We start from the raw sequence: 115,343 nt of genomic DNA, 5'->3' as shown, positions 1-115,343 counted from the left end.
TCCAGCTGATCACCTTCTATTTCCACAGAAACCGCCTGGCTGATAGCAGGCAATTTCAATACAAACCGCATCTGACCTGATTTCCGTAGTAAGATCCCTTCCATCCCGGTAAAGATGCCCTGTGTAATACGAACACGATCTCCTACACAGTAATAATATTCCAGGGCAATATCCTGGCCTCTCTCCTCAATCTTCCTGATGTGTTGTATCTCACGCTCGCTGACGCTTACCGGCTGACCACTGAACGACACCAGCGAAAGCACCCCGGGGATGCCCAGTATATTGACCTTGTGCTGCAACTTTATCTTTACAAAGATGTAATTTGGGAACAGGGGCACCTCTATCTGCTTCAGCCTGTCACTCCACTTCCTCGTCTCCCTCCGGAGCGGCAGATAGTGTTCTATCTGCTGATCGACAATGTCTTTTGCTACCTTCCTCTCAAAGTTTGCGCGCGTGTAAGCTACATACCATTTTGTGTCTACTAATGGGGCGACTGGTGTTCCGTTTTTCATATAAAGATGCTTCAGTAAAAAATAGTTTTCCCAACACGATCCGTTTGGCACAGTCTCACGCAGGTGGAATTTATAAAGCAATGGGAAACACTACAGGCGCAGAAAAGTCAGAGCCAGATGAGTTGCGGTTCTACTCATTTCAAGTGTTACATGATAACGGTTGGTCTTTAATGATCTCAGGCGGACAGCGCTTCGCCCAGCTATGTCCCAGTAGACATATTATTTATAAAAACAGGGGCACTCTAAATACTAGGCTTTGCTGATATCCGGGGTTTCCATTTTTAAGCAATTCTATGGGTTATCAATCACTGGGGTACAAACCTGTTGAATTATCTTATTGCTTTGAACTGAGAATATCAACTGAAACTAAATTAATATAATAAAATTAAACTAACAAGTGCTTATGCAGGAAATACGGGTAAATTAATATCAGGTATTTCAAAATTGCACACATTTAAATAAAATCATTTTCATCATGAAAAATGACCGCACTTACCAGGTATTTATCTAATGTTCAAAAGTAGCTGTGCGTGATGTAAGTGTTAACATTCAGTTAATCTACGAAGGTTATCTTTAACACTCAATGTAATAGTATGATTTTGTCCTTGAGCCCCGCCAAGAGAAAAGAGTTCAACACTATTTACCATGCCACTCATGGAAGACTGTACAATACATTTTTAAAGTTGACCAAAGATGAGACACTCGTAAAAGATATTCTTCAACAATGTTACCTGAAGCTCTGGGAAAACTGGGAGCAGATTGCCGACAAAACAGACATATACCCATTACTTTTCACCTATTCACGTAACATCTTCATTGACGAGTTACGTAAAATAAAAGCCAGAAAGACATTATTGCAACACATCAGTGCGTCTGGAGAAAACAGTGGCAGTTCTGAAGATCACTATATACTGAAAGAATGCCTGGCCACAGTGAACACCGCTGTAAAACATATGCCGGCGAGAAGAAGAGAAGTCTATAAACTGGCGCTTGAAGAAGGCATGAGTAGAAGGAATATTGCAGATCTGCTGTCTTTGTCACCAAATACCATTGACTGTCACCTACAGGAGGCCATGAAAACGATTCGCACCATTGTAAACAGTTAATCAGAACGAAGATCCCTATATTATCATTTTTCTTACTCCGTTGCAGGTAGTTTATTACCTGTTGTCCTATTATTTTTTTACCAAAAAATATTAAATTCGCGTAACAGCTTATAGCCAAATGCTGTAATAAATACGCAAAAAAATGCCGCTACCAGGAATAGCGGCATTTTTATATGGATGCATAACCAATCATAATTTAAGCCCAATCAGTAATTCTCCACTGATATAAGTCCATGATGCATCACCAACATTATAGAGCTTCATCAGATAAACGTTATTCTGGTCATAGGGAGACAGCATGTTAGCAGAGTAACTCTCCACAGGGATAATGAGTTCGCCGGTAGCATGATCCGCTACTTCCAGGTAGTATGTCCCTGCTTTGGGTAATGGCAGTTCAACATATTCCGACGGTGTCATGTAATCAATATCATTCAATTCTCCGATCTTCACAAAAGTATAATCGTCCAGATTGAGATCATAAAACCGTACGTCAATACGACGGCTTTTCAGTATGCTGGTCGTATCTGTATTAAGCAGGCTAAATTTTCTTGTACCAGCAGCCGGAGGCGTAGTTTCAAGATTGGCGGCTGACAGCATAAGCGGTGTAGTTCCCTCTCCCAGGCTAACCAATGTATATTCCACACCCGGGCGTTCAATATCGATCAGTGAATCGATGAAATAGTGGTCACTTCCTGCTTCCTTTATTTTCAATCGCTGTTTTCCTGTTGCTACGTAACGGGACAAGGTACTGATTGCGGACAGGCTATCTGCCAGCAGACTATCGCCTACCATCACTTCATAATATTGGGCGATACTGGAAGACGTCATCCGGAAAGTTGCATAAGAAGGCAGTTCCGGTAATTCACCCCGCTTCTGGCAGGCAGAAAAAAAAGCAATTGTCAGTAAGAGAAAGAGGATCTTTTTCATTTATAGTTCAACATTTAATTGTAATAACAGGTGCTGCCGTAGCAGCACCTGTGGCCTATGTTTAGTTCAATAAGTCAACAAAATGGATTAATAGTTACCGTTAGCTGGATCGTAAGAAGCCCAGTTATCATCCCAACGCACGCTGCCTGCTGCACCGAATGCACCTTTACCTGCGTTAGCAGCTAATGTGTAACGGAAATCAGGAGCAGGATAGTTGAAAGGAGCCTGCAGACCAGCAAAGCTGAATGCGTTTGCGATGTTGCTTGTAACGTTACCGCTCCAACCTACCCAGGCAGCTACCGGAGTTGGTGTAACGCCAAGTGTGAAGCCATGTACGCGGCTGTTGGTGAATACACCATCACCAGCAGTAGAGATGTGAGTAACAGCGCCAGCGCCATCAAAGATCACACCTGCTTCGTCATAACCTGCAATGATTGAATTAGTCAGGTTGAAAGAAGAGTTTCTTCTCCAACGAGCACCGTACAACAGACTGTCTCTTCTTACTTCAGAACCAAGGATGGTGAAGTTAGCCAGCGTAGGACGGGTGATAGGAGTTGCACTGGTACCACCAGCGTTGTTGTCAGACTCGATACCGTTTGGATCTGCAGTTACAGGAACACCAGGGTATCTCAGAGATACTGCATACTGGATATTACCCACGTAACCCAGGTCAAAATCGAACTCGTCATCGTTATTAGCAAATGCCACCAGGTGTTTCGCATTAACGGTTCCACCGAAAAATTCGAAAGCATCATCAGCGCCAAAAGACACCTGGATGCTATCCAGTACCGTACCGCTACCGACACCGCCTAAAGTCAGACCGTTGATTTCGTTACCGTTACCCAGATCACGACCAGCATACTCGATACGTACACATTTCAGTGTACCACCATTGTGAGAAGCATTGGTACCACCGTAGGTGATAGAATAACCTGCAGGAATTTCAGCAGGCAGGATACCTTCGATCTGTGAACCATTAGCGTTGGTTGGAGCATCACCCAGGATAACGATGCCACCCCAGTCGCCAGGAGCACGCTGAGTCTTTGGTTTGTCAGAAGTGAAAACGATAGATGTGTTTGCGTTACCGTCCGCGATCAGTTTACCACCTTTGGTAATGATCAGGTAGGAAGTACCGCGTGTAGAATTAGATTTTCCCTTTATGAGGGTGTTTGGCTGTATCAGCAATGTGGCGCCATTCTGTACATAGGTTGGACCGTCGAGGATCCATACTCTGTCATTGGTCAACGTAAATGTACCGCTGGCAATGGTAGCAGGAATAGTTCCTGTGAGGGATGGCCAGGAGCGGGTATCAGCACCAACACCTGCGTTTACTGAACGATCAAACTGACCTTCTTTCTGGTCAATTGCTCCTTCCTTTTTGCAGGAAGTAAAAATAGCCGAAGCAGCGATAGCTGCAATAAATACGCGTTTTAACATGAGGTTCCTTTTAAATAATGGTTAATAAACAATCTATATCGAACTAAAACAGGTTTTCAATGATTATTGCGCGATACGGTATCAGAAAGTATAGCTGGCGCTGATCGTAAAGTTTCTGCCATACCAGAACTTACGTCTCAGCTCATCATACCGGCTGTCATACTTTTTCCCGCTGGGATCGTTTGGAATAATAAGGTTTCCATACTGATCAAACTCCCCTGGCACTCCCGAGGCATTGGGTTTCCATATATTTTTGTGGTTATTATAGTATCTGATCACCGGCTGGTTCAGCAGATCAGCCGCATTCAATTTGATCTCAGCCTTGTTATTCTTCATAAAGCGGTAATTCAGCTGTAAATCCACCACATCCCTGGCTTTCTCATATTCATTATATTCATCCAGCTCAGAACCAAAGATGATACGCTCTCCCACCCTGTTGTATACTGCATTAAAACCTATATGTTTGCCTGTATATATCACACCGCCGTTGATGATGTAAGGCGCCTGACCAAACAGCGGACGGTTACGTCTTGCTGGCTGTATGATCTCCTTATTATCATCAATACGAATTCTTACTTCCGCGTCATACTCTACCTTGGCATTGAGATAAGAGAAGTTACCGGAGAGGTAAAGATTTTTCAGAAATTCAGAGGTTTCATTGATGAACCCTGCTGACTTACGGAAGTTGAATTCAAAACCCAGATCGGTTGCCGATTTCATGTTCACATACTGCATCGTCAATACGTGCGCGGGTATCATGGCTGCTTCCAGCTGCAGTTCTATCGGATCCCTGAATTTCTTATAAAAGGCAGAGAAGGATATCAGCTCCTGCGGAGAAGGATAAAACTCTATACGAAGATCCACGTTCCTGATAGCAGTTGGTCTCAGGTTATCACCACTCACCCAGGTATCTTCCTCCGGTTTATAATATTCAAAGAAAGACAGTTCTCTCAGGTCAGGTCTTGCTACAGAGTGATAATAAGATGCTCTCACATTGAATTTAGGCGTGATCTCATAGATCAGGTTGACGGAGGGCAACCAGTCTGTTTTATCAATCGTTACAACAGTATCGGAAAGTGTGATCGTGCCATCTCCTTTTGCCCTGGTATCCAAAGTGAGGGAGTTCATATAGTTCTTTTCCACGCGCAAACCGCCCGCAAATCGTAACTGTTTCGTAAAATGTCCGTCCAGCATCAGGTAACCTGCATGTAAACGCTGATAAGCATTATACCCGTTTGCACGTCCGCGTTCCTGGTTCTGCGATGCCAGCATGGAGAAATATATCAGCTTACCATATCCGAAATTGGACTTGTCATACACCTCATAATAAGGAAGCCCCGTCAGTTTACCTGCCAGATCTGAAGCACCGGCGTCTGGTCTGATACTGAACTGTTCTGCCTCAAAATCTGCTTTTCTGTAAGTACCCTGATAACCGGCCTTTACCTGTTGTTGTAGCCCACCTAAGGTAAAAGGTTGCAAGCCTTCCGCACTCCAGGTATAACGGCGCTCCTTCAGGTCGGAATAATAGGTACTGGTACGTAACTGGTTGGCATCGTTATATACATAACCGAAGAGTTGCGCTCCCGGCGCTCTCTCACCCATGATACGTTTGTTATCCGGCTCCTTACGGTTAGTAGAGGAAAGACTTCCGTTCCAGTTAAACCGGAAACCCTTTTTACCGATAGTATGCTCACCTTCCAGTTTGCTCTGGAAAATGGTATTATACAAAGGGAAGTTTGAAAATGCGTCGATGTCTGTGCCGGAATAAAGGTTTTGTCCTTTATACAGGCGAGTCCTTTCCGTGAACTTCTGGGTGAAGATACTCTTCATGGCCAGCTTATGTTTCCCGAAGGAGTAACCAAGGTTCAGCAATCCGCTGAGGTTATTGTCAAACAGGTATTCCTTTCCCTCATAATAGTGAATCTCGATGGGTGCATGGTCAACATAATCCTGGGCCGTCTGCTGATTCCTGTAGGTCAGTGCAAAAATGCCTCCGAAACGTCTGCCGTCTTTCAGCTGTTTTACCCTTCCGACATTCAGCTCATAATCCTGTACCGGTTTACCAGTAAAACGATACATTGTAAACCTGTTCGGGAAATCGGCACTGACAGCACCGTATTTTTTACGACTTTCCGTGTCGGTACCATAATATCCTTCTGCCACCAGTTTTGCATATTCACCTGACTGATAAGTACCAGGCAGTTTGCGACTACCGTCATCAAAACCCAGGTAATCGTATTTACCCCTTTCTGGTCCGTAAAAATCCTTACCCGTGGTTTTCGTATTGAAACCGGTACCCAACTTGATACGCACGAAGTTTTCAACCGGAATATCTCTTGTCGTCATATCTACTACCCCGCCCGAGAACTCTCCCGGCAGATCAGGTGTAGCCGTCTTATATACTACCACATTATCGATCAGAGCACTAGGTATTACGTCAAATGCAAAGTTGCGGGCATTCGGTTCTGTACTGGGCAACAGTGAGCCATTCAGCTGTACGTTATTATAACGGTCACTCAGACCACGTACGATCACAAAGCGGTTATCCTGTACATTCAGTCCGCTTACACGATTCAGCACCTGGGCCACATTATTATCCGGTGTACGCAGTATCTGCTCTCTTACAATGCCATCCAGCGTAGCCGCGCTACTTTTCTGACGGGCAAACATTCCTTCTATGGATGCCTTTCTATAGTCTGCGGTGATCACCACTTCGTTCAGTGATTTGGAGGAAGGCTTCATGGATATATCCAGGGGGGTATTTTCCCCTGCCTTTACAATGATGCCTGTAATGCGACGGCTCAGGTAAGAGATGAAGCGTACTTCCATGGTGTAAGTACCCGCAGGTATCTCTATATTATAAGTACCATCTACACTACTCTGCATCCCTTTATTCACTTCGATGATATGAATAGTAGCACCGGGCAACATTTCCCCTTTTTCATCTATCACACGGCCGCTGACCAATCCTGGTTTAGGTTGTACCACTGGCTGACGGGGAGCAGTACTTATTCTTACCGCGATCTGTCTGTCGTCTACATCATATACCAGGGTTGCCTGTTGTTGCAGATCCGTCAATACTTTACCAAGCGGCTGTTTATTGAAGACTGCGTGACGGATACTTACATTACCCGCAGCCTGTTTATCATACGAAAATGAATAACGTGTCTGTTTACCTATTGCAAGCAATACTTCATCGAGTGTAGCACGTTCCATATTGCAGGTGATCGCATCCCTCAATGCACCGACACCCTGCTGGGCATATGCGAATGGCAGGCATAAAGAAATAAATAAGACAGTCAAAAAGAATCTCTTCGTCGTTGTTTCTGATGCGACTTTCAAAGTAAGGAACATAGTTTCGTTTAATTTACCCTTTGGACAATACACTACAGTTAAGGTGCACGAGGTGCCCTTTCAATACATGATTACCGGAATGTGTTTTTATGGCTTGATGATCAATTTTCCTGATTTCTCTTCCAGGTGCAATCCGTGTACAAACAAAATTTTTCTTAACAACTCCGCCGGCGGTTTTCGCATATAGGTGCCGGTGAGTCTCTTTCCATTCAGGATTGCCGGTTGCTGGCAAACAATATCTACTTTATAGGTTGTAGCTACTCTTTTCAAGACATCTGCCAGTGGCAGGTCATTAAATACGATCTGTCCGCTAAGCCACTCTCTCGTCGAACCAATATCTGTACTCCGCACCTCCATGGAATGCTTCTCAACATTATAACTCATCAGCTGACCCGGTGAAAGGATGTATTTTTCCTTATCTGCTGATATCTCCACTTTCCCCTGTACAAGTGTGACGCGTATATCATTCTCGTTCTCGTAGTGTTCTATATTAAATGCGGTACCCAGTACCACTGTCGTAACATTGCCTGTCTTCACCCGGAAAGGCCGGCCCGGATCACCTGCTACATCAAAAAATGCCTCCCCTGTGACCGTCACCTCACGTTCCCTGTCATTGTAAGCGGTTTCATTATAGGAAAGAGCTGCACTTGCATTCAGCCAGATACTCGTGCCATCCGGCATACTGACTTTCTTCACTTCCTGTCCGTCATTACGTAATGAGATCCATTCGTCAGGCTCCTGTTCTTTCATTTTCGGTCTGGATGACCAGAACGCGACTCCGGAAACTGCTATCAGGATCGTAATACCTGCGGCTACCTGCCAGCGTTTCATCTTAGACACAATTCCCTTTCTGCTACGGGCATTAATACTACTGTGAATATCATCCAACAGCGACTCACTTACCATATCCGGCACGTGGCTATCCACCGTCTCTTCCAGTGAGAGGATATGCCTGTGTACTTCCTCTTCATTTCCTTCCTCCAGGTACTTTAAAACCGCTTGCTCTTCTTCAGGTGTACACTGTCCATCCAGATATTTTTTTAACAGGTCGCTGTTCATTGATGATGTTTATACATATTAACTACGGATGAGGAAAACAGTTTTACTAGTCCGGACTATCTTTTTTTTATAATTGGCGGAAAAAACCGGCTTCTTGCTTCCGAAGATGCGGACACAGACCTGCCTGGCAACATTTTCCCAGCTATCCTGCCCCCTGCATTGTCTAATGCCGCTTCAATCAGCACGTCCTTTTCATCCCCCAGCGCCCGCAAAGGCAGCCGGGCAAATTCATCCGCTACAATCCCGGGTGTCAGTCCTGCACTGTAATCTCCCTTCCCGAGTGCATTATATAATTTAAATACCAGCGGGAAAAGTGTATAATTGACTTTCGGTGTAGCTCCCTGGTCGCTGATGGCAAAACTCGCCATATCTTTCCCCATGGTTTTCCCACCTATCTGCACCACCTCCATATAAGGCGACAGGTTATTGACAAGCAACTCTGCTGCGGAAGCGGTTCCGGCAGACGTAAGAATAATCAGTTTATTCAATGACAGCCTGTAAGACGCCAGTTCCTCAAATGTATAAGGATACGGGGCGTCATTCAAAGCATCCTGGAAGGAGCTATTAATAGTGCCGCCATTCCGGTTGGCTTTATACGTCACGAAAAGTGCGCTTGCCTGTACCGGGGCGACAACTGCTCCGATCAACGCAGCAGAAGAAACATCCCCTCCCGGATTATAACGCAGGTCCAGTATCAGACTACTGATACCCGCCTGTTTAAGCTTATATAAGGAATCCAGCAACTGCTGGTCAAAACGGCCGTCAAAGTAGTTATAAAAGAGATAGCCGGTCTTCTGTGTACCCTCGCCGAATACCTTTGCCAGGTACACCGGTTGCTCCGTAAAGTGCGTAGGTGGCAGCATAATACTGGCGGCTTCTTTTAACTGTCCGTCTTCCAGGCGAACGGTGTTCAGGGTCACCCCCTTCCCTTCTTTCAGCACCTGGTGTAATGCTTCCGCAGAAGATGCAGTCAATTCCTGTCCGTTAACAGCAGTAAACAGATCCCCCCTTTTCAGCCCCTGTGCAGCCGCTGATCCTCCCGGCACAGCCAGTGTCACAGTACCAACCCAACGGTCGCCGGCTTCCTTCAGTTGCGTAAAGGCATATTCCAGGCCGTAATAGGCAAACGAAGAATAAGCAGTTAAGGGATGATCCGGATCCAGCAGATAGGAGAAACGGTCTGCAGGATGCAGCAATCCAGCCAGGAACTTACGGGCATCCGGATCCGCCGCCGGACGTGCCGGCAACTGATCATTCCAGTAATAATAGACCCGCATACTGTCCAGGATCCACTGATTCCCCTCTGGAAGGGGCGTAAGTGGTCCTGTTTCCTCCTTACGGCAGGAAAGTGAGCCAAGTATCCATAAGGTCAATAAAAGACTCCAAAAATGGCTATATTGATGATCCTTCATATGCAGCAGCAATTGAATCCCCTTATACTACGTTTGCAAAAACAGATTTTACTAGCGGAGCATGAAAAAAACAACAGGTTCCATAATTTTAACTATAGAATGCACGATCTTTAATTTATTTGTCAATTACCTTTAACATATGCAGCAGAATTCAAAAATCACCACATTGTTCCTCGATATAGGCGGCGTACTACTGAGCAATGGATGGGACCGGGCCGCCAGAAGAGAAGCAGCAGCCACGTTCTCACTGGACCTTCCGGAACTAGAAGAACGTCATCACCTGACTTTTGATACTTACGAGGAAGGGAAACTGACACTTGACGAATACCTGAAAAGAACGGTTTTCTACGAACCGCGCCCTTTCAGCGAAGACGAATTCAAGTCATTCATGTACTCCCGTACAACCCCTATCCCCGAAATGATAGAGCTGGTATGTAAGATCAAGGAAAAATACGGTGTTAAAATTGCCATTGTCAATAATGAAGGCAGAGAGTTAAATGAATACCGCATCCGTCAGTTTGGTATCAACAAATTTGTAGATTTCTTCATCTCATCCTGCTTTGTCCATTTCAGAAAACCAGATGCAGATATCTGGAAAATCGCCCTGGACATCGCCCTGGTAAAGCCGGAAGAAGTATTATATGTGGATGACCGTGCCATGTTTGTGTCCGTAGCAGAAGGACTGGGTATTAACGGCCTCCAGCACGTTACTTATGCAGCCACAAAAGAGAACCTGGCGAAGTATGGGTTTGTAGTAGAATAATTATAATGCCTCTGTCAGCAAAGGGAATTTCCCCTTTGTATATCAGCCCTGTATTACACATTGCTCCGGCAAGGGTAGTACAGGGCCTTTTAATGTTCGGCCGTTTTGTTCCTGTTCCGGTATTCCGAAGGAGACATGCCCATCAGCTTGGAAAACATCCGGGAGAAATAATAGGGATCTTCCACCCCTAAACGTACCGCAATCTCCTTCACCGTCGCCGCAGAAAACAACAGGTACTGACAGGCCTTCTGTATTTTCAGATGATTGAAATATTCTATGGGTGAGTACCCGGTCTTTTCCCTGAAGACAGCCGAAAAGTGCGAAACCGATAAACCGGCATATTGTGAAAACTCCTGTAGTGTGATCAATTGATCCAGCTTTTCCTGCATCATGGTAATCGTCTGCCCGATAATATCCTGCCGCTCCTCCTGACCGGCATGGTTGAACTTTTCCTCATACAACAGCGAAGACAGGAAGTGATTGAAAATCATGTTCACATAACGCAGGTTATCATCTCCATAGCCCTTTTGCAGGTTGATACAGATATCTTCGAAAAGACGGATCCTGTTCTCATTGTAGGTAAGATGCAGCCGGAAGTTTTTGGCGCGCTGAAGGATCAGTCCGACGATATACGCAGAGATCTCTCCCTTAAAATGTATCCAGTATATTGTCCATGGTTCCTGCTCCTCCGATAGATATTTATGCGGCGTGTTAGCCGGAATAATGACAAATTGAGACGGCAGTACATCTACCCGCTTTTTATCTATCTCGATCCAGCCCTTCCCCTCTATACAGTATATAATAATGTGCTGGCTGATGCCGGACGGACGTTTGATATAATGATACCGCGCTTTAGGATAATATCCGATATCCGTAATATACAACTGGCGGGTAATCGGGTCCTGGGTAAGGAAATCAGCCGATATCTTCCTGGGCACCACAATCAGTTGCTGCCCCTCAAAACCCTCCCTTTTTTTCAATATCTTTTCCTTCATGGCGGTGGAATATGTCCCAAGATACAAAAACCAGAAAATAATCCATCATTTTCATAAGATACCCTATTTTCCGGCTTCTCCCCAAGCACGAAATTTGAACTTATAAAAATCAACACAGGAATCCACGTTATCAGCAATACCGACGACGTTACGGTCACTGGTTACAATCCACATTACAAACACCGGCAAATACAGGTCAGCAATCGATGAATTATTTCGGCAAAATATCACTGGGCAGCCTGCTGTGTTATATGACAGCAGGAACAGCACAGGCACAACAGGTCAACAACAGCAAGGATAGTACGGTCATATCCAATGCGCACGTCAGATTAACCGTGCATACCCGCAGCGGATATATCGACTATCAGTTTAGTAACGGTGTAAGATTGCAGCATACGATTGCCACGATAGAAGAAACACAGGCCGGCAGACTGTCAAGCACCGACTTTTCACAACACCAGTGTAAAACGTCGCCCGTGCAGGACGCCAATGGCCGGGGTGTACTGCTGCGTTTCACACACCGTGATCCTGCTAAAGCAATACAACTCGAACAACAGATTACCATCTATGAAAAAGCCGCTCACCTGCTGCTCAAAGTACAGGCGACAGGCAATACTACGCTGGAAACGCGTAACATCTCTCCATTAACCATACTCCCGGGGCAACAGCGCTATCTGTCTGTTCCGGGCAGTAACTCCCGCATCCTGGATGTGCCTTTCGACAATGATAACTGGGTACCGGTTGTCACCCGTCAGTGGCCCTCCGTATCAGGTATCAGTTATGAATTCACCTCCATCTACGATCAGCAGACCCTTTCTGGTCTGGTAGCCGGTAGTGTCACACATGATTTCTGGAAAACAGGCATCCGTTATGGCGCGGGAAAAGAAAACGGACGTATCGACTCCTTTATCGTATACGGCGGAGCTGCCACACCGGATGACCGTAATCTGCCGCCTGCTTATGGTGGACTGGATGGCACGCATGATCATTTCCCACATGGGACGATGCAGGGTCGGACAGTCTCCTCCCCGCTTATTTTCATCTCTGCTACAGCAGATACCCGGCAGGCATTTACCGCCTATGGAAAGGTCAACGTGCAAATAGCTGGTAAAAGTGAGTGGAAAGGAAATGCGCCCTTCTACTGGAACAGCTTCGGCGTAGAGAACGTATTGGGTTATACAAAGATCATGATGCCGCCGGATGTATTAAAGACCTCCGACTTCATCGCCTCCATGAGCAACTTCAATAAATATGCCCCTCCGGTGCTTAGCATTGACTCTTATGACCAGGCTATCTACACCACCGAGGTATTGGCATCTATCGGAGAACATGGGCGTAAAAACAGGCAGCAGATGGGATTCTATTTCATCCCCTTTGCCGTATGGACCTGGAAAAATACTGTTGAAACGCAACAACTGGCGGGTACACAAACTCCACTGAGCGAAGTCGTACTTCGTGATGGCAACCATCAACCCATCATGTACAAGGAGGGAGACTGGGCAGCTTATGCGATTGATCCTTCCCATCCTGCCACCAGACAGTCCGTCATCCAACAACTGTTAAAAGCGAAAGCCATCCATGCTACTTTTATCAAAATAGACTTCCTGACAGCGGGCGCACTGGAATCCAGCACCCGTTACAATAAAAATATCCGTTCGGGGATGCAGGCCTATAGTGAGGGAATGAAGATGCTGCGCTCCCTCGTTGACTCTATCATGGGACCAGATATCTTCCTCACTATGGCCATTTCACCTATGTTCCCACACCAGTATGCACACACCCGCTTCATCTCTACCGACGTCTACTCTCACCTGAGAGATGACCAACCGAAATTCCCCCACTATGGCAGTACCGCCGCTTCACTGGCTGCCGGTTCTCATATGTGGTGGATGCAGGGTACCTTATGGCCTTTCACCAACCTGGATGTGGTCGTGATGAAGAATTTCCAGCAAAATCCGGATCTCAGCGAACAGGAGATCAAAGTACGTCTGTATGCCATGATGGTCATGGGTAGTATTCTCGGTGATGGTTCTGACCTCCGTCAGCCAGTGGCGGCAGAGCGCTTCAGAACCTTCCTCGACCATCCCGCCCTCTGTGCCTGGTTCAGTCATCCTGCGGCTTTCACGCCTATTAGTATGTCTGAAGGTGATACGCAGGACCAGCAGCTCACCTTCTGTCATATAGGTGATACCACCCTCCTGGCGGCATTCAATTTTGTGCAGAATAAAACATTCGAAAGCAGCTGGCAGACCGCCACTGTGCTGAAAGATAAACAAGACTACGAGATCAGGGATTTCCTGAGTAATGCACTATTGGGCGAAATCCGTAAAGGACAAACTTCCTTTACCCTCAGCGTGCCTGCAAAAGATGCATTGCTCGTTAAACTGGTTCCACGTAATTAAAAGCATAAAACGCAAAAGAAAGACTATATGGAAGTGACAGTCCGGATTGAAAAAGTATCCATTCCTACCTACAAGACAGGCACACCGGAAAAGCATCCTATGTTCCTGGAGAAAAGAGTTTACCAGGGCAGCAGTGGCGTTGTGTACCCACATCCCGTTATTGAGCAGATTGCAGATGAGAAAAGTTCGCAGGAATACAATGCGGTATTCCTCGAAAATGAATTCCTGGAGATCATGATCCTCCCCGAACTGGGCGGACGTATCCAAAGGGCATATGATAAAGTCAGACAGCGTGATTTTGTGTATTATAACCAGGTGATTAAGCCGGCCCTGGTAGGACTGGCGGGTCCCTGGATCTCTGGTGGTATTGAATTCAACTGGCCACAGCACCATCGTCCGAGCACCTTCCAGGCAGTAGATTATGCCGTAGAAGAAAATAATGATGGCAGCAAAACCGTGTGGATGAATGAAGTGGAAGTGATGTTCCGGACTAAAGGAATGGCAGGTTTTACCCTGTATCCTGACAAGGCATATCTTGAGATAAAAGGCCGTTTATTCAACCGGACGATGTTCCCCCAAACCTTCCTCTGGTGGGCTAATCCGGCAGTAAAAGTGAATGACCACTATCAGTCCGTATTTCCACCAGATGTATACGCCGTATTTGATCACGGAAAAAGAGATGTATCTGATTTCCCGATCGCAACCGGTACCTATTACAAAGTAGACTATGCACCGGGTACAGATATCTCCCGCTACCATACCATTCCTGTACCGACCTCCTATATGGCCATCCGCTCGGAATACGATTTCATGGGTTGTTATGAGCACGATACACAGGCGGGAATGCTCCATGTAGCAGACCATCATGTATCACCGGGCAAAAAACAATGGACATGGGGGAATGGTGACTTCGGCTATGCATGGGACAGAAACCTGACTGACGAAGACGGTCCGTATATCGAACTCATGACCGGTATGTTTACCGACAATCAGCCCGACTTCTCCTGGTTACAGCCCAATGAAGGCAAGACCTTTGAGCAGTATTTTATGCCTTATGCGCAGACGGGCGTCGTGAAGAATGCAACCAAAGAAGCGATGCTCAATATGGAGTGGGAAGGACAACAACTGCACATCAAAATATATGCAACTGCCCTCTATAAAGACGCCAGCGTACGCGTATTACATGATGGTAAGGAAGTAAAAAACTTCCCGGCCGCCCTCTCTCCATACGCACCGTTTTCAACTACCTATGATTGCGGCGCTGCTGTAGTACCCGAACAATGGAAGGTGATCGTTGCAGATCAAAACGGCCGTGAACTTGTCTCCTGGCAACCGGCCGCACCTGTGACACACGAAATACCACCACCTGCATCCGCTGCAAAATTGCCTAAAGACATTGAGCAGGTAGAAGACCTTTATCTGAATGGTCATCACCTGGAACAATACCGTCATGCAACATTCAATCCGGTTGATTACTACGAAGAAGGATTGAGAAGAAGTCCGGGAGACATCCGCTGTAACAATGCCATGGGCTTATTACTGCTGCGTCGCGGTCAATTTGCCAAAGCGGAACCTTATTTCAGAACGGCGATCAAAACCATGACCAGCCGTAATCCGAATCCTTATGACGGCGAAGTATATTATAACCTTGGTTGTTCGCTGCTCTTACAGGACAAATCAGCCGAAGCATATGATATATTCTTCAAAGCCACCTGGAATGATGCATGGCAACACAGCGGTTTCCTCATGCTGGCACGTATCGCAACTTCCAATGGTAAATGGGATGATGCTTTGTCACTGGTAAAAAAATCACTTGTGCGCAATTATCACAACCATACTGCCCGTCACCTGCAAACGATCATCCTGCGTGAGAAAGGATTACAGGAAGATGCGATTGCCTTCGCGAAGGAATCCATACAGATCGATCCGTTTAACTACGGCTGTCTGTTTGAATGGTACCTGATCAGCAATGACAGCAGTGTATTACAACGCATGCGTTCACTGATGCACGGTTCCATCAACAACTACCTGGAACTGTCACTGGACTATGCTTATGCAGGCGCTTACGATACCGCCATCACCTTGTTACAATCTTATATCGATACTTACGACCGTGCTTCCCCGCTCCTGTACTACTATATGGGATGGTTTGCCAGCCGTAGTCATTTACCAGAGCAGGCACTGAGCTTCTATCGCAAAGCCGCCACGCAATCCCCCGATTACTGCTTCCCTAACAAAACAGAAGAAGTACTGATCCTTCAGGATGCATTGTTGCTCAACCCTACAGACGCCAAAGCCGCCTATTACCTGGGTAACCTCTGGTATGACAAACGTCAGTATACAGCAGCGATCGCCTGTTGGGATCAATCCGCCACACTGGATGATACCTATGCCACCGTGCACAGGAACCTTTCACTGGCTTACTACAACAAATTGCATCAGAAAGCGGCTGCTGTCAATGCCATGGAAAAAGCCTTTACACTGGCGCCGGATGATGCCCGTATACTCATGGAACTGGACCAGCTGTATAAGATCACCGGCCGGTCTTCACAGGAAAGATTATCACTGCTGGAAAACAATATGAAGCTGGTAGCAATGAGAGACGATCTGTACCTGGAAAGAATCACGCTTTACAATAACTTAGGAGAGTTTGAGCAGGCCCGCAGACTCCTGTCACAACGTAAATTCCATCCATGGGAAGGTGGTGAAGGAAAGGTAGTAGGACAATATATCCTTTGTCATACTGCGCTCGCAAGAAAGGCGATTGATCAGGGACAATATGAAAACGCTCTCTCTCTCCTGCAGACCCTGGAAAGCTATCCGGAGAACCTTGGTGAAGGCAAACTCTATGGTGCACAGGAAAATGACCTTCATTATCTGAGGGGCTGTGCTTATGCAGGTCTGGGTCAACAGGAAGCAGCAAACGAACAATTCCTGGCAGCTACTGTTGGTATCAGCGAACCTGTGCAGGCGATCTATTACAATGATCCGCAGCCAGACAAAATCGTTTATCAGGCACTGGCCTGGCAGCAACTGGGACAGCCGGAAAAAGCAGCCCGGATCTTTGACCGCTTCATACAATTTGGCAAGGCACATCTGCATGATGAAATCCGCATAGATTATTTCGCCGTTTCACTACCGGATATGCTGGTATTTGATATCGACCTTAACCAGCGTAACCGTATTCACTGTCTTTACCTGATGGGGTTAGGCTACCTGGGACTACAACAGGAACAACAGGGTCAGCAACATCTCGACCAGGTATTGATGCTGGATGTAAATCATCAGGGCGCTACTTTTAATCCATTTACCAGGACTATTCTATGTTAAACATACAACACCAGGCACTCTCCGCTACCCGCGTCATTTATGGCGAGACTGGCGGAGAGCCGCTTGAACAGATTACGCTGGAGAATGCAGCCATCCGTATAGAACTCATTAACCTGGGCGCTACTATCACTGCAATCTACGCCCCCGACAAAGCGGGTGTCCGTAAAAACATCGTAGCAGGTTATACTAATCTGCAAGCCTACTGGCAGAACCCGGCTTACTTTGGTGCTACTGTTGGTCGTTATGCCAACAGGATAGCCGGCGGTAAACTATCCATTAACGGTGTCAACTACCAGTTACCAGTCAACAATGACAACAACCATCTGCATGGTGGTTTTGACGGATTTCACAGGAAAGTCTGGCAGGTGATACAATGCAGTGAGAGCGAAGAACAGGCCAGCATCACCCTGGCTTATACAAGTCCTGACGGAGAAGAAGGTTATCCTGGAACACTCCGTGTCCAGGTCCGCTATATACTCGACCGGCATAACCGTCTGACCATCACATATACTGCCAGCACTGATAAAGCAACGCCGGTAAGTCTGACAAACCACTCTTACTTCAACCTGACTGGTTTTGATAATCCGCTCGTAACAAATCACCAGCTTCGTATCAATTCAGACAATTACACGGAAAAAAACAGCAGCAACACCCCTACCGGTCAACTGCTTCCCGTAGCAGGAACAGCGCTTGATTTCACGAATGCCCGTCCGGTAGGTCAGTGTATTGACCAACTCCCGGCGGACATGGGTTTTGATCATAACTATGTGCTACGCCCCTATAATACGGAGAACATTCCTGCCGCAGAACTGGAAGATCCGGAAAGTGGTCGCGTACTCCGTGTATTCACCGACCAACCCGGTATACAGCTTTACAGTGCAAACTATTGGGACGGTAGTATCACTGGCGCACAGGGCGTACCTTATCTCAAACATGGCGCTGTAGCACTTGAGACGCAGGCATTTCCTGACAGTCCGAATCATGCGCAGTTTCCCGAAACGATCCTCCGCCCCGGAGAAACTTACCGGCGGAAAACGGTCTTCGTTTTTGATGTGCAATAATTTCTTTACTTTAATTTACCACAGCGATATTCCGTTATGAAACAATCATCATTCAACAGCTCCTACGTACTGGGTATTTCCTTTATTTCTGCCCTGGGAGGCTATTTATTTGGCTTTGACTTCGCTGTGATCGCGGGAGCTTTGCCTTTTCTGCAGCAACAGTTTGGTCTGGATGCCTATTGGGAAGGATTTGCGACGGGTAGTCTGGCCTTAGGGGCGATCGTCGGCTGTATCATTGCCGGCACAATGGCGGACAAATACGGCCGTAAAAAGGGCCTTTTAGTGGCTTCTGCCATCTTTGGTATCTCTTCTCTGGCAATGGCGATTGCGCCTGACAGGAATATCTTTATTGCTTTCCGTTTCGTAGCAGGTATTGGCGTTGGCATGGCATCTATGCTGTCGCCGATGTACATTGCTGAAGTAGCACCGGCACATCTCCGCGGACGCATGGTTGCGATTAATCAGCTGACGATCGTTACCGGTATCCTGGTGACTAACATCATCAATTATGGGCTGCGCAATCATGGTGATGATGCATGGCGGTGGATGTTTGGTCTTGGCCTCTTACCTTCCCTGCTCTTCTTTCTGGGCGCTTTATGGTTACCGGAGAGTCCGCGTTGGCTGGTAAAATCCGGACGTTCAGCAGAAGCGCGGATTGTATTGCACCGTATTGGTGGCGATGACTTTGCAGCGGAATCTTTGTCTGTTATTCAAAATTCTATGACGGGTAATGAGCGGGTGAGCTATGGACATATCTTCCGGAAGGCAGTATTGCCGGCGGTGGTGGTCGGTATTATACTGGCGATCTTCCAGCAATTTTGTGGTATCAACGTGGTGTTTAACTATACGCCGAGGATCTTTAAAAGCATTGGGGTGTCGCAGGATGGACAGCTTTTACAGACAGTCTTTATCGGAGGCGTTAATCTGGTCTTTACAATTCTGGCAATGTTGCTGGTAGATAAACTGGGCCGGAAGCCGCTGATGTTAATTGGCGCCGGAGGTTTGACGGTGTTGTATATTGTTGTTGTGCGGATGTTGTCGGCGGGATCTGAGCATGTGTCCTGGTATTTGCTGGCGGCTATTGGTACTTATGCGATGTCCCTGGCGCCGGTGACCTGGGTGTTGATTGCGGAGATCTTTCCGAATAAGATCAGGAGTGCAGCGACTTCGTTTGCGGTGTTATGTTTGTGGGCGGCGTACTTTGTGTTGGTGTTTACTTTCCCGATGTTGTTTGATAAGCTGAAGGATGGGACATTTTATATTTATGCGGCGGTGTGTTTAGCGGGGTTTGTGTTTATATGGCGGAATGTGCGGGAAACGAAAGGGAAGACCTTGGAAGAATTAGAGGGTGTAATGATGCATTAATAGACAGGTATATATTTTTGCTGGCCGGCCGTGTTTTTCTGGCCGGCTTTTCTTTTTGGCGTGTGTGTCGGGCGGCTTTGCCGTGGTTTTAAATGTTGCTGCGGACTGACGCCTGTTGAGTATGTAGATGTAGCTTTAGTTTTGGGTTTGGAAATGGGTCGGGCGGCTTTGCTGTGGTGTCAGATAACCCGAACGAACTGACGCCCGTTAAGTATATGGATGTAGCTTTGGGTTGGGGATTCGGGTTGGGGCTTTGATTGGGCTTTAGCTGGGTCCAGGGGACGGGCTAAGGTTCGTCTGGTCATCTGAAACCTCCGCTGAAAGCGCCTGTTGGTGGATTAATCGGGGGGTGGAAGGAAGTGAAATTCAAGTGATTGGTTTTGTGGAAGTTGTTGACTTGTTCTTCGTTGTATACCCTTATTATACCGTTATTACGTCCATATTTCTTCGTTCAGGAACGGACAGATAAGGGCATAATAACGGCGTAGTGACGGTATAATCGGCCATTCGGGCCCTGTGTAACGGAGAGATACTAATTGGGCTGATATTTGGCGGAGAATGGGGTGATCATTACAGGGGAATTGACCCTCCATCAGGGTGGTAATTTGGCTATAGGCGAATCATTTTTGTAATGGATACTTCGGAGATGTCCCGTAGATGCGTCGTATATACGCCGTGTATGAAGCATGTCTAAGCCATTTTTAGGGAAATAAGGGCATTCAGGACAACGACGACCATCCCGACCTGATCAGGCTCCATAAGTCACTATAAACCATTATTTTCTTATATTTTTTTTAAGGGGAAGACCTCAGTTTACTGTGCCTGCTCGGGTTTAATGGCCAGTTTTTCTCCAATTTTCAGCAGCAAATTATACATATTATTGTATGTCAGCGACTTATCTTTTCTGGCACATAAAGCAGATTCAAGGTACTGATAATAAGGCAGCGTACTGGGATTGCCGGCAAGTGCCTTGATAATCAGTCTTCTGTGGATGGAGGTATTACCTTCTCCATAAATGAAATAGTCCGCTTCTTTATCGGTAAGATCAGACAGGTGACAGTCTACCTGTTCAATGTTGGTATATTCATGGAAAAAAGGTCTTGCGCAAACTTCATAAAACTGGTGCAGGTAATTGATGAAGTGCATTTTCTCTTCATCCGTATTCACTGCCAGCATGTAGTTTTTCATATTCAGATGTGTATTCTCGTCAAGCATCTGACGCAGACAATTGCTCTGAATCGTGTGATGCATAAAGGACGAAACTTTTGTTATATCGCTAAGCACTTCTTCTACCTTATGAAAACTGATCTGCACCTGCGGCAGGGCAAATTCAACGAAAGCCTTGTACTGACCTTCCGTATGTGTAGTCTGATAGAGATGAATGATCTCATCCCTGTCTCTCCATTGTCTTTTGAAAATATAGCTGGTCGTAAACCCATCAGATGCGATCTCACAGCTAAATCCGTATTTATTAAATGTATTTTCCAACGAATCCTGTGCATGTAACTGCAAGGCGGAAAAACATGATACCATAGCAAGGACTAAAGGACTCTTCATAGGTACATAAGCTTATTACATCAACTATCGCGCATTACCTGCGCCATCCGGCCTGTTCGTAGACATTCAACTGAAACTAAACGTAACGTAAGCGTAAACACTGCCATAACTATCACCTGGTCCTATAACCGAAAATACTTGTGCCTGTACCCACACTAACATTAACACTAATACACTACGCACTACCACACTACGCACTCCTGCTTGCCCTCAAACGGACTCTTCATCCAACACCACACGCACTTCAGCCCCAGATAATAGACAGCGTCAACAAATATACGTAGTTTTCAATCACTTATATCTGCCTCCGCCAACAATCCCACAAAAGGACCACTTGACAACCCCTGCAGCCTCAGCTACTTACAGCTCCACCACACCAACACAACACCCCCATGCACAACACAACATCGTAAGCCCTAATACCTCAACCCTCCATTACCCAAACGAAACACGGGAATAAGCGAAGGCTTTCAGATGGTAAAGCGGACCTTAGCCCGTCCCCTGCAAACAGCTAAAGCCTAACCAAAGCCCCCCATCCCTGCCCCAATCCGATAGCCACATCCACAATACTCAACGGGCGTCAGTCCGCGCCACCATCTGAAACCGCAGCGTACCCCCGCGACCATTACCCCAAACTACAAAAACAACAACGGCCCCGGTAAACCCGAAGCCGCTGCCACATAAACAAAAACCAACTATTACTTCCAAACCAGCGTAACCACAGCGCCCGGTTTCAAACCATAGCTCACAATATCCCCCTCCTGTACAGAGAAAACCCGCTCATCTTTCGTCGTATTGATCACCACCATCACACGAGAACCATCCGCATTCAAAAATGCCACATTCTCAACACCTTTATCCGCCAACGCAGAAGAATAAACCCGCTTCGCCCCCGGACGCACAAATTTGCTAAAATGCGCGATCGCATAATACTCCACATTACGCGTCACACCGCCATCTTTAGAATTCACCGTCACCACACCACGACAAGTCATACAACCACGATTCTCCTTACCCGTACCCGGTTTATTCGTCGTCGGACCATTATGCTCGTCCAACGCCATATTCCACAACAACACATTCTTCGACCAGTTATTCATCGTACCAATAAACAACTGACGCACCATATACTGCAGGTTATCCGCAAACTCCGGAGACCAGCTACCACCAGAACATTCCGTGAAATATAACCCTTTCTCAGGATGCGCATCATGTACTTTAGACATCGCTCCCACGGCTCCTTCGTAACAATGGAAAGCAGCACCAGCAGTATACTTCGCCATCGCGCTGTCATCGAGAATAGAAATCGGATACTCCGGACTATTCCAGTTATGATCAAACAACATCACAGATACCTGCTTATGCAAGCCTTCTTTCTCCAGCAACGGTCCCAGGTGATCTTTGATAAAAGTCCCCTGCTCAGGCGCCGTCATTTTCATACTCGGATAAGACGCCTCATACTGCGGCTCATTCTGCATCGTCAACGCAGTAATCTTCACACCTGCCGCCGCAAAAGCCTGAATATATTTCACGAAGTAACGCGCATAAACAGCATACGCATCCGGACGCAAAGAACCACCTTCCAGTTTACCACTGGTCTTCATCCATCCCGGCGGACTCCACGGACTCCCCATGATATGAATATTGGGATTGATACCGCTGATCTGCTTTAACACCGGCGCAACATCCTTCTCATCATGCGCAATGGAAAAATGAGTCAAAGAATCATCCCGCTGCCCGGCCGGCATATCATCATAACTATACGGATCCGTAGAAAAATCAGACGCACCGATAGACATCCGGATATAGTTAATGCCAAGACCATTTTCTGCACCGAATAACTCCTCCAGCAAAGCCTGCCTTTTATCGGCAGACATATAATTTTGCATCACATAAGCGGAAGAACCCGTAACTGAAGCGCCGAAGCCTTCTATCTCCTGGAACTGACGCGTGGTATCCATCACAATATTGATAGCGGAAGTATCTTTCGTTTTACCTATTGCAGACTGTTTAACAAACAACTGCTGCTGATCGGGAGTTGTCAGATAAACGGCTACAGAATCATGCTGTCCGCCACCACCACTTTGCTGCTGCCCATTGTCACAGGCCGCCAGAAAGGCACCTATACAACAAGCGTACACCCATAATTTCTTGTTCATACGTCGATATTTTTCTTGTGAAGCTGATTTTTCGGGTAAAAAGAAGGCCCCGTCCCAGTTGAGACGAGACCTTATTTTTGTTCGTTAACGCTATCTTATATCCACAATTTAATAGCCAGGATTCTGTATCAGATTGGCGTTCTGGTCCATCTCACTCTGCGGAACAGGCCATAAGAGACTCTTCTCCGTCAGGTGATAACCCAGACTCACACCCTTGCCATCTGTCACCGCCTGCATTACAGGAATCGCACGATCTGTACGTACGAGGTCCTGCCAGCGGGTACCTTCGAAAGCAAGTTCCAGCCGACGCTCTTTCTCAATGGCCAGACGCATCGCTGCCTGATCTGTAATATTCAGTTGTTTCAGTTTCACACGTTCACGGATCTGTGTAACGATCGCATTTGCACCACCTACATCTCCCTGCTCGTTCAGCGCTTCTGCTTTCAGCAGTAATACATCTGCCAGACGATACATGATGATGTTCTGGCTGGCGTCAGTCTTACGCATTTTATAGAAGAACGGGAAACTATCCAACGGCAGACGGGCATCTCCCCATTTACCATTTACGTTTGCAAAAGTGATGGTTGACCTGAAACGCACGGTATCTTTTTCCTGCTGATAAGCACGGACAAGGTCATTACTCGGATTACAGAATTTCTTCCAGTCGGTACCCAGGAACATACTCGTGCCCCAGTTACCACCTGTATCCCAGCCGTCGAAGTTCAGTTCGAAGATGGATTCAGCGGAGTTTTCGTGTGCACCGTCCCACAGGTTGTCATACACAGGCAGCAGACTATACCCCAGCGCAATTACCTGGTTAGTGTAAGACTCTACTTCCGCCCAGTTAACCGGTTTCTTGGTAGCCGCTACTTTCGCCAGTAAGGTATACACCGCACCTTTGCTCACATATCCTTTATTTACACCGGATGTCGGTACTACTTCCGCTGCTGCTTTCAGGTCAGCATTGATTTGTGCATAAACACTGTCGGCACTTTTACGTGCAGGATACAGTAACGGATAGATCTGCTCCAGGTTATCAGCAGTGATAGTAGGCAGTTCCGTCAATACCAGCGGCACATCACCAAAGATCCTTACCAGGTCAAAATAAGCGCGTGCACGGATAAACTGTGCCTCACCGATGATCTGTGCTTTACGGCCGGAACTCAGTGCTGGATCGTTGACATTTGGTACGTTTGCGATCAAAGAGTTACATGCAGTGATCTGATTGTAGAGGTAACCCCAGTCACGGCTGGCCCAGGCATTCGTGGAAAGCAGACGGAATTCGTCGATCTCAAAACCGGCGGCGTTGTCTGCACCTGCGTAAGCATTGTCAGACTGTGCATCGCCTATATTGAAATAATCGAGTACATAGTATTCTGAAGAACCATTACGGAAATATCCGTAACAGCTGGCAAGTGCTGCCTCCGCAGTAGTCGCATCTTTGATATAAGAACCCGCAGTACCCTGCCCCTGGTTACCAACAGTAGTGTTGGATGGAGGCGTCAGATTCAGGTCTTTGTTACATGCGCCCAGCGTCAATGTCGCCAGTGCAGCAGATATGATGAAAAGACGATTCGTTTTTTTCATAACTCAAACGTTTAGAAGGACAGGTTTAAACCAAGGACATAAGTTCTTGCTACCGGATAAGTACCGTAGTCAATACCCAGTGTTACACCATTCGCAGGATCACCTGAGTAAGCATTCACTTCCGGATCAAAACCTTGGTATTTGGTAATAGTAAACAGGTTCTGTGCAGTAGCATATACCATCAGTCGGCTGATGTGCATAGCAGACAATGCACTCCTCGGCAGATTGTAAGAGAGTGTTGCACTCTTCATACGCAGGAAGGAACCATTTTCTACGAAACGGGAAGAAGTACGGGAGTTGGTGACATCACCGTTGGTAGCACGTGGGATGTCAGTTACCTGACCAGCTGCTGTCCAGCGGCGCAGTACTTCGGTAGACTGGTTCTTGCTGTCGTACATACCTTCTGTTTCCATACGGGAGGCGTTGAACACTTCATTACCCTGAGAACCCTGGAACAGGAATGAGAATGACCAGCTTTTATAAGACAGGTTATTGTTCAGACCATAAGTGAAAGTAGGCTGTGCATTACCGATCACAGTACGGTCGGTAGGCGTTACATTACCATCACCATTTACATCTTTATACACCATGTCTCCTGTCTTAGGATCAACCCCTTCTGCTACATATCCGTAGAAAGTACCCAGTGGCAGTCCTTTTCTCAGTGTGATGATAAAATCTCTGTTCTCTGGCGCAGCATAGTTATATACCTGTGTCAGTTGCAGATCAGTCAGACGGTTACGGTTGAAAGCGATATTGAAATCAGTGCTCCAACGCAGTCCGTCAACCTTATCAACGTTCACAGAAGAAACCAGGAACTCCAGACCTTTGTTCTCCAGTGCACCGGAGTTACGCGGCATATACTGGTATTCCGCTGAACGTGGGAATGGTACATTTAACAGCAGATCTTTTGTCTTTTTGATGTACGCATCAGCAGAGAAAGTCAGACGGGATTCAAAGAGACTCAGGTCGATACCAACGTTGGTCTGTGTAGTGGTTTCCCATTTCAGATCCGGGTTCGGCGCACCTGCAGGCAGGGTGATACCAGGACCTGACAGCGGACTTGTCGGCGTCTGACGAACGAAATTATTCAGACCCAGGGACGCATATGGACTCAGCCCTTCTACGTTACCGTTCTGTCCCCAGCCCGCTCTTAATTTCAGGTCATTAATCGCTTTCACGTCCTGCATAAACGGCTCGGAAGAAATACGCCAGCCGGCAGATACAGACGGGAAGTAACCCCATTTATGTTTTTTATCCAGTTTGGAAGAACCATCCGCACGGAAGTTAACCGTCAACAGATACCTGCTGTCATAGTTATACATCACACGCGCCAGGTAAGACATCAGGAACCACTGGGATTCTCTGGTATCGCCTGTGATCTGGTTAGCGGCGTTCAGCGTTTTTACAGTCGGATCAGCAGGGAAATCACGACCTGTCTGATTAGTTTCAGCGTAATTGTTCTTCTGAGAAGTCACACCTCCCAAAGCGGAGAGATTGTGTTTCTTCCAGCTTTTGTCATAGTTCAGGGTATTTTCCCAAAGCCAGGTCGTTGTATTATAACGCTGGGAGGTAGCATAACCATGGTCCAGACGGCCCGGAGTGGTCATGATATAATCCAGGTAATAGTCGTATTGGTGATTGGTATAGTCGATACCATAGTTGGTCCGGAACTTCAGATCTTTGGTGAAATTGATGTCCAGCGCGGCATTACCCAGTATACGGTTGTCTTTTGTACCTTGCGTCGGACCTTCAATAGCCGCCAGCGGGTTATCCCAACCGGATTTATATGGGTTCATGGTATAGCGCTGGTGACCGTCTGCATCTGTCTCATAGATACCGATGATCGGAGGCGCATTCAGTGCTCCCAGGATCGCTGCGTTACGACCTGCGTTTGCATTATCCTTTACATCTTTCAGATCCACATTGGAGTAGCTGATGTTAGTGGTCAGTTTCATCCATGGTTTCAGCTGATTGTCCAGGTTAGCACGGAAAACGCGGCGGTTATATTCCGCAGGTTTAACCATACCGTCATCTTTGGTATAAGCGCCGGAGATGAAATACTGAGATTTCTCACTACCACCGGAAGCTGATAACTGATAGTTCTGGTTACGACCCGTCTGGAATACTTCATCCAGCCAGTTGGTAGTCACCGTAGGCGTTACTACGTTGAAACCCATTTCCTTCATCAGGTCATTATATTGTGTAGGATCCAGTACGTCGATCTTCTTACCGATCTTAGATACACCATAATAAGTATTGAAGTTGATCACCGCATCACCGGAACGACCTCTCTTGGTGGTGATCAGTACCACGCCATTGGATGCTCTTGCACCATAGATAGCGGCGCTGGAAGCATCTTTCAGTACGGTAATAGTAGCGATATCATTGGTATTCAGATCCCTTGTATCGGTGGTTGGCACACCATCGATCACATATAAAGGTTCGTTACCCGCCTGTACGGAAGTCGCACCACGCACTCTTACTGAGAATGCGGAGCCCGGTTTACCGGAAGGCTGCGTTACCTGCACACCGGCAGCTTTACCCTGGAGGGCGGCAGCCGTCTGTGTAATCGGACGCTCAGCGATATCTTTGGTATTAACAGCGACTACGGCTGTAGTAACATCTTTCTTTTTCTGGGTACCGTAACCGATAACCACTACTTCGCTCAGATCTGTTTTGGTGTCAGACAGGGTAATGGTGACCTGGGTACGGCCCTCTAATGAAAAGTCCTGTGTTTCGTAGCCCACGTAAGACAGTTCCAGTATGGCGTTGGAAGGCGCCTGAATGGTAAAGTTACCATCTGGCTGGCTGGCCGTGCCTTTAGCTGTTCCTTTGATCTTGATGGAAACGCCGGGAAGAGAGTTGCCCTGCTTGTCCTGTATGTGTCCCTTTACTGTGACGTCCTGCTGTGCCATAGCAAAACTCCACAGTGCCAACAGCAATGCTGTCAGGAATATTCCCCTTTTTTTCATAATGTGCTTTGGTTTGTGGATAAGGATAACCCTTGTATCAGTTTTAGATGTTGAACTTAGATAAAAACAATAGCCGGAAATGAGTCACTCATTATATAGAGCGGGATAGTCGTTTCATAACCTCTCACATAACATGAATTTCCATTTCATAACGATGACCAGGCGTCCTTTCATTTGTATTGCCAGGTTTCATATTGTAAAGATAGGAGGAGTTTCACACATGACAATGGAAAATATTTATGCAAACAGCTGATTATTAAACCATTACATAAAATTTGATACGCTTCAATACCACAACTCTTTTACAGCGGGAAGTCTTGATAATGAAGCATTACAGGCATTTATAAAGGATATATTATATAAATAGCCTGATACGCTTCGTTACCTTTCAAAAAAATTGCATTTTATTTCATTTCAGACCTCTTCCCTTTCATCCAGCACAAGCAAACTCCAACCCTGACCATTCGCCTGTTTGAGTTCTTTCTTTCGCTCATCCATCATTTTGAGGATACGGGTCGCATACGACCAGCAGGTACTTTGCCTGATTTCCAGGATCTCTGAGAGTTTATGGGAGGAGATCTTCCCCTTGGTGGAGTAGATCAGGAAGGTGAGATAGAAGGCTTTATTGATCGGGATACGGATATTCTGGTAAATGGTGTATGCCGTGGCCGATTCTTCATAACTACATTTACTGCAGCGGCGACTAAATGGCTGATGTCCGGCATAATAGTGATCATTCCCACATTTACGGCAACGGAACTGCTCCGTCCATTTCAGATCGGCCAGGAAACGCAGACAGCTTTCCTTATCCGGATATATTTTGCTAAACTCTTCAAAATCAAGGGTAGTGGATAATGCCCTGGCCCTGGTGACCTTTTCGACATTCGTCTGCAACTGACGGTTATCCTGTTCCAGCAGGGCATTCATACGGGAAATCTCTTCCGCCTGTGCTTCCAGGAGCGCATTTGTCTTAATCAGCTCTTCATTCTGCGCCGCAATAACATCCCCCTGCTCCGACAACTGTTTCGTCCTCGCCTGTACCTGGGCCTCCAGTTCCTTGTTCTGATTATCCTTCAGACGCGCATTCTCCGTCATCTGTCTGATCATCTGACGGTGCGCCTTATCCCGTTTCTTTTTCAGGAGACGTACCTTATCTCCTACGGCGAACGAGAGGAAGAACATTTCCAGTATAAAACAGAAACTCAGGCTATAATAACTGACAATGCCGAAATTCAACCAGGTATACCCCAGCATAATAAAGAATTTCAGCATAAACCCGACAAACAGAAAGCTATACCCCAATACAAAGAAACGGGCCGGCCGGTATCCCCTCAGCCAGATATACATACCGGTATAAAAGGCAACCGCCAGGGGAATGAGTTCTATAAACTTATAATTGAACCAGTACGGATTGATCAGCAGGCAAGCCAGGAAATAGGCACAACGGGCGATGATCACGCCCATGATCAGCTTATTCAGGAAAGGCGCCCTCGCCTGTACATGCAGGAGGCTACGGGTAAATAAAAGGGCAAAAACGCTCATACTGAGTAACGGCCAGGCAAAAGCATACTGATTCCACGCCGGTGCATTCGGCCAAAGCCACTGATAAGCAATTCCATCCGTACACATTTCATACAATACCACGCTCAGGTTGTACAATACATAATAGAGGTATTGCCGCTGGCGCATGGCGATAAACATGATCAGGTTGTAAAAACTGAAAATGAATATCATCCCGTAGAAAATGCCAAAAGTGAGGTATTCACTGAGTGCATAAGACACAAAACGGTCTATAGAGCGGATCACAATGATCACGTCAGCCGTCTGGGCAGAAGTGATCCTGAAATAATAAACCGCTTCATCTCTCCGGTTATTATCCAGCGACAATTCAAAGTTCTTATGATGAAACCAGCGTTGTGCAAAGGGATACTTGTCCCCTATTCTCTCTTCCCTGTACACTCCGTTGGAGTCGGGCAACCAGGCAGTAATATCGTCAATAGTCTGGTCAAAGAATTCCAGCAGGTAATATTTATTGGCAGCCGGATTATGCCGGATCCTTACGCGGAACCAGACCGGAGAACCCAGATGCTGATTCTGTGGTGTACTGACGTTACTCGGTTTGAAACGTGCAGATACACTGTCGCTTATCACCTGGTCGATCGTTAGTTGGCCTTGCAGATCCTCCAGGTACTCAATCTCATTGTACGTGAAAATGTGTTCGCGTAACGTGTTGTCAATGTGCACCGCCTGTTGGGAGTAAGCAGCATGACTGAACATGCCTGCCATAATAATCAGCAGCAGGTATAGGGCCGTCAGTCGTACTCCCTTTTTGATACTATTCATTCACAATTTCAAAAGTCCGTATTTATACAGCGAATTTACGGGTTTATTGTCCCAGAAAAGCTCAAAATCCTCCAATCCGGCAGCATCATAGCTCTCCATCACCTCCTTGAGCGTATATGTTTTCTGCTGGCGGACAGACAGCTTTTCCAGCATATCGGCCAACCAGATCCCCTCTTCCTTATTAACGCTGATACTGGCTTTTTCCTTACGATTCTGGAAAGTAAGCGAGGTCACTTCCCAGGAACTTCCTTTTTTTGTTTTGGTGAGGGTCTGTACATCTGGTGTTTTTCCCAGCCAGACGATCTTACTCGTCGGTTTGGAAGGTGCATACTGGTCCTCCAGTAATGCCTTTTCTATATAATCAGGGGCAATTTTTGTCTTAGGAACCTTGAATTCAAACCATTTCTGCAAAGGATCATCCAGGCAGAGACCATGCATAAAGTTCAGCAGCGATTTCTTTAGTCCGTAGGCAAAAAGTTCGTGCTCCGCCCCCGTCTCGTCAATATGTACGATATCATTATTGGCGAAAGCACCGATCACTTCTGTTTCTTTCTTTACGCTGAATTTCTGCGGATCCTGTCCAACCGGACTATGCGCTGTCATGGTGAACTGATGCCAGAAAGCAGATTGCAGCACACCTATTTTAAACATCTGACGCACCATTTCCAGTGAGTCGACGGTTTCCTGGGCGGTCTGTGTCGGAAAACCATACATCAGGTAAGCATGTACCATGATACCGGCATCCGTAAAGTTGCGGTTGACCTGTGCCACCTGTGCTACTGTAATCCCTTTCTGAATTAATTCCAGCAGTCTGTCGGAAGCGACTTCCAATCCTCCGGAAACAGCGATACAACCCGAGGCTTTCAACAGCAGACAAAGATCCCTCGTAAAGCTCTTTTCAAAACGCACATTTGTCCACCAGCTCACATTCAGTTTACGCTTCAGGATCTCTAATGCCAATGCACGCATCAATGCCGGCGGAGCAGCTTCATCCACGAAGTGAAAACCATTCTGTCCGGTCTGTGCAATGATCTCTTCCATCCTGTCGCACAACAGCTGTGCTGCGATCGGCTCATATAAACGAATGTAATCCAGTGAGATATCACAGAAAGTACATTTACCCCAATAGCAGCCATGCGCCATGGTCAGTTTATTCCAACGGCCATCACTCCACATGCGATGCATGGGATTGACCACTTCTATAGCAGAGATATAACTATCAAGCAGGAAATCGCTGTAGTCAGGCGTACCGACCTGCGATTGTTTATAGTCAGAGCAGCTTTTATCATTCACATAAGTCACCTGATCCTCGACCATGGTGAAAGTACGTTTCAGTTCAGTCAGCTCTTTTTTGCCTTCGATATGGGCAACGAGATTCTCCAATGGCGCTTCCCCGTCATCCAATGCAATAAAGTCGTAAAACTCAAATACCCTTGGATCTGAAAGCGAGCGCAGCTCTGTATTGGCAAAGCCGCCGCCCATGGCAATCTTTACGTCCGGATAATTGGCTTTGATCCATTGTCCGCAGCGAAGCGAAGTATACAAATTTCCCGGGAACGGTACAGAGATGGCCACCAGTTTAGGCTGGACATGCGCCATATGCCGGGAAAGCAGGTTGATCAGCATACGATCGATAAAGGTATACTCCTGCTGTAGGGCAGTATACAGTTCATCAAAACTATTGGCAGAACGGGCCAGTTTCTCCGCATAACGGCTGAAACCAAAGTGCTCGTCCACACATTCCATGATCAGATCGGACAGATCCTCCAGGTACATAGTAGCCAGGTGTTTAGCTTTATCTTGAGTTCCCATGGAGCCAAAAGCCCAGTCCAGGTCCTCCAGCTGTGCAAAACGACCGGCTTCCGGCAGGAAGTCACGTTTGCAGATACGATGTGCAAGTGTTGGATTCTTTCCCTGCAGGAAAAGGATGACGTCGTCAATTGTTTCGATGTAATCTTCCTGCAAAGCAATTATGCGGGTGATATTTTCAGCTCGTTCAACGGACTGACCATTGATCTGGGCAAACAGCTCCTGCAGCCCCTGTTTACAGAACAGTGCCAGGGTTACCTCTATGCCGAAGTCGGACTGAAAAGAAGTAATACCCTTCGTATTTAAAAAGCCTTTCAGATAAGCTGTAGCCGGATAAGGCGTGTTCAGCTGCGTGAAAGGCGGTGTAATCAGGAAAACAGATGCACCCAAATCAATCTAATTTTGGCTGCAAAATTATCAATAAATAACCGAAGGCGGCAAATTATCAGGTTAGACGGTGGCAAGACCTACTGTCTGGATAGCTGTTTACGGATCCTGCTGAGCGATGACTGTGTGATTCCCAGGTAGGAAGCGAGATAAGATAATGGCACTCTATTGGCCAGATCCGGGAACTTTTCCATGAACATCAGGTAACGGCTGGTAGCATCTTCCGTCAGCATCGGGGCAATCTTATCTAATTTCTCAACCATAGCCCTTTCCCTGATCTTGGCAATGATACGATCCCAGTCCAGGATAGTGGAAGAAAGTAATCGCAGGGTCTCCTCTGAAAAAATGATCATCTCACAATCGGTGATAGCCTGGATATATTCGGTAGAAGGCATTTTACTCTCCATACTGTGTATGTCAGATATCAGCCTGTTACCATCCACAAAATAACGGGTGATCTCAGTGCCCTTGTTATTGAAATAACATACCCGGAGAATACCGGAACGGATAAATCCGATCTCCCGGGGTATTCTGCCCGCTTCAGAGAAATAGTCATCCCTTTTCAGGTGTCTTTCCGTCACATTATCCAGTATCAGTTGTATCTGCTGCTGATTCAGTTGTCCGTATTGCAGCAGATAATTTATCAGGTCATCCATAATAGTCTGTTTCAAAAACGTTTGTCCGTCAGTGTTTTACTACCGGCATTCTCCTCCAAAGATACGTATTCCTGCTCCTGCCAACATTTGCCATTTGGCAAATAACATTTGAATATCTTTGCAACCGAAATTTTACCTATGAAGAAAATTTTTCTATCCATGCTGCTACTGGCAGCGGCCCCTGTTATGGCACAATTGAAAGGTAGTATCGAATACAACCTCTGGAGAGCGCAGCAGGGCGATACGCTGACCGTTTTCGCTGAAAAAGCCTATATCAGGCAGTCGGCCTCTCCCAAAGCAACAATCCAGGACTCCCTTACTACCGGCCAGACGATCATCGCCGCTAAACTGATCGAAACCGAATTCACCATGAAAGGTATTACCGCCCCCTGGTACCAGGTGAAATATAAGGTGGATGGCAAACAAAAAGAAGGTTTTGTATGGTTAGGACTGATGGCTTTCGGTAGTTATCAGAAAGACAGCGTACAGTTCCTCTACGGCATTGACAAGGTAACTCCTGGCGAAATTAAAGAAGCTGATCCGAAATATGTCATCCTGGTGAAAGCATTGAACGCAAAACACGCCGTACTTGATAAGAAATCAGTAACGGTAGACGGTGGTTCTTTTGCCATCTCTTCTGACGCCAAACTACTGGGCGGAATGGGTCTTGATAAGATCAGCACCATTTTCCGTCTTTATTTTAGCGGAGAATCCTGTGGCATACCCGATAACTATATTTACTACGGATGGAATGGTGCCAGACTACTGGAGCTGCCAGGCAAAACCAGTATGTTCGATGCCGGCGCTGTAGCACATACAGAAACACTGCTGTTTCCGAAGGAAGCAGGCGGACAGGCAGGAAAAATCATCCGACTGACCGTTGATGAAGAATTCGGAGAAGATGGCGAAACAGTTGCTAAAAGCAAAAGCATCCGCGAAGTTTATATCTGGAACGGAGAGAAAGCGACCAAACAGTAAGCTTTAATCCGTAAATTCAGGTAAAAAAAAATGCGACGCTTTACCTGTTCCCTACTACTCATTTGCTTTGCCCTCAGCCTCCGTGCACAAACAACGACAGACTCTGTAAAAACAGCTGTCAACCAGCTCTTTACCGCTATGCTGCAGTCAGATAGTGTTGCGTTGACAAATTGCTTTGCACCGGGCGCCGTATTACAAACAATTGTAAAGGACAAACAAGGAGTAACAGGCGTAAAGACAGAAGCGATCAGTGAGTTTGCTTCCAGCATCGGAAAGTTGCCTAAACAGGCTGTTGATGAACAGATCACCTTCGATGTCGTAAAAGTGGATGGAGATCTGGCAATCGCGTGGACGCCTTATAAATTATATTTCAAACAAAAGTTTGCGCATTGTGGGGTGAACTCCTTTCAGCTGGTCAGACTGGCAGAGGGATGGAAAATCCAGTATATTATCGATACACGGCGCAAACAGGGTTGCGAATAAGAGAATGCCCTGGAGCTGACAAAGTCAATTCCAGGGCCCCCTCCATCTTCACTCAATGGTACCTTCCGTTGCAGGCACTTGTTTAACAGGCGCCACTGTATGCCAGGGGATGCCTAATGCTCCTTTGTAAAAGCAGAACATCATTGTATCCATTTTTTTGACCGATAAGTACACTTCCTTATTTACACTTACATCACCAGGAGAACGATCATTCATTCCTCTTAACGACAGGTAATAATGTATAGGCTGCTTACTCAGATTCTCTTTGTATTTGCCTACGACAACTGCTTCCTTATAATCAGACTTAGAAAGATCTGTCCGGACGTTTACAAAGCGAATCAGATTGACGGTATTCATCGTAAAGACAAAAGTCATGAAGACTGTAGTCGCGAGGAAACGTCCGCTTTTCAGGTTCAGACCACGGCTGCAATACCAGATCAACAGTAAGAACAATAATATAAACCATAAGGCACGGGCAAGAACAGGACCATCAGCGATCTTTATATCGTTGGTTAACGATTCCTCATACCACCAGGAAATAAACGGAATTGCTGATCCAAGTACAAGAAACCAATTATTTTCTGCGGGAAGTAATACTACTGCCTTATATCGTTTTAATAAATAAACCGGCACAAATACCAGGCAATAGGGCAGTAATGCCCACCAATGCGAATAACTGTAAAGTTCCATCGCCACTATACAAATGATCACTGCCATTATCAGCAGCAACACAGATACCCTGTTAGCCTTTTTCAGCTGTTGATGCACATCTTCCATAATACTATTCTGTCACCTTTGGGTCCAGCGTAAACCAGGATATACCCAATCCGCCTTTATGATAATAAATAGCTACCTGGCTATCCACATATTTCGAATCAAAAAATTGCTGTGACACAGTCACCTCCTGTCGATCACGTCCATATTTCCAGGGACGCAGTGCCAGCTGGTAGGATTTTGACTTTTTATCTTCCCGTATTTGTCTGTCAGCGACCGTCGTTTCATAACGTTCCGCTACACTTGTATCAGCAAGGCGATTGACATACATGACCAGCATATACGCATTTGCAGTAACCAGGAATATTGCCAGCGCGGTCGACCATAAAAACAGATTACTCCTTCTGTCAAGTCCGCGGCTATACCACCATCCCATGAGTAAAAATATGCCCAGCAGGATGCCGACAAAAATGAACAAGCGATTATCATTCAATACATAAATCGTCTCATATATCCTCGATTCAGCGATACCAATGATCATTAAAATGCAGACACTTTGCATGATCACCCAGTTTTTATCCGGCTCATAAAGGATCACTTTTTTGTATTTTCTGAGCATATATAATGGCACAGGTAAAAAGCCAAAGGGCAATAACGCCCAATAATGTGAATACCTGTAGCACATAACAGCTACTATACTCAGGATAGCCGCAGCCACCAGCAGCATGATCATTTCTCTTTTTCCCTTATTAAGTATCCGGTCCAGTCCTTCGTTCATTATTTGCTTTTTGTTTGTTTCTCCCCTACCTCATACCACGGCATCCCCAATCCGCCCTTATGATAATAAATACCTACTTTTTCATTTGCCCTGAGCTTCCTGTAAAAAGATGATTTCACGTTGACTTCCTCACTTTCCGGTGCATGTTCCCATGGTTCCAGGTAAATATGATAAAACGGTACAAAATGATCTATTGTTATTTCCTTCTTCCTGATACCTGCTTCGTAGTAGGCTATTTCCGAAGTATCCAGACATCTGTTCAATACGATCGTTACAAAAAAAGCATTGGCCAGCGACAATACCGTCAGTATTATAGCAGACACATAAAAGCGCTTTGTTCTTCTGTTAAAATCACGGGTACATTCCCAAAACAACAATGCGAGGGCAGCGACAATAACCGCAAAGGTCGTCCATACACCACTATAATCGGTGATCCCTGTAAAATACCACACGCTCATCAATCCGCATAACACTGTAAAAGAAATAAAGCTGCTGCCGGGCAAACTGCCGGCGGAATTGTCTATCAGCTGTATAAAACCTTTATGCCGCAGTGTCAGGTATAAGGCTGCAGGTATACAGCAAAAAAGTGCCACACCCAACCAGGGACAAGCCGCGTAACAGCGCCATGTCAATATACCCAGCACAATAGTGATACCACCGAGTATACGCAATTCTATTCCGGCACGTTTCCGCCTTTGCGCACGTTCCTGTTCATCATAACTATCTGTCACTTCGCTGTATATCGCCATCTCTTCCATGTGGTTGATATCCGGGTACCAGTTAGCCAACCACGTCTGCAGGTCATTTACCCCCTTCACATAACCGGACAGATAAATGCGTTTACCCGTATTTGGTATTATCCAGAGCCCGTTTCCATCGGATTTATATCCTTTGATATTACTGAGTAGTATTTCCCTGTTGATCAGACGGGATACTTTACGGATGCTATACTTATCTACTATAACCTTCTCTTCCACCTGTAAAAAGGCACAGATAATCAGGCATATAGGAATGGCACAGACCGGCCAGAAATAGATTAGCGGGAAGTTTAATTTTGGGTCATAAAAAGGACCTAAAGCCAGCGCTACAAACACAAACAACATAATGGCCAACAGAATATATAGCAGGATCTTAAAGCCGCGGGATAACGCAAACACTTTCATATAGTACAGGCGATTGTCTTAATTCCTGTAAATATATGCTGGGAAATCCATCCGGTGAAACGTTTTATGTTATCTTCTGTCTACGACTTCAAACCAGGGGATGCCAAATGCACCAGGATGATACAGGATACCCACTTTCTCCGGTGATGCATACTTTTCAAAAAAGGGCTGCGGCACCTGTACCCTTTCTCTTTTCGGCTGTTCTGCCCATCCGTTCAACCAGATGTAATATTCCCGCGTTCTCCCTTTCCGGGTCTTCGTTTCTTTGCCAGTAACAGCAGTCTCATAATAAACAGGCGTTCCTTTATCCAGCATCTTATTCATGATGGTCATAAACAGATAACCATTACCCAGGAACGTCAGCAGTAATAAGAACACACTAAACGTATAGGTCTGCCGGCTTTTGACCTCATGCCGGATACAGAGCAGGAACAACGGGACCTGTAACAAACCAATGAGTATGGCCGCCATCCAGACATAAAGACTACTGATCAGGTGGAAATTGATGGACGTAATCAGATATATCTGCGCGACCAATACCAGCGCGGGAACAGGAAAGACAGTATTCTGTCTGACATTCTTTTCATAACTCAGCTGTACCAACCCCTTATGCCGGTACATCAACACCATTGCACACCATACGCAGATACTTAACAAAAGCGGGAGATAGGGAAATCTATTGCCGGTAAACAGGATCACCCCGAAAAGCAATAAGGTAAGGGTTGACAATATGATTACTTCTCTTGCGGCTTGTTGCTGATGTTGGGTCATAGTAATATCCTTGTTATAGACACGCGGAATTTATATGTTTAAATATAGGTAATCTCTTTTAATATACACCCTGTAGCATCTTCATCACTTTCCACAAATGTTCGCATTGCGACAGGTTTTTTACCGGTGAAAGATCCAGTACCGACTGACGGATATGATTCAGGACCGCCAGATCGGGTTGTGTGCTTTCCGGTACGATTGTCAGACAGGCGAGGACAGTCTTTAATACCGTCGCTTTTACCCGGAGACTATGTGGGGAATACCGTGCAGGATGCAGGTGAATATAACGCCCCGGCTCAATTCCATGCAGTAATATCCAGCGGGAACTATCAGAAAGGCCAATCTCAAAATAACCACCGTTGTCTTTTAAACGTTGCAGATAACCGGCTTCATCAGATAGTCCTGTAGCAGTCAGCTGACTGATCACCTCCCTGAAGAGGTCCGGCAGGTCCAGTACACCATAGTAAATATCCATCTGGGAATTGCCCAATACCTTCAGTCGCTCGGGTAATGTCTGTATGGTCAGTTCCTCTAGCTGCTGGTGTATAAATCCCCGGTGGTGTTTCAGGGCATTAAACAGGATATTATCGGCATTCATCAATTGTCTGACTGGATTCATCGTAAAATAAAAAAAACGTCACAAATGATGTGACGTTTTTTCCAATATACAATTAATTGTACATCTATCGCCAACCGCCCCCGAGGGAACGGTAAAGATCTACTACAGCGTACAGCTGATCTCTTCTGAGATTGCTGACTTCCAGTTCACTCTGCAGTACATTACTTTGCGCGATGATCACTTCCAGGTAACTGGCGCGGCCACTTTCAAACAGCTGGCTGGCATTGTTGACAGCCTGATGGAGTGTCTGCACCTTGGTAGAAGCGATGTCATATTGCGATTTAAGCTTTTCTATTTTCACCAGTGCATCTGCCACCTCTCCGGTCGCTTCCAGTACGTTCTGACGGAAACGGAGCACGGATTGCTCTCTCTGTATCTTAGCCACTTCAAATTGTGTTTTCAGATTTTTACGGTCAAACAAAGGTTGCGCGATGGCGCCTGTTGCCAGTCCGAAGAGAGAAGTTGGTACCTGAAACCAGTCGCTGAACTTTACGGCATTCAGACCACCGCTGGCTGTAATAACCAGGGATGGATACATATTTGCCTTCGCTACACCTACCCTTGCGTTCGCAATGTTCAGGGCCAGTTCGCTGCTTTTTACATCCGGGCGACGGCTCAGCAGATCAGAAGGAATACCGGCAGACAGCTTATCTGTCAATGGATATTCATTCAGTTTGGTGTGTCTTTCTATTGCTGCAGGCAATTCTCCTGACAGGATACGGAGGGCATTTTCCTGTACGGTCATGTCCTGTTCGATCTGCGGGATCAGCTGTGCAGCTGTGAGCTGTTGCGCTTCCGCCTGTTGTACTGCCACCAGGGTGACCTGTCCGGCGTCATACTGTAAGCGGATTATGCGCAGGGTGCTATCGTTCAGTTTCAGGTTATTCTGCGCTACTGCCAGCTGTTCATCCAGCATCAGCAGGTTATAGAATGCCTTTGATACGGTAGCTACGATATCTGTTTGCAACAGCTTACGGGATTCTTCTGTTTGCAGGTAAGCGGCTAATGCTTCTTTCTTCTGATTTTTGATCTTACCCCAGATGTCAGCTTCCCAGGCAAACTGGATATTAGCGCTGTAGTCTTCCAGGTGTTGGGTACCCAGGAACTGACTCAGACTGATACCATTCAAACTGTTATCAGAAGGACGGCTGGTGCTGGCGACAACATTCAGTTTTGCAGATGGGAGATTCAGCAGTTTTGCCTGTCTCATTTGCAATCTGGCTGCCTCCACACTCAGGATGGCCGCCTGCATATCATAATTCTTTTTGATAGCGTTATCGATCAGCGTTTTCAGGGTGGCATCTGTAAAGAAGTTCTCCCATGGAAGATCTGCGATGGTGGTGGAATCAGCTGTTGCACTGTTTCTGAATGCAACAGGTAACTCGGGTTGAGGCGCCGGCGTATCCTTCGACACTTTACATGCCTCCAGTAGGCCGGCACTCAACAAACCTATTAAGAAATATTTATTTATCTGTGCTTTCATACTAATTCCGGTTTAGCGACTTTCGCCTGTTCATTGTTTTGCACGGAAGTGGGTGTACCACTTACCTTTTCCTGCAGGTACTGGAACATCACGAAGAGTACAGGGATGACGAACAATCCAAGTATAACTCCGCTCACCATACCGCCTGCAGCCCCGATACTGATAGAGTGGTTACCGATCGCAGAAGGACCATTGTCACTCATCATCGGTATCAATCCCACCACAAAGGCCAGGGATGTCATCAGGATCGGACGTAACCTCAGTCTTGCAGCTTCGATCGCAGCAAACACCAGGTTTTTACCAGCCTTTCTTCTCTGTGAAGCATATTCCACGATCAGGATGGCGTTTTTCGCCAGCAATCCGATCAGCATCACCAATGCCACCTGTACGTAGATGTTGTTGGAGATATCTGTGAAACGGATAGACAGGAATACACCCAGGATACCTGTAGGGATAGAAAGAATCACCGCCAGTGGCAGGATGTAGCTTTCGTATTGTGCTGCCAGCAGGAAGTATACAAACAGCAGACAGAGTGAGAAGATGATCACGGATTGTCCGCTGGAGGAAATTTCCTCTCTGGTCATACCGGAGAACTCATAAGCATAACCGGTAGGCAGGTATTGTTCTCCTACTTCCTGTACGGCTCTGATCGCATCACCGGAGCTATATCCTGGTTTAGCAATCACGTTCAGACCGATAGAGTTGAACAGGTTGTAACGGGAAGTGGTTTCAGGACCAAATACACGTTTCAGGGTTACCAGTGATTTTGCAGGTACCATTTCACCCAGTCTGTTTTTCACGAAAATACCTTCCATGGAAACAGGTGCTGCACGTTCATCTTTCTCTGCCTGCATCATCACCCTGTAGTATTTACCAAAACGGTTGAAATCACCCGCCTGGCTGCTACCGAAGTAAGCGCCCATTGTCTGCAACAGGTCTTTCACATTTACATTCAGCTGTTCTGCTTTTTCTGCTTCTACTTCTATTTCGTACTGTGGATAGTCCGCGCGGAAGGAAGTAAACGCAAATGCTACTTCAGGACGTTTCATCAGTTCGCCGATAAAGCCCATCGCGATACCACTGAATTTATCCAGTTTACCACTTGTCTTATCCTGCAATACAACATCCAATGCATCTACGTTACTGAAACCTGGTACTGTCGGGAAGGTGAATACGAAGAAACTACCGTCCTTAATAGTGGCCAGTTTACCTCTTACCTGGTCCATGATGGCATTGATGTCTTTTACCTCACCTCTCTCCTTGGCAGGTTTCAGCAGGATGAACGCCACACCCGCAGAAGGGCTGGAAGACTGTGTCAGGATGTTGAAACCGGACAGTCCCATCAGCGCACTTTTAGATGGCAGATCACCCAGTGTTTTCTCTACGTCCTTAATCATGGAAGTAGTTCTGTCAAGGGATGCACCCGCAGGCATAGACATGGAGATCGCGATAAAGCCCTGGTCTTCGGATGGAATAAATCCAGTTGGGGTTTTCCTTACCAGGTAAATTGTTGAAACAATGACGATGATCAGGCCGACAATACTCACCCATTTATGACGGATCAGGAAACGCAGGCTGTTCACATACTTGCTCGTCATGCGATCAAAACCTTTGTTAAATCCGGCAAAGAATTTCTCTTTGAAAGTTGCTTTATGCGTGCTCTCATGCGGACCATGATGCGTTTCTTTCAGGAAGAGCGCTGCCAGTGCAGGACTCAGTGTCAATGCGTTCACCGCAGAGATCACGATGGCAATAGCCAGGGTGAAGGCGAACTGACGATAGAACACACCAGTGGAACCTTCCATGAAACCTACCGGCAGGAATACCGCTGACATAACGAGCGTGATGGATACGATCGCACCGCTGATCTCACTCATTGCAGAGACAGTCGCTGCTTTCGGAGGCAGGTGTTTCTTTTCCATCTTCGAGTGCACCGCTTCGACGACGACAATCGCGTCATCCACCACGATACCGATGGCCAGTACCAATGCGAACAATGTCAGCAGGTTGATAGAGAAGCCCAGCAGGGAGATGAAGAAGAAAGTACCTACGATCGCAACAGGTACGGCGATAGCAGGAATCAACGTAGATCTGAAGTCCTGGAGGAATATGAACACCACAATGAACACCAGGATAAATGCCTCGATCAGGGTGTGTTTTACCTGCTCGATAGACAGGTCAAGCGTATCTTTTGTATTATAAAGGATCAGGTATTTAACGCCTTTAGGGAAGTCTTTAGATGCCTTTTCCATGAATTTCATGATCGCGATCTGGATCTCGTTGGAGTTAGATCCTGCCAGCTGGAAAGAAGCGATGTTAACACCAGGCTTTCCGTTGACACGCGTATAGTTACCATAGGTATATGCACCGAATTCTACCCTGGCTACATCTTTCAGACGCAGGAAGGAACCGTCTCCGTTGGACTTGATCACGATATTTTCATAGTCCTCCGGTTTGGTGAGTTTACCTTTATACTTGATCACATATTCGAAAGATTCTGTACTGCTTTCACCGAATTTACCGGGAGCAGCTTCCAGGCTTTTGTCCTGGATAGCGGCCATCACTTCTTTTGGCGCCAGGTTATAAGCGGCCATCTGTTTAGGATTCAGCCACACCCTCATGGAGTAATCTTTGTTACCACCGAAGATGAGTGCCTGACCTACACCGGGAATCCTTTTGATATCAGGAATGATGTTGATCTGTGCGTAGTTGGCCAGGAAAGTCTGGTCGTATACTTTCGGATCTTCAGAGTACATATCTACCACCATCAGCAAGCTATTCTGCTGTTTAGCGGTAGTAATACCCGCCTGTACGACTTCAGCCGGCAGCTGAGCAGTGGCCTGCGCTACCCTGTTCTGTACGTTTACGGCTGCCTGGTCAGGGTCAGTACCCAGTTTAAAATATACGGAGATCACCAGTGAACCGTCGTTACTGGCAGTAGAGTTCATGTAGATCATGTTCTCTACCCCGTTGATGGCTTCTTCGAGAGAAGGCGCCACAGAACGCAGGATAGTTTCTGCGTTCGCACCCGGATACAGTGCGGTTACCTGTACGGCGGGAGGAGCGATATCAGGGAATTTCTGGAGGGGAAGTTTCCACAACCCCAGGATACCCAGTATCACCATTATGATTGAGATCACCGTTGCTAAAACGGGTCTTTGTATGAATTTCTGCAACATATTTTTTTGTTTTAGGAGGAAGGACTGCGTGTAACGATCAGTTCTGTGCTGGCTTAGCCTTCTCCGGTTTGATTTCCATACCTTCTTTCAGACGGTCAACACCAGATACAACGATTCTGTCTCCGGATTTTACACCATCACTTACCAGGTACTGATTGCCAGTGGAACCGATCACGGTGATTGCCTGACGAACAGTTTTGTTATCCTTGTCTAACGTGTATACGAAAATCCTGTCCTGTATTTCGATAGTAGCTGCCTGTGGTACGATGATCGCTGCTTTATGTTCACGCAGTAATCTTACTTTACCGGTGTTACCTGTACGGATAGTGCCTTTGGCGTTAGGGAATACAGCACGCAGTGTGATAGCGCCTGTGTTCTTCTCAAACTGTCCGTCGATCATATCTACTTTACCTTTTTCTTCATAGACATGATTGTCAGCCAGTACCAATATTGCCGGCGGCAGATTTTTAAGCTTCTCTTCCAGCGTAGAACCATCGTAGTTGTCTTTGAAGCTGAAGAAATCGCCTTCACTCAGAGAAAAATAAGCGTAGATCTCATGTACATCAGAAAGTTTGGTCAGTGCTTCCGGATCGTTCAGAGAGATCAGTGCACCGGCTTTCTTTGGAATACGACCAATATAACCACTCACAGGGGCAGTGATATTCGTGTAACCCAGGTTGATAGCTGCAGAAGCAACCATTGCCTTCGCCTGCTCTACATTAGCTGTAGCCACTTCATGCGCAGTTTTAGCAGTACGCAGCTGCATGTCGGACACCACCTTGTTATTTACCAGTGGCGTTACTTTGTCTATTTCCAGCTGAGCGTTCAACACAGATGCTTCTGCTGCGTGTAAAGCTGCTTTGGCATTGTTGAGCTGTTCGCGATAGCGGTGTTCGTCTATTTTAAATAAAGGTTGACCTGCTTTCACATAAGCGCCTTCATCTACATATACTTTTTCCAGGTAACCATCTACCTGTGAACGGATCTCTACATTTACCTTTCCTTCCAGTGATGCTGTATAGTCGTTTTCAGTGTTCGTATCAGCTGCGCCAATCGTTACCACTTCTGCCGGTGTAGCAGCGGGGGCTTCGTTGTGCGCAGAAGAAGACTTACAGCTGTACAGGCCTACGAGGACTGTCAGGACAAGCATGCTCCGAATTAATACATCTTTTTTCATGTTTATGTTTGTTGAGTGTAATTGACAAAAAGTTTCCCCTGTTGCATAGCTGACTATGCAAGCATACATGAACAGTAAATACATGTAATACCCTGGTCAATGCGTAGGGATGCATTGATTACAAAGCGTTGTTGTTGAAGGTAAAGCGAGCAGTAACATAACGATCGTCGGCGGATCGTCTGTTTAAATACGAATCAGTGAAGTTTTGTCGTACGAACAGTAAGATGGTATATACCACCTGGATACGACAATCATAAAAAAAGCACCTGTTTATGGTCTTTCTGGCAGATAAGAAAGCGTACGTGCCTTCTGCTGCGGTTGATTTCTCTTTTTATCTTGTTAGTGCCAGTTCTGACAGTAACAGATTTTCTAACATTGTTAAAGGTACGTTCTGAAACGATCGTTTCAAAATTTGCGCAAAAAAAAAGCGAAAATTTTAAAAGGGACTTTTCAGATGTAGCTTCGTATATCCTGCCATCTTTTTTACAAGATGTGCATCTTTAAACTGGAGATATGATTGTTTCCAGCCACAAAAGCCATTGAATATAATATGTGCCAGGACAACCGGATCCTTGTCGTCAGACAACTCTCCCTGTTCTTTTGCCCGTCTCAGGAGGTCGGTAAAAATACCAATAGTTCTGTCGCTGGCTGTTTTGATCACACTACGTACTTCGTCGTCATCTCCTGCCAGCTCAAAAGAGGATTTCATCCCCATACAGCATTTGCAGTCATAAACGATACCTGCTACGTAGACGTCGATAATCTTTTCCATCGTTTCCAGCGGAGACAGTTCCTTCAGGGTGAGGACCGATTCGTAGTCCTTTGCCGCCAGGTAACCATATGTCCGCAGACATTCCAGGAAAAGGTTATGTTTATCGCCGAAAGAGTTATAAAGACTGCTCCTGTTGATCTGCATAGCTTCCACCAGATCCTGCATGGAAGTGGCATTGTAGCCCTTCTCCCAAAACACGTCCAGCGCTTTCGCTATCTTTTCCTCAGGAATAAAATCTTTATCTCTGGCCATAACGGGGACAAAGGTACATTCTGAAACGATCGTTTCAAAATATTTTTTTCTCTGTCCCCGCAAGATGGCATGAACATGTTATCTGAAACGTACTGAAAACCCGACATTTATCACATAGTCAGCAAAGGCGGCATCGCCGTTCACCTTATTGGCAGGCGTACTTCTGGCTTTATCGGTATTACTCTGCGTCCTGTCCCTGCGTAAAGCGACAGGAACACCCGCAAAGACGTTCATCTTTTTAAAAGCATAGGAAACGTTGGGCTCCAGGGAGATCACATACCCCGGACGACGGAAATCGCCACTGCCACCAATCAGATCATTTACCGGAATACCTTCCAGTCTGGCGCCCAATGCTGCGCTAAAACCCTTTGTCATATAATTGACACCTGCCCGCGCCATATACTGATCAGGCACGCTGCAAATGGCCTCATTGCCCAGTGCCGGGGTCAATGTCTCCCGATAGGTACGTACCCCATTCTGTTCCCTCGGGTTACTCAGGTAATAGAAATTACCGTATACCCCGAAATGCCGGGAAAAGTATTGGTAGAGGTTGAGTTCTGCGGTAAGTCCGGTACCGCCATCTCCCAGCTGAATGGACTGGTCCACAGTACGCAGCTGTCTGGTGCCATTCGGCCCCACATTATACCAGTAGTCCTGGTAATCATAATCACCGGTAGCGAATTTAATCCCCAACCCTGCCTGAATATTCCCTTTCTTATGCTTTTCAGGGTCCAGCAGCCAGCGGTAGACCGCAATACGCATATCTCCCAATCCATAGGAATGCATACTATGCCGCTGGTTGTAATTATTGACTCCGTTTACCAGGCCATGCTCATATAAGGAAGACCTGGCATTTGCCAGCAAAGGGACGTCCAGCATCACGCTCCAACGGCTGTTAATAAGACGTGTCAGCGTCAGATCGATGGCTGTTTGATGGTTGATCACTTCTGTACCGTTCAGCACTCTCTCTTTCTGTTCTTCTGAACCTTTAAAATGTTTGTAAGATTTAAAATACCGGGCGCCCATACTGAAGATCCATTTATCTGAACGATCTTCATCCGGATGAGTGAGGGTGCAGGTGGCCGGTCCGTTACCGCGTAAAGCGACACACCCCTGTGCCTGGGCGCGCGAAATCATCCCCGTACAGATCACTGACAGGAAAGTAGCTGATAAAATTCTGTTCATAGACTGTTCTATTTACGTTTAGAGAGGACATAAATTCATTGTTCAATAGTCACTTCATTGTTCTTATAGCATAGTGGAATACATCACTGTTCACATAACAAAAACGAAAGGTATAGCGTACTTAATAACTCTAATGTGTGATCCTGGTTGAATGCTTAAATATTGCTTACAGAAATGTAAACAATAATCCCGATATAAGGAAATATATTTCTTTTGCTTATCTTATTGGCAGTCAACTACAACTGCTTTTTACCACTTCTCCCCCAACCCCATTGCAGTGTGTCCGCATAATTTTGCAGTGGATATTGCCTTCCGGATTAAAATAAAGAAGGGCCATTAATCGTCTACGCTATAGAACAGTGTCTGACTATAGTTATCCAACGTTAATGCTCCGATGCAAACGCAGCATCAACGATGGATAACTATCAGTTAAAAGGTATCACCTACCGGCGCCTTCATTATCCATACAATGCTTATACATGCAATATCAGTCCATACAACCAGATAGTTTGCTCCGGGAACAGGTAGGCCGGTTCTGGGTCACGGAAGGACAAATACCTGCCGGCCAATCCATGACATTCCGGTCCATGGTAGACGCCTATCCGGGTATGATATTCCTGGAAGATCCTGCCGCCTTTTTCCCCGACCATACAACCGCTAAAAAACCACATATCTTCCTGCATGGCGCCAGCACCTTCTGCTTTGAAAAAAAGCTGACAGGCAAGGTAAAAATCATCAGTGTACACTTCCGCCCTACCGCTATCTGCTCCCTATTCGGCATAGCAGGTCACGAACTGGCCAATAACGTGACCGACCTGGATAGTGTCTGTAAAAATCACCTGAGCGAACAACTACTCAATGCGACAGGTACAGCCGAAAGAATTGCCCTGCTGAATAATTTCCTGAAGGAGCAATGGCGGCAACATCAAGCTGTAAATACTGCAAAAACACAATACGCCATACAGCTTCTACAGCAAGGCGATACGACGGTTTCATTGCGGCTGTTACAACAGCAACTACATATTACAGAACGTTCGCTCGAACGCCTGTTCAGGGACCAGATCGGTCTTTCCCCTAAACTGATCGCCCGCATTACCCGCTTCCAGAAAGCAGTCAATGCACTAAGTCATCCGGATACGGAAAGTCTGGCAGCGATTGCCTACAAATATGACTACGCCGACCAATCGCATTTCATCCGCGAATTCAAAACGTTTTCAGGTACTACCCCACAGCAATTCCGGCAACAGGCAGGGGCCGGCGTAGAGAACTTCGTAGAGTGGAACGACTAAAAATGTCGGTTTTATGCTATACCACGCCTCCGGCGGATAATAACTTTGCCTTATACAAAGAGACGACACATGGCTAAAGTATTATTGCTGAGCATTCCTTCTCATGGACATATGAATCCGACACTGGGACTTGCAGGCGCACTGGTAAAACACGGAGAAGAAGTAACCTTTTTCAGTTCGGAAGAATTCAGGAAACCGGTAGAAGCTACCGGCGCCACCTTTATCTGTTATAAAGACGACCTTAATATCTTCAAATTCTCACAAGGACAGGCAGCGACAGCCTCAGGTAAGAAAAAACCTGCCGGTAAACCCGGCTTTATTAATGCACTGTTACAACCCGAACGTTTCGTAGATCATCTCATGGAACAGATCAAAGGGATGCAGTTTGATTATATCGTCCATTCTGCCGCTTATCCTTATGCGAGTGTCATCGCACAGGCATTGAAAATACCGGCGGTATCTTCTTTCGCTGTATTTGCTACCATGAAGGATTTTGAAAAGATGCGGAAAGGGAAAACCTGGAGCCTCGCCAACCTGGTTCCCTTCAGATGGAAACTCCGTTTCTTATACCTGCTCTTCTACCGTAACAAGTTTGGTAAAGTACGCAGGTATTTACAGGACAAATACAAGGTGCAGGTATCTAGCGATCTGCTGAGTCATTTCTTCAATAAAAGCGAATTGAATATCATCTATACCTCCCGTTATTTTATACGGGACAACAGTCATTATGATGACAGCTTTGTTTTCGTGGGCGCACCGGTATATGAGAAAAAATACCAGGTGGATTTTCCTTTTGAAAAGCTGGAAGGAAAAAAGGTATTATATATTTCCCTGGGGACGGTCTTTGGTAATTACGCAGCCGGCGTATATGATCACTTTTTTAAAGCATTCGCCGAGATGGATATCACGGTGGTCATGACGGCCTACGGCGTCGACCTGTCTGCCATGAAAATACCTGCTAATTTCATTCTACGGGATTATGTACCGCAATCCGCCATCCTCGAACGGAGTGCGGCTGCTATTACACATGCGGGTATGAACAGTATTGGCGATCTCTTGTATGCCAATGTGCCGTTTGTGTCCATTCCCATGGGGGCAGATCAGTTTTTCCTGGCGGAAAGAGCAGCCGAACTGGGCGCAACGATTGTACTCGACGTTCATACCCTTACACCGGAGGGACTGAGAGCGGCAACAGAGAAAGTCATGACGGATAAAAGTTTTATCGTGAGTAGCCGTAAGATCAGTGATTCTTTCCGGGAAGCAGGCGGGTATGAAAAGGCGGTGGAAGAGATCTTTAGCTGGAAGAAAACAAAAGGAATCAGACGATAAACAAAGCAGCGTACTCAATACTAAAATGCAGTAATATACGTCTCTATGCTATCTGGTGACCGAATCAAAAGGGGGCGTCTGCCTTGGGGTAAACACCCCCTTCCTTTTAGAAATTGAAAAGGCAGGTTAGTCCGCCGATATGTGGTTTATACGACGTTACCCCCTTCATATAAAAAGTATTGATCTCGATATTATGTCGCTTTCTGGCGCCGATACCGATACGTAACCCGATATTTGCCGCCGGTCCGATCGTACTGGCAGTCGTGTGCAAATCATCATAAGCGATATAGTCATAATACAACTCCGGGATCTTTCTGTCTACAGAACTAATATGATAAGCAAACCCTCCTCCGATAAAAAAGCCCATCCTGTTCTGGCAGCCTTCCGCAGAACCCGCGCCAATATTGAAATTGAACATTAGCGGTACATTGACCATAAATCCCAGGTTATTATAACCATACTCTCCGGTATAACTATCATAATAATATTCATCTACGCCGTTGATCCCTGCACTAAAGGGGATCCCTAAGGATAAGGAGGTATTGTCTGTTTCCGCAAAACTCACACGGACAGAATAATTCAGCACAGAACTAGCTTTTGTCTCCGTTTTGGAAGATCCATCTACAAAAACGCCTGTTCCGACACCGTGGATAATGCGCTGGGCATGTACAGAAGAAAGGTATGCAAAGCATACTATGGCTAACAAAAAGACTTTTTTCATGGGTAATAGGTATTCCGTTGTTGGTTAGATAATATGCGTTAAATATAACGCAGAATGCTTAAACCATAAAACATCTCCCTGAAATAAGTTAACTTTGCCGCGTTAATTTTCTGTGATACCTGTGGTTGAAAACGTTGCGCTGTCACTATGCCTCAGCAGCAGCTAAATACCCGTCCGGTTGAATGTTAAAATCCCTATAAATGAACTATTACAAAGTCATACAGGACGAGGCGATCCTGCGCTCTTTCATAGACTGGTTACCCGAGCTGGAAGAAGGCGAAGCCTATTATGTCTCTTTACTGGCCAGAAGCAAATATTCTGATGCCATCAAATCTGACAAACAGCAGCTGAAACGCTTTACCAGCAGAAAAGAAGACCTGTATTCCAAGATACTGCAACTGGAATGTCCGATAGGCGCTTATACGCAGAAAGGTCAGGCGATACCACAGGAAGCGCTGGCTATTTATATTACACCGAATCCGAGGAGTTTATATGATGCCATGTTCAGCGGACTGACAGCCCTGGCAAAGTGTATACAAAATCAGAATAAACATGCGAATCCGCACCAGGAAATCATGAGTGAAATCCAGAAGAATAAGAGCAGAAGCTGTTATGTGGATTTTGATTTTGATATCAAGGATCAAGCGTTTTCCGCCAATCTGAAAACACTGATCTACGAGCGCGTCGGACAATCAGCCAAAGTACAGTTTGTCGAAACAAGAGGTGGTTTTCACGTACTGGTAGATCCTTTGAGTGTTGAAGAGCCTTTCCGTAAACGCTGGTACCAAAGTATCGCAGAACTGCCACATGTAGACCAGACCGGCGATCAGATGATACCCATCCCCGGATGTTCGCAGGGTGGTTTTGTGCCACGCCTGCTTTAGATAAAAGATGCCGGAGACAGGTTGCTCCGGCATTACTTTTTACTTGCCTCTTATGCTCTCCAGAAAATCTTTATAATTAGAATAAGGTTCTTTACTACGACTGTTCGGTTTCAGGTAAAGCATCCCCTCCCGGTTATCCAGGATCAGGTTAAAATGATTCAACACCTGGTTTCCGAATAAGGTCGTTCTGCTACCCGGCTTGTCAGGAGGATGCGCATTGGTCACGATATCCGGAAAGACGACGCCCGCAATCTCCGCATTCAACCGCACGATCTTCCGTCCATTGACCATGGTTAAACTATCCAGCTTTTGCCAGAGTTGTTCATGACGCGTAAAATCACTGCCCAGCGCCATGGTCGCATCCCTGCCGGTGTCAAAGAGAAACCAGAAAGGATAAGACTTCCCTCCCACCACAACGACGGCCTGAAACTTCGGTCTGTTCTGTTCAAACCAAACCGCCTGCCGCTTAAATGCACGGCTGTAAGCAGGTAGTTTTTGATGAATGATCATCCGAAGATTATCATAATCAATCTCGATGATCTTATCCCGAAAGAGGGAATTACCAATGATCAGGTCTTCACCTTCCTGCATATTTCCGACCTGTGTCAGGCGTACTGCTTCCCAGCTGATATTACCGATCGTAAGCGTATTGCCCGAGCTGGTGCCCGTCTCATTGGTACCTTGTGTATTAGTGACGACTGTTTTACCATCAAACTGCAACCCTAATTTTTCAGCTACCTGCCGGTTGACGCAGGTGGTACCTGCGCCCAGGTCAAACTGTACATTGACGGTTTTATTATTGTTCAGAATACCTTTCAGATAGATCCGCGAGCCATGTAATACAAACGGTAGTGTATCGGATGTGGGATGCACACTCCTACCGCGTAACTGCGTAAGGGTATCCTGTATGGATGCGATTCTTATAAAGCAACTGTCTTTTCCATTCAACAAGGCAATAAAGTCATATGCCTTTCCGGGTTTAGTTTGAAAACGGATACTATCCTGGTCGGTTTTAAGTGTGATCTGGCTTGGTTTAGATGGAACATTGACATAATAAATGTCTGGTCTGGCCGTAGGGTCAAGCTGCCAGTTTAAACGGACATATGCACCATCCGTGATAACGGCATTGGCATTGCCTGCTTTAACAATGGGTAACCGTTGTGCCTTTGTCGTGAGACTGAACAGGCAAAAAACTGTTATGGAACAAAAAAGATGAATATGGCTCATAGTTGGCATACGGTGTCAAGAGATATGCCAACTATAACGATGATTAGGAATCAATGAGTTAAAATAGCATGATATGTATAGGCGTCCGGCATTGGACAACTGTATGTCCGGCGCCGGCACAACCTAATTCCCCCAGAACTTCCACCAGGGCTCCTTTTTTACTGTCTCTTCCGCGGTCAGCGTCCAGAACAATGCATTGAATTCGTCTCCGGTGTAATCCTTTGTGATCATATGCCCGTATGGATAAATCGAGTCTTCCGGCCCTTCAGCAAAACATTACAACCCCTTAAAACCAGTTATTGTTTAGGCTTCGGCGACATTTCTTCCAGTATATTATACACCACACCTTTCGTCGGATGCTCTTCCAGCCATATTGTAGTGCGGCTGAACTCCTTTTTTGTTTCCAGGGCCACTACCGTGTCTGCAGGTTGATCTTCAAATGAAGTGCCCTGCCAGCGCGTTTTGCCGGAGAAGCTAAGCAGCGCTTCCCTGCTCCCTGTCGCTACCCGGAAAGTATAAGCGCCAAACTTCATATCACGGACTACCTTCTGCGACTTCGGCTCTATAAAAACGGAATATACCGGATGTCCTTCAACACCGACTATTACTATCTTGGCGAGTTTATCCATATTGTTGATGACCTTCACCATCGGTGTACGCTCAACCGTGTTTGCTATATCCGTCTTTTCCGTCTCAGCAGCCATTCCGGTTGTATTGACAGAAGCGCCATCCACAGTGGTAAATGACTTCGGCATGTCGGACAACTCCGGGTTAGGTGCTTTTTCCTCCTGTCTGTTACTTTTTGTAGCCGCCAGGTAGATACCTACCAATACAACCGCAATAATCACGTATGCAGCAATAGGCAGGGGCGGTTTACTGGCTTTGACATCATCCAGCATCCCCTGGTTGTTTTCCAGCAATTGCAGGGTTTCAGGGGTAAGTCCCTCTATTTGCCTGGCCAGCTGGGCATAGATCACGTGATCGTTCTTACCGTTGTGTTTATTAAAGACGGTCAACGCCAGTTCCTGTAAAGCGAGGGCTATCGAGTTACGCAGTTCATCCAGCGGACCTTCCGTCTGGTTGATCATATTAAGATCAATACGTTTTTCCGACCATTTCTTCAAGGTCGACAGGGATATCGCATGCGTGTTAATGGCATTTTTCTGAGCGATGATCTCGTCGAGCAATTCCACAAAAGACTTGATAACAGGCAGATACTTAGGGTCATTTACGTCCGGCTGAGATGTACCGGAACCGTTAAAGTTGGTATTCATGGGAGGTGTAGGGATTGTCCACCGTAAAAATAAAGATATTATATTATAATTTTTTACAATTATTAATACCGGAAGGGGGCTTATATCATTTACCCGGTCTTTGTCCAGAACGATGGACACAAAAGTAGTCAGGGTGATCAGCAATAAAAAAGTCCGGTAGTTTACCGGACTGATTATCAATTCTTCTTATAACCGATTTCGTGATTATCAGCATGTAGCCAAACCGTGTACTGATCTGCCAGTTCCACAGCCACCGAAACGTCCGGCAGCGGGGCCAGTATCTCCTGCAGCTTCTTCTTGGCCTCTTCAATTTTTTCTTCCGCATGTCTTATACTTGACCTGGCGCTTTCTGCTTTTTCATTCAGGCGATGTAACTCATTGAACACCGCTGTGTTGACAGAATTGTTTTTTTGTGCATGCAGAAGTTGCACCTGATAATCCTCCGTCGCTTGCTGAGACAACTTCTTTAATCCAGGGAGATTTTCGCTATGTTCGATCAGATTTGATAAAGATGTCCGAAGATCTCCTGCTTTATCCTGGTATGTTGACATAAATAAAATGTTTATGGGTTTATGTTGCACCGGCGCTTACCGGCATTTTTTATTACATTATCTTATCCCTGTTTTGGGAATTCTCACTTCATACCACAACACATCATTTCTTTCAAAAAATACACCTATTTCCTCACATATCAATGCTTAAAGCAAGCCTGTAAATATAGATTTTCACATCTCCGCTCTATCGTATAATCACTCTTCAGGTCTGTGAAACTTACAGGATATGTAAAGTTTTGCAAATGTTGGGCCAGTAAAGTAAGAAACAGCATCACTTCCATATCCGTATTTAAACGGCATGACCTAGTTTATCGCATCATCATCATCACGCAGGTATAGCTATAATTTACGAACTTTGCCATATGGAAAGGTTGCTACAAATCACTGCTGATGGTTCACATACCATTGCCGTCCCGGACATGCATGTTACCTTCCACAGCATTCTCGGGGCGATACAGGAAAGTGTGCATGTGTATATCAATAACGGCCTGCATCATCTGCCGGCTGATCTCCATCCGATAGCTATACTGGAAATGGGATTTGGAACTGGTCTTAATGCCTTACTGACCTTACGCGAAGCAATCACCTTACAACGCAGCGTTTACTATCAGACAATAGAACAATATCCGCTCACGATAAAAGAAGCCAGCTCCCTGAATTACCCGGAACAATTGGGAGAACCCACACTGCAACCTTTTCTGCAATCATTGCATGAAAGTACATGGGACCAGGATGTACTATTACATCCCTGCTTTACCTTACATAAAACACATGCACCTATACAGGAGGCGGTGTTCCGACAGCCTTTTGATCTGATCTACTATGATGCCTTTGCCCCCGGCGCACAACCGGAGTTATGGACGGAAACGATATTTACAAAGCTGTTTGAACAATTAAAACCGGGCGGGATACTCGTCACGTATTGTAGTAAAGGCGACGTAAAAAGGGCTTTAAAGGCAGCGGGATTTGGCGTGGAGAAAAAGGTATCCGGACCTAAACGGAAGCGGGAAATGGTCAGGGCGAAGAAACCATAAATAACAAACAACAGACGGCAGGAACTACACCTTGGCAATACCTGCAGTCCGTGCCTTCATGTGCATCCATATAACTACGCACCCAGGGACCGCTATTAGAGTTTCTGCTGATGATTAGCTCATAAGGGTGCGCCGCCAGATGCGCCTTTGCGACATCTACGATGCCGATCCGCCATCACTCCCCTGCCCTGCTGCGAAAATATATTTTTTAGTTTCAGGAACATGTCATTACTTTGAAGTACAAAGTACTTTACCGCAGGAAAGCATAGCTGTAAAAACAGCTGCCAAACTACCAATAGCCTGGAATAAGACAACGCATTGTTTTACACCGTTACCGGAGCATGAAAACAGCTCCGTACAGGATACCTATACACTTATATGCTCAAACGATACGCTATGATGACACAAAACAAGCGGCTGGCCGGCATTATCTTTACCGCCGCCCTGCTACTGCTGGTCCCCCTGGTAGCCATGCAGTTCACAGCCGAAGTAAAATGGTCTTTTTCTGATTTCCTGGTGGCCGGTTTCCTCCTGTTCGGAACGGGCCTTTTGCTGGAACTGATACTAAGAAAAGTAAGGGCTACCAGTCACCGTCTTCTGCTATGTGTAGTACTGTTTATTGTAGTGGCGCTGGTATGGGCAGAACTGGCAGTTGGCATCTTTGGTACGCCCCTCGCCGGTAGTTGAAACAAAGCAGTTCAGTTTCGCAGATTCTGTTATATTTGCTATCCATTTGTTAACAAAACCCGTGTGAACAGAGTTATGCAAACAGTATCTGCGAAAACCTTTAGTGTCAGCTTCCCGGAGATTTATAACCACGTGCGCGTAACGTGGGAAAGTATGAAAGCCGAACAGGTAAAAGACAACAACTATGTTTCTTTTATTACTGCCGGTCTGAATAAAGTCAGCTTTTATAAAAAATATCCCGGTGCTGATCTTACCGCCCGTTTTCATGCAAGTTGCCCGGAACAACGAGGCGCCCTTGACGTGATCAGCGACAAGACATTACCTGTTGCCGGACATACCGCTTTAGTACGTACCGCTAAGTCTGCAGACGGCTTCTTCTTTTATTATTTCGGCCTGGTACAGATTAACGAGAACTATTGTTACACCATCATCGCCGATTGTGATGTCGAGGAAGCCGCTGAATATGAGCCTATATTCGATGAAATATGGCAAAGCCTGCAATACTTCGGTAATCAGGAAGAAGGACTGAAACAACAGGAAGCAGGCATTGACGAAATCCTTTCTAAATACGCAGCTTCAGAAGACACTGCAGCGCAAAAAGAGAAAACGCCCGTCGCACCTTTTAGCGTTCCTGCTGATGGACATGATTATTGGGAACTGGATGATTATCAACTCCGTTTTCTGTCCGGCAGTGATATATCGGTGTCCGACGGCGATGGCGCATTGTATATCAAACTGGAGGCAGAAATGCCCGATTACGACGATAAAAAACACGGACATCTGCTCAATGATTATGAGCATGGTAGGGTGTACCTGCAGTTTTACTTCAAAGGCATCTATAAAAACGGCATTCCTACCGGCATATTTACTTTCGAAGATGAACGGGACAGCTCCTACCTGACCTACCTCTGGAAAGGCGGATTTCACTATAGCCTGCAATTCACGGGTGAAGTCACCTTACAGGACGGCTGGCTGGGTATCAACGGACATTTCGGCAACTACCCGGTAACGATCGCAAAGCAACTACCACTGGAAGATATCAAGTGGGAAAACTACCGTTTCCTGCGTGTAGAAGAACTGGAAACTGCCTCCCCTGCTATTGTGCGCCATCTGCAACTGACAGACCCTTATCCGGCTTTGCTACATGAGACATTAGCACCGCTGAAAGAGATGGAAACATTGCATATTTCTTTTTCTGCGGATAAGCCTTCGGCGGCCGACTTCAAAGAAGTACCCAAACCGCTTAAACATTATAAATCACTCCGTAAACTGACACTCTCAGGTATCCGCGCGGTGGATAGTCTGCCGCAATGGATCGGCGACCTGAAAGAACTGGAACACCTGTACGTGTCAGAGAGCAAAATCGAAGGCATCCATCCTTATATCTTCCAGCTACCGAAACTGAAATTCTGCTACCTGAGCAATAACCAGTTACAGTCCATTTCACCCGGACAGTCAGATTCCCTGGAAACCCTGACCATAGAGAATAACCAGCTGACTTCCCTCCCGGATTCACTGACAAAAATGCCTAAGCTGAAATCGCTGAGCATCAAAGGGAATCCGTTGACGAAACTGCCTCCCGGACTGGAAACCATTGAACACCTGGACCTGGAACTGGAAAAGAAAATGACGCTGCTGGATTATAGTTATAAAGGGGCGGACGACCAGGGTACCGTTCCGATTGATCAGGCGCTGTTCCTGGCGAAACATGACAACAAACTGTCTGACAAACTGGAACAGGCCATTGCGGCACAGGAACTCCAATACTATCAGAAGGGACTAACGGAACTGGCCCGTAAATCTGTGGCCTTTGCAACGACGAAGGAAGACAATTATGCAGGTAAAGGGAACAACCGTTTCGGCGGATTACCAGACTTACCTGCGGGTGTAGCTTACCCTTCCTTCAAAGATTATGAGGGCAATGAAAAGGGTATGCAGTTTATTGCACAGATCAATTGTACCGATATAGCACATTTACAGGATTACCTGCCCCGTACCGGCATCCTGTATTTCTTCATAGAAGACCAGGAAGACACAGATGCATCCGTGATCTACTACGACGGCGATCTGTCCACCCTGCAATCTGCCAGTCAACTGGATATTACTGAAGACTACATCTATGACCAGCACGGCATTTATACCCCTTATAAAGCCATTGCGGACAAATATGTCAGTCTGCCGTTCTTCTACAATGCCAGGGAATATTACGAGACATCCTGGCCGGAACTGGAACCATTAGAGGAAGAGGATGATGCTACGGATGCCTTAAAACAGGCATTAGAGCCTGATTTCAAGGCTGTACACAGTATCAACAGTTATGTTTTCAAACAGCATGATACGCCTGAAAAAGAGGCCGCACATACCTTAAAAGGCAAACCAGAGGACTGGATGGTGTTATTACGGGTAAGTAGTGATAGTCAGCCGGGATTCTGTTTCTGGGATGCGGGAGAGATCTACTTCATGATCCATAAGAGCGATCTCGCGAAGAAGAACTTTTCGAAGGTTTACTGCGGACTGGAAAGCAGCTGATCCATCAGCGACAAAAAGAAGGGGCAACAGCATGATCTGCTGCCCCTTCTTTATTGATTAGTATCGTTATTACAGCCAATCCGGTGTCACCGGCGTACCATATACATAACTCATATCAGTATACTCACTATAAGGCTTCGCCCTGCCACTATTCCGGGCAGCCTGCTGATAAGACTCCTCCGCCTTTTTCTGATCGCCCTGTAAATGGTATACCAGTCCCAATAACCAGTTGGTACTGAAAATAGACGATATGTCCCGGGATTTTTTCAGATAGGCTTCTGCATCGTCCAGCTGCTGTGTTAAGATCGCCGCCTCTCCTATCACACGCATCGCAAAATAAGCCTCGGCATTCTTTTCAAGCACATCGAGACTCCATTCGATCGCCTGGTTATATTCCCCTATACGCACAGCGCATAAAGCCGCCTGCTCGGCACAGGTATTTTCGTAACTCAGCTTCTCCGGTGTGAATGGAATACCTTTCGCAAATACCTCCATTGCCTGATGATACGCTTTCTCTTTGAAAAGCAATTTTCCGCCTTCACTATACGCCAGGTAATAACCCGGCGCTACTTCCATCGCTTTCTTAAAACAGGCCCATGCACCGCGATTGTCCTCAGCGGCCAACAGACGTTGCCCTTCATTGGTCAACAGGATCCCTTCTTTTGTTACGCCTTCCTTAAATATCGGCTGACCATTCTTCAGCGCCTCATAAATACCGTTGATATTCAGATTCAGGTTGTCATGATGCTCTTTCTCTACCGGATAGTATAAATCCGTACGGAAGGCCGAAGCAAAATCATGCCATGGCAGGAAGGCATTTGTTGTTTTATAGGTTGACAAGTCATCATACTCATACAATGCCGTAATCAGGGTGTCCGGTGCAAATTCGAAGCAATTCAGGTCATAGAACCAGGAAAGGAAAACAGGGGCGTCAATTTTCCTGTGTGAGAGCCGGTTCAGCATCTCATGATCGTCTGCCCATGCATAGGCCAGATAACGTACGGATTCCTGTCCCAGGGTCTTCTGCAGTTCATCGATCTGTAACTTGTCAATAGTGGTGTTGCCCGTCACATAATAGGCTACACCGCCTCCTCCCCAGCCAGCCACACTATCGCGTACAGTCAGGTTACCTTTTACCACAAGCAGATCGATATACAGACCGGGAATATCCAGGCTGTCTATATCCAGATCGCCGTCGCAGTAGTAGATACGGCTATAGTCTTCGAAGTAAGAAGGTTCATCTTCATAGTTGTCCAGCGACATAATACTGACACCACTTTCGCCATTCCAATAGTCAAACAGCTGTTCCAGTCCCATACGCTCCAGTACTTCCTCATAGGTCAATTCTTCCAGCTGGTGTTTGTCCAGGAATGCCTGTTTAGCCAGATCTTCCTCGTCTTCCTCCTCTTCGTCTTCCTCCTCATCTACTATCCTTCTGCTAACCGGAAAATCGTCATCGTCTTCATCCGGCAGCTGTATGGTAGTCATAAAATCTGCCAGCGCATCCCGCTGTTCCAGGATGGAAGCAAATGCAGTGCGTAACTCCTCGTCACTCACCTGGCTGAAGTTTTTGTCTATATGCGCAATATGCACCTTGCCCAATGCATCACTGACAAAGAAAGTTCTTTTGTCGCCTTCTTTGATCATACCCACAATCCAGCAGGCGTATAAAAGGCGTTTCTCCTGTTCCAGGAACTCGCTTTTCCTGCCGGAGAAAAGCAGACTGGTAGCTAACATCCTGTATAATGTATTATCAGCGCTGCTGTAATCTGTATAGCAATAGCTAAGACAGGTCAGCTGCTCGTCTTCCCAGTAAGCAGCACCTCCTTTCAGCCAGAACTCCCTGAAGGCGGAAGGCATGGCAAATCCTGCTGTCGCTTCCATTCTGGCTAAGTCGGCCGGAGCCACTTTGCTGCGATTGGCGTTTTTCGGGGCCTGCTTTTCCAGATAGGTAATCAGCGCAATAATGTCGTTGTGTAAATGTTCGGGGATCTCTAAATTACTGGCGTTCATGTTTGATCAATGGTTTCAACTGATATGATAAAAGTGCTGAAAAGCCGCTAATATATAGCAAATAATATTAATTATAAATAGTTCATCAGGGATCTGTATGCGCCGGTTCCGGACAGTCTTAAAGACGGGAAAATATGATTCAAATAAAAAATTGCCGTAAATTAGTAATAAGAATCAGCAGATCAGGCGTTTCTATTAGCCGCGTACCTCATTACCTTATAAATCCTCTTGTTTCAGCGCAGATTTTAGTCGTATTAACGTACCCCAAAAGTTTCATCGTCTCCGTTCAGTCAGCATAAATCTCTCCTATGTTTTCGGAAAATGATAAAATGTATATCATCGATGCACTGGTGACCCAACTGGCCACAGAAGGTTCTCCCCGTGCCGCTATTGCGGGTCCCTTCGGCGGTACTACGCTGGCTACAGACCTTACCACAGAAGGCTCTGTACTGCGTATTGCCATGGACGCCGTGCGCCTTTGTATCCTTGACGGATTTAATAACAATCCGACATGGATGGAAAGGCTGCTCAATATCTTCCAGTTAACAACACTGAATGCCAAGGTCAAAGAGATCTGGGAATATGCCAGGATCCCACCACCGCCGACAGCCAATCCGTATATACTAACGGTGTTGAACAACACTATCCCGTTTGTCAACCGTACGATACTGAGGAATCACCTGGACCGCCTGTCGCAGCCTATGAGCAATGCACAACCCATCCTGGTAGTGAATGGTGGCGACAAATCAGGCAAGTCCTACTCCACCAATTATATCGACCATTTTTCCAATCTGAAAAATACCATGCTGGCCTGCAGTGCCAAACTTGATAAAGAAATAGGACTGGATCTGACGGCGGAGAAACTGGCCAAAGACCTGGTCTCACAAATGGCGATGCCTACCGACGATATACCCGGACCAGAAGAAAACATGCGGGCATATGCCGAAACACTGGCAGGCTGGGTCTTAAATAAAGGCTCCCAGATCAGGGATATGAACTGCTGGTTCGTACTGGACAACTTCAAAAAAAGCCCTTTTTTACATCCCAGTACCGACTACTTTATCACCGCACTTTCCTATAAGATCACACAGGGCATGTATACCAGGAAATGCCGCCTGATACTGATCGGGTTTGACCGTGCCATGCTGACCGTAGAACCAGGCAAAGCGGATGAAGAGGTCATCCGGCAATGTAACCGGAATGATGTCGAGACGTCCGTGAAGGAAATATGCCAGCGGGCCATACAGACAATAGACGTGATCGCCATGACAGACTTCCTCGTCAACGGACTACCGACAAACGATACCAAAATGGCGGTGCTGAACGGCAGATTGAGATCCCTTCTCCAAGCCGTTAACAGACTCAATGAGATACTGGCGCTACACCCCGAACTGGACTATGCCACCTTCCTGCAGGAGATGCTGAAAGATCTTCCCGATACAGAGGAAAGGAAGGCAGAACTGGAAGAAAAACTACAGGATCTTCATGACAGCCTAAGTTAATCAGCCATGGAAAAAAATCAGACCACAGCAGACATTCTCGCCCGATATGTGCAGAAACGGAAGGAAAAGGAAACCGGTTCCCCCAAACAGACGCCCGATCCACAACTCCATTCCTACCTGCAGGCAGCCGCCGTACTCCACTGCTTTGAGCCGGAAACCCTGCGCCCGCTCGATAGCCAGTATGCACATCCCCAGTTACGGGTATTACTCTACGATCATATCACACATGTAGCAGGCGGTCTGGGATCAGGGTCATTCGCCCTGAAGATGCCCGTTCGCCAGCAGGCATTAAGGCAACTCGGTACTAAAGCGGCCATGGCGGAAGCATTAAAAGCCAATCCCCAGCACACAATAACCGATCTTCAAAAGACATTTGAAACATATGTAAATAGCCAGGAACAGCACTACGATGTCACCGGTATGAAGTACCAGGAGCTGACTTTACTCTGTCAGCTGGTCACCTGGCTGGATGGGCTGGATCCACAGCTACCGCGCCTGACAGATCTCCTGCCCCTGTTAGAAAGAAAAAGCGTACTTGCCGGCTTTGAACACCTGGTAGACGACAATTTCATGGGTCGGCAGGACGAACTAAAACAGCTGCGTGAGTTTATTCATATCGGTGAGCAAAAACGCTCGCTTGCTGATAAAATATTGGAAGAATTCATCGTCGCTAATCCGGATCCAGACCGTAAACCGATCCTTTCTATCTGCGGACCAGGCGGCATTGGTAAATCTGCCCTGCTGGCACGTCTGCTCATGGAAAACAGTGTTGGTAAAAAAGCACAGCGTATTCCGTTTGCCTACCTCGCCTTTGACCAGCCTACCCTCCGCATAGAAGCGCCGTTTACCATACTCCTGGAAGCTATCTCCCAACTGGAATTACAGCTCCCGGAACATAAGACACATTTTGACGACTTCAGGAACGAAGTACGCAGCTTCCGGGATGATCAGGGGAGTATTAAATCGAGAGGACTGACTTTTGATACCAGGGCCGGACGGATTAATGTCAGTATGGGTATCACCCAGTCCTTATACCAGCACTTCGGCGTCCTGTTGCAGAAATTACAGACCGACTTCAATCAGGCCGTACTGCTGGTACTGGATACTTTTGAAGAAGTTGAATACAGGGATAAGGAAAGCCTTTCAGGCTTCTGGACCATGTTGCAGGAAATCCACCAGGTATACCCCCTGTTCAGTGTCATCATCGCCGGCCGTACTTCCGTGCAGGATATGCGGGGAGACACCGGTTTTGTAGAAGAAATACACCTGGAACACCTCAAAACAGCGGATAGTATCCAGTTGCTGAAGAACCTCGGTATTGAAGCGACAACAGCCGCAACTGTCGTTGAACATATAGGTGGTAATCCGTTATCACTACGGCTGGCGGCAAACCTGATCACCTCCATGCAGCAAAGCGGTGAAAGACTCGCATTTGATGATTTTACCTACAACAGCGCCCTGACATTCGAACTGAATGAACAACTGATCCAGGGACAATTGTACAACCGTATATTGAACCATATACACGATGAAAATGTCCGGAAACTGGCACATCCCGGTATGGCTTTACGTGTGATCAGTCCCGAAATCATATTGCGGGTGCTGGCTCCCATTTGCGAACTACCCGTGAATAACCTGGATGAAGCTTTCCGCCTGTTTGAAGACCTTAAACGGGAACATGCACTCGTCAGGATCGGACCGGAAGATACCCTGATCTATCGCCCGGAAATACGGCAGGCGATGATCAAGTTACTACAGCAGGATAAGTTTGATCAGTTAAGAGAACTGCACCTGGCAGCCATTGACTATTACGCCAACAAGGATGGGATTCCCGCCAGGGCGGAAGAGATGTATCATCGCCTCGCCCTGGGAGAAGATCCGCCCTATATACTGCGCGACAGGTGGATGGACGGCATTGAAAGTGCCATTGTGCCCAACCTGCGGGAATATTCCGCTACCATGCAGGCATGGCTGGCATCTGTGATTAGTCTGGAAGTATCCAGGAACGTATATATGCATTCCTCCCTCTTGGAATGGGAAAACAATATCACCCGTAAAGTACAGAAAGCGCTGGCGCAATACGATATCGACGTCGCCCTGGACCTCTTGCATGAAAGAGATGACCGCTCGGATACCAGTCCGCTGTATGCACTGGAAGCAAAAGCCCTTCTGATCAGGGAAGATCCGGAAGGAGCAGCGAAGATACTCAGGCAGGGTATTACCCAGGTAGCCGGTGGCGCAAATCCCGGCAGACTGGCAGAACTTTACTGGCTATATGCCCAGGTATGGCTATTGAAGGGCAATCATAATGAGGCCATCGCCTTACTCGGACTGGCAGAAAGAGCTGTATCAAAACTGACTTATCCCATTGCGCAGATGCAGATACTGAGTCATTTACTGAAGATCACGACAGATAACAATGGTACGGCCGTACAGATCCGTGATTTAAGAACGAGACTCAACAACGCCGCTAAAAAGCTGACGATTCATTACAGTCACCAGGACGCTTTTGTAATACGACTAGCCAAGTTTTACCTGCAGGATGAATTCCCGGATACCTATGACATACTGGACATGTTTGAGACGGGTACACAGGAGGTCTGGAATGACATGCTGACAAACGAAAACATCCGTGGCCTGGATGAATTCCGGGGAGACTGGGAGCAGGGAGATCAATTTGAAACCTATCAATCACTTGCATAATGGCATATTTAAGTCCGGTGGAAGTAAATGATCTCAGCCTGGCGATCGCGGCTGCTACAGATCCTATTGCGAACAGAGGAGCCTTATATCAGTCGGTGGATCCCAGGGTCATGATGGTGATGCCCATCGGTGGCGGGGCCATACTCCCGAAACTGATGACGGAGATCTCCTTTATGAACAACCTGGAACGCATCACTACCGGACAGGTACCCTTGCAGATATTCCTGCAGAATGCAGCCCTGCTGGTGAGCGTATTACCGGCTAGTGAGAAAACCGTCCGCCTGCTGCTCGAAAAGGTCATTCAATTATCCTCAGGAGCGCCACCAGTGAATATCGCAATGGCGCCGATCATTAATCAGACCTTTATTCACCGGGATGATATGGTCACCTTCTCGTTTGTGGAAGCAGCACTTAAAACCGCCAATTCGGTCTTCAAACTACGGATCCCTGCTTTTGAAAACGGACAGCCCCGGCTGGACCAGAGCGGTAATCCCCTGCAATTCCTGGGTACCGGCTGGCTCTTGACTGATTCACTACTGATCACCAATCACCATGTCATTAATGCCCGGCAGGACGGAGAAGGCGAAGCCGCGGAAACAGATCTGCTTTTACAGGGAAGCGGTGCAGGTGTGATCAGTGATTATAATGTGGAAGGTGCGGCTGAAAACCCGCCTGCACAGGCGATTAAACTGGAAGCCTGGCAGAAAAGCCTGGATTATGCGGTTATCCGTATCCCTCCCAGCGGCAGGACACCGCTCCGCAGGAATCTCCTTACCATACAGGTACAACAGGACCCGATACCTGTCAATATCATACAACATCCGGGAGGACGCAGCAAGCGCTATGGTATCCGTAACAACCTGGTCTATGCCTCTACACAGGACACCTTGTGTTACTTTACCGATACCGAATCCGGCTCTTCCGGTTCACCGGTATTCAATGATAAATGGGAAGTAGTGGCTTTACATCGCGGGGCCAAATACGTAACAGGGGTCCGATTCCAGGGTAAGGATACGGCCTACGTAAATGTAGGCACGCACCTCAGATTGATTATCGACGATATACAGCAACGATACCCTGCATTAGCGAATGAGATCCTGCAAGGCTAAATTAAAAGACAGGGTTTAATAATGCCTTAACATAGTACTTCTATATTTGCTGCCATCAAAACAGTGATCTGATGGCATCCTCTCCGCTGACCGATATATTGCTACATGACTGGCTGACTGGTGATGATTCGCATTTCAGGCCCTTATTTGAGCATTATTTCCCCCGTTTGAAACGTTATGCTGCCGGCTTTAGCGGAGACGCCGTAACAGGCGAAGAACTGGCTATGAACGTCCTCTTAAAGGTATGGCAACAGAAAGCGCGTATCAGCACCGTGAAGGATTTTGATAGTTACCTGTTCACGATGATGCGCCATGAAGTGATCAGCATGATACGGCAGCGGAAAACGATTACAGATAGTTTTACTGAAAGCACAGCAGAAACACCGGCGCCCGAAAACATCAATGATACCATCAGTTACCGCGAACTATTACGCCGTTACCGGCAGTGCCTGGACAAGCTCCCTCCCCGCCGCCGTGAAGCATTTATCCTGAACCGTGAGAAAGGCATGAGCTATGCGGAAATAGCCGCCGCACTCAACGTATCTATCTTCACCGTACAAAATCACATCGCCTCTTCCCTGAAATTCATGCGCGCAGAACTGGATGATTATGCCGATTTTCTGCCCGTACTACTCCTCCTCGCCGTGCCAATGTTAACTGTATATTAATTCAACCTTACCGGATAGTTTGACGCCTCCTTCGCCTGCGTCCTTTAGGATGAACAAGTCATTATGATCCATCATCCACCCGGCAGAGCACAGCTCATTGCCTATTTTGAAGGTAAGATTACAGACGCCGCCAGTAGGGAGGCAATTGAAGCATATATCGCGGCTGATACAGATCCGCTGCTGGTACAAGCCTGTATGCAGACTGCCTGGAAGCATATCCCGGAAGCCGATGTACCGCAAAGTACACCAGCGGACTGGGACCAGTTCCGGATGATGGCAGGTATACGTACATCTCCGAAAAGATTCCTTCGTCCGATGCTGGCAGCTGCCGCTACTTTATTATTACTCCTTTCTGTATCCTATATCTATTTTATACTCCGCAAGCCAGCCGTCAATACGCCGCTTGCCTGGCAGGAGATCACTGCCGGTCCACGGGAACTACGCACCATCCGCCTGCCCGACGGCAGTGATCTCACACTTTTCCCCGGATCAACAGTCAGCTATAACAATGAATACAATAAACATGCACGTGCCATCAGACTAAAAGGACGCGCCTATTTTAACGTCGCTACTGTTGCGGATAAACCATTTACTGTTTCCGCCGGTAACTATACCACGCAGGTACTGGGTACCTCCTTTGAAATATTTGAACGTCCACAACGACAGGAGCTCTCAGTCGTTCTGGTATCAGGTAAAGTCAGACTGTTAAATGCGCAGCAACAGCCCTTATCTGAGCTGCGACCGGATCAGCAGATGACCATCCACACCGACAATGCCCGCTTCAATATCCTGCCTGTCGCGGCAAAGACGATGGTTGCCTGGACCACAGGAAAACTCTCTTATGATCAGGCGACACTGGCAGACGTCTGTCGCGAACTGGAAAAATGGTATGGGGTCAATATCACGATACAGCGGCCGGCATTGGAGAAGAAGCGTATTACGGCCGACTTTGAACACCTTTCCCTGACAGCCGTCCTGCATATCCTGTCAGAGACTGCAGGCTTTAACTATAAAGAGAAGGACAATCACATAGCAGTATACTAACAGCAATAAAAAACGCCCCGTAGCAGCGGGGCGCCTTTCGCAACTGACTGGTTTATCAGCCAAGTAACGAGGTATGCAGGCTTGAACCACCTGCAAGGAATTCAACTGTAAAATAATGAAAACATTTTTAATGCATCGGATCCTGATGCTTGTTTTCCTATTGGCTGTCTGTAGCAGGCTATCGGCACAGCAGCCCCTGGAAAAGGTACTGACCTTCAAAGGCAGCACCATCACCGTACAGCAGTTCATTCAACAGGTAAAAAGCCAGCAACAGCTGCAGTTTACCTTTGATGAAGATGTGAATGCCCTGTTGTCCCGCACAGTGCATATCCGTAGAAACACCGTCTCATTAAAAGAAGCCCTCGACTGGCTGGCCACAGACGCTTCCATCCATTGCCGCATCCTCAATAATTATGCGATCCTCAGCGTGATGCCTGCCCATCAGAAAACGCCTGCTGCCAAGCCCGATCCGGCCTCCCTGGAACTGCCACAGCCATCTACAAAGGCGCTGGGAGAAGTGGTGGTGACCGCCCTGGGTATCAAAAAAAGCGAACGTAACCTGGGTTATTCCGTAGCACAGCTGTCTTCCAAGGATGTCAGCGATGTCCCACAACCCAATGTACTGAACAGCCTCGCTGCCCGCGTTCCGGGTGTAAATATCCGCAGTACGGGTTCCGATCCGGGCTCCAGCGTGATGGTAACGATCCGCGGACAATCCTCCATCAGCAAAGACAATCAGCCCCTGTATGTGGTAGACGGTGTACCGGTTGCTCCTGCTATCCAGAATCCGGCACAGGCGGTAGATGGCAAACAGACCATCGATTATGGTAGTCCGATCAGTGATATCAGCGCTGACGATATCGCCAGTATCACCGTATTAAAAGGCGCCAGTGCTGCTGCCCTTTATGGTAGCCGCGCAGGATCAGGTGTTATCCTCATCACTACTAAATCCGGTGCTGCAAAAAAAGGATTGGGAGTCAGTTTTAATTCCAGCGCCGTATTCGACAAAGCCTGGATGTTCCCGCATTTCCAGCATGAATATGGTTCCGGTGACTGGACAGGCAGCGACAATACCATCAGCACCGGCGCATGGGGTCCGAAACTGAATACCGGTCGTAAGCTGGTACAGTGGAACAGTCCACTGGATGAAAATGGCGATCCTTTGCCGCTCGACTGGGTAGCTTATCCTGACCGTATAAAAGATTTCTTCCGTACCGGACATACCTTTACCAATAATATCGCGGTATCCAAAAGTGGAGATGCCGGCAATTTCAGACTGTCCTACGGCAATCTGCAGAACCGGGGTATCGTACCGAATACCGACCTGAAACGTGATAACCTGACCTTCTCAGGCACCTATCACCTTAATAAATCCATCCACCTCAGTACTAACCTCGCTTATACCAATAACCGTAGTGCCAACCGTCCTTCTGCTTATACAGAAAGCGTGACCATGCAGGTCTATAAACTGACGCCCAACGTCAATATTCATGCCCTGCGTAACTACTGGATACCTGGTAAAGAAGGACTGCAACAATACAATCCTTACAGCACGGATGACAACCCTTACCTGATCGCATACGAAGAAACCAACAGTTACACCCGTAACCGCATGACGGGCAACGTACAGGCTTCTTTCGATATCAGACCTGATCTGACACTGATGCTGCGTACCGGCCTCGATTACTATGCACTGAGCGAAGACCAGCGCAGACCATTCAGCGCCAAAAGAAATCCTAAAGGGGCTTATGTGCTGGAGAATGACAACTTCAAAGAGCAGAACAGTGATTTCCTCCTGACCTATAAACCCAACCTGAAGAGCGATTTCAAAGTATCTGTTGCTGTCGGCGGTAACCGTATGGACCAGGAAAGTTCCTCCAATCAGCAGTCTACCGGAAGTCTGACACTCCCAGGTGTATACAATCTGTCTAACGCAGCAGCGGGCGCGCTGGTCAATACACAGTCCTTCCGTAAAAAGCGTATCAACAGCTTATACGGTATCGGTGAGGTAAGTTATCATAACTACCTTTTCCTGAACCTGACGGCCCGTAATGACTGGAGCAGCACCCTGCCCAAAGAGAACAATTCCTACTTCTACCCTTCCGTATCCCTGAGTGCGATTCTCTCTGATATGCTGAATATCAAATGGCAGGACCTGTCTTACCTGAAACTACGTGCCAACTGGTCACAGGTAGGTGCTGATACCGATCCATATCAGCTGTACAACACCGTACCATTTGATACCGACTGGGGTAGTGTAAAACGTGCGACCATCAGTTTCAATCAGAAAAACAGTCTGCTGAAACCGGAGATCGCTACTTCTTATGAAGCCGGTGTAGATGCAAGTTTCTTTAAAGACCGTGTAGGTTTTAATATCACCTGGTATAAAACCAACAACCGCAACCAGATCATCCAGGTACCTACGACGATTGCTTCCGGCGCCAGTACGATGCTGATCAATGCCGGTAATATCCAGAACAGCGGATGGGAAATTGGTCTGAACCTGGTACCTGTCAAAAGCACTGCTTTTACCTGGAAATCTGATATCAACTTCACCCGCAACGTCAATAAAGTCATCGAACTGACACCAGCGGTGACCAGTTATATGCTGGGCAGCACAGATGGCAGTAACATCGAATACCTGATCAAAGAGGGGACTAAAATGGGCGATTTCTATACAAGGAGCTGGGTGAAAGTGAAAGAAGGGGCTTACGCCGGACAAGCACTTCTGAACAGCAACGGACTGCAGCAACAGGATGCTGATTTTGTAAAGATCGGTAACTACAATCCGGATTTTATGGTGGGTTTCAACAACAATTTCCGCTACAAAAACCTGAGCTGCAATTTCCTGATCGACTGGCGCAAAGGCGGTTCTTACTATTCCTATGTCGCGAAAAGCCTGATCCAGGATGGTCGTACAACCAATACATTACGCGGCCGTGATGCGGCACATGGCGGTCTTACCTGGACCGATGCCAATGGTACTGTACGCGATGACGGAATGATCATGGAAGGTGTGATCGCTAATGGCGACGGTACTTACAAACCGAATGACGTCATCATTGATGCGGCTACCTATTATGACAATAAATACTGGAAGTATTACGAAAACGAAACCTACAGCGCTACTTATGTAAAGCTGAAAGAAGTATCGCTCACTTATGCATTCGGTCGTAGTGTAATGCAGCGTATCCCTTTCCTGAGCAACCTGTCCCTGTCCCTGATCGGTAACAATCTTTACACCTGGGCAGCAGCAAAGAACGGCTATGATCCTGAGATCACCATGAGCCTTTCCAACCAGCGTTACCAGGGTGTTGGTCACTGGACATTACCAGGTACCCGCTCGTACGGTGCTAAACTCAGTTGCAACTTCTAATTAATGATCGCATGAAACGAACTAACATACTATATAGTCTGCTGACGGCAATGACGCTGACAGCCTGTACAAAAGACTTCGAAGCAATCAATACCAACCCTAACAGTCCGTCTGAAACCAGACCGGAATACCACCTTACAGAAGCCGTGACACAAACGGCTTATGCCTATGCAGAGAATGGTTTTGCCAGAAGACCAGCTGCCCTGGGCCGTTATATCACCCTGATCCGCAATAATGATTATGAACTGTTTCGCTGGACGGCGGTAGACTGGTCAGACATCTATCAGCGTGCGATGATCATCAAAACCATGCAACACGAAGGTGCGGCAACCGGTCAGCCGGCCTATACTGCTGCCGGTAACGTACTCATGGCATTTAACATTGCCTACCTGACAGACCTCTATGGTGATGTGCCTTACTCACAGGCATTGCAGTCAGTAGAAAACGGTAATATCAAGCCGACCTATGACAAACAGGAGGATGTGTATAAAAGTCTGCTGGCCTTATTGAAAGAGGCCAATACACAGCTTAAAGCGGGAGGTACCGGTTTAAATGCAGGTGCGGATGCGTTATTTGGCGGCGATCTGCTGAAGTGGCGTAAACTGGCAAATTCCCTGCGACTGCGTATGCTCCTGCGTTGTTCAAAAAACTATGCATCCGCCTTTACGGAGATGCAGGAGATCCTGAATGACAAAACGGAATATCCTATCATGGAAAGCAATGCGGATAATGCGGAGGTAGCCTATCTCGGTGTTAAAAAGGACGATAGCTGGGCTGGCGGACCGCTGAACATGATCGACAATGACTTCCTGAAAACAAAAGCCAGTAAAGAACTGGTAGATGTACTGATTGCACGTAATGACCCCAGACTGGAACTCTGGATCGCGCCTGTCAGCAGTAAGGAAGGTGCTACCATTGATCAGCACCCGTATGTAGGAATCCCGCATGCCTATATTAATCCGGCGGACTATAACGGCGGCGAATCACATCAATCTACCCTTTCTGCATTCTTCAGAAAGGACAAGCCGGCCACATTCAAAGCGAGTCTGATGGTCTATTCAGAAGTCTGCTTTATCCTGGCGGAAGCGATGCAACGCGGTAAATTGACTGTAAACGGCAGCACGGCAGAAGCCATGTATAACAACGGTATCCAGTCTTCTATGGCATACTACGGACTGACGGACGAAGCACAGAAACGCGGCTATTACAACCAGGCTGTCGTAAAATACAATGGTACCCTGGAGCAGCTGATCACCCAGAAATGGATTTCTATGACCTTTAAAGGTGCTGAGGGCTGGTTTGATTTCAGGCGTACCGGTTATCCGGCATTTGTGGTAGGACCGATGGCTTTCCAGCCACAGTTTCCGGTACGGTATGCGTGGCCGACATCTGAGCAGGATGTGAACCTGGACAACTATAAAGCAGCCATCAACGTGTTTGGCGCAGATGATATCAATACAAAAATGTGGTACCTGAAATGAGTATGGATATGGAGAAAAAGACAGTCGACAGGCGGAAATTCCTGTCTGGTTTCATCAAAGCAGGTGCGTTGCTTCCGTTTACGGGAGCAGCCACCTTTGCCAAAGCCGCTACCCCTCCTGCAGTACAACATACGGCAGGATACAGCGCAGGTAATATACCGGATAGGATCATTCTTACCGTCACCCAGGATCCTGCCACCAGCGTCACTGTCAACTGGCGCAGTGCTGCGGGTATTACGACCGCTTATATAGAGTATACCACAGCGGATGCGCACCCGGAGTTTGCAGCCAATGTTAAGCGGCTTACTGCCAGCAGTGAAGCGTTCAGACTGGAAGCGCTGGATGTGGTCTATCACCGGATAACGCTGACCGGTTTGCAGGCAGCTACACTGTATACCTACCGGGTAGGCAGTGACAACGGCTGGAGTGAATGGCTGCAATTCAAAACGGCAGCCGCCACACCCCGTAAAACCTCCTTTATTTACCTGGGTGATGCACAGGTAGGTATCCGTCCTTTCTGGAGCCGAGTGATCAGGAAAGCCTATGCACAGTTGCCGGATGCACAGGCCATTATTCATGCAGGGGACCTGGTAAACAGGGCCAATAATGACGAGGAATGGGGCCAATGGTTTGAAGCAGGAGGCTATATCCATGGCAGCATTCCATCACTGGTAACGCCCGGTAATCATGAGTATACCCATGAAGATGGCCTCCCGCATCTGTCGCTCTTCTGGAAGCGGCAGTTCTCCCTGCCGGCTAACGGTACCGGTGATCCTCAGCTGGAAGGATCTGTATTTTATACGGACATACAGGGAGTACGATTCATTTCACTGAATACGATGATGATGGAGGAAGCGACATCTGAGGCACTGATCAGTACACAGCTGAAATGGCTGGAAAATACCCTGCAAAACAATCCTAATAAGTGGACGGTGGTAACCATGCATCATCCGGTATTTTCAACGAAAAAGGGGCGTTATAATGAGAAAGTAAGGGCACATTTTAAGCCGGTCTTTGACAAATACAAAGTGGATATTGTCTTACAGGGACATGACCATGCCTATGGACGTGGTATGCAGCAGGTAGCCCCTTACGGCACCATGTATGTGGTATCCGTAAGTGGCTCCAAGATGTATGAATATGAAAAAATGGAATGGGCGGATATTGTAGCCGGACATCTGCAGATGTATCATCTCATTACCATTGATAATGACCGCCTGAGTTTCCGCGCACATCTGGCTACGGGGGAATTGTTTGACGCGTTTATCCTTGAAAAACGGCATAACAAACCCAACAGATTATTGCCTTTTAAGCCATCCGTTGTCGCGTAACCAGTTTTCCAGTCTGTCTAACCAATGTTCGTCAGGATTGCTGGTACGCATCCCAAAACCATGACCACCGCGCTGGTAAGCATGTAGTTCCGACGGAACGTTGTGCCTTACCAGTGCGGTATAAAAGGCGATACTATTCCCTACTACTACCCCTTTATCATCAGTCGCGTGTACCAGGAAGGCAGGCGGCGTTTTATCACTTACCTGGAGTTCATTGCTGAATGCTGTTACGGTGGCTGGTGATGCGTCTTTACCGATCAGGTTATTCTTTGAGCCCTGGTGAGTAAGACTATCCGCCATACTGATCACGGGATATACCAGTACCAGGAAATCGGGCCGCAGATTGGTCTGCTCAGGATTGGGAATATAAGCGTGGTCGAAATGTGTACCTGCAGTAGCTGCAAGATGTCCGCCGGCGGAAGACCCCATCAACCCTACCCTGTTCACATCGATATGCCATTCCTTTGCCCGCTGACGTACCAGGCGGAGGGCCTGCTGGGCGTCCTGTAAAGGGCCGATTGTACGGTCGCGCATAGTCGCATCATCCGGCATTCTGTATTTCAGCACTAACACGGTAATCCCCATTTCATTCAGTCTCTTGGCAAAATTGATCCCTTCATGCGTATAGGCGAGAAAGCTGTAACCACCACCCGGACAAACAATCATGGCTGCACCGTTCGCCTTGTCTTCCGGCGGCAGAAAGAGTTGCACCGTTGGTACAGATACTTTCTCAAATGACAGACTGCCGTTATTGTCTTTTTTCACCTCCTTATCGGGTACATTACGGCTGTTGACAACACTATCCGGATACAGGGGTATGAACTGCTGTGCTTTGGAGGCACCTGCGATCAGGGTCATAGCCGTCAGGCAGATAAGACGTTTATTCATGTGGAATCTTTTCTTTTGGCGAAAGATAAGGCAACAAGTGGAGTATACCTATTGAACATTTAGCATAAAAGTGTATTATTTTAGCCGGTCCGACGCTTACTATGCCAGCTGATCCGGGTCAACATGAATTGTTTTATGGAATTCACAGCGCGGCTGCATCTTCCTTCAAAATCCTATATAATATATCAGCCAGGCCATCTCCGGGTTACAATAACCAGGCATATGGCATTCTCTATCCCAGGAATGAGCAGAAAAGACTGGAAATTCCACTAATGGGTAATCCACAATAAAAAAAGGAAAAGGAGTATCAGCTGAACCATGTGATACTCCTTTTCCTTTAAAAAAGATCATCCCTTAATAACTCATATATACTGTTACAACAGCATGATGGTTATTCGTATTGGTAGGGGTGACAATATGTGTGCCGCTGGCCACCACCGTACTACCTGACTTCACCGTAATAGAAAATTGTTCTCCTTCATTTCCTGCTACATAAAATTCATAAAACTGCCTGCCGGATACAATAGCACTATTGGCAGGCACCGCATAGTTTACACCGGAAGATTCGTTTTTTACGCTGGCAGTCAGACCGGCATAAGACTGGCTGGGAGAATCCACGTATACGTGAAAATTCATCACGGCTCTTCTGGCAGCGGGTGCAGTCAGCTGACTGAATAGACCGGCACGGAAGCTGGAAAATACAACAGCGCAGCATACTAATAAAAGTGCAATACTCAGTTTCATTTTCATAAAATGGATATTTTGGTCGTACTAAAATATCATGCACTGATGCAACCCGGCTGCGGAGAATTTATTATTACTTCTGGTAAGCGCCAATAGTGGGATAATCGTCTCCAAAGGATATACGATCCAGATCCTGTTCAAAAACATCTGTGGGCTGTACCAGGGAAAGAATGGCGGCATTCGCCTGTTTCCGGAGCCCGCTTCCCGTCTGCAGATGCAGATCTATATTATTGCGCTGTATACTTGCAAACTTAGGATCAAAGTTCAGGGAAGACAGGTCCTGTTTTGTTCCACTCTGCCAGGCGTCGAACGTGTTGTAGTTTTTACCTGCCCAGGTAAAGAGCGGACCACCTGCTACAGTTGTGAACCAGCAATTGTAGTCAAACGTATTATTCTGCTGTGGACTGATCTTTTCTCCATACAACAGCAAGGAAGTACCACCGTAAAATATGTTGTTCATGATCTTACAGTCTGATGCTTTGGTAATGGCCAGTTCGCCGCCGGCACCTGCTATACCGTTCTGAAAAAAGGTATTATTCACCACCAGACATTTTAGTACCTGTCCGCTGGTGCCTGCATCATATCCACCCAGGGCCATACCTGCTTCCTGGTTACCTTCCATCACATTGCCCAATAAACGTATATCGCTGGCGCTGCCATTCTCTTCACAACCTACCTCTATCCCGTATCCGTTGTTTTTACAACGATTCCGGGCAATAAAGATTTTGCTGCCGCCATCTACATAAATACCGGCACTGGTCGCATAAGAAGAGATGTTATCATAACAGTAGTTATCCGTGATCCTGCCGTTTCTTGCCTGGTCTACAGCGGCGGTGCTGCTGACGCCATAATTGCCGATGGCAGCAATACCAATATTTGTATTGTTATAGACTTCGCAGGAACCGATAGAGAAGCCATCGACATTCCCATCCAGGGAGACTGCTTCGCTGAAACCGGTCACATTGTTATAGACTTTACACTTGTATAAAGAGACCCCGGATACGGCGTTCTGTTGCGCTTTCCCTTCTCCGTATATAATGATCGGTTGCGCATTGTCATTTTCTCCCGGTGTTTTCGTCGGCTGCGTGGTCCAGGCAATGTTATACACGTTCACGCCATTGAGCACAATATTGCTCACGCCTCCGTCAGGTGTCGCCCTGATGAGGATACCCTGTGCATTGTTGCGGGTCAGATTGGCGACATGAATGCCCTGAATGTAAATATTATGCTGGTCCTCTATGGTAAGGATCGCATCATTTTCTCCTCCCTGTGTAAGCACAGCAGGCACATAAGGATCAGACATGAATACAATAGGGTGAATATCAGTACCAGACACTTTTATCTCCAGTTGCTGTTTATATTCTCCCCCTGCCAGATGCACGGTGCAACGCGGTTGTGCCAGATCGGCTGCTTTCTGGATGGTTCTGAATGGTTTAGCTGCGGATAAGCCGTCGTTGGCATCATTCCCGCCCGGACTTACGTAATAGTGTGTCGCCTCATACTGGATAGGTAGGGTGATTTCCTTTTCCTTTTCCTTTTTACAGGATAAAAACAACAGGCTACAGATGGCTAGTAGGTGCAATGGTTTCATTCAGATGATTTTCCGTTTAACGTATAGGTATACAACGAAGTTACTTGAAATATATAGTTAATCTGTACTGCTTTAATATTGTTCAAGTATTTTCCTTAGAATAGCCGTCACTTTTTTCATCTCTCTTTCGTTCAGGGAAGCGAACCCCATTCTCAGCCCATTCAGCCTTTCGGCTACCGGGTCATAAGCCGTACCGTCAGACATTTTTAATCCCTGCTCCCCCGCTCTGGCAGCGATCACAGACAGCTTAAACCTACCGTCAAACTGTACCCACACCGCCATCCCGCCATCTGGCTTCCGGAAGCGGACATAGTCCCCCAGCTCCTTTTCCAGTAATCCGCAGAAAAGATCTCTTCGCTGCTGATACAATTTCAGGGATTTACGGATATGCCTTTGTATGATGCCTTCCTCAAACAAGACCGCCAGGGCATCTTCAAACAAGAGGTCTCCCCGGAGATCTATCACTTTTTTGATTTGGGCCGCCCGGCTGACAAAATCCTCTCCTGCAATCAAATATCCCAGGCGCATGGAGGCTGCCAGGTTTTTGGTGACTGAACCTATATATAACACATGACCGTCATGCTCCGCGCTGGCCAGTGGCAATATCGGCCGGTGGACATAATGGAACTCGTAATCATAGTCATCTTCAATGGTATAAAACCGGTGTTTTCTGATCAGCGACAACAGTTTCATTCTCCTGGCCGCACTCAATGTGACCGTCGTCGGGTGATGATGATGCGGAACGATATATAACAGTCTGAATTTCCTCTTACAGGCCATTTCGATCTGGTCAACGTCAATGCCTTCATCATCCACCGGAATACGGGTTATTCTGGCCCCTAATTGCTCAAATACGGCTGTTGCCAGTCGGTACCCCGGATCCCCTACCAACACCTCGTCTCCTGGTTTAATCAGGGCCGCTGCTACCACATAAATCGCCATCTGTGCACCACGTGTCAGTAATAACATATCCGGCGTCATAGCGATTCCTCTGGAGCCGCTGATATGTTCCGCCAGTGTTTTCCTGAGTCTGAAGCTCCCCCGGCTATCTGAATACATGGAAGTACGCTCCACATCATCGTTATAGAAAGCCTGGCGCTGGAGCTTGATCAGCTGTTCGACCGGGGCAATCCGGTGATCCGGAAACCCGTCGTTGATCACATAGCGGAATTGTTGCTGCGGATCGGCGCCTGCCGCTGACTTATCTGCTGCTGCCGGTAAACTGGTCCGGAATGTACGGGGCTTCAGATCAGGCAGATTCTCCGCCACGACCATACCCGACCGGGGTTTGCTATAGATCCAGTCCTGGGCCGCCATTTCATCATAAGCGGCTACCACTGTCCTGGCATGGATCTGCAGTTCAGCTGCCATGACCCGGATTGAGGGTAAACGGGTACCCGGTTTCAGTATCCCGCTCCTGATCAGGTTTATCAGTCCGTTGGCCAGCTGTACATACACCGCCTGTGACGACTGCCTGTCTATATGAAGCAACATTGTATCCAGCATAATCTGTACTACCTAATTAATAAAATCTGTATGACTAAGGTAGTACAATCACAGCATAACTTTGTGTCAATAAAACAAACAAAATGGCGACAAGAACATTCATCGGTAAAAACCATCCTGAATTATACAAAGTGATGGCAGACCTGGACAAGGCGGTACATGCGGCAGGTATTGATAAATGGCATCATGAACTGATCAAGATCGCGGCATCACACTTCAATGGCTGCGCTTATTGTGTCGACAAACATACGCAGGACGCTATGGCCCTCGACATCCCGGTCAGGAAGATCGTACTGATCCCCGTATGGCACGAAGCCACCGATCATTTTACGGTAGAAGAGCAACTGATCCTGCAACTCACAAAAGCAGTGACCTTTATACATGAACACGGTATTGCGGATGCACTGTATGATGAATGCCTGCGGGTATTCGGAGAAGATTATACGGCCAAACTGATCATGGCGGCTACCCTGATCAATACCTGGAACCGTATAGGCGTATCTTTCAAGCTGCAACCCAAATTCTGATAACGCCCTTTATGAAAGTATTACATATTGACAGCAGCATCCGGCAGGAGCGCTCAGTATCAAAGGAACTGTCTGCCTTCTTCATGACGACATTGCTTGCCAGATTCGGCGCGCTTCCTGTTGACTATCTCGACCTGTCTGTTGACACACCTTCGCATCCGTCTGCGCTCTTTGTACAGGGGAATTATACCCCGCCCGAAGAGCGGACACCAGAAATGATCGCAGCGCTGGCAGAATCGGAAGCGCTGGTAGACAGATTACATGCGGCGGATATCTACGTGATCGGTATGCCCATGTATAACTTCTCGGTGCCTTCTTATTTCAAGGTGTTTATTGATAACATCGTGCGGATTAACAGGACATTCGGCAAGAAGGACAATCATTATGAAGGCTTATTAAAAAACAAGAAAGTTTATATCATCAATACCAGGGGCGCAGACTTCTCAGCGGGCTTCATGCAGGAACAATCTATGGACCAGTTGCAGCCCTACCTGGAACGCGTTTTTGCCTTCCTCGGATTGCATGATCACCATTTCATCAATGTATATCCTGTGCAATTTTCTGGTCAGGAAGCCCGGGCAAAGGCCATAGAAAATGCAAGAAAGACAATCACCGATCTTGTTCACATGCTTTAAATAACGCACTATGTCTATCAAGACAGCCACTACAAAAGAGGATCTGCTGAACTGTAAGCCACCTGTCTTACAGTTTCGCACCCACCTCGATCCTGACAAATACCTCGATACCATGCAGGAAGTGATCGAAGACGGATTTAGACTGGCCTTTATCACGGATGAAACAGGAAAAGCAGCGGGTATTGTAGGCTACCGGTTTATCAATATGCTGCGTACCGGTAAGACGATCTACATAGATGACCTGTTTGTATTGCCGGAATACCGGGGCAAAGGATATGCGTCACAGTTACTCGCTCATATCAGGGAAGTAGCCACTACCCATGCTGTTAAACAGGTACACCTGGATAGTGGCTATCAGCTGCATCCCGCGCACAGGTTATACCTGAATCACGGATTTATATTGAATTGCCTGCATTTTGCTTATGCGGTCTGATCACCATTGCAGACTGGCGGATTTCTCCAGGAATCCATAACCATAAGCTACCCTCAGGCGATCGCCTTTTTTTAACGACAGTCGTTTTCCTTCCAGTAACAAGGCATCTTTTTCAACAGGTGCATTTCCTGTAAATGTCATACTACCCTTTTTTGTAAGGGAGAGTAATAGCTTGCCGGCCGGCACTTCATTGACATATAACGTAACAGGCAATGTATCGGTATTGCCCACCGGCGCCTGCCAGTTGATCTGTAACGCCTCTTTCCGACGGTTGAAGGTCTGTGGATGATTGTCGTACCAGCTCAGTACCGCCAGACTCATATTCCAGGCAGTATTATGATTGATCCAGCCTTCCAGGTGACGATCTTTTCCCTTTGGATTGAACGGATACATTTCCGTTCCTGGCAAACAGCTTAATCCCCCACGTGAGAGTTCCAGCCGTGCACACACATCTTCCTGGTATCCCCTGGGATATCCCTTTGTGATACCGGAAAATCCTTTCTCCGGATGATGTGCCGCATGTACATTCAGGGGGTTGCGACCGTACAGGTTATCAAAATGTGCGAAGGCAATCTGCTTCAGGCGGTTTGCCTTTGTTTTATCTTTCAACAGGGTAATGGCCAGCAATGCAGACGCAGGGAAACCCGCCACATTTCCTACTTCGTTCATCTCCGGCACCGTCCAGTGCTGCTGCATATCATATCGCCTGAAATCCCAGGCATTGTCTGAACGGCTGATCACTACATCCGCCCACTCACCTATCTTTTTTTCCAGCCCCGCCGGCGCCTGTTCAGGATATTGTTGCAAGTAAACGGCCAGTCCGCTCATGAGCATATGTTCACTCATACGCTGTCCTTTTGTGACTATGGGGTCCTGTAACTGTAAAGAATCAATCAGCCATTTCGTCTGCTGATACGCCGCCTTCATATAGGCGTCCGCATCTGGTAATTTATCGCGTTTAGCAACTTCATACATCAGCAGATTCGGTAATACAGAAAAGCCCGGTGCGTGTCTGCCTTTAGTTGTACCTACCTCCCGCTGTAGGTCAAACAAACCGGTCTCGCCCCAATGCTGACGGGCGAAAGTCAGTACCTGCTGATAAAACGCTGGTGAGAACCATTTATTGATATAGGGATAAGCATACAGGAAAAAGGCAAACTGTGCCAGGGTCTGCGGGTGTAATTGTCTGGGCAACGGATCTTTACTGGGATCCTGTGTTTCCGGATTTACCAGGTAATAACCAAGGCCCCAGTGCAGGTCCATGATCACATCCGGAATACGCGTACCCAGTGGTGGTTCAATTGTTGTAAAATATTTCCGGGCCGCTGCCATCGCCGTTTCATCATTGGGATTACGCACAAACACATAAGCAGGATCCATCACAACCTGTTTCAGACTATCGTAAGCAATCGTCGCAGGCATGGCATCATAAGCCGCCGGATTGGAAAGATACATCCAGATCAAAGAAGGGATTTCGTAGGAATAATAAGTACCATCCCTCCACGGACAACCACCATACGCAGAATGATGGGTACCTGTAATACTGCGGGTATCGTTCATAAACCACACAGAAGGCTCCAGACCGGCAGTTTCTATGAGACAGGGGCCAATGCGGAAAGGATAGGATACGCCGGCCGGCAGGTCTCCTCCTTTTACGTGGATGACATATGCAGTGGCTTTATCGTCCGGAACAAAGCCCGTAAAATCGCCGGTACCGTTCTTTGTTTTGCCCTTGTACAATACGGACTGTCCATCATTCGCAGTAATATAAAAATCAACACTACCACTCATCGCAGTAGGTACGGTAAACCGCATCGGTTCGCCGCTGTTATAGCCAGTCTGACTGACACATACCCAATGTTCCGCCGGACGGAACACCTCCTGCGCAGCAGCATCTCTCCTGCTAAACAGAACGATACACATCAACAGAACTATCAATTTTATACATTGCTTCATAGTGCGTAATTCTTTTGCATTGTTGTACAATCAGTTATCCTTTACGTCTCCATATTATACCGTTGGCAGGCCGTTATTACACCGAATGCGCTCCGTTCCGGAACGGACAGATACTGTGATAGTAACGGAATAATGACGGTATAATCGAAGGAATTAAGCGGCAAGCCCCGCTGATAGTGAACTTACCTTAATAACACCTGACGGCGAATAATCCCGGGGGCGTATTTCCATGCGTCCCTTTCAGGTGGATCGTCAGGCGGCTGGTAATAACCGGCTCCGGCAACACAATACGTTGCAGGGAATGGTGATTATCATCTACCCGCATAATGGCCTCGTTCCGGTCATTACAGATCACAAATGCATTTACACAAAACGGCATTGCTCTTTCCGGATGACGATAGATCACATTTTCCATCGGATGATCAAAATCAGTATCAAATACCAGCTCTATCTCCCGTATGGTCTTCTTTTCCGGCCAGTGCAGCGTTAGGCGTGGATCGCTGTCACCATCGTCTGCCAGCCAGATATTCGGCTGAAAAGTGGGCCGGTTGATACCGTTCCGCACATTCTCAGCGCTAAACAGTGCAATCCCTCCGGATATATCCATGGCGAGATTCTTACCTGCCGGACGGCGTTCCGGACACCAGAATTCAAAGGCTTCCACACCGATATCCTCCGGAGGCGTTTGTGCGCCATAATTGGATACAGCAGGATTTGTTTTATTGAATACGGTGAGAATGCCACTGATCCGATCACTGCTGCTCCGCAAACGGATATTTTCATTTTGCATAAAGCAGACGAATACATAATGATCTTCAGGGAGAAATGTATCTAAAGATACAAAAACTGCCTGCTGTCCCTGCTTCAGTGGAAGCGATAGTTCCTGCAAAATCACATCAGGCGTATGATGGGATTGACGGCTACTCGTACGCAACGAAACCTGCAAAACCGTCGCTTCCTTTACATCTGCATATACCGTTATCGGGGGGATATTCCCTGCTTTCAGCGGCAGTAATTGCGCCATAGAAGCATCCAGGGAGATATAGTCGCCATCCGCCTTTAAGCTATGCAACACGTATTCACTACTTGCTGTGATGGTAGCCTGTGTAACCAGGTCCTGTTCATCCTTCAGCTGCAACTGCGGAATATACTGACCCGTTCTGATTAAGGAGGTCTGTAACTCTCTTAACCGCGCATCCTGTAGTAGCTCACGCGGATGTAGCTGATGCTGATGACATAAGGCTGCTGCCATGCCGACGGCCTGCGCACCACAGGCGCTCGTACCCATTACCCTGCTGGAACCAAAGGCAACGTGAGAAGCACTGATGATACGACCTGCCAGGAATAGATTACTCACATTATGGCTATAAAGGCATCGGTAAGGAATCTGATAAACCCCTTTGCTATGCCACTGATTACAAGCGGGTTTTTCACTGAAAATACCATCTGCCGGATGCAGGTCGATAGACCAGCCACCGTAAGCCACCGCATCGGGATGCGTATGCTGTAATACGATGTCCTGCTGCCGCAACATATAGTCTCCCTCAAAACGTCTGCTTTCGCGTTTCCCAGGTATTTGTCCTACCCACTCCAGGGTCATGGTACTGGCTTCCGGAAATAAGCCGGAATTTTTGATATGATGCCAGATCCCATATACCACTTTCCAGAGCTCCCACTTAATAGTTTCTGTATCGTGTACCGTATCCAGGCGTCCACCGTATTCAATCCACCAGAACTGACATCCCTGGTCCTGACTGTTAATACGCCTGTAACGGGGGATCGCAGTAATATCTTTCAGTGCATAAGCCGGTGGCACAAAGGTGGTCGGCCGACCGGTATCTTTTGTATAGAAGTACAATGAATGTCCTAACAGTTCGCCATATTCGGCACTGGGAGCAAACTGCTCACCAAATTCTGATTCGCTTTCTGCTCCCATTCGAAAGGCTGCGCCGGCAAGAAAGGCGACAATACCGTCTCCCGAAGCATCGCAGAAGAGCGGTGCACTCAGTTCATACAACGTGCTGTTCTGACTACAGAAGGCCATGACTTCCTCAATGACATCGGCTGACTTTTTCTTTACTTCGAATACGGCGGTATTCAGCAAAAGCCGGATATTCGGTTCACTGGTCACTTTCTCCAGTAAGATCGTATCGTAAATAAGCGGATTACCATCAGGATTACGCCAGATATTTTCCGTCATGATTTCATCGACAACGCCCCCTTCGCGGGCCCAGCGGTTATTATTGCCCATATGTGAAGTAGCGCCTAATACCCAGAGCCTTACTTCACTGGAAGAGTTACCACCCAGTACGGGCCTGTCCTGTACCAATATGACCTTTATACCAGCACGGGCAGCGGTAATAGCACAACAAACACCTGCCAGTCCGCCGCCGGTAACAATCAGATCTGCCTCAAAGCGGAGCGTCTTTAATTGTCTTCCTTCACTGCCTTGTTCTTTCATCATAAGCTTCGTTTTTTGATTCCCTGTTTTTCAGGTGATGGTGTACATCACTATCCTCTACAGGGATGTTATTTTGTAGCATGTATTCGGGTTGTTTACGGATCTTCCGCACGGCACGCAGCGGAATAATAGCCGCCAGTAATACGGCGCTTGCAATCATTGCTACCAGCATATTACCGCTGGAGGCCAGTATACTCAATACGTAGAGCAGCAGCGCAGTAAATGCCAGTGAAAATGCAATCACGCGCAGCCCGAAAAGGTTCTGTTTATGGATGGCTTCTTTTTCTGCTGCGGATTGTGCTGCCGCGTCCTGTTGCTGTCGTGTACGGAATATGCGGTAATCCTGGTATTCTTTCGCCGCTGTTGTAGGCGCGATGACAAATTCATAGAGTAGCAATAACAGGAATGGTAATCCTACACCCAAGAGCATTTCTTCGGAACGGCTCAGCTTCAGTGTAGTCAATGCCGGTACAAGCAGTTTAAACAACAGGTTGACCAGCAAACTGGCGCCCGAAATAATATAAGCCGCTTTGCCCGTCAGTTTCTTTGAGAACAATGCCCACAGTGGCGGCAATAAAGAAGGACCGCCAGTAATAGCTGCAATACTGAGCACCACTTCAATCATACCTCCTGCCGCCGGTACAAGCAATGCCACACCAATCATCCCTATTCCCAGTAATAAACCGGAAAGGCGCGCCACACGGATCAGCTGCCGGTCGCTGGCCCCGGGATTAATCAATGCCTTATAAATATCATTGGTGATAACAGCAGAAGTAACATTTAAGGTGGTATTCGCAGTCGCGGATGTAGAGAAGTACATACCCGTCAGCATCAATCCCATGAGACCCGGTGGTAACACTAAGCGGCAAACCTGCAGATAGGCATTCTCCGTATTCAATCCGGTTAATGCCGGATCGATACTACGGTAAATCATAGGTGGCAGCATCCATATCACCGGACTAACCAGGTATAACCCTGCAAATAAAAACGCTACTTTCTTTGCTGATTTCGGAGAATCTACGCTTGTATAACGTTGCACGAAAGTCCAGTTACCGCCAATGTAGCTGATATGGTATAACGCAAATGCGAGAATGAAACCGATGGAGTATTCTCCGTTGATGACATTAAAGAAATCAGCGGGTACCTGTTGTGTGAACTTAGTCCATCCACCTGCTGCATCAAGCGATAAGGGTAAGACCATCAGCACGGCTGCCGTAAGAATTACAAACTGTAGAATATCGGTCACCATCACCGCCCATAAACCACCAATAGCAGTGTAGGCGATCATCATCAACCCTAATACGATCGTACAGGTAGTCAGGGGAAAGCCTAGTGATACGCTGACCAGTTTTGCTACGGGATACAATACAGCGCCTTTATTGAACAGGGATACCAGCAGGAATATGTTGACATAAAATTTCTGTACCGGTGCGCCGAGCCGCTGACGAATAAATTCTGCTGCCGTCAGAGCGCCTGTACGCTTCCAGCGGGGGGCTAACAAAAAAGCAGTAATAATGCCGCCGAGACACATGGTCCATTGTATCGTGACTGATACAAAACCATACTTATAAGCAATACTACCCCAGGCCACAAAAGTACCCGCAGAAAAGAAACTCATAAAAAGGGACAAGCCTCCGATAAACCAGGGCACGGCCTCCCCGCCTGCAAAGAAAGATTTCATGTTTCTTCCGGTACGGGCAAACAGCAATCCTATAATCAGCACAAAGGCTGAAAAAATGAATATAACCGTCGTATCTATCGCTGATTTCATCATAAGCTGAGTGCAATTATTTTCAGGCCATATGGCGGAATGTTAACCGACCATTGCTGACCGGATAATTTTTCATCTTCAACAGTTCCTGTAGCATTGAGTAATTTCACCTGCTGTGTTTTCACGGCAGACGCTTTGCCTGCGTTGATGGTGACCGTTGTTTGCTGAGGAGCATCATCATTGTTTAAGAGCAGGATGTATATCTCCTTTCCCGACGGACTCTTCGCACTGAGATAATCCACCTGTGGATTGTTTACCTGCAACCACCCATCCGGCATATACAGGTCTACTGCTCTCCCAAACAACTGACCGGGCGCAAATCCGTAACAGGCATGTGGGCCAACCTTGGGTGTAACAAATCCTTTTGGGAAACTGATCCCGTTATTACTGCGGAGCGCCACTTCTGACACAAGATAGTCGGTCAGCAGTCCGACCTGCCACCAGGCGTGATGCGGATAAGGACCAGCACCCTTATTCATCGCCCGCCAGTAGTAGGAAGCCACACTGGTGGCGGTGTCTATAAAAGCGTCACGACCCAGTACAGCCGCCCGCGCCATATTGATAAAGAGTGAATCATGTGTAAGGGAGAACAGGCGTACAAACATACCGGCATGACTGGCCAGCATAATCGGACCGTGTGAATTCGCCGATCCCAGACTGCCTCCATGCTCAAAACTCAGTCCTGCCTGACTGATCTGCCAGTCTGCCCATTTCTGTCCGTTGACTGTCTTTCTTTCCATAGAAGGCACCGGATGTGTGTAAATGGAGGCCGTATAAATTCTTGCAGCAGCGATTGCCGCCGATTTATACTTTTCATCACCACAGCTTTCATAGAGGTCGAGCAGGGTCTGTACGGTCTGACCGGTAGCAAAATCCGGTACAAAACGGGCGTCCCCGCATACGCCGAGGAAACTACCTTTATTGACGCCCTCCCGGATCAGCCAGTCTGCCCCTTTCATCGCAGCTTTCAAATACTTTTCATCCTTCAGTATACGGTAAGCGACAAGCAGTCCGTAAAAAGTCGGCCGCAGATCGGGGATATCCGTAAAAACAGCTTTGGTGCTGCTACCATCATATCCTACTTCCCAGTGCCCATCTTCCTGCTGCCATTCCAGCAATTTATCAGCGCCCAGTCTGAGGCGTTGTCTCAAGGCATCATCTTTGGGCTGAAAGAGGAGTATATTACCAATATCCAGCATCGTGTAGTAGGTCAGTGCCACAGGTTCCACATAAGTGCCCCATTCCTCCGTAAAACGCTGTTTTTTCCAGAGGTAGTATTGTCCGACGGCAGCGCCCTGGAAAAAGCCAGGTTCCGCCTGCTGCTGTACGAGTTTGAAATTACGGGCTGCCGGCAGTCGCTGGTGTAATAAAGTCGTATCTCCCGTAATCGTTGCCAGCATCCACATAGCCCCATAGTCAGAGTTTTTCATGGCATCCCCACCGGAACCCACCACACCGCCGAGATAGGACTGTGCGCCTATTCTCAATCCTTTGTAGTCAAAGGTCTTCCACATCGAGGTGCTGTCGTCATCCAGGTAATGCAGGATTGACATGATCCTGTCGGAGAGTGACTGCCGGGTCGTCTTCAGTTTCAGGAAGTCCGCAAAATGATAGACGTCGTTTACCGCATGTTGGTACACCGTGTACCAGTCTGCCGCCTGTACCGTATACCTGAAGGAGAAAGTTCGTTGTGCGCCGGGCTCCATATAAGAACCTGTTTCGCCAAGTACAGGATGATAGGCGACCGGTGTAAAGCGGCCATCCCTGTTCATCACAGATAATCCCAGTTTCCATTGCTGGTGGGTATAGTGGTCTTTTTCCCAGGGATCGCGACTGGTACCCGGTGCGGGAATGACCGCCATGGTGATACCTTGTGTGGTGATCAGCGGACTTAAAGTACTGGCGGTACGTTCGCGGAAGACGACCGGTTTATCGGGTATGCCTTGTCCGTAACCATAACTGAGTACCAGGTCGTGCTGTACGAGGTCACTCTGGAAATACCCCGGAATCATCCCAAATTCAGGTTTATCCTGTTGGGCAGTAGCCAGTGTAGGCGTAGCGATGGCATAATAACCGGCCTTCTTAGCGGTAAAAGTGATATCGACCAGTATATCGTGTTGAAATTGTTTGTCCAGTTGCCAGACAGCTTTGCATTCCCCATAGTCATCCGTATGGGTAAATACCAGCGCTCCGGCGACCGTTTGCTGTACCCGCTCAGGATAGAAAGGAAGCGGTATACCGGCGGTATTCATATTCACCGGACGAAGATTATCTTCCCAGTTCTTCACCAGGTAGCGATAGTCGGCCAGGGAGAAACCACCGGGATGTGTATTGGCTAATTGCAGATTGGGTATACTGTCTGGTTTACCGGCACTGTACAGCAACAGGTATTTGCCTGATGGATTTGATAAGGTCTGCCCATCTGTACGGATCGTCGCCAGCTGGTATCCATCCGGTTGCTTTGTCCATTCCAGTTGTAGTCTTTCATTCTGTAGCCGGAGCTGCGCGGTAACGGTCTGCACACACAGTATCAACCCCAGGCTGTATAATTTTCCTTTCAATCGCATATCGCTTCGTTTACGATTAACTGTTTATTTCCAGGCCGGATTTTGCTCCAGCAGGGTATTGGCATTTACTTCGTTCTGAGGGATCGGAAAATACTGGTTACGTGGCTGCGGACTGCGTATCTTGTACACATCATTTACTGCCGGTGGCACTAACTGACGGAAGGTACTGGTACGGCTCAGGTCATACCAGCGATCACCTTCTGCATACAGTTCCCAGCTGCGTTCCTGCAATACGGCGGCTATAAAATCGTCTTTACCTAATCCTTCCGCTAAGGCGTCGAGTCCGGCTCTTGCTCTTACGGTATTAATATACTGATAAGCAGTGGCAGATCCACCATTTAATCTTGCTTCTGCCTCGGCAGCGACCAGGTATACATCCGCCACACGCAGGATAGGAATGTTCGTTGCGTGGCTACCACCGTTGGAATTCTTATCCGCATACTTCCTGACGAGCACACCTTGTTTGGTGATAGGCGTGATAGCCGCCTGGTGGATAATAACACCCTGTTTATTAGTGTAATTGGTATCCATGAGCTGCCGGCGTTTATCCTTAGGATCAAATGAATCAAAGAAAGACTGGTAAGCGAAAGCAGAACCATAGGAAGTAGCGCCATATGCAGGAGCGGCACTATTCGGCGGACCATACAGACTCATGATCTGAGAACTACGGCCATTCACGATAGACTCTGCTTCAAAGGCCCAGAGATTTTCTCTTCTGGCGGCATCTTCTTTTGTCACATCGTATACATCCAGTACATTATCCAGTAAGCCGACACCGGAAGCGCTGGTCAATACTACTTTTGCTTCCTGTAATGCCACTGCCCAGTCTTCGCCGTATAAAGCAGCTTTGGCATGAAGTGCAGCGGCCGCTTCTTTACAGGGACGGCCTTTTACCAGGGAACTACTGTATGCAGGCAAGGCAGCTTCTGCGGAATCCAGGTCGGCATAGATCTGTTTGTAAATATCTGCTTTGGCGCTTTTACCCACATATGCATCCTCGATGGTCTGGCTGGGTTTTGTTCTGATAACGATCTCGCCGAAGTTCTTTGCCAGGAACCAGTGATAGAAAGCCCGCATAAAATAAGCTTCGCCGAAGATCTGCCGTTTACGGGTTTCATTGCTCATGTTTGTCTGCGGTAACTTCATCAGCAACCAGTTCGCGTTTTCAATACCCGAATAACAGTTATTCCAGATATCAACCGGCGATTCATTCGTACGACTGTAACTCGCGGCAGCACTATACTGCGGATCAAAGCTGAACAAGGTATACGTATCTCTTCCGACTACCGGTCTCGGATAGATCTGGTCGGCACTGAAATCAGGTACGATCAGTGCGGAAGGACCGGCGTACAGGTCTGCCAGCTCGGTATAAACGGAAGCCAGTGCAGCTTCTGCATCCTCTGCTGTTTTATAGAAATTATCTGTGTAGATCGACGAGTAAGGTGTTTCTTCCAGTTTACTGCAAGCACAGATAAACGTCAGAAGAATAATGCCATATGGGAATATTTTTTTCATGTCAGATAGTTTAAGATGAGATCAGAATGCTACCTGCAGACCAAGCAGGAATGAACGGGCAGTGGGATATACCAGATTATCTACCCCTATCTGTTTATTGGAATTACCGAAGGTATTCACTTCGGGATCGTAACCGGTATAGTCCGTCAGGGTAAACAGGTTGTTGGCGCTGACATATACCCTTGCGGAACTGATATTGCTGATCTTTGGCAGACGATAACCGAGGGTAATATTTTTACAGCGGAGGAAAGAACCGTCTTCCATAAAACGATCGCTCAAAGGCAATCTGCCACCCTGAAAACCACTGACATACTCATTGCTGGGATTATCAGGAGACCAGCGGTTAACCAGCGACTTGTACATATTCCTGCCACCCAATGGGTTTTCAAAAGTATAGCGGATCAGGTTGTATACTTTATTGCCTTGCACACCGGAGAAGAAGGCACTTAAATCGAAGTTTTTATAACTCAGGTTGGTGGAGAAGCCATAGATAAAAGAGGGATTTGCGTTACCGACAATCGTCTGGTCTCCGGCGCTGATGATACCATCTTTGTTAAGGTCCCTTACTTTCACACCACCGGTACGGCTACCGGATCCTTCCAGCACCGTCTCCCCCGTCTGATAGATACCGTCAAATACGTAAGTTTTGAATAAAGCCAGCGGTTGACCTACCTGCATGACCTGGTAGTTACTTACTGAATATTCTGAAAGACCATCTGCCAGGGACAGCAGTTTATTTCTGTTGAAGGAGATATTACCCGCCACTGACCATTTTACGGCTTTGTCCAGGATGACAGCGTCCATAGAAAACTCCAGCCCTTTATTTTCCATACTGGCGAAATTGCCGGTTACTTCGCTATAGCCGGATGAACCAGGGAGTATTTTCACAAACAGCAGATCATCTGTTTTCTTGTGATAGATATCTGCTGTCACATTTACACGATCATTCCAGAGACCGAGGTCAAACCCGAAATCTGCCTGTAAGGAGCGTTCCCATTTCAGGTCTCTGTTGGCAATACCCGTTGGACGGATGCCGATAACAGGGTTGTGATCGAAGTAATAAAGACCGGAAGTACCTTGCAGTGATAGTGACTTATAGGCATCGATCGCACCGGCATTACCGGTAAGCCCGTAGCTGAATCTGAGTTTCAGGTTACTGACACCGGACATACCTTTCATAAAAGGTTCTTCAGACGCACGCCAGGCGATAGCGGCAGCGGGAAAGAAACCGTATTTATTATTAGATCCGAACTTCGTAGAACCATCTACACGCGCGATCAGGTCCAGCAGGTATCTATCGCGGAAGCCGTAGTTAATACGCCCCATATAGGAGTCGAGTCTGTCTTTGGAACGGCTGCTGCTGACGGTCCTTTCTGTGGCCAGTTGCACGGCTTCGTTTGCAGTGGCATCGTTGGGAAACTTACTGGCGTTAATAGTATTGGAATTTGAATTGTTACTCTGTGTAGCGAATACGCCTGTTACCTTTAAGGCGTGTTCTTTGGCGATACGCGTTTCGTAGGTAATGATACTTTCATGGAGTAAGACGACGTTATTGGAATTCGTCTTTGAAGCAGAACCGCCACCACCAGCGAGATCACCTGTATTCATAATCGCACGGGGAGAATAGTAGTCCGCCAGTGTACCAGATAATACCGGGTTGAAATTAGCGCGGTAAGTCAGTCCTTTGAATGGCGTAATCTCTGCATAGATATTTCCTAATGTCCGGTTGACCTTATCCCTGTTCAGGATCATTGACAGTCCGATAGGATTGACTACCTCCCGGTATCTGCCATTCATCTGATCCCCGAAGGGAAATATCGTACCATCTGCCCTGTAAGGTTCTAATGTCGGCGGAGCGCCCATTGCGGCGCCCAACATACTACCGGTTACGGCCCCCGCGTCTATACTGGTTGAACCAGCGGGTACGGTATTATTGACTACATAACTGGTAAACATGCTGGCCCCCACCCTCAACAGATTACTAACCCGGTGATCGAAATTCAGGCGGAAGGAATAACGTGTAAAGTCAGAACTGAGCATGATACCATCCTGTTTGAAATAGTTGCCTGACATGGCGAACTGTGTTCTGTCCGAACCACCCGCGATTGTTACCTGGTGATTCTGCATAGGTGCATCACGGAATATTTTATCCTGCCAGTCTACACCCTCACCTAATGCAGCGGGATTCTCGTATACGCTTGTTTTATAGATCTCATTTTCCAGTGCGGCAAATTCGGCTGCATTCATCATGTCCATCCGTTTAGTCGTACGTTGTACACCGTAATAGCCGTCGTAACTGACTACGGTCTTGCCGGATTTACCCCGTTTGGTCGTAATCAGCACTACCCCATTTGCCCCACGCGCACCATAGATAGCCGTTGCGGAAGCGTCTTTCAGCACAGCGACGGACTCAATGTCATTGGGGTTGATAATAGACAGGGAGCTGATGTCATTGACACCACCGGAGTTAGACAGTTGCACACCGTCTACTACGTAGAGTGGTTCAGAGGTACCGTTGATGGAGTTCACACCCCGGATACGCATACTGATGTTTCCACCGGGAGCAGCGGAATTCTGCGTAATCTGTACACCCGATACACGGCCCTGTAAGCCTTGTACGACGTTGGAGATAGGCGTCTGTTTAAGATCAGCAGTTTTTACTGATGTGATGGAACCAGCGACGTTGGCTTTCTGCTGTGTACCATATCCTACTACCACGACTTCATCCAGGTCTTTCCTGCCCGATTGCAGTGCAACGTCAAGCTGACTTTTCCCCTCCACAGCTACTTCCTGTGTGGCATAACCGGTGAATGTAAATACGAGGGTGGTAGCAGGTTGTTTAAGCGCTAAGGTATAACTGCCATCAGGACCCGATACAGCGCCGGTAGCGGCGCCTTTCACCCTGACAGTCACGCCGGGTAATGCCTCCCCGTTATCAGCGCTGGTGACCCTTCCCTTCACCGTCAGCTGCTGCGAAAAACAAAGTATTGGGATGAGCAGTATTGGGAAAATTCCCAATAATTGAAATAAACGTTTTTTCATAACTGTGGTAATTGGTGTTAAAGCCGGGTTGAATAAAATATCATCTGAATGCGTTGACTACCGGCGGATATCTGTAACATGGAATGCTAAACTGCTTCAAATTTTCACAAACAAATTGATGAGACAAAACATTTTTGCATGTTTTTTTCATGGGAACGGTCCCAATTCTTTGGGATAGTTCCCAAAGTCTTACTTTTATATTCCCAGCGACTGAAAAACTACTACGTATGAAAGCAAAGTACATTACGATCATCGACATCGCCCGGCAACTGAACATCTCAAAATCGACGGTATCACGTGCATTAACGGGGCATCCCAATGTGAAGGAACATACCCGCAAGGCGGTCATGGAACTGGCGTCGAGTATGGAATACCAGCGTAATTCGCTGGCATTGGGCTTTAGCAAACACAATACGAATACGATCGGCATTATGGTGCCGGAGTTTATGTCCACGTATTTCCCTTCGGTGATTGTCGGCGTACAGGATGTGATGCAGGCAGCTGGATATAATGTAGTGATCTGTCAGCAGAATGAATCGTATGAGTCGGAAGTCTCCAATATGAAGTTATTGCTCTCCTATCGTGTTGATGGCATCATTGTATCGCATACCAAAGAGACGCGCAACTTTGATCATTTCACCCTGGCACAACGCAGGGGCGTACCACTGGTATTCTTTAACCGGGTACCGGAAGATATGAATGTGCCGAATGTGATTGTCAATGACTATGAAGCGGCTTTTCAGGCAGTGGAACACCTGATCCGTATTGGCAGAAGAAGGATTGCACATCTGGCAGGGCCGGAGTCATTGGTGAATACCCGTTTACGCAGACAGGGTTATCTTGATGCATTAAAGAAACATGGTATTGCACATAATCCCGATCTGATGTTGTCTTATGACCTGACGACGGAAAAAGTAAAGATCTATATGAAGCATTTTCTTGAACTGGATACACCACCGGATGCCTTATTTGCCATCAATGATCCAACGGCGATTGCGGCAATGGAAGTGGTGAAGGCAAAGGGATTACGAATACCGGAGGACATTGCCATTGTAGGCTTTAGTAATGACTTTTCTGCGGGGCTGGTACATCCGGGACTGACGACTGTCGCACAGCCGACTTCAGAGATCGGCCGTACAGCAGCGGAAATGTTGTTACAGGAAATGCGGGCGAAGGTAAAGAATGATTATACCATTAAGAAAGCGCCAACAGTGCAGTTGTCTACGCGGCTGATCATACGTGAGTCTACGGTGCCGGAGGAGAAGTCAAAAAAGATGGTGAAGAGTAAATGACTTATTCTACGCCGAATTTTATACCCGCTTCTTTAAAAAATTGCTTTAGCAACTGTAGCTTCTCCAGACAAGGATCTCCTATGCTGATACGTTCTTCACTCACTGATGCCTTCCGGCATTGGTAGCAGATAGCGATAAATGCCAGTGGCTTGGCAGTGAAACTACTGAATATATAAGCAAAAATTCTACTTTCTCCATCTTCCTTCCTATCTTTGTGTCGTAATCCTGTCACGATTGCCTATCGTAACCCATCTCCACCAGCCGCATACAGCCTGAATAATATATTCCTGGCCTGCTATGCCACCATATCATTTATTTCCAATGTCGGGTAGCTCTTTTTTTGTTAAACAAAAAATCCATCATCTATGAAAATCAGACCTTTCTTTTCCCTCGTCAGGGTACATTGTACCCATCTGGTCCTGTTACTGGCATTAACGCTTTCGTTCCAAAGCACGGTGCAGGCACAAACTACGGTCCCTTTCACCTTGTCCAACAATTCAGCGTATGCCGACGCGAATGTGTATGTGGCAGTGGTAGGTATCATCAATGACAACCACGTATGGATCAATCCGAAAACTGGTGCAGTGAACCTTATGAGCGTATCCAACAACACCGTACAGGGGCCTGTGATCAATGGCAATCAGGGACCCGGCGGTAACGGAAGATATGCCAATTGCTTCGCACGCCTGAGTGAGATCCCTAACAAAACGATCAACATTCCGGGTATTGCAGGTTGTCGTATCCTGATCTCCTTCAATTCACAGCTGTTCCTGTACTTCTTTGGCGCATCAGGAGCACCTAGTGGTTATGCAGCTCCTGACCTGGCCAATCCTTCCGATCCCAACCAGGGTATCCGTTTTGAGAACATTGAGCTGACCAATGCAGCGAATGGACTCTGGGCGAATACGACCCGTGTGGACGGTTATCAGTATCCTATGGGATTGGAAGTATGGGGTAATGCGGGCTTCTACAAGAAAGTAGGAGAATTTATTCCGCACAGCCAGATCCTGTCGCTGTGGCAATCCACCGCACCAGCGGAATTCGCAGGATGTTACGATGCGACCAACACCATTATCAAATTCCCATCAAAGACGCCTGCTTTTCAGAGCGGCGCACAGGCAAACTACTTTGGCTCCTATGTAGACGCCATCTGGTCCAAGTATCAGAACGGTAATCTGGTATTTAATGCAGGCGATGCAGGCACCTGGAGTGGCCGTGTATCCGGGAATGTATTTACTTTCACCAGGGCGTCCGATGGACAGATCGGTACGATATCCCGCAAACCTACCAACATCGAAGTGATGGAAGGCAGTGGCGTCATGGCTACCGGCGGTCAATGGGATAAAGTCGTTCAGGCACAGATCTGTGCGGCGATCAACCGTCATGCGATTGACCTGAATCTGGCTACCGGCGTTACGCAGGACCTGGCGACGGCATCGAAGTATTATCAGACGTCTCCTTACAACTGGTATTGCAAATTCTGGCACCGTAGCGATATCAGCTTAAACAGTCTGACCTATGCTTTCTGTTATGATGATGTATATGATCATTCATCTACTGTCAACGCTTCCTCTCCCATCAGAGCAACGATCACCATCGGTGGTTATGCAGGACAGACACAGACCGGTCCCGTTACGGTATACAAAGACTGTAACTATGCCGGTTATGCAGTGAATTTGTCAACAGGAACTTATACCCTCAGTCAGCTGAATGCACTGGGTATTCTCAATGATGATATCTCATCACTGAAAGTAACTTCTGGCTATAAGGTGACATTGTACAAGCACGATAATTTCGGCGGTGCGACATTGGCAGTGACCGCAGATAACGCCTGTCTGGTAGGCAATAACTGGAATGATTCTACCTCTTCTTTAAAGGTGGAAACCAATAGCAGCAGCTTTTCTGCTGTAATACAGGCTGAAAGTTATACCTACATGGCAGGTGTGGATGTTGAAGCGACTACTGACGCAGGTGGCGGACAAAACGTAGGCTGGATAGATGCGGGCGACTGGATGTCTTATGACATCAATATTCCTGCTGCAGGTACTTATCGCTTTGATTATCGCGTAGCCAGCCCGAACAGCAATACTACTCTCCGACTGGAAAAAGACGGCGGCGCCACACAACTGGGATCTGTTACGATTCCGAATACCGGCGGCTGGCAGACCTGGGGTAATGTGTCTCATACTGTGACATTGCCGGCAGGTGCTTACAGCATTGGTGTTGCTACTGGTACCGGTGGATTTAACCTGAATTATTTCACGATCACCAGTGTATCCGGCGCAAGATTAGCCGTACAGAACACAAAAGTTGTGGAAGATAATATTGTTTCACTGACGCCGAACCCTGTACATGATCAGCTGTATATCCGTGGTAATGATAAAGTGAAAACTTTGGGTATTTACGATATCAGCGGACGTGCTGTAATGAATGTAAAGAGTCCGGGTAATACGATTGCGATCAGCCATCTGGCGCCGGGTGTTTATATCATTGCGATTGAGCGTAAAGATGGAACGAAGAAGAGCGTGAAGATACTGAAGCAGTAAACTGCGCATCGCTTTTATAAAAATAGCAGTCCCCCTTCACGGCGGACTGCTATTTTTCATTATACAAAACACTCAATAAACAAACATGTCTTATGCTGCGATGGCTGTATTGACCTTTCGCAATGTCCTTCTTCTCTTTACTGCATACCATACTACTGCACTCAGGATCGCGGAGACCACCAGGTAACGTAATGTGATATCCTGCTGATGTCCCATCTTACCAGCCTTTGAAAGAATGAAACTGGAAAATGAGGTGATCACATAAACCGACCCACCCAGTAAACCAGAGGCCATTGCTGCATGTTCCGGGAAGTACAGCATGCTCTGTGTGAAGTGCACATTATACAGGAATCCGGAGCAGATGTGAATGACAAATGCGAATAACATAAAGCACCACAGCGCAGGGTATCCGAAACCGATGAACATCAGTATGACGATCAGGAGTAATTGTGTGGCAGAAGCGACGGTGATCTTACGTACAAAATCTACTGCTACCAGGCGCTTACCTATGACGCCACCTACCAGCCAGGAGAAGCCAAGGATGAGGGTACAATAGCCGGTAACGATCGAGTTAAAATGGTAGCCATTTTCGATAACAAAGGGACCGCCGATATTGAACACCATTACCACAGAATAGGCTAGTCCGAGGGTAACGATACCAAGCACGAAGTTCAGGTTACCCAGGGCCATGCTATAGTCCTTCTTAACCCTTGCTATATCAAACTGTTTACGTGCTTTGATGGTCTCTCCACTATAGATCAGTTCAAATATCAGCATCACGAGGGCATATGCTGCCAGGAACCAGAAGTTGGCCTGCCAGTGAAAATACTTCTGTAGATAGCCGCCCAGGAAAGGGGCGATGATCGGTCCGCAGGACCATATGATCGTGAAATAGCTCAGGTAATTTTTTAGTTTATCTCCGCTGTACATGTCCACGAAGAAGGCGCGTTTTGACACCACTACAAATGATACGGCAATACCCTGGATCACCCTCAGGAGGCAGATCAACTGGACATTACTGGTAAAACCAATCAGCATGGAAGTAATAATCACGGCTACCAGGGCATACATGGCAGGTTTAAATCTGCCTATACTGTCCAGCAAACTACCAACAAGTAACTGGGAGATACCGTAACTGATGAAAAAACAGGTCAGTGTGAGCTGGATGCTGCTTTCTTCGACCTGTAGGCCTTTGGCCATGGAGGGGAAGGATGGTAAATAGATATCCGTAACAAATCCCGATAGCGGAATTGAAATAAAAGCTAAGGTCGTTGCGATTCTTTTCCTTTTCTCTGAAGCACTTTGTAACATACTGTAATTCCTTATAGATTATGCTACAAAATTAAAACACCCGTGTTTAACGCCGCTTTTATATTTCAAACGGATAATTGCAAAAATCAAATAAGCACACTCATCTTTGACTGCCGGAACTGTAAGGGGGTGATCCCTGCAGATTTCTTAAAGAAGTTATTAAAGTGAGCAGGATCTTCGAAACCGAGGCAGTATCCTACCTGGGAAATGTCCCATTGTGTATTGAGTAATAATGTTTTGGCTTCTTCGAGAATACGGCTCTTGATAATATGAGTGGTTGTTTGTCCGGTGATACTCTTGACCACATGATTCAGGTGATTCACGTGTACATTCAGGGAACTGGCGAAATCAGCCGGCGTCCTCATGGTCAATGGATCTGCAGGAGAATCCAGCGGGAACTGTTGATGTAAGAGTTCATCAAAGGATTTCAGCAAACGGGAAGAGGCGGATAATTCACCAGCACCAGGTTCAGCTACCGGTTTATCGACCAGCAGTGAGTGCATCAGCAAACACAACAGGTTACGCAGCGCTTCGTATTTATATGGATAATCGCTGTGCGCCATTTCCATCATCTGTTCAAAATAGCCATGTATCTGTGCGCGTTGTTTTTCTTCCAGGAAGATGACAGGTTCGCTCCATGGTTTGAACAATGGGGAGCGTTTAAAGATATCGAACTGGTAGTGTTCATTAAAGAACTCCTGGTTGAAGAGGCAGTAGAAACCATCCTGTTCCCCACTGAGACTAGCCCAGGCATAAGGCACGGACGGACAGGGGAGCAATAATGCCGGGCGGTCAATGGTAATGGAATTACCACCATAGCTCAGTTCACCTTTACCGTAGATCAGTGTTATTTTATAGAAGTCCCTGCGGTTGTAGGGAGTTTTGAAGTTGCAATATTTGCGGGTATTTACATTGAAATGAGACTTTCCTTTCCCTACGTCTTCCGTACTGAACGGGAAGCTGATAAAAGACCTTTCCCGATAAAAATCTGTTAATGTCTCCAATTGCTGGCTCATAGAACAAATTTAAAGAAAAGAAAGTGAAATTGACGGAAACGCGCCATTCAGCCAGCTAATCAATTGAAAAACAATTAAAACATTAGACCACCCGGTCGGATTTAACAGCCTAATGCAGGGTGTAGGAGATATGAAAAGAGACATCAACCGGTAGGTTAATGTCTCTTCAGGATCATGCTTTTATTTAGCAAATGAATAGAATAAGGCGGCTGTCTTTTGCGGTTCCGTGATCATGGCATCATGACCTGTTACCAGTTCGTAGTATGACCAGTCTTTGCTCTTCTTCGTTTTCTCTGCAAATGGAACGATAGTGGGCAGCATATCTACGGTACAGGCGATAAAGATCTTTGGCAGATGATTGCCGTAAGGATGATGCAGTGTTAATGTCTGAGAGAAGGTTCTGAAAGGCTGACCAGTCAATCTTGCGTCCACCCAGCGTGCGTCTGCGGTATCCTTTACGCCGAATACGGCTGCAGGCCAGGCAGGCATGGTAAGTCCGCCGTCATGAGCAGCTGCCTGTACCATTGTTTGCTGTACAGCAGGCGGCTGAAGCGACAGGGCGCTTTGTCCGTTTTCCAGCAATAGTGCATCAAGGTATACCAGCTTCCGCAGTCTTTCCGGAATCCTGTCCGCCACCCCTCCGATCACTGTACCACCATAGCTATGGCCGACGAGGATGACATCTTGAAGGTCTTCCATTTCGATAAAGTTTACGATATCTGAGATATGTGTGTCTAGGTTGACGTTGGAGTCGAGTGTGTTCTTATGTTCACCGAGACCACTTAATGTAGGTGTATAGACAATTGCATCCTTGGCTCTCAGTATGGCGCTTACTTTCTGCCAGCACCATCCGCCATGCCAGGCGCCGTGTACGAGTACATATACAGGCGGTTTGGATTTATCAGACTGCGCAAAGCCATTCGAGAAAATAAGGAGTGCGCAGAGCACTCCGATAAAAGCCCCTTTAATTTTTCTGTGATTCATTGTTTAAATTTTTCTCAAATTTACAGGCGGATAAAGTGGTCATCAATAACTCACCCGAAAGTGAGTCTTTCAAACAAATACTATGGCGACACAGGTGAAACTAAGTTCTTCGAATGCATATAATCTGACCGTGCTGGCAGCTTCCTGTAATGTGAACGATATATTAAAGGCGATCAGTCCGCGATGGAAGATGCAGATCCTTTGCAAGATCTCATCCGGCACCAGTCAGTTCAGCCGGCTGAAAGACCTCTTCCCTACTCTGTCAGACCAGATACTCGGTAAACGGTTGGCAGAACTGGTGACGGAGGAACTGGTTATCAAAAAGCAGGTACCGGGAACAGTGCCTTTACAGACCAGCTATATTGCTACGCCGAAAGGAATGGCCTTAATGGAAATCATGGATCAGTTACACGAATGGGGCGAAAAGGAATGGTGATAAAATCATTTTTGCTGATTTAAAAAGAATGCTTTTATATTTGCATAATAGTTGAGTAGTCAAATATATGTCAACAATAAACACGTCTTTACAGTTGTTAATGAGTCTGGCAAAAGCGCAGGCAGCAGTGTCCCGTCGTTTTGACCGGCTAAACATGCATGGGATTGGCTTTACAGACTTCATGATACTTTATATTCTGCAGGAATCACCTGATGGCAAATTACGCCGGAAGGACCTGGCGGAGAAGACGAGTCTGACGGCATCGGGGATCACCCGGCTCCTTTTACCGATGGAAAAGACGGGGTTAATTGCCCGGGAGGCGAATGAGCGGGATGCCCGCGTCAGTTATGTGGTGATGACGGAAGCAGGCCGGCGGATCTATGAAGAAGCGAAGTATACGGCGGATGCCATTGCGGCGGAGCTGATTCCTGTGGAACAATTCAAAAAATATTCTGCCGCAGCAGCATTATTCAAGCTGCTGGGCGCCGTGATCATATAAATATTTTCCCTATGTCATTTCAATTTCAGGAAGTATTTCCGGCTGAGCGTACAGCTGCAATCAATGTCGCTATAGAAACGGCTTTTGGCGGTGCTAAGCTGGAGGATGTGAATCTGCTGACAGGTGGATTATCTACCGCCCCGGTCTACAAGCTGACCGTTGATAACCGTCCCTACGTCATGAAACTGGACGTTCTCCATGTAGCTGCAACTGTAGATCTATCCGAAAAGGTGGCTTTAGCTGCTCAAGCGGGCATTGCTCCTGCCCTTCTTTACAGAAATGTGGAATCTGGTATCACTATCAGTGATTTCGTCGAAAATAAGCCTATAAGAAGCATTTTTACCGGAGAAGTACTGGCAGACCGGCTGGCGGGAGCAGTCAAAAAGATACATGCTGTTCCCTACACTATACCGGGAGACGATCTGAAAGCAACCATCGATCATATACTGACAGGCTTCCGTCAGACGAACATATTATCCGGCGAGATCCCCGACGAGTGTCTGCGTCGCTATGCGGAAGTCCGGGAAATATATCCCTGGCAGGATACAGATAAGGTATTCAGTCACAATGACCTGAATCCATCTAATATATTGTGCGACGGCCAGGATATCTGGGTTATCGACTGGAATACTGCTTTTGTCAATGACCGTTATGTTGATCTGGCAGGAGTAGCTAACTTTTTCATTCATATGCCTGAGCAGGAAGCTGTCTTTCTGAAAGCGTATTTTGGCGATGAACTGGATGAGTACAAAAAGGCCCGTTTCTATGTGATGCGACAAATCAGCCGGATTATTTACGCCCTGATGATGTTGCACCTGGCGGCAAAAGCGAAACCGGCAGACTATAAACATGACCAGGATGTAGCGGGTGTGTTGCTGAGAGATGTTGGTCCGGCGATAGGCGCAGGTAAACTATCCCTGGCGACCTATGAAGGGCAGTTCATGTATGGTAAGGCGCTGATGCACGAAGCCGTGCAGCAGATGCGTACTGCACGGTTTGAAGCATCATTGGCAATGCTGAAAGGGTGATGTCAGGTGGTCTTGTATAAGTACCACCCTTCTCCTATTTCGCGGAGCATAATAACCCTGTTGTCACTCATTTCCGGCAGATCCTTTTTATCCTGCACGTATAAATAGCCGACGGTATTATCCAGCATTCCTCCTATTAAAAAGGTAAGGCAATGTTCGCTGATCATGTACCCGCCGTAACTGACATTGCTGATGAAAAGCTGGTGGTATTCGTTCTCTCTGGACTTAATAAGACGTATCTGCCGTTCAGCATGATCTTCTTTATTCTCCTGCAGCTCCTTCAGTGCAGCGTCTTTGAGTTGCTCAAATTTAGCTTTGTGATCGTTGAAATGCTTAATGATGTTATCATCCTGTTTAAGCGTCAGATCGGCATTACCTAACTCATAATAATAATGATCACGGGAGGTAAAGGACTTATACTCCTTATCGGAATTCTTTTCCGCTTCAATGATCGAATCTACCTGATTAAGCGTTAATTTCTTCATTTCGTCTCTCATTCGCTGAATCATACCAGTCATCGCCAACGCTCTGCAGGCTTTGACTTTCCATGTTGCGTCTTCTTTTATGAAATGGAGGTATAGGTCCAGACCTTCTTCAGCAGGAGAAAGAATAGTGACAGCCACAACAGCCTGCTCAGCAGATTGTTTGAGCAGTGTAAACTGACAAGAGGCGTCTTTACTCAGGTCTGTCCCACGGGGATGTCCTTTATATTCTCCGGTACTAAATTTAGATATCTGGCGGAATCCTTCTTTATCGAAGATTCGCGCTGTAATGTCAAGAGGTGTTGTTGGCAGGGATGGGCGCTGCGCATAAACAGATGTTGTCAGCAGTAAAACGGCGATCAGTAATTTGTAGAACATAGGTATTTATATGACGGCCAAATTACTTCTAAAAAACGCGCGTCGGATCTGTTAGGATAAGTTTGCATTTTCTTTAACATTTGTGGAGTCCGCTGATCAATGTAATGTATGCCTGGCTTACGGCAGGATATATCCGTTGCTGTTATGCATAAATTACTGACTGCTTGCAGATATTGCCTTGTGTCCTGGGAATCGTTAAACTTTTTTTGTATATTTATCGCTTCACCAAATAAACAGCATGCATGGATACATTTACAATCATTACAGCTCTGATCACAATAAGCGCATTGATTTCCTACATTAATCTTCGATTTATCAAACTGCCTGGTGCCATCGGCGTAATGTTTGTATCTATCCTGCTGTCCGTATTTATACTGGTGACGGGTAAGGCATTTCCGGTTGCATTCAACTTTATCCGTGAGCTTACCGAGAGCATTGACTTTACAAAAACGCTCCTGGATGTCATGCTGGCCTTCCTCTTATTTGCCAGTGCTTTTCACTTTGAGTATAAAAAGCTGAAGGAGCAGAAACGTCCGGTGTTGGTACTCAGTACAATTGGTGTGGTCGGCTCCACTGTTATCTTCGGATTCCTGCTGGATATCACCACTACCCTGCTGGGTATAGATCTGCCACTAGTGTATTGTTTCCTTTTTGGTGCATTGATTTCACCTACTGACCCTGTGGCGGTATTGTCTGTGCTGAAAAAATCCAGGATTCCGCAGTCGCTGGAAACAATTATTTCAGGTGAATCCTTATTGAATGATGGGGTTGGTCTGATTCTCTTTATTACGATTGGCGAAGTAGCCGCACAGCAAGCTGCTTTCTCCTTTACACATGCGTTGGAGCTATTTGCTATAGAGGTATTTGGCGGTCTGGCCCTGGGTACTGCGGTCGCTTTTGTGACGGGTTATCTGACAAAGAAAATACAGGAATTCCAGACAGCGATACTGGTATCCATCTCTATGGTAATGGCGATATCTGTACTGGGAAGTCTGTTACATGTATCTATACCATTGGCGGCGGTCGCTGCGGGCCTGATCCTTGGCAACACTTCTATCGGCGCCAAGACAAATACAGAATTACAGAATTACCTGCATCAGTTCTGGGAGCTGATAGACGAATTACTCAACATTATCCTGTTTGTGATGATTGGTTTGCAGATCGTGGTACTGCCTTTCATCGGCAATTACTGGTTCATTGGTATGGTATCCGTATTGTTTGTACTGGTGGCCAGAGGGGTGAGTATAGCAGTGCCTGCATTGGCATTACGCCGGTCTTTAAAGACGACATTCAGCACAACTGCGATCTTGGTATGGGCAGGATTGAGGGGCGGTATTTCGGTGGCGCTGGCACTGTCACTCCCGGATTCTCCTTATAAGGAATTAATATTATCAGCGAGCTATATTATCGTGATCTTCTCCGTGATTGTACAGGGGCTAACCCTGAACAAGGTCGTAGACAGGTTCATCGATTAAAAAGTAAAAAGACCGGCAGTGATGCCGGTCTTTTTACTTCCAGGCTGTTCTTATTTGTCTTATCGGAAAGTTCTCTTTTTTCATCAGCTTATATTATATTACAACCTTCATTCTTTTAAAATCACACAGATATCCCTATAAAACCTGATTTCCAATATGAAAATTCCGGAGTTAATCGACAAAGATCTTTTATACCGTGAGATTGAATTGAGAATAGACAGCATCAAAAGTAAGAAAAGAGTGTACACCGTTTTATATCGAACCAGTAAGGTTTTCACTTTCATTGCGGGAGCTTCTATTACCGTTTTAACCGGCTGGAAAATAAGCGGTGGCGGCAAAGCCGACAACGATAACTTTATCCTGGTCATCAGTGCAACAATAGCATTATTGGCTGCCCTTGAGGGATTATTCAACTTCAGGGACAAAGGAAGAAGTTATGATGCGCTTTTATTCGATTTGAGAAGGTTGCGGGATCGTATCTGCTATGATTTCATAAAGGGACCGGCATTGTATGAAGAAAATAAGGATGCGCATTTTGAAGAATACCAGAAAATTCTTCAGGCGCAGAAATCAATCATCGAAAATTATGATGGAGGAGAAGACTAACCGCTTTCTTCCTTCTCTTTATTTTGCATAAGCGTCCTCAAAGAAGACGCTTATTTATTTATACAGATCGTCTAAGCTTGTCATTTGTTCAAAACCTTCCATCACCTTACTGTGGGGCATTTCTAATCCGGCAGTTGGGATATTGGCAGCTTCCAACATCGCCAGATAACCGATACATCCCATTTTTAGCGTATAACCAGGCCATTTGTGCGCCATGGTTTCCCATATACCGAAAATACTGTCGTTCACAATCAGCCATTTATTATCAAGGTCAATAAATATATGATCAGGTGTACGTGTTTCACCTTCAAGCGGCAAGGGTATTGCGGGCCTTCTCCTTAGTAAGGGTACTGACTGTTCTCCATAGCAAATGATATTTTCTACAGTTATCTCCATCGTCTCTGCGACAAATATTTCCCTATCTTGTCTGGCAATAACCAGCGCACAAGGACAGTCATCAGGGATCCCGTCATTCATCATCAATTCGGGGTCTGGTAACTTAAATGCCGGAATCGTCTGCGCTGAAATATAATTAAAACCAATAAGCGGTTCAGCATCATACATATAGTTAGCCAGGTGTATCAGTTGCCAACCAGGCCACTTTTCCTGTAGTGCGGAGAGGTAGTAACGCAATACAGACGTTTCACGTTCAAGTTCCCAGGACCAGAAACCAAGTAATTTCTTTTCCATGTCGACAAGCACAAATCCTTCCATCCAGCCGTCCTCTCTCAGATGCGTATGAATGTCACACTCCTTTACGTACTTTAAAAAGGCAGTTTCTCCGGCATAAAGATCATGTGAAATACGGATTGCTCCCCAACGATGGTGATAGATAGTAATCTTCTCTTTATTTTTTATGACATAGTTTACGCGACTGCCCATAGCTTCAGCTTTTATCCATTTTGACGTGCCGAAGATATAACAGATGTTAATATCCTTTCGGCAGTCGTGTAGACTTTCAGGGATACGGTATATCGCCTCAGTTAAATGACTGGCGAAACTCCATGGGGGACTGGTTAGTTTTAGTCCTGAACAGTTTGCTGAAAGACTGAATATGCTCAAATCCCAGCTCGTAAGCGATTTCACTGACAGAAAGATTTGTAGTAGATAGTTTCTCTTTTGCTTTTTCGATTACTTTCCTATGGATATGCTGCTGGGTGTTCTCCCCGGTCAGCACTTTAAGCAAACTACTCAGATATTTCGGCGACAGATTCAAAGACTGGGCAAGATAGCTGACAGTCGGCAATCCTTTTCTAATCAGATCATCGCTGTTGAAATAGTCATTCAACACCTTCTCCAGGCGTTCTAATATCCGGTGATGGGCTTTTTCACGGGTAATAAACTGACGATGGTAAAAGCGGTCTGCATAATTGAGCAAGGTCTCAATATGGGAGATGATAATGCTCTTGGTGAATTTATCTATGTTCGACTGGCATTCCCGCTGTATCTCCTGCATAATATGTACGAGTGTCGCTTCTTCCCTCTCGGAGAGGAATAATGCCTCATGTACCGTGTAATCCCAGAAGTCGTACCGGTTAATAGCCTGGGCCAATGAAGTATTCCAGAGAAAATCAGGATGAATGAGCATCATCCATCCTGATTGTTTTATTAGTTTAACATGATCGTCCAGCGATAAGCTTAATACCTGTCCGGGCGCCACAAAAGACATGATCCCATTATCGAAATCATACTGCTGCTGCCCGTACTTTAACCTGGCCTCCTTTGCATTGGAAACCCTTTTCAGGCCGATCGCATAAAAATCATACAACCAGCTTTTAGGCTCTTCTATCAGCACGCGCTCAACCGCCTCCACCTTGAACACACAAATCAAAGGATGTTCTGGTTGAGGTAACTGCCTGAATTGTAAAAATTCACCAATTGTGCTAAATCGCTTCATGCTGCATCAATTTTCGTCCCTGATCTTTAATACGATCTTTCCACGGACATGTTTAGTCTCACTTTCACGATGTGCTTCACCTACCTGCTCTAATGGATACACTTTGCTGATCACCGCCTTCACCTTTCCTTCTTCAATTAAGCTGGTTGTCTCTCTCAAAGAGGAAACATAGGCAAGTCCCCCGCCACCTACATGTGTTCCTGTAGCATTCTTCTGTGCAAGCGCTTCTTTTAACTCCTCACTCAACGGACTATCCAGCTGTGTACATACAAAAATACCGCCTTCTTTTAAAAGATCTGCTGACTTTAATCTTGTTTCGTTATCTCTTACCGGCGATGCGTTAAATACCAAGTCGATGTTACCCAGTAACGCTTCAAACTGCTGATCTTTGTAGTCGAGTACCTCGTCAGCCCCTAGTTCCTTTAAAAAATCAAAGTTATAAGGCGATGCCGTGCCAATCACATACGCACCTTTTGCCTTTGCCACCTGTACCGCCAGGTTACCGACACCACCCGCTGCGCCATGGATGAATACACGCTGCCCCGCTTCTACCCTGCCTAAATCGACAATCCCATTCCAGGCAATCAGTGCACAGGATGGCAAAGCGCCTGCCTCTATAAAACTAATATTCCGCGGCATCAGTGCGAACTGGCTCGCCTTAGCCGCCAGGTATTCAGCATAACTACCATCACCCGGGAAATTTGGAACACCATATACTTTATCGCCTTTTTTGAAGTCCGTCACCTCACTGCCCACTTCCTCCACGATACCAGCAGCGTCTAATCCCAGGCCCAGTGGTAATTTCAAATACGGTCTCAGAAGGTCATTTCCTCCCTGACGGATAATGTAATCCGCGGGGTTGACGCTTGTCGCGTATACTTTTACTAATATCTCGTCAGCAGCCGCGACAGGGCGTTCCACTTCTTCCAATTGCATGACTGATGGTTCGCCGAATGCATAAATTCTGATTGCTTTCATATTTTTGCTTTTTGTAAAGGTCTGTGTTCAGTGGAAGTAGGGTTTAGTCTGAATACGTATTGTTTCAGCCGAAATGCGCTAGACTGAGGGGAGAATATATTTTTTAAAAAAAATATTGGTGATTTGAATTATTTGAATATCTTTGCAACCCGCAAGTGAAGGACACTTGCTTTGCCCAGATGGCGGAACTGGTAGACGCGCTAGACTCAAAATCTTGTTTTCGAAAGGGAGTGCAGGTTCGATTCCTGTTCTGGGCACAAAAGCGGAAAGGTCGGAGATATCTCCGACCTTTTGCTTTTTATCGGCTTTTAGGTCCGCTCTGGGCCTCGCTATCAGCTCAAGGATGACGTTTGGTTCTGTGGTTCGAAATTTGTTTTCTGAAAAAATTAGCTTTTCTGCGAAGATCGAACCAATGATTTGTTTTTTGCCGATTGGGGAAGCAGAAATATAGCGAGTAGCAATGTTTTTCATGATTTCGCCGCCTTGGGAAAGGTATTCCTGATAATTGTCGTTGGTTGATAATAGCTTTGTTTTCTTCTTTTCCAGGTCTTCTATTTTCTTGGTCAGGTCTGTCTTAATCTCTTTGAATTCTTCTGCGGTAAATTCATCGTCAAGGCGCAAAGAACGGGCGTTTTGTATTCTTATATATAGCTTGTCTATCTCAGCCTGCGTTTCTTTAAGCTCCTGCTCCTTCCCCTGGTTATCCTTCTTTAATGACTGACTGATTATCTGGCAGTAATAGTCTATGATAGGTGCATTGACGGCTATCTGGCCTAATTGCCTTACAAATGCCTCATTTGCTGTATCTGCCCGGAAACGCTCTTTGCAGAGCTTTACGGATTGGCAATGGTAGTAATAATAGATACCGCCGTTGCCTTTTGATCCACTCCCGCTTAATAGTCTCCCACAGCGAGGACAGATTAGGAAACCTCTTAGAGGAAGTTGTTGGTCGATTTCTGTAAAAGTATTTACCCTGACGTTTCGCTTCTTCCCTTTTAGGACATCTTGGACATCGTCAAACAGACTTTCAGGGATGATAGGCTCATGGATGCCCTTTACACAATGGGCGGGTTCGTTCTTATAGGCGGCTATAAAAACTTTCCCGCAATAGACTGGATTACGGACAAGGCTCCAGAACTGGCTTCGGCCAATTTTTAAGCCCTTTCTATTTGCCATACGGCGGAGTGTGTCAATATCCCATACACCTCTGGATAGCTCTTCGAATGCCCAGCGGACTATTTCTACCTCTTCATTGGGTATAAGGAAGGGCTTGTTATGCACGTCACGTCCATTTTTATAACCAATCGGGGCAATGCCCAGGTATCTCCCCTCTTTCTTGGCTCGCCGCATACCGTGAAGCGTGTTTAAGGCTCGGCGGTCATTTTCCACCTCTGGTGTAGTAAGATAGATAGCCAGCATGATCTTGCTTTCCGGTATATCCATATCCAAAGGCTGCTCTATGGACTGAGGCTCTACGGAGAGCCTTTTCAGCTTGCCGATCATTTCATAGGCAGCGGCGACATTTCGGGAAAAGCGATCCCATTTAGAAAACAGTATCAGGTCAACAAGACCTTTGTTCTTGCTGATGACATGCAGCATCTTTTGGAACTCTGGCCTGTCAAATGTCTTTGCTGAATGGTCTTCCCTGTAAATGCCAACCACCTGAATATTCTCTTTTTCACAATAACGTATTAATACGTCTTCCTGATGGGCTATGCTATAACCGTCAAGCTGTTCGTCTGTGCTTACTCTTGGATATAGGAATGCTTTTCTTTGAGTGATCATTGTTGTAGTCTTTAAGGTGATGGATTTGTGGATTTGATTGTTCATAGATATTCAGATCAATAGCAGCCAGACGATGTATAAAGTCTATTATTATTGTAACTTCCTCGTCTTTATAAGCGTATTGATCTGCCTGGAGGATTCTTCTTGCTTCCTCAATTGAGGGCTTTGCGGGTAACTGACGTTGGACTTCATGTTTCATATGATTCAATAAAAGACCAATATACGGCCACCCAAAAATCTACTTTCGCGCTTTTCTTCGAAATGTCATGTACAGTAAAAAACTTGTTCAAATTTGTTCAGAATATCTTCCGTCATCCAGTCGTAAACTAAATTCAGGAGCATTTAAACTGCTGTAAATCTCTTTCAAGACGAGACAACATTTTGTCGGCTAATAGTCGACCTCTATTTGACCGCGAGTTGAAATCCATTTGACTTTTAGTTGAAAAAGATCGGAAAAAGTTAAAAAGAGTCGGAAAATGGAAGAACCCTAGACCCACTAATAGGTTATCTCTACACTGTCGGTTCCCCATAACGCCGTTTTAAGATTACACTACATGCCTCTACTAGTCGAATAACATCCTCACACAGAATGATATTAAATGACGCGTTACAATCCTGATCGCTACATGCCATTAATAGAAGTGACCTCAGGTACTCCCTAAATTCCGGCAACGGATAGGAATGAAGGAAATCTGAAACAACCGACATCGGCTCAGAAATCTCCTCAACTGTTAGTTCCAATGGCTTCTCGTGCCATTCAGGTAAATTTCTCATATGGATATAGATATTTTTTATGGTTGGTAATAAAAACCGGCGGAGGAAGAATCCATTACCGGTGTTCCCTTCAAGATAAAACCCTATGTCTATTTCAGCTATGCATTATTCACGAACATTCGCATCGGTATTTTTCATAACATAGATCTGACTGTAATACCTGCTTGGCAGCGTTACTGAGTCAGATTGTGTTTATCCCATTTGAACGCTCTGTCATGTATCTGGCACATAACAAGGGATTCATAGATTGGAATGATTATGCTAATCCGCTTTTTATTAAAAACAGTATATGTATCATAATCCTTAGCTATGGGCGCAAGACGATATGAGTCGAATTTAGTAGGCTGCCACTTCAAATTGGAACAAACACATTCCCGAAATAAGGCCGGTGCATTCTCTAATGTGGTGACCAAATCTTTTATCATGGTATTGGCACATGTGTCTGAGAACTTCAGCATGTTTTGAATTGGCTTTTGTGAAGTGTTCAGTCTTTTCTTCCAGTGGAGCGATCGTTTCAACAGTAACTGAAAGACGATAGAATGCTGATATACTCTTAAAACATGCTCAACCTCCCTAGATGACATTGTATCAGCCTTACCTAATATCTCAGTGTTTAAATTGAATTTGAACTTTGTTTTACTCCATCTAAGCTCCTTACAGATGGTGCTAGTGAATTCATCTGGTGCATTCTCTAGGCAAGTCATTAAGTCATTTAAAAAATTGTTTGAATAGTGCTTTATTTCAGTCATATTCTCCTACTTTTTTATGTTTTATATAATCGGTTAACATTTCTTTGAGATCCTTTCTATTAATGGGTTTCCCTAGTGTGCCAATGATGACCATCTCAGGCGGCGGTTTAACTGATTTTGCCCTGCTTGCATCCGTCAGGATAACTATCGGAATTGTAGCCAGTTGACTATCACTGAAAATGACGAGGAAATCAGGATCAGCAAAGTCCCTGTACCATTCCGAGATAATGAAATTGGGTGGCCCTTTTTGCGTATAACACAAATATTCAGCTATCAGCTCATGAAAATTGGAACATACGATTGGTATATAGATGTCCATATTGTCAAGCACATGTGCCAAGTCAGACCTAGTTAGCCGGTCTTCATCAACCAAACAAATTGATAGCTTCTTTTTTGCTCGTACAGGAATCATTGAGGGATTTTTACTCCGTTGGCTGTATTAAGGAATAATGCCTAGGAATTATTAAACAATGGTTTGTATGTTGCCCGCAAATGCTCTTCAGCGGCACATTTGATCAATCAAGCGCACAAAGCATAAATTACAATAACAACTATCTCAAAAGGCATGGAAGGCTAGCCTGGATAACAGTTTCGTATTTCTCACTAAGTACTCGTATCACCCCACCTAATACGTCAATACATTTCTTAGCCATATACAAGTTCGCTCCCCAATTATTGGCCAGTGTTATCGAACCATTAAGCGGTTTAAACAGGTTTTCAACCTTGGTATTAGACATTTGCCTTCCCTCGCTTTTTACGCTAAATGAAAGCCGTTCATTTGCTGCTTCGACTAATATGAATACCTTTGTCGATTTTTTACTGTTTGCATATGCAACGTGTATAAGACTGGACATTATTATGTCCAGCATGACCTTATCCGTTAGTAGGGTCTGACTTGATTCAACTGTGTTCCTTATTTCAATCACCCTGCCTGTCGCATCTTCGTATAATTTAAATGAAGCTGTAATCTCGTCAACAAAAATTGCCAGATTGAACTTGGTCATATTGGGATTTAATGTGAAGTCACCTCCACCAAACTTGACTTTGTGATTAATATCCCTTAATAAATGCCTGCTCCGGGCTGCAACCAGGCGAAATGTGCTTATGTGACAGGCTATTTCTGGCCTGGTTACAAATAGATGAAATTCATGTTCTTCTATCAGCCTGTTCATCGAAACTTCAGCAAGACCCAATTGAGCATCAATCATATCTATTATCACTAACAACAGTTTGGCATATATGCAGTTGGTACATTCTTTATCTGTCCTAGTCTCCTGTAAAGAACTTGCCAGAATATGCCCAGCTTCAATTATTCTTTGAAGATCGACATTGAAAGACGCCGTAAAAACCCCCTTAATGCTCTGAAGAATAGATTCTAAGCTATACTTCATAAAAACCTCACTGAATACCTGTAAAGGATACTCGGTTTCGTTTTTAGTAAGCAATGACTGGCCAATCCCGCTCTTTTCAGAGTAAGTCATCTGTTTTTTCATTTATAAGATTTACAGCTTTAAGCAATAAAATCTAGGGCTAAGATGAAAATCTCAGCTACCGTTCACATATTGTTTAACCCCTAAAAAATTATAAGTAATTTTGCCGAGGACTAGGCATAGGTAGGTAAGGCCTTCTGTAGAAGAAAAAGGCGCGAAACCAACCTGCCGCACGGGAGCCTGTCGAAGGGCTGTATGCTGACAAGAAGGCCCACGCCTATAACGTGAGCACTCTCCTTATCATCCTGGCATACATCAAAATTTCGACATTTCCCGTACCGGATAAACTAGAGTGAGCTGCAATCAATATTTTTTAAGATCGCAAATATAACGAAACTATCCAGTATTCAAACCGGATAAAACCATGTTGGACCCCATATGATTAGTTTAATATTTTCTAAATCGAAAATAAGTAAAAGTTGGGACATGTCCCAACTTTTATGGTCTTTTTTTATACTTAAATAATAGAAGAATGAGTAAGAGGCAATTAGACATCATTATAATGGAGAAAGTCAAAAAGATAAGGGAAGGAAAGGATATTGGACCTAAGCAATTATCCTTAGGTGCAGGGTATTATGGGGAGTTAGTTAACCATGTTGAAAACTCCGAAAGAAAGGAAAAATATAATCTATACCATCTAAACGACTTTGCCAAATTTATGAAGTGCTCAGTTAAAGATTTTCTGACAGATGACCCAATTTAAAATTAATATAATACATCATAGTTATAAAAGCTTAAAGTCCATTTATTCTTGAGGTAAGACGTGAAGTGTGTTGCTTATCGTGAGGCTTACTCAAAACAACACTCGAATGCACGGAGGATTTACACCAGAAAGGCATGAAAGATAATATGGAAATTATAATCTCTTAAGTTTAAATTCACAGTAATTATATCACTTAAGCAATATAAAATGGAAGAAAATAAAAAGAAACGTTTGATAAATCTCAAGTCTTCATTAGAGAAAATAATCAAGGATCTAGGGGCTTTGTGTAAGTACCCCGTTTAGCAAACAGTATTCTTCTGGAGAATCGTTTCTTCAAGAACCATGTTTTTCCACTCTTCTGGGGTAAGATTATTTAATGCTTCATGTGGTCTACGCTGATTGTATTCTTCCAGCCACTCCTCTGTTAACTCTCGTACCTGGTTAAGGTCAAAAAATAAGTATGCATCAAGAACAGCCTCACGATATAGACGGTTAAACCTTTCTATATATCCGTTTTGCATTGGCTTACCTGGCTGGATGTATTGAACGATGATATTATTCGTTTTGCACCATAGGCAAAACTTTGTAGAAGTGAACTCCGGTCCATTATCTACTCGTATACTATTCGGCTTACCACGTGTTGTCAATATTCGGTCCAGTACCCGCGTAACCCTCTTGGCAGATAGGGATGTATCGATCTCAATAGCCAATGCTTCTCTTGAACAGTCATCCATTACATTAAAAGTCCGGAAGCGTCTATTACCAGTCATACTATCACTCATAAAATCCATACTCCAACTAACGTTAATCATTTGTTGCCTGATCAGTGGTTGCTTTATCCGGGCGGGTAATCGTCTTTTCCCTTTCCTACGTTTGTTGAGTTTTAATAGCCTATAAACACGGTAAATCCGTTTATGATTCCATTTATGGCCTGCCCTCCGCAAATAAGAGGATAGCTTCCTGAAGCCGTAATTAGGATGCTTAAAAGCCAATTCCTGCAATGCAATAATAACTGCATTATCATTCTTACGGCTATTGTAATAGAATTGAGATCGTGGAAAGGATACAAGTCTACAGGCCCTACTCACAGAAATACCTTCTTCACTAACCAGCTCATGCGCTATTTGTCTTTGGGTGGCAGGGCCCAGCCTTTTTTTGTGAAGAGATCTTTAAGAAGTTGATTATCCAGGGATACATCAGCATACATCCTTTTCAGACGCGCATTTTCTTCTTCTAGATCTTTCAAACGCCTTACATCTGAGGCTTCCATACCTCCATAACGACTCTTCCAATTATAGAAAGTCGCTTCTGAAATGCCGTGTTGTCGGCAGATCTCTTTGGTCGGTATCCCGGATTCTTGTTGTTTAAGGATAGAAACAATCTGGGATTCTGTAAATCTTGTTTTTTTCATGATGAACAGATTAGTTTAAAATTAACACTTTTATCTAATTTTAAACTGTCTGCCGTTAAGGGGTACTTACATTTGGAAGCCTGGAATAGTGTGAATGCCATGAAATTATCAAAGCTAAATGACCAAAGACATGAATTGGCAGAGGAAATAATTGATCTGGGAATAATGAATGCGCAAGGGTATATTTTCGATAGCGAGGAAACCAATAGGGATATGCATATTGCGAGAGAAGATTCTCATAAATATACTACAAGTATAAGGCATCTAAAAGATGAAATTGAGCGATATTTAGAAAGAATAAAAACTAAACTAATAGAAACTCAGAAAGCCTAGGGTGTATTCCAAAGATCGCCATCACATGACTG

85 protein-coding genes, 1 tRNA gene and 1 pseudogene (1 of these 87 cut by a window edge) are annotated in these 115,343 nt (G+C 46.4%); 35 read left to right on the top strand and 52 right to left on the bottom strand.

The window, feature by feature from the left end; translation table 11 throughout:
• Positions 1 to 512 carry the 5' portion of a UpxY family transcription antiterminator gene (locus CPIN_RS17900; protein WP_012791241.1) on the bottom strand. Its footprint begins 13 nt before the window's first position, so 512 of the gene's 525 nt are visible here — the first part of the coding sequence; its start codon is at positions 510 to 512; its stop codon lies off the left edge, out of view.
• A 593-nt stretch (positions 513 to 1,105) separates the two neighbouring features.
• On the opposite strand from CPIN_RS17900, the gene CPIN_RS17895 reads away from it, so the two are divergent.
• Positions 1,106 to 1,618 (top strand): RNA polymerase sigma factor, encoded by a 513-nt coding sequence (locus CPIN_RS17895; protein WP_012791240.1) that lies wholly within the window; start codon positions 1,106 to 1,108, stop codon positions 1,616 to 1,618.
• A 189-nt stretch (positions 1,619 to 1,807) separates the two neighbouring features.
• Here the strand turns inward: CPIN_RS17895 and CPIN_RS17890 are convergent, their stop codons facing one another.
• The 5 genes from CPIN_RS17890 to CPIN_RS17870 all read right to left on the bottom strand — a co-directional run bounded on the left by CPIN_RS17890 (position 1,808) and on the right by CPIN_RS17870 (position 9,807).
• Positions 1,808 to 2,545 (bottom strand): DUF4397 domain-containing protein, encoded by a 738-nt coding sequence (locus tag CPIN_RS17890; protein ID WP_012791239.1) that lies wholly within the window; start codon positions 2,543 to 2,545, stop codon positions 1,808 to 1,810.
• Between the two features lie 87 nt (positions 2,546 to 2,632).
• Positions 2,633 to 3,982 (bottom strand): beta-helix domain-containing protein, encoded by a 1,350-nt coding sequence (locus tag CPIN_RS17885; RefSeq protein ID WP_012791238.1) that lies wholly within the window; start codon positions 3,980 to 3,982, stop codon positions 2,633 to 2,635.
• An 81-nt stretch (positions 3,983 to 4,063) separates the two neighbouring features.
• Entirely contained in the window at positions 4,064 to 7,336 is a 3,273-nt protein-coding gene (locus CPIN_RS17880) for a TonB-dependent receptor (RefSeq protein WP_012791237.1), read from the bottom strand.
• An 87-nt stretch (positions 7,337 to 7,423) separates the two neighbouring features.
• On the bottom strand, positions 7,424 to 8,395 hold the full coding sequence (locus CPIN_RS36750; protein WP_012791236.1) for a FecR domain-containing protein: 972 nt from the start codon (positions 8,393 to 8,395) through the stop codon (positions 7,424 to 7,426).
• 56 nt (positions 8,396 to 8,451) lie between these two features.
• Entirely contained in the window at positions 8,452 to 9,807 is a 1,356-nt protein-coding gene (locus CPIN_RS17870) for a S41 family peptidase (RefSeq protein ID WP_148230588.1), read from the bottom strand.
• A gap of 139 nt (positions 9,808 to 9,946) precedes the next feature.
• Between CPIN_RS17870 and CPIN_RS17865 the strand changes: the two genes are divergently transcribed.
• Positions 9,947 to 10,570: an HAD family hydrolase gene (locus CPIN_RS17865; protein WP_012791233.1), complete on the top strand. Its 624-nt coding sequence runs from the start codon at positions 9,947 to 9,949 to the stop codon at positions 10,568 to 10,570.
• A gap of 89 nt (positions 10,571 to 10,659) precedes the next feature.
• On the opposite strand, the gene CPIN_RS17860 is transcribed toward CPIN_RS17865, so the two are convergent.
• The gene (locus tag CPIN_RS17860) at positions 10,660 to 11,565 is read right to left on the bottom strand and encodes an AraC family transcriptional regulator (RefSeq protein WP_012791232.1); all 906 of its coding nucleotides are present in this window, start codon (positions 11,563 to 11,565) and stop codon (positions 10,660 to 10,662) included.
• A gap of 206 nt (positions 11,566 to 11,771) precedes the next feature.
• Between CPIN_RS17860 and CPIN_RS17855 the strand changes: the two genes are divergently transcribed.
• The 4 genes from CPIN_RS17855 to CPIN_RS17840 are packed head-to-tail and all read left to right on the top strand — an operon-like array spanning position 11,772 to position 19,723.
• Entirely contained in the window at positions 11,772 to 13,967 is a 2,196-nt protein-coding gene (locus CPIN_RS17855) for an alpha-amylase family protein (protein ID WP_012791231.1), read from the top strand.
• Between the two features lie 27 nt (positions 13,968 to 13,994).
• Positions 13,995 to 17,297, top strand: a complete 3,303-nt coding sequence (locus CPIN_RS17850; protein ID WP_012791230.1) for a DUF5107 domain-containing protein — start codon at positions 13,995 to 13,997, stop codon at positions 17,295 to 17,297.
• Complete coding sequence (locus CPIN_RS17845) at positions 17,291 to 18,358, top strand: aldose epimerase family protein (RefSeq protein ID WP_012791229.1); 1,068 nt, start codon at positions 17,291 to 17,293, stop codon at positions 18,356 to 18,358. Before CPIN_RS17850 ends, CPIN_RS17845 begins: the two co-directional genes overlap by 7 nt.
• A gap of 36 nt (positions 18,359 to 18,394) precedes the next feature.
• Positions 18,395 to 19,723, top strand: a complete 1,329-nt coding sequence (locus CPIN_RS17840; RefSeq protein ID WP_012791228.1) for a sugar porter family MFS transporter — start codon at positions 18,395 to 18,397, stop codon at positions 19,721 to 19,723.
• 813 nt (positions 19,724 to 20,536) lie between these two features.
• Here CPIN_RS17840 and CPIN_RS17835 read toward each other — a convergent pair.
• From CPIN_RS17835 to CPIN_RS17805, 7 genes are all read right to left on the bottom strand, one after another.
• Positions 20,537 to 21,280 carry a hypothetical protein gene (locus tag CPIN_RS17835; protein WP_012791227.1) on the bottom strand — a complete coding sequence of 248 codons (744 nt, stop codon included), beginning with the start codon at positions 21,278 to 21,280 and terminating at the stop codon, positions 20,537 to 20,539.
• Between the two features lie 698 nt (positions 21,281 to 21,978).
• On the bottom strand, positions 21,979 to 23,439 hold the full coding sequence (locus tag CPIN_RS17830; RefSeq protein ID WP_012791226.1) for a glycoside hydrolase family 30 protein: 1,461 nt from the start codon (positions 23,437 to 23,439) through the stop codon (positions 21,979 to 21,981).
• Between the two features lie 108 nt (positions 23,440 to 23,547).
• On the bottom strand, positions 23,548 to 25,026 hold the full coding sequence (locus CPIN_RS17825; protein WP_012791225.1) for a RagB/SusD family nutrient uptake outer membrane protein: 1,479 nt from the start codon (positions 25,024 to 25,026) through the stop codon (positions 23,548 to 23,550).
• An 11-nt stretch (positions 25,027 to 25,037) separates the two neighbouring features.
• On the bottom strand, positions 25,038 to 27,998 hold the full coding sequence (locus tag CPIN_RS17820) for a SusC/RagA family TonB-linked outer membrane protein (protein ID WP_012791224.1): 2,961 nt from the start codon (positions 27,996 to 27,998) through the stop codon (positions 25,038 to 25,040).
• A 414-nt stretch (positions 27,999 to 28,412) separates the two neighbouring features.
• Entirely contained in the window at positions 28,413 to 30,341 is a 1,929-nt protein-coding gene (locus CPIN_RS17815) for a 7TM diverse intracellular signaling domain-containing protein (protein WP_012791223.1), read from the bottom strand.
• Entirely contained in the window at positions 30,342 to 32,540 is a 2,199-nt protein-coding gene (locus tag CPIN_RS17810) for a B12-binding domain-containing radical SAM protein (protein WP_012791222.1), read from the bottom strand.
• A 77-nt stretch (positions 32,541 to 32,617) separates the two neighbouring features.
• Positions 32,618 to 33,193 (bottom strand): Crp/Fnr family transcriptional regulator, encoded by a 576-nt coding sequence (locus tag CPIN_RS17805; protein ID WP_012791221.1) that lies wholly within the window; start codon positions 33,191 to 33,193, stop codon positions 32,618 to 32,620.
• 138 nt (positions 33,194 to 33,331) lie between these two features.
• Between CPIN_RS17805 and CPIN_RS17800 the strand changes: the two genes are divergently transcribed.
• Both CPIN_RS17800 and CPIN_RS17795 read left to right on the top strand, forming a co-directional pair.
• Positions 33,332 to 34,171, top strand: a complete 840-nt coding sequence (locus CPIN_RS17800; protein WP_148230587.1) for a hypothetical protein — start codon at positions 33,332 to 33,334, stop codon at positions 34,169 to 34,171.
• 30 nt (positions 34,172 to 34,201) lie between these two features.
• Complete coding sequence (locus CPIN_RS17795; protein WP_012791219.1) at positions 34,202 to 34,654, top strand: hypothetical protein; 453 nt, start codon at positions 34,202 to 34,204, stop codon at positions 34,652 to 34,654.
• 48 nt (positions 34,655 to 34,702) lie between these two features.
• On the opposite strand, the gene CPIN_RS17790 is transcribed toward CPIN_RS17795, so the two are convergent.
• From CPIN_RS17790 to CPIN_RS17745, 10 genes are all read right to left on the bottom strand, one after another.
• Positions 34,703 to 35,431 (bottom strand): hypothetical protein, encoded by a 729-nt coding sequence (locus CPIN_RS17790; protein WP_012791218.1) that lies wholly within the window; start codon positions 35,429 to 35,431, stop codon positions 34,703 to 34,705.
• A gap of 4 nt (positions 35,432 to 35,435) precedes the next feature.
• A complete protein-coding gene (locus tag CPIN_RS17785) occupies positions 35,436 to 36,146 on the bottom strand; it encodes a hypothetical protein (protein ID WP_012791217.1) in 711 nt (236 codons plus the stop codon).
• Complete coding sequence (locus CPIN_RS17780) at positions 36,146 to 37,309, bottom strand: hypothetical protein (protein ID WP_012791216.1); 1,164 nt, start codon at positions 37,307 to 37,309, stop codon at positions 36,146 to 36,148. The genes CPIN_RS17785 and CPIN_RS17780 overlap by 1 nt, the downstream gene beginning before the upstream one ends.
• A 69-nt stretch (positions 37,310 to 37,378) precedes the next feature.
• Entirely contained in the window at positions 37,379 to 38,080 is a 702-nt protein-coding gene (locus CPIN_RS17775) for a hypothetical protein (RefSeq protein WP_012791215.1), read from the bottom strand.
• Between the two features lie 58 nt (positions 38,081 to 38,138).
• On the bottom strand, positions 38,139 to 38,699 hold the full coding sequence (locus CPIN_RS17770) for a hypothetical protein (RefSeq protein WP_012791214.1): 561 nt from the start codon (positions 38,697 to 38,699) through the stop codon (positions 38,139 to 38,141).
• 64 nt (positions 38,700 to 38,763) lie between these two features.
• The gene (locus CPIN_RS17765) at positions 38,764 to 40,182 is read right to left on the bottom strand and encodes a TolC family protein (protein WP_012791213.1); all 1,419 of its coding nucleotides are present in this window, start codon (positions 40,180 to 40,182) and stop codon (positions 38,764 to 38,766) included.
• Positions 40,179 to 43,361 (bottom strand): efflux RND transporter permease subunit, encoded by a 3,183-nt coding sequence (locus CPIN_RS17760; protein ID WP_012791212.1) that lies wholly within the window; start codon positions 43,359 to 43,361, stop codon positions 40,179 to 40,181. The genes CPIN_RS17765 and CPIN_RS17760 overlap by 4 nt, the downstream gene beginning before the upstream one ends.
• Positions 43,362 to 43,398: 37 nt before the next feature.
• A complete protein-coding gene (locus CPIN_RS17755) occupies positions 43,399 to 44,511 on the bottom strand; it encodes an efflux RND transporter periplasmic adaptor subunit (protein WP_245552118.1) in 1,113 nt (370 codons plus the stop codon).
• A 463-nt stretch (positions 44,512 to 44,974) separates the two neighbouring features.
• Positions 44,975 to 45,562, bottom strand: coding sequence for a TetR/AcrR family transcriptional regulator (locus tag CPIN_RS17750; protein WP_012791209.1), 588 nt, complete (start codon positions 45,560 to 45,562; stop codon positions 44,975 to 44,977).
• 78 nt (positions 45,563 to 45,640) lie between these two features.
• Positions 45,641 to 46,747 (bottom strand): hypothetical protein, encoded by a 1,107-nt coding sequence (locus CPIN_RS17745; RefSeq protein ID WP_012791208.1) that lies wholly within the window; start codon positions 46,745 to 46,747, stop codon positions 45,641 to 45,643.
• 479 nt (positions 46,748 to 47,226) lie between these two features.
• Between CPIN_RS17745 and CPIN_RS17740 the strand changes: the two genes are divergently transcribed.
• Both CPIN_RS17740 and CPIN_RS17735 read left to right on the top strand, forming a co-directional pair.
• Positions 47,227 to 48,036: an AraC family transcriptional regulator gene (locus CPIN_RS17740; protein ID WP_012791207.1), complete on the top strand. Its 810-nt coding sequence runs from the start codon at positions 47,227 to 47,229 to the stop codon at positions 48,034 to 48,036.
• 69 nt (positions 48,037 to 48,105) lie between these two features.
• Positions 48,106 to 49,365: a macrolide family glycosyltransferase gene (locus tag CPIN_RS17735; RefSeq protein WP_012791206.1), complete on the top strand. Its 1,260-nt coding sequence runs from the start codon at positions 48,106 to 48,108 to the stop codon at positions 49,363 to 49,365.
• Positions 49,366 to 49,471: 106 nt separating this feature from the next.
• On the opposite strand, the gene CPIN_RS17730 is transcribed toward CPIN_RS17735, so the two are convergent.
• Positions 49,472 to 50,086, bottom strand: a complete 615-nt coding sequence (locus tag CPIN_RS17730) for a hypothetical protein (protein WP_044219046.1) — start codon at positions 50,084 to 50,086, stop codon at positions 49,472 to 49,474.
• A 200-nt stretch (positions 50,087 to 50,286) separates the two neighbouring features.
• Here CPIN_RS17730 and CPIN_RS17725 point away from each other — a divergent pair, with 200 nt between their 5' ends.
• Complete coding sequence (locus CPIN_RS17725; protein WP_012791204.1) at positions 50,287 to 50,970, top strand: hypothetical protein; 684 nt, start codon at positions 50,287 to 50,289, stop codon at positions 50,968 to 50,970.
• A gap of 39 nt (positions 50,971 to 51,009) precedes the next feature.
• Here the strand turns inward: CPIN_RS17725 and CPIN_RS17720 are convergent, their stop codons facing one another.
• The 3 genes from CPIN_RS17720 to CPIN_RS17710 all read right to left on the bottom strand — a co-directional run bounded on the left by CPIN_RS17720 (position 51,010) and on the right by CPIN_RS17710 (position 54,022).
• Positions 51,010 to 52,206, bottom strand: a complete 1,197-nt coding sequence (locus CPIN_RS17720) for a retropepsin-like aspartic protease (RefSeq protein ID WP_148230586.1) — start codon at positions 52,204 to 52,206, stop codon at positions 51,010 to 51,012.
• A 287-nt stretch (positions 52,207 to 52,493) separates the two neighbouring features.
• Positions 52,494 to 53,471, bottom strand: coding sequence for a hypothetical protein (locus tag CPIN_RS17715; protein ID WP_148230585.1), 978 nt, complete (start codon positions 53,469 to 53,471; stop codon positions 52,494 to 52,496).
• Between the two features lie 176 nt (positions 53,472 to 53,647).
• Entirely contained in the window at positions 53,648 to 54,022 is a 375-nt protein-coding gene (locus tag CPIN_RS17710; protein ID WP_012791201.1) for a hypothetical protein, read from the bottom strand.
• 365 nt (positions 54,023 to 54,387) lie between these two features.
• Here CPIN_RS17710 and mnmD point away from each other — a divergent pair, with 365 nt between their 5' ends.
• From mnmD to CPIN_RS17695, 3 genes are all read left to right on the top strand, one after another.
• Complete coding sequence (gene mnmD, locus CPIN_RS17705) at positions 54,388 to 55,059, top strand: tRNA (5-methylaminomethyl-2-thiouridine)(34)-methyltransferase MnmC2 (RefSeq protein ID WP_012791199.1); 672 nt, start codon at positions 54,388 to 54,390, stop codon at positions 55,057 to 55,059.
• Between the two features lie 396 nt (positions 55,060 to 55,455).
• Complete coding sequence (locus tag CPIN_RS17700; RefSeq protein WP_044219040.1) at positions 55,456 to 55,746, top strand: hypothetical protein; 291 nt, start codon at positions 55,456 to 55,458, stop codon at positions 55,744 to 55,746.
• A 75-nt stretch (positions 55,747 to 55,821) separates the two neighbouring features.
• A complete protein-coding gene (locus CPIN_RS17695) occupies positions 55,822 to 58,275 on the top strand; it encodes a DUF1963 domain-containing protein (protein WP_044219037.1) in 2,454 nt (817 codons plus the stop codon).
• A gap of 69 nt (positions 58,276 to 58,344) precedes the next feature.
• Here CPIN_RS17695 and CPIN_RS36745 read toward each other — a convergent pair whose 3' ends face one another.
• A complete protein-coding gene (locus tag CPIN_RS36745) occupies positions 58,345 to 60,288 on the bottom strand; it encodes a tetratricopeptide repeat protein (RefSeq protein WP_012791196.1) in 1,944 nt (647 codons plus the stop codon).
• 308 nt (positions 60,289 to 60,596) lie between these two features.
• On the opposite strand from CPIN_RS36745, the gene CPIN_RS17680 reads away from it, so the two are divergent.
• From CPIN_RS17680 to CPIN_RS17645, 8 genes are all read left to right on the top strand, one after another.
• On the top strand, positions 60,597 to 61,790 hold the full coding sequence (locus tag CPIN_RS17680; RefSeq protein WP_012791195.1) for a CheW domain-containing protein: 1,194 nt from the start codon (positions 60,597 to 60,599) through the stop codon (positions 61,788 to 61,790).
• Between the two features lie 6 nt (positions 61,791 to 61,796).
• On the top strand, positions 61,797 to 64,493 hold the full coding sequence (locus CPIN_RS17675; RefSeq protein ID WP_012791194.1) for an ATP-binding protein: 2,697 nt from the start codon (positions 61,797 to 61,799) through the stop codon (positions 64,491 to 64,493).
• Entirely contained in the window at positions 64,493 to 65,602 is a 1,110-nt protein-coding gene (locus CPIN_RS17670; protein ID WP_012791193.1) for a trypsin-like peptidase domain-containing protein, read from the top strand. Before CPIN_RS17675 ends, CPIN_RS17670 begins: the two co-directional genes overlap by 1 nt.
• A gap of 71 nt (positions 65,603 to 65,673) precedes the next feature.
• Positions 65,674 to 66,270, top strand: a complete 597-nt coding sequence (locus CPIN_RS17665) for an RNA polymerase sigma-70 factor (protein ID WP_012791192.1) — start codon at positions 65,674 to 65,676, stop codon at positions 66,268 to 66,270.
• A 63-nt stretch (positions 66,271 to 66,333) separates the two neighbouring features.
• Complete coding sequence (locus tag CPIN_RS17660) at positions 66,334 to 67,314, top strand: FecR family protein (RefSeq protein ID WP_012791191.1); 981 nt, start codon at positions 66,334 to 66,336, stop codon at positions 67,312 to 67,314.
• Between the two features lie 115 nt (positions 67,315 to 67,429).
• Positions 67,430 to 70,690 (top strand): SusC/RagA family TonB-linked outer membrane protein, encoded by a 3,261-nt coding sequence (locus CPIN_RS17655; RefSeq protein WP_222838216.1) that lies wholly within the window; start codon positions 67,430 to 67,432, stop codon positions 70,688 to 70,690.
• An 11-nt stretch (positions 70,691 to 70,701) separates the two neighbouring features.
• On the top strand, positions 70,702 to 72,171 hold the full coding sequence (locus CPIN_RS17650) for a SusD/RagB family nutrient-binding outer membrane lipoprotein (protein WP_012791189.1): 1,470 nt from the start codon (positions 70,702 to 70,704) through the stop codon (positions 72,169 to 72,171).
• Between the two features lie 8 nt (positions 72,172 to 72,179).
• The gene (locus CPIN_RS17645) at positions 72,180 to 73,502 is read left to right on the top strand and encodes a purple acid phosphatase family protein (RefSeq protein ID WP_012791188.1); all 1,323 of its coding nucleotides are present in this window, start codon (positions 72,180 to 72,182) and stop codon (positions 73,500 to 73,502) included.
• Here the strand turns inward: CPIN_RS17645 and CPIN_RS17640 are convergent.
• The 4 genes from CPIN_RS17640 to pdxR form a co-directional block, all read right to left on the bottom strand.
• Entirely contained in the window at positions 73,470 to 74,390 is a 921-nt protein-coding gene (locus tag CPIN_RS17640; protein WP_012791187.1) for an alpha/beta hydrolase, read from the bottom strand. The genes CPIN_RS17645 and CPIN_RS17640 overlap by 33 nt on opposite strands.
• A gap of 354 nt (positions 74,391 to 74,744) precedes the next feature.
• A complete protein-coding gene (locus CPIN_RS17630; protein WP_012791186.1) occupies positions 74,745 to 75,140 on the bottom strand; it encodes a hypothetical protein in 396 nt (131 codons plus the stop codon).
• 67 nt (positions 75,141 to 75,207) lie between these two features.
• A complete protein-coding gene (locus tag CPIN_RS17625; protein ID WP_012791185.1) occupies positions 75,208 to 76,725 on the bottom strand; it encodes a right-handed parallel beta-helix repeat-containing protein in 1,518 nt (505 codons plus the stop codon).
• A 72-nt stretch (positions 76,726 to 76,797) separates the two neighbouring features.
• Entirely contained in the window at positions 76,798 to 78,231 is a 1,434-nt protein-coding gene (pdxR, locus tag CPIN_RS17620; protein ID WP_012791184.1) for a MocR-like pyridoxine biosynthesis transcription factor PdxR, read from the bottom strand.
• 83 nt (positions 78,232 to 78,314) lie between these two features.
• Between pdxR and CPIN_RS17615 the strand changes: the two genes are divergently transcribed.
• Genes CPIN_RS17615 through CPIN_RS17605 form a run of 3 tightly spaced genes read left to right on the top strand, consistent with a single transcriptional unit; the run spans position 78,315 to position 79,826 of the window.
• Entirely contained in the window at positions 78,315 to 78,758 is a 444-nt protein-coding gene (locus CPIN_RS17615) for a carboxymuconolactone decarboxylase family protein (RefSeq protein ID WP_012791183.1), read from the top strand.
• Between the two features lie 11 nt (positions 78,759 to 78,769).
• Entirely contained in the window at positions 78,770 to 79,393 is a 624-nt protein-coding gene (locus CPIN_RS17610) for an FMN-dependent NADH-azoreductase (RefSeq protein WP_012791182.1), read from the top strand.
• A gap of 10 nt (positions 79,394 to 79,403) precedes the next feature.
• Positions 79,404 to 79,826, top strand: a complete 423-nt coding sequence (locus CPIN_RS17605; RefSeq protein ID WP_012791181.1) for a GNAT family N-acetyltransferase — start codon at positions 79,404 to 79,406, stop codon at positions 79,824 to 79,826.
• Here CPIN_RS17605 and CPIN_RS17600 read toward each other — a convergent pair whose 3' ends face one another.
• From CPIN_RS17600 to CPIN_RS17575, 6 genes are all read right to left on the bottom strand, one after another.
• Positions 79,827 to 81,749 carry an early set domain-containing protein gene (locus CPIN_RS17600; RefSeq protein ID WP_012791180.1) on the bottom strand — a complete coding sequence of 641 codons (1,923 nt, stop codon included), beginning with the start codon at positions 81,747 to 81,749 and terminating at the stop codon, positions 79,827 to 79,829.
• A gap of 220 nt (positions 81,750 to 81,969) precedes the next feature.
• Positions 81,970 to 84,246: an FAD-dependent oxidoreductase gene (locus CPIN_RS17595; protein WP_012791179.1), complete on the bottom strand. Its 2,277-nt coding sequence runs from the start codon at positions 84,244 to 84,246 to the stop codon at positions 81,970 to 81,972.
• On the bottom strand, positions 84,224 to 86,017 hold the full coding sequence (locus CPIN_RS17590; RefSeq protein ID WP_012791178.1) for a sodium:solute symporter family protein: 1,794 nt from the start codon (positions 86,015 to 86,017) through the stop codon (positions 84,224 to 84,226). Before CPIN_RS17590 ends, CPIN_RS17595 begins: the two co-directional genes overlap by 23 nt.
• Positions 86,014 to 88,581: a glycoside hydrolase family 88 protein gene (locus CPIN_RS17585; RefSeq protein WP_012791177.1), complete on the bottom strand. Its 2,568-nt coding sequence runs from the start codon at positions 88,579 to 88,581 to the stop codon at positions 86,014 to 86,016. The genes CPIN_RS17590 and CPIN_RS17585 overlap by 4 nt, the downstream gene beginning before the upstream one ends.
• 24 nt (positions 88,582 to 88,605) lie before the next feature.
• Positions 88,606 to 90,096 carry a RagB/SusD family nutrient uptake outer membrane protein gene (locus CPIN_RS17580; RefSeq protein ID WP_012791176.1) on the bottom strand — a complete coding sequence of 497 codons (1,491 nt, stop codon included), beginning with the start codon at positions 90,094 to 90,096 and terminating at the stop codon, positions 88,606 to 88,608.
• Between the two features lie 21 nt (positions 90,097 to 90,117).
• Positions 90,118 to 93,138, bottom strand: a complete 3,021-nt coding sequence (locus CPIN_RS17575; RefSeq protein ID WP_012791175.1) for a SusC/RagA family TonB-linked outer membrane protein — start codon at positions 93,136 to 93,138, stop codon at positions 90,118 to 90,120.
• Positions 93,139 to 93,365: 227 nt separating this feature from the next.
• Here CPIN_RS17575 and CPIN_RS17570 point away from each other — a divergent pair, with 227 nt between their 5' ends.
• Positions 93,366 to 94,430, top strand: coding sequence for a LacI family DNA-binding transcriptional regulator (locus CPIN_RS17570; RefSeq protein WP_012791174.1), 1,065 nt, complete (start codon positions 93,366 to 93,368; stop codon positions 94,428 to 94,430).
• A gap of 1 nt (position 94,431) precedes the next feature.
• Here the strand turns inward: CPIN_RS17570 and CPIN_RS17565 are convergent, their stop codons facing one another.
• Positions 94,432 to 94,662 (bottom strand): hypothetical protein, encoded by a 231-nt coding sequence (locus tag CPIN_RS17565; RefSeq protein ID WP_044219016.1) that lies wholly within the window; start codon positions 94,660 to 94,662, stop codon positions 94,432 to 94,434.
• Between the two features lie 133 nt (positions 94,663 to 94,795).
• Between CPIN_RS17565 and CPIN_RS17560 the strand changes: the two genes are divergently transcribed.
• The gene (locus tag CPIN_RS17560) at positions 94,796 to 96,976 is read left to right on the top strand and encodes a beta-1,3-glucanase family protein (protein ID WP_012791173.1); all 2,181 of its coding nucleotides are present in this window, start codon (positions 94,796 to 94,798) and stop codon (positions 96,974 to 96,976) included.
• A 90-nt stretch (positions 96,977 to 97,066) separates the two neighbouring features.
• Here CPIN_RS17560 and CPIN_RS17555 read toward each other — a convergent pair whose 3' ends face one another.
• The 3 genes from CPIN_RS17555 to CPIN_RS17545 form a co-directional block, all read right to left on the bottom strand.
• Positions 97,067 to 98,287 carry an MFS transporter gene (locus CPIN_RS17555; protein ID WP_012791172.1) on the bottom strand — a complete coding sequence of 407 codons (1,221 nt, stop codon included), beginning with the start codon at positions 98,285 to 98,287 and terminating at the stop codon, positions 97,067 to 97,069.
• Between the two features lie 86 nt (positions 98,288 to 98,373).
• Positions 98,374 to 99,303, bottom strand: coding sequence for a helix-turn-helix domain-containing protein (locus CPIN_RS17550; protein ID WP_012791171.1), 930 nt, complete (start codon positions 99,301 to 99,303; stop codon positions 98,374 to 98,376).
• A 180-nt stretch (positions 99,304 to 99,483) separates the two neighbouring features.
• Positions 99,484 to 100,287, bottom strand: coding sequence for an alpha/beta fold hydrolase (locus tag CPIN_RS17545; RefSeq protein ID WP_012791170.1), 804 nt, complete (start codon positions 100,285 to 100,287; stop codon positions 99,484 to 99,486).
• Positions 100,288 to 100,369: 82 nt separating this feature from the next.
• Between CPIN_RS17545 and CPIN_RS17540 the strand changes: the two genes are divergently transcribed.
• From CPIN_RS17540 to CPIN_RS17530, 3 genes are all read left to right on the top strand, one after another.
• Positions 100,370 to 100,723: a winged helix-turn-helix transcriptional regulator gene (locus CPIN_RS17540; RefSeq protein WP_012791169.1), complete on the top strand. Its 354-nt coding sequence runs from the start codon at positions 100,370 to 100,372 to the stop codon at positions 100,721 to 100,723.
• 67 nt (positions 100,724 to 100,790) lie between these two features.
• Positions 100,791 to 101,222, top strand: a complete 432-nt coding sequence (locus CPIN_RS17535) for a MarR family winged helix-turn-helix transcriptional regulator (RefSeq protein ID WP_044219010.1) — start codon at positions 100,791 to 100,793, stop codon at positions 101,220 to 101,222.
• Positions 101,223 to 101,233: 11 nt separating this feature from the next.
• The gene (locus CPIN_RS17530) at positions 101,234 to 102,250 is read left to right on the top strand and encodes a phosphotransferase family protein (protein ID WP_012791167.1); all 1,017 of its coding nucleotides are present in this window, start codon (positions 101,234 to 101,236) and stop codon (positions 102,248 to 102,250) included.
• Between the two features lie 2 nt (positions 102,251 to 102,252).
• Here CPIN_RS17530 and CPIN_RS17525 read toward each other — a convergent pair whose 3' ends face one another.
• Positions 102,253 to 103,110 (bottom strand): hypothetical protein, encoded by an 858-nt coding sequence (locus CPIN_RS17525; RefSeq protein ID WP_012791166.1) that lies wholly within the window; start codon positions 103,108 to 103,110, stop codon positions 102,253 to 102,255.
• 242 nt (positions 103,111 to 103,352) lie between these two features.
• On the opposite strand from CPIN_RS17525, the gene CPIN_RS17520 reads away from it, so the two are divergent.
• On the top strand, positions 103,353 to 104,585 hold the full coding sequence (locus CPIN_RS17520; protein WP_012791165.1) for a cation:proton antiporter: 1,233 nt from the start codon (positions 103,353 to 103,355) through the stop codon (positions 104,583 to 104,585).
• Positions 104,586 to 104,741: 156 nt separating this feature from the next.
• Entirely contained in the window at positions 104,742 to 105,191 is a 450-nt protein-coding gene (locus tag CPIN_RS17515) for an SLATT domain-containing protein (protein ID WP_012791164.1), read from the top strand.
• 54 nt (positions 105,192 to 105,245) lie between these two features.
• On the opposite strand, the gene CPIN_RS17510 is transcribed toward CPIN_RS17515, so the two are convergent.
• The 3 genes from CPIN_RS17510 to CPIN_RS17500 all read right to left on the bottom strand — a co-directional run bounded on the left by CPIN_RS17510 (position 105,246) and on the right by CPIN_RS17500 (position 108,066).
• On the bottom strand, positions 105,246 to 106,073 hold the full coding sequence (locus tag CPIN_RS17510) for a hypothetical protein (protein ID WP_012791163.1): 828 nt from the start codon (positions 106,071 to 106,073) through the stop codon (positions 105,246 to 105,248).
• A gap of 97 nt (positions 106,074 to 106,170) precedes the next feature.
• Positions 106,171 to 107,088, bottom strand: coding sequence for a helix-turn-helix domain-containing protein (locus tag CPIN_RS17505; RefSeq protein WP_012791162.1), 918 nt, complete (start codon positions 107,086 to 107,088; stop codon positions 106,171 to 106,173).
• A gap of 6 nt (positions 107,089 to 107,094) precedes the next feature.
• Positions 107,095 to 108,066, bottom strand: coding sequence for an NADP-dependent oxidoreductase (locus CPIN_RS17500; protein ID WP_012791161.1), 972 nt, complete (start codon positions 108,064 to 108,066; stop codon positions 107,095 to 107,097).
• Positions 108,067 to 108,239: 173 nt separating this feature from the next.
• On the opposite strand from CPIN_RS17500, the gene CPIN_RS17495 reads away from it, so the two are divergent.
• Positions 108,240 to 108,323 (top strand) — tRNA-Leu (locus tag CPIN_RS17495).
• A 532-nt stretch (positions 108,324 to 108,855) separates the two neighbouring features.
• On the opposite strand, the pseudogene CPIN_RS39345 reads toward CPIN_RS17495, so the two are convergent.
• The 4 genes and pseudogenes from CPIN_RS39345 to CPIN_RS17475 form a co-directional block, all read right to left on the bottom strand.
• A pseudogene (locus CPIN_RS39345) lies at positions 108,856 to 109,851 on the bottom strand (recombinase family protein); the annotation flags it as partial.
• On the bottom strand, positions 109,793 to 110,050 hold the full coding sequence (locus CPIN_RS17490; RefSeq protein WP_012791159.1) for a hypothetical protein: 258 nt from the start codon (positions 110,048 to 110,050) through the stop codon (positions 109,793 to 109,795). The pseudogene CPIN_RS39345 and the gene CPIN_RS17490, both read right to left, overlap by 59 nt.
• A 1,316-nt stretch (positions 110,051 to 111,366) precedes the next feature.
• Complete coding sequence (locus CPIN_RS17480; protein WP_012791157.1) at positions 111,367 to 111,786, bottom strand: hypothetical protein; 420 nt, start codon at positions 111,784 to 111,786, stop codon at positions 111,367 to 111,369.
• Positions 111,787 to 111,925: 139 nt separating this feature from the next.
• Positions 111,926 to 112,867, bottom strand: coding sequence for a histidine kinase (locus CPIN_RS17475; protein ID WP_044219006.1), 942 nt, complete (start codon positions 112,865 to 112,867; stop codon positions 111,926 to 111,928).
• Positions 112,868 to 113,336: 469 nt separating this feature from the next.
• Here CPIN_RS17475 and CPIN_RS17470 point away from each other — a divergent pair, with 469 nt between their 5' ends.
• Positions 113,337 to 113,567, top strand: coding sequence for a hypothetical protein (locus CPIN_RS17470; protein ID WP_012791155.1), 231 nt, complete (start codon positions 113,337 to 113,339; stop codon positions 113,565 to 113,567).
• Between the two features lie 299 nt (positions 113,568 to 113,866).
• Here the strand turns inward: CPIN_RS17470 and CPIN_RS17465 are convergent.
• Positions 113,867 to 114,978, bottom strand: a protein-coding gene (locus CPIN_RS17465) for an IS3 family transposase (RefSeq protein WP_148230517.1) whose coding sequence is annotated in 2 segments (ribosomal slippage) — positions 113,867 to 114,726 and positions 114,726 to 114,978 — 1,113 coding nt in all. Because the reading frame shifts where the segments join, the coding sequence is not laid out codon by codon here.
• 99 nt (positions 114,979 to 115,077) lie between these two features.
• On the opposite strand from CPIN_RS17465, the gene CPIN_RS17455 reads away from it, so the two are divergent.
• Positions 115,078 to 115,311, top strand: coding sequence for a hypothetical protein (locus CPIN_RS17455; RefSeq protein ID WP_148230584.1), 234 nt, complete (start codon positions 115,078 to 115,080; stop codon positions 115,309 to 115,311).
• The last annotated feature ends 32 nt before the right edge of the window (positions 115,312 to 115,343 follow it).

It is taken from the genome of Chitinophaga pinensis DSM 2588 (assembly GCF_000024005.1).
Taxonomy (GTDB): domain Bacteria; phylum Bacteroidota; class Bacteroidia; order Chitinophagales; family Chitinophagaceae; genus Chitinophaga; species Chitinophaga pinensis.
Note: the sequence above shows the minus strand (reverse complement) of the source record. Positions and strands in the feature narration are given on the sequence as shown.

What these genes read in the sequence shown, in the direction of transcription:
- CPIN_RS17895 (WP_012791240.1), top strand. Translation starts at nt 1,106, where the DNA reads ATGATTTTGTCCTTGAGCCCCGCCAAGAGAAAAGAGTTCAACACTATT.
- CPIN_RS17890 (WP_012791239.1), bottom strand. Translation starts at nt 2,545, where the DNA reads ATGAAAAAGATCCTCTTTCTCTTACTGACAATTGCTTTTTTTTCTGCC.
- CPIN_RS17885 (WP_012791238.1), bottom strand. Translation starts at nt 3,982, where the DNA reads ATGTTAAAACGCGTATTTATTGCAGCTATCGCTGCTTCGGCTATTTTT.
- CPIN_RS17880 (WP_012791237.1), bottom strand. Translation starts at nt 7,336, where the DNA reads ATGTTCCTTACTTTGAAAGTCGCATCAGAAACAACGACGAAGAGATTC.
- CPIN_RS36750 (WP_012791236.1), bottom strand. Translation starts at nt 8,395, where the DNA reads ATGAACAGCGACCTGTTAAAAAAATATCTGGATGGACAGTGTACACCT.
- CPIN_RS17870 (WP_148230588.1), bottom strand. Translation starts at nt 9,807, where the DNA reads ATGAAGGATCATCAATATAGCCATTTTTGGAGTCTTTTATTGACCTTA.
- CPIN_RS17865 (WP_012791233.1), top strand. Translation starts at nt 9,947, where the DNA reads ATGCAGCAGAATTCAAAAATCACCACATTGTTCCTCGATATAGGCGGC.
- CPIN_RS17860 (WP_012791232.1), bottom strand. Translation starts at nt 11,565, where the DNA reads ATGAAGGAAAAGATATTGAAAAAAAGGGAGGGTTTTGAGGGGCAGCAA.
- CPIN_RS17855 (WP_012791231.1), top strand. Translation starts at nt 11,772, where the DNA reads ATGAATTATTTCGGCAAAATATCACTGGGCAGCCTGCTGTGTTATATG.
- CPIN_RS17850 (WP_012791230.1), top strand. Translation starts at nt 13,995, where the DNA reads ATGGAAGTGACAGTCCGGATTGAAAAAGTATCCATTCCTACCTACAAG.
- CPIN_RS17845 (WP_012791229.1), top strand. Translation starts at nt 17,291, where the DNA reads ATGTTAAACATACAACACCAGGCACTCTCCGCTACCCGCGTCATTTAT.
- CPIN_RS17840 (WP_012791228.1), top strand. Translation starts at nt 18,395, where the DNA reads ATGAAACAATCATCATTCAACAGCTCCTACGTACTGGGTATTTCCTTT.
- CPIN_RS17835 (WP_012791227.1), bottom strand. Translation starts at nt 21,280, where the DNA reads ATGAAGAGTCCTTTAGTCCTTGCTATGGTATCATGTTTTTCCGCCTTG.
- CPIN_RS17830 (WP_012791226.1), bottom strand. Translation starts at nt 23,439, where the DNA reads ATGAACAAGAAATTATGGGTGTACGCTTGTTGTATAGGTGCCTTTCTG.
- CPIN_RS17825 (WP_012791225.1), bottom strand. Translation starts at nt 25,026, where the DNA reads ATGAAAAAAACGAATCGTCTTTTCATCATATCTGCTGCACTGGCGACA.
- CPIN_RS17820 (WP_012791224.1), bottom strand. Translation starts at nt 27,998, where the DNA reads ATGAAAAAAAGGGGAATATTCCTGACAGCATTGCTGTTGGCACTGTGG.
- CPIN_RS17815 (WP_012791223.1), bottom strand. Translation starts at nt 30,341, where the DNA reads ATGAATAGTATCAAAAAGGGAGTACGACTGACGGCCCTATACCTGCTG.
- CPIN_RS17805 (WP_012791221.1), bottom strand. Translation starts at nt 33,193, where the DNA reads ATGGATGACCTGATAAATTATCTGCTGCAATACGGACAACTGAATCAG.
- CPIN_RS17800 (WP_148230587.1), top strand. Translation starts at nt 33,332, where the DNA reads ATGAAGAAAATTTTTCTATCCATGCTGCTACTGGCAGCGGCCCCTGTT.
- CPIN_RS17795 (WP_012791219.1), top strand. Translation starts at nt 34,202, where the DNA reads ATGCGACGCTTTACCTGTTCCCTACTACTCATTTGCTTTGCCCTCAGC.
- CPIN_RS17790 (WP_012791218.1), bottom strand. Translation starts at nt 35,431, where the DNA reads ATGGAAGATGTGCATCAACAGCTGAAAAAGGCTAACAGGGTATCTGTG.
- CPIN_RS17785 (WP_012791217.1), bottom strand. Translation starts at nt 36,146, where the DNA reads ATGAACGAAGGACTGGACCGGATACTTAATAAGGGAAAAAGAGAAATG.
- CPIN_RS17780 (WP_012791216.1), bottom strand. Translation starts at nt 37,309, where the DNA reads ATGAAAGTGTTTGCGTTATCCCGCGGCTTTAAGATCCTGCTATATATT.
- CPIN_RS17775 (WP_012791215.1), bottom strand. Translation starts at nt 38,080, where the DNA reads ATGACCCAACATCAGCAACAAGCCGCAAGAGAAGTAATCATATTGTCA.
- CPIN_RS17770 (WP_012791214.1), bottom strand. Translation starts at nt 38,699, where the DNA reads ATGAATCCAGTCAGACAATTGATGAATGCCGATAATATCCTGTTTAAT.
- CPIN_RS17765 (WP_012791213.1), bottom strand. Translation starts at nt 40,182, where the DNA reads ATGAAAGCACAGATAAATAAATATTTCTTAATAGGTTTGTTGAGTGCC.
- CPIN_RS17760 (WP_012791212.1), bottom strand. Translation starts at nt 43,361, where the DNA reads ATGTTGCAGAAATTCATACAAAGACCCGTTTTAGCAACGGTGATCTCA.
- CPIN_RS17755 (WP_245552118.1), bottom strand. Translation starts at nt 44,511, where the DNA reads ATGCTTGTCCTGACAGTCCTCGTAGGCCTGTACAGCTGTAAGTCTTCT.
- CPIN_RS17750 (WP_012791209.1), bottom strand. Translation starts at nt 45,562, where the DNA reads ATGGCCAGAGATAAAGATTTTATTCCTGAGGAAAAGATAGCGAAAGCG.
- CPIN_RS17745 (WP_012791208.1), bottom strand. Translation starts at nt 46,747, where the DNA reads ATGAACAGAATTTTATCAGCTACTTTCCTGTCAGTGATCTGTACGGGG.
- CPIN_RS17740 (WP_012791207.1), top strand. Translation starts at nt 47,227, where the DNA reads ATGCAATATCAGTCCATACAACCAGATAGTTTGCTCCGGGAACAGGTA.
- CPIN_RS17735 (WP_012791206.1), top strand. Translation starts at nt 48,106, where the DNA reads ATGGCTAAAGTATTATTGCTGAGCATTCCTTCTCATGGACATATGAAT.
- CPIN_RS17730 (WP_044219046.1), bottom strand. Translation starts at nt 50,086, where the DNA reads ATGAAAAAAGTCTTTTTGTTAGCCATAGTATGCTTTGCATACCTTTCT.
- CPIN_RS17725 (WP_012791204.1), top strand. Translation starts at nt 50,287, where the DNA reads ATGAACTATTACAAAGTCATACAGGACGAGGCGATCCTGCGCTCTTTC.
- CPIN_RS17720 (WP_148230586.1), bottom strand. Translation starts at nt 52,206, where the DNA reads ATGCCAACTATGAGCCATATTCATCTTTTTTGTTCCATAACAGTTTTT.
- CPIN_RS17715 (WP_148230585.1), bottom strand. Translation starts at nt 53,471, where the DNA reads ATGAATACCAACTTTAACGGTTCCGGTACATCTCAGCCGGACGTAAAT.
- CPIN_RS17710 (WP_012791201.1), bottom strand. Translation starts at nt 54,022, where the DNA reads ATGTCAACATACCAGGATAAAGCAGGAGATCTTCGGACATCTTTATCA.
- mnmD (WP_012791199.1), top strand. Translation starts at nt 54,388, where the DNA reads ATGGAAAGGTTGCTACAAATCACTGCTGATGGTTCACATACCATTGCC.
- CPIN_RS17700 (WP_044219040.1), top strand. Translation starts at nt 55,456, where the DNA reads ATGATGACACAAAACAAGCGGCTGGCCGGCATTATCTTTACCGCCGCC.
- CPIN_RS17695 (WP_044219037.1), top strand. Translation starts at nt 55,822, where the DNA reads ATGCAAACAGTATCTGCGAAAACCTTTAGTGTCAGCTTCCCGGAGATT.
- CPIN_RS36745 (WP_012791196.1), bottom strand. Translation starts at nt 60,288, where the DNA reads ATGAACGCCAGTAATTTAGAGATCCCCGAACATTTACACAACGACATT.
- CPIN_RS17680 (WP_012791195.1), top strand. Translation starts at nt 60,597, where the DNA reads ATGTTTTCGGAAAATGATAAAATGTATATCATCGATGCACTGGTGACC.
- CPIN_RS17675 (WP_012791194.1), top strand. Translation starts at nt 61,797, where the DNA reads ATGGAAAAAAATCAGACCACAGCAGACATTCTCGCCCGATATGTGCAG.
- CPIN_RS17670 (WP_012791193.1), top strand. Translation starts at nt 64,493, where the DNA reads ATGGCATATTTAAGTCCGGTGGAAGTAAATGATCTCAGCCTGGCGATC.
- CPIN_RS17665 (WP_012791192.1), top strand. Translation starts at nt 65,674, where the DNA reads ATGGCATCCTCTCCGCTGACCGATATATTGCTACATGACTGGCTGACT.
- CPIN_RS17660 (WP_012791191.1), top strand. Translation starts at nt 66,334, where the DNA reads ATGATCCATCATCCACCCGGCAGAGCACAGCTCATTGCCTATTTTGAA.
- CPIN_RS17655 (WP_222838216.1), top strand. Translation starts at nt 67,430, where the DNA reads ATGAAAACATTTTTAATGCATCGGATCCTGATGCTTGTTTTCCTATTG.
- CPIN_RS17650 (WP_012791189.1), top strand. Translation starts at nt 70,702, where the DNA reads ATGAAACGAACTAACATACTATATAGTCTGCTGACGGCAATGACGCTG.
- CPIN_RS17645 (WP_012791188.1), top strand. Translation starts at nt 72,180, where the DNA reads ATGGAGAAAAAGACAGTCGACAGGCGGAAATTCCTGTCTGGTTTCATC.
- CPIN_RS17640 (WP_012791187.1), bottom strand. Translation starts at nt 74,390, where the DNA reads ATGAATAAACGTCTTATCTGCCTGACGGCTATGACCCTGATCGCAGGT.
- CPIN_RS17630 (WP_012791186.1), bottom strand. Translation starts at nt 75,140, where the DNA reads ATGAAAATGAAACTGAGTATTGCACTTTTATTAGTATGCTGCGCTGTT.
- CPIN_RS17625 (WP_012791185.1), bottom strand. Translation starts at nt 76,725, where the DNA reads ATGAAACCATTGCACCTACTAGCCATCTGTAGCCTGTTGTTTTTATCC.
- pdxR (WP_012791184.1), bottom strand. Translation starts at nt 78,231, where the DNA reads ATGCTGGATACAATGTTGCTTCATATAGACAGGCAGTCGTCACAGGCG.
- CPIN_RS17615 (WP_012791183.1), top strand. Translation starts at nt 78,315, where the DNA reads ATGGCGACAAGAACATTCATCGGTAAAAACCATCCTGAATTATACAAA.
- CPIN_RS17610 (WP_012791182.1), top strand. Translation starts at nt 78,770, where the DNA reads ATGAAAGTATTACATATTGACAGCAGCATCCGGCAGGAGCGCTCAGTA.
- CPIN_RS17605 (WP_012791181.1), top strand. Translation starts at nt 79,404, where the DNA reads ATGTCTATCAAGACAGCCACTACAAAAGAGGATCTGCTGAACTGTAAG.
- CPIN_RS17600 (WP_012791180.1), bottom strand. Translation starts at nt 81,749, where the DNA reads ATGTGTATCGTTCTGTTTAGCAGGAGAGATGCTGCTGCGCAGGAGGTG.
- CPIN_RS17595 (WP_012791179.1), bottom strand. Translation starts at nt 84,246, where the DNA reads ATGATGAAAGAACAAGGCAGTGAAGGAAGACAATTAAAGACGCTCCGC.
- CPIN_RS17590 (WP_012791178.1), bottom strand. Translation starts at nt 86,017, where the DNA reads ATGATGAAATCAGCGATAGATACGACGGTTATATTCATTTTTTCAGCC.
- CPIN_RS17585 (WP_012791177.1), bottom strand. Translation starts at nt 88,581, where the DNA reads ATGCGATTGAAAGGAAAATTATACAGCCTGGGGTTGATACTGTGTGTG.
- CPIN_RS17580 (WP_012791176.1), bottom strand. Translation starts at nt 90,096, where the DNA reads ATGAAAAAAATATTCCCATATGGCATTATTCTTCTGACGTTTATCTGT.
- CPIN_RS17575 (WP_012791175.1), bottom strand. Translation starts at nt 93,138, where the DNA reads ATGAAAAAACGTTTATTTCAATTATTGGGAATTTTCCCAATACTGCTC.
- CPIN_RS17570 (WP_012791174.1), top strand. Translation starts at nt 93,366, where the DNA reads ATGAAAGCAAAGTACATTACGATCATCGACATCGCCCGGCAACTGAAC.
- CPIN_RS17560 (WP_012791173.1), top strand. Translation starts at nt 94,796, where the DNA reads ATGAAAATCAGACCTTTCTTTTCCCTCGTCAGGGTACATTGTACCCAT.
- CPIN_RS17555 (WP_012791172.1), bottom strand. Translation starts at nt 98,287, where the DNA reads ATGTTACAAAGTGCTTCAGAGAAAAGGAAAAGAATCGCAACGACCTTA.
- CPIN_RS17550 (WP_012791171.1), bottom strand. Translation starts at nt 99,303, where the DNA reads ATGAGCCAGCAATTGGAGACATTAACAGATTTTTATCGGGAAAGGTCT.
- CPIN_RS17545 (WP_012791170.1), bottom strand. Translation starts at nt 100,287, where the DNA reads ATGAATCACAGAAAAATTAAAGGGGCTTTTATCGGAGTGCTCTGCGCA.
- CPIN_RS17540 (WP_012791169.1), top strand. Translation starts at nt 100,370, where the DNA reads ATGGCGACACAGGTGAAACTAAGTTCTTCGAATGCATATAATCTGACC.
- CPIN_RS17535 (WP_044219010.1), top strand. Translation starts at nt 100,791, where the DNA reads ATGTCAACAATAAACACGTCTTTACAGTTGTTAATGAGTCTGGCAAAA.
- CPIN_RS17530 (WP_012791167.1), top strand. Translation starts at nt 101,234, where the DNA reads ATGTCATTTCAATTTCAGGAAGTATTTCCGGCTGAGCGTACAGCTGCA.
- CPIN_RS17525 (WP_012791166.1), bottom strand. Translation starts at nt 103,110, where the DNA reads ATGTTCTACAAATTACTGATCGCCGTTTTACTGCTGACAACATCTGTT.
- CPIN_RS17520 (WP_012791165.1), top strand. Translation starts at nt 103,353, where the DNA reads ATGGATACATTTACAATCATTACAGCTCTGATCACAATAAGCGCATTG.
- CPIN_RS17515 (WP_012791164.1), top strand. Translation starts at nt 104,742, where the DNA reads ATGAAAATTCCGGAGTTAATCGACAAAGATCTTTTATACCGTGAGATT.
- CPIN_RS17510 (WP_012791163.1), bottom strand. Translation starts at nt 106,073, where the DNA reads ATGGGCAGTCGCGTAAACTATGTCATAAAAAATAAAGAGAAGATTACT.
- CPIN_RS17505 (WP_012791162.1), bottom strand. Translation starts at nt 107,088, where the DNA reads ATGAAGCGATTTAGCACAATTGGTGAATTTTTACAATTCAGGCAGTTA.
- CPIN_RS17500 (WP_012791161.1), bottom strand. Translation starts at nt 108,066, where the DNA reads ATGAAAGCAATCAGAATTTATGCATTCGGCGAACCATCAGTCATGCAA.
- CPIN_RS17490 (WP_012791159.1), bottom strand. Translation starts at nt 110,050, where the DNA reads ATGAAACATGAAGTCCAACGTCAGTTACCCGCAAAGCCCTCAATTGAG.
- CPIN_RS17480 (WP_012791157.1), bottom strand. Translation starts at nt 111,786, where the DNA reads ATGATTCCTGTACGAGCAAAAAAGAAGCTATCAATTTGTTTGGTTGAT.
- CPIN_RS17475 (WP_044219006.1), bottom strand. Translation starts at nt 112,867, where the DNA reads ATGAAAAAACAGATGACTTACTCTGAAAAGAGCGGGATTGGCCAGTCA.
- CPIN_RS17470 (WP_012791155.1), top strand. Translation starts at nt 113,337, where the DNA reads ATGAGTAAGAGGCAATTAGACATCATTATAATGGAGAAAGTCAAAAAG.
- CPIN_RS17455 (WP_148230584.1), top strand. Translation starts at nt 115,078, where the DNA reads ATGAAATTATCAAAGCTAAATGACCAAAGACATGAATTGGCAGAGGAA.